Source organism: Microbacterium sp. DT81.1 (genome assembly GCF_049844955.1).
Taxonomy (GTDB): domain Bacteria; phylum Actinomycetota; class Actinomycetes; order Actinomycetales; family Microbacteriaceae; genus Microbacterium.
The window spans coordinates 761488-872913 of record NZ_JBNCMA010000001.1; the positions used below are offsets into that span (position 1 = coordinate 761488).

Sequence of the window (111426 nt, forward strand, 5' to 3'; positions counted from 1 at the left end):
GCCGGATCCTCGTTCACGAACGCCCCGCGCATGCCGAATCCCGCGTTGTTGATGAGGGTGTGGATGCCGCGGCCGGCCAGTGCAGCGCGCACGGCCTGCACCGCATCCGGTGTCGTGAGGTCGAGAGGGACGACAGTGGCGCCGACCTTGTGGTCGCGCTCGAGCGCCATCGCCAGCTGCCGCAGACGGTCCTCGCGGCGCGCGACCAGCACCACATCCGCGCCGCGCTCGGCGAAGCGGGTGGCGAACTCCACGCCGAGGCCGGAGCTCGCGCCGGTGATGAGGGCGGTCGTGCCGCGATAGGTCATGGTCATGGTTTTCACCCTAGGCGCGGCAGAATCGGGTCATGTCGTTCGGTCAGGCCGCTCGCGGGACCTTCCCAGCCGTCTCCTCCTCGGCGCGATGCCCGTGTGGCAGCGGGGATGCCTTCGGCGCGTGCTGTCGCACCCTGCACGCCGGTGCGCCGGCCCCGAGCGCGGAGCGGCTGATGCGCGCCCGCTACTCGGCCTTCGTGGTCGGCGATGCCGTCTACCTTTGGGACACCTGGCACGGATCCACTCGGCCGGACACGGTGGAGCTGCACCCGGGCATCCGATGGACGGGGCTGGAGATCGTGGACGTCGTGGATGACGGCGATCGGGCGGTCGTGGAGTTCCGGGCGCACTACCGCGACCCCGAGGGCCAGGGCGTGCAGCAGGAGCGCAGCCGCTTCGCCAGGCGAGCGGGGCGCTGGTTCTACCTCGACGCCGAGGACTGACCGGCGGAATGCGCGAGGGGTGCGGGCGGTTCTCATTCACGTGGATGAATCTCCCGCAGTCCCGCGTGATGTCGACGTCGTCGTCATCGGTGCGGGGCAGGCGGGCCTCTCCGCGGCGTACCACCTGCGGCGGCGCGGCTTCACACCGGTGGACCGGGCGGTCGGTTCAGGGACTTTCGTGGTGCTCGACGCTGACGCCACGCCCGGCGGAGCGTGGCAGCACCGCTGGGAATCGCTGCGGATGGGCACGGTGAACGGCATCCACGAGCTGCCGGGCTTCGAGGTGCCGCCCGCGGATCCGCGCGCCCCGAGCCGCGACATCCTTCCGTCGTACTTCGACGAGTACGAGCGGCGGTTCGATCTCGCGGTCCGGCGGCCCGTGAAGGTGCGCGCGGTGCGACGCACCGGGGACGGAGAGCGTCTGCGGATCGAGACGGAGAACGGGGCATGGTCCGCTCGGCACGTCGTCAATGCCACCGGCACGTGGTCCCGCCCGTTCTGGCCCCACTACCCGGGCCGGGACCTGTTCCAGGGTCGGCAGCTCCACACGGCCGACTACGTGTCGGCCGAGGAGTTCGCGGGCAAGCGGGTGATCATCGTGGGCGCCGGCGTTTCCGCGCTGCAGCTCCTCGATGAGATCTCCCGGGTGGCGGAGACTCTCTGGATGACGCGACGAGAGCCGCAGTGGGTCGAGGAGGACTTCGACATCCCGGCGCGGATCGCAGCGCTCGCAGGCGTCGAGGAGCGGGTGCGCCAGGGCCTGCCGCCGGGCAGCGTGATCTCGGTGACCGGCATGCACTGGACCCCATGGGCGCGGGCAGCCCAGGAGCGGGGCGTGCTGGTGCGGCATCCGATGTTCACCGCCATCGAGCCCGACGGCGTGCGGATGCCGGACGGCTCGTTCCTGGCGGCCGACGTGATCCTGTGGGCGACGGGATTCCGCCCCGCCCTCGACCACCTGGCCCCGCTCGGACTGCGCACCCCGGCGGGTGGCATCCGCGTCGACGGGACCATGGCGATCGACGAGCCTCGGCTGCACCTGATCGGCTACGGCCCGTCACAGTCGACGATCGGGGCGAATCGCGCGGGACGGGCCGCGGTCGCCGCCATCGTGGCGGAGCGGCAGGCGGTCGCGGCCTGAGCGGTGGCCGCGTCAGCTCGTCCGCTCACTCAGGACGTCGAGGTAGTGCTGGTTGAACATCACCCCGAGCACGTTTCCGAAGGGATCGTAGACCGATCCGGTGACGAATCCCGGGCCCTGTTCCGTGACCGGCACGTGCGGGGTGGCGCCCAGCTCGAGCAGGCGCTCGTAGGCGGCGTGTACATCGTCGACCGCCCAGTAGGCGACCGTCCCGCCCTGCTCGCTGGGTGTGGGCCCGACGTAGCGCCGGTCGAGGAGGCCGAGCTCGTGCGAGTAGTCGCCGATGCGGAACTCCACGTAGGCCGTCGCGCCCCCGAACTCCTTCCGGAAGTACGGCTCGATGCCGAGCACCTTCTGATACCAGTCGGCTGCGGCCTCGACGTCGTCGGCGGAGTAGGTGATGGTCGTGAGTCCTCTGAGCATGGAAGCTCCCTTCTGTGCCCGATTCTGCCGCTGGCCACCGACACCGCGGGTGCTCGGCGGAGGCATCCGTCCCCTGCCTAGACTGACGGCGTGACAGCCTTCACCGATGCCCTCGCGGCCGGCCCGATCGTGCTCGACGGGGGTCTCGGCACGCTGCTCGAGGCACAGGGCCATGACCTGTCGTCGTCGCTGTGGTCGGCTCGCCTGCTGCTGGAGGCGCCGACGGAGCTCCGCCGGGCGCACGTCGAGTACTTCGCCGCCGGCGCCAGGGTCGCCATCACGTCTTCGTACCAGGTGAGCTACGAGGCGCTCGCCGCAGAAGGACTCGGCAGCGCTGCGGTGGACGCCCTGCTGGCCTCGAGCGTGCGGCTCGCGCGCGAGGCGCGGGAGGAGGCCGGCCTCTCCGCCGATGAGGCCTGGGTCGCGGCATCCGTCGGGCCGTACGGGGCCTCGCTGGCGGACGGCAGCGAGTACACCGGCGACTACGGACTGGATGTCGACCAGCTGCGCCTGTGGCATCGCCCCCGCATCCGGGCCCTCGCCGCCGCCGCGCCCGATGCCCTGGCGGTCGAGACGCTTCCATCGCTCGCCGAGCTGGAGGCCGTCTGCCTCGAGCTCGAGGGGATCGGGGTCCCCGCGTGGATCAGCGTGACGGTCGCCGACGGCGCGCTGCGCTCGGGCGAGTCGCTGGCGGAAGCCGCGGCCATCGCCGGGGCCACTCCTGAGGTCATCGCCGTCGGCGTCAACTGCTGCGACGTATCCGAGGTCGGAGGCGCCCTCGCCCTGCTCCGTGCGGGCACGGGCAAGCCCGGCGTCGCCTACCCCAACAGCGGTGAACGCTGGAACGCGGACGAGCGCCGCTGGTCGGGCGAAGCCGGCCGCATCTCGCAGTCGGCGGGGGAGTGGGTGGTCGGCGGCGCCCGCCTCGTCGGCGGATGCTGCCGGGTAGGCCCGGATCAGATCTCCGAGGTGGCGCATGCCGTCTCCGCCGCCCCGCGGCGCTGATCGACGCGTAGCGTGGAGGCGAGCGAAGGGATTCCCATGTCACGCATCCTCATCATCGGCGGCCACGGCAAGGTGGCGCTCCTGCTCGCGCCGCTGCTGGTCGCGCGCGGCGACGACGTGACGAGCGTCATCCGCAATCCCGACCACTCGGACGAGGTCGCCGCGACGGGAGCTGTGCCCCTGGTCGCGGACGTCGAGTCGCTCGATGTCTCGGGCATGGCCGCGCTCTTCGACGGCCACGACGCGATCGTGTGGTCTGCGGGTGCCGGAGGCGGAACGGCGGCACGCACCTACGCCGTCGATCGGGATGCCGCGATCCGCTCGATGGATGCCGCGCTCGCTGCGGGGGTGCGCCGGTACGTGATGGTGTCGTACTTCGGCGCGCGGTCGGATCATGGCGTGCCCGAGGGGAACGGCTTCTACGCGTATGCCGAAGCCAAGGCGGCCGCCGACGAGCAGCTGCGCGCGAGTGGCCTCGACTGGACGATCGTCGCCCCCAGCGCCTTGACGCTGCACGACCCGACCGGTCTCATCGACCCGGACGCCAGCGAATCGGGCGCGGTGAGCAGGGCGGATGTCGCGGCCGTCGTCGCCGCGGCGTTGGCCTCTCCGTCGTCGGTGGGTCGTACGATCCGATTCAACAAGGGCGAGGTGCCCATCGCCGAGGCGCTGGAAAGGTGACCGCCGGGTGGACGATGCGACTCTGAGCGGGTTCGCAGAGCTTCTGCGTGAGCGCCGTGAGGCTGCGGAGCGCACGTTGCTTCGCAACTCGGAGGACGGACGCGATCTGCTGAGCGCGCGGGGCGACGGGACGGCCGACGACGAGCACGACCCGGAAGGATCGACGCTGTCCGGCGAATGGGCGATGCTGGAGGCGCTCCGAGCCGACACCGAGCACGAACTCGCCGAGATCGATGCGGCCCTGCTTCGCCAGCAGTCGGGAACCTACGGCCGCTGCGCCGAATGCGGTCGGGATATCCCGGAGGCCCGACTGCGGGCACGGCCGATGACGAGGACGTGCGTGGCATGCGCCGAGGTGGTCGAGCGGCGGTAGCCGGGCCGGTGCGGAGTTGTGCTGGCCCGTTGCCGGGTGCCCGTTACTTGGAGAGCTTGCGCAGCGCTGACCGCTTGTGCGCCGCTTCGCTGCCGCTCTTCTCCGATCGGATGATGTAGGCGGGATCGTCCTCGGATGCCGTGAAGTGCTGCCCTGCGAACTCGAAGTCCTTCGTGCGCACGGCCGTGATCTCGCCCCGGGTGCGGCCCTGAGAGGTGTTCCAGCTCACGCGATCACCCTTCGCGAGCTTTGCGGATTTCGCCATCGTTCCTCCTGATCATCTGTCGCTCCGATGATCCCCGCGCGTGCCAACGGGCGGAAGCGGCTTGACGCGCGCTCCATCGGGCGGGTAGCGGTCGGGCGGTGGTGGCGCACCGGCGGCCCCGGGTCGCTGCGGAGCCAAGCGAGACGAAGCGAAACGAAGCCCCTGCAAATGTCGGAACCCGATGCCAAGATCAGAACATGTCTTCGAATGACAACCCCGGCCCGCCTCCCGACCCGGTTACGCTGGAAGCGGCGGAAGCCGCGATCCTCGAAACCCTGGTCAGGACGATCGTCGACGCCCGAGCCGGGATCGCGGCGTTCCAGGCCTTCGAGACGCGTGCGCTCGCCGCGGCCGCGGCCCTCGGTGCGGAGCAGATGTCCCGCGTGACGTCGCTTGCGTCGAGAGATCGCGAGATGCCCCTGCGCTCGATTGCGGCCGAGTTGGCCGCTGCCGTGCGCACGAGCGACCGATCCGTCCAGCGACAGCTCAACGACGCAACCCTGCTGGTGGAGAGCTTCCCTCAGACGTTGACCGCATGGGGGAAGGGCGGATCTCCCGAGCCCACGTATCGGTGATCGTGCAGGCAGGGTTCGGCATCGACGACGCCGATGCGAGCGCTGGTTTCGAGGACGAGGTGCTGCGGCGGGCATACGTGGAAACCCCCGGCCGGCTCGGTCCGATCGCGAAGCTGCTCGCCAACCGGGCTCAGCCGCGCACCCTCGAAGCGCGGCACGCCGACGCCCGCGCCGAACGAACCGTTCGGATGAGCGACCTGCCCGACGGAATGGGAGAACTGATCCTGCTTCAGCCATCCGTGCTGATCCACGGGATCTTCGACCGGATCACCCAACAAGCCCAGACGGTCAAAGAGGCACGAACGTCAACAGCCGGGGCGGACACTCCGCTCGAAGCATCGGATCGTCCGGTTGGCTCGGATGGATCCGTCCGAGCGGACGAGGGGCACGCAGCGGATGTGCGCACCATGGATCAGCTTCGAGCGGACATCCTCGCCGACATGCTGCTGACCGGCACTCCGTCGGTCGATGACCCGGATGCCGGAATCGACCTCGGCGCGATCCGAGCGACAGTTCAGGTCACGGTCCCGGTGCTCGCCCTCACCGGCCACGGGTCAGAGCCGGCTGTGCTGGCCGGGTCGGGTCCGATCGATCCGGAGACGGCGCGAAGCCTGGCGGGCGGATGTCCCGGATGGGAACGCGTCATGACACACCCGGTCACCGGGGCCGTCCTCGCCGTTGACCGCTACCGGCCCGGGGAAGACCTGAAACGGCTGCTCCGCGTGCGCGATGAGCACTGCCGGTTTCCCGGATGCCGGATGCCGGCCCACCGGTGCGACCTGGATCACACCCACGACGCCGCCCACGGGGGCGCAACCTCCGACGCCAACCTCGCCCACCTCTGCAAGCGACATCACACGCTCAAGCACGCCACCCCGTGGACCGTGAAACAACGCTCCGGCGGGGTCCTGGAATGGACCAGTCCCACAGGACGCACCTACACCGACACCCCGGAACCCGTCCTCCGCTTCACTGCGAGCAGCGACCCACCGCCGTTCTAGACGTCGATCAACGGAATCAATCGCCCCGTCTCCGTGGGCGAGCTCCGTTGGTGTCGAGGGCGAATCAGCTCAGGCTTCGAGGGAGCGAGAGCTCCAGATCCCACGCGGGAAGGCTCGAGGCCTCAAGCTGGAGCCTCCTTGAAGTCAAGCGCGAGTTCCTACGTCCACGGCGCGCGGTCGGTTGAACTCACTCGACGAGAGACGAACTCACTCGACGAGAGGAGAGACGAATTCACTCGACGACGAGAGGAGAGATGAATTCACTCGAAGAGAGGAGAGACGAACTCACTCGAAGAGAGGAGAGACGAACTCACTCGACGAGAGGAGAGACGAACTCACTCGAAGAGAGACGAACTCACTCGAAGAGAGACGAACTCACTCGAAGAGAGGAGAGACGAAACGACGCTCGTAGCGACGGATGCAGCGTGTCTCGGCGGCGAAGCGATACGCCTCCATGCACTCGGGGTCGGTTGCGGCGCGCAGGCGGTACTGCTCGTACTCCGCGAGCGACGGGAACGTGAACAGCGCGAACGCCTCGTCGCTGTCACCTTCGCTGGGCAGGAAGTACCCGTGGTGCTGGCCGCCCAGGCGGTTCACGAGACGGATCCACCGCCTGCCGTACTCCTCGAAGTCGCTCAGCTTGTCGGCATCGATCTCATACCGGAGGTGCACCGTGATCACGGGTTGCTCGATTCTGATGTCAGTGGGTGTGCGGGAATGCGATCTGGAGCCGGAACCCGCGCTCGCGACCTAGGCGGCAACGTTATCCTCGTGCAGATCGAGAACGAGAACGCCGCCCATGGCTCCGACAAGCGGGTCCCGGCGACCCCTCATCCATCGCGGGCATGACTCTATCCGAGCCGTAATGCGGGCTCGGGCATAATGCGGCCGCCCAAGGCGTTCTGATACCCTGAAGTGTCATGCGTATGGCTTCATTGCCGTGCGCTCGCGACACTCGCAATCAAATCCACTCGCTTCGGTTCGAAGCATCCGTTCGCCTCGGCGTGCGGACGCCGACCGTGGCCCGATATCCAACCCAACAAGGACAACCCACTACATGACTATCGCAACGACCGCCCCGGCCACCAAGCAGGTCGCCATCAATGACATCGGATCTGCTGAGGACTTCCTGGCCGCGGTCGAACTGACCCTCAAGTTCTTCAACGACGGCGACCTCATCGAAGGAACCGTCGTGAAGATCGACCGCGACGAGGTCCTCCTCGACGTCGGGTACAAGACCGAGGGCGTCATCCCCTCGCGCGAGCTCTCCATCAAGCACGACGTCGACCCCAACGAGGTCGTCAAGGTCGGCGACGCCGTCGAGGCCCTCGTTCTCCAGAAGGAGGACAAGGAAGGCCGTCTGATCCTGTCGAAGAAGCGCGCACAGTACGAGCGCGCATGGGGCGACGTGGAGAAGATCAAGGAGAACGACGGAGTCGTCACCGGTTCGGTCATCGAGGTCGTCAAGGGCGGCCTCATCGTCGACATCGGTCTCCGCGGCTTCCTTCCGGCCTCGCTCATCGAGCTGCGCCGCGTCCGCGACCTCACCCCGTACCTCGGCCAGGAGATCGAGGCCAAGATCCTCGAGCTCGACAAGAACCGCAACAACGTCGTCCTGAGCCGCCGCGCGCTGCTCGAGCAGACGCAGTCGGAGTCGCGCACCACGTTCCTGAACAACCTGCACAAGGGTCAGGTCCGCAAGGGTGTCGTGTCGTCGATCGTCAACTTCGGCGCGTTCGTCGACCTGGGCGGAGTGGACGGCCTCGTGCACGTCTCCGAGCTCTCGTGGAAGCACATCGAGCACGCCTCCGAGGTCGTCGAGGTCGGTCAGGAAGTCACCGTCGAGATCCTCGAGGTCGACCTGGACCGTGAGCGCGTGTCGCTCTCGCTCAAGGCGACCCAGGAGGACCCGTGGCAGGTCTTCGCCCGCACCCACGCGATCGGGCAGGTCACCCCGGGCAAGGTCACGAAGCTCGTCCCGTTCGGCGCGTTCGTCCGCGTCGCGGACGGCATCGAGGGCCTCGTGCACATCTCGGAGCTCTCCGGCAAGCACGTCGAGCTCGCCGAGCAGGTCGTGTCGGTCGGCGAAGAGGTCTTCGTCAAGGTCATCGACATCGACCTCGAGCGTCGCCGCATCTCGCTCTCGCTCAAGCAGGCGAACGAGTCGGTCGACCCCAACGGCACCGAGTTCGACCCGGCCCTGTACGGCATGGTCACCGAGTACGACGAGAACGGCGAGTACAAGTACCCCGAGGGGTTCGACGTCGAGACTCAGGCGTGGAAGGAAGGCTCCGACGCCGAACGCGAGCAGTGGGAGCAGGAGTACGCCGCTGCCCAGGGTCGCTGGGAGCAGCACAAGGCTGCTGTCGCCAAGACCCTCGAGGCCGAGGCCGCCGGGTTCGCCCCGGTCGAGGCCAGCTCCTCGGGCTCGTCCTTCTCGAGCGACTCGAACGGCGCGGGCACGCTCGCGGATGACGAGGCCCTGGCCGCGCTCCGCGAAAAGCTCTCGGGTGGAAACGCGTAGCGTTTCTTCCCCCAGCACACGCTGAACCAAAGGGCCGTCACCTCCGGGTGGCGGCCCTTTCGCGTGCGCGCGAAAACCCGTGCACGATCGGTCACGGACTCGTAACATCGGCACCAGGGGCAATCGGAGGGGTCTGGGGGGTTCGAGATGCGGGTACTCCTGGCCGGCGCGACCGGCACGTTCGGCGGCCCGCTCGTGCGCGAGCTGGTCGGGGCCGGGCACGAGGTCGTCGGCGTCGGACGATCGGAGCGCGGTGCCGAGCGGCTGCGCGGGCTCGGTGCGACGCCGATCCTGGTCGACGTGATGGACAGGGAAGCGCTGCTCGACGCCGTCCGCGGAGAGAGGTTCGATGCCGTCATCCATGAGATGACCGCGCTGAAGAAGCCCCCGACGAGTCACGGTGATATGCGGGCCACGAACGCCCTGCGCATCGACGGCACCGCGCACCTGCTCGATGCCGCTCGCGCGACGGGGGCGACACGCTTCGTGACCCAGTCGATCGTTTTCGGCTATGGCTATCGCGATCACGGGACGCGGCCGCTGACCGAGGACGACCCCTTCGCCGTTCCATATGGCAACGCGTTCGACGAGCACCTCGCGGCGATGCTGTCGACAGAGAAGCAGGTGACGACCGCGCAGGGCATCCACGGCATCGCCCTGCGCTATGGCCTGTTCTACGGCGCCGACATCGATCAGATGGCCAAGATGCTGCGACGCCGCATGCTACCGGTCGTCCGAGACGGCGGCGAGATTCCGTTCGTCCACCATGCGGATGCCGCGACCGCGACCCTCGCGGCGCTCGAGCGGGGCGACCCGGGCTCCGTCTACAACATCGTCGATGACACTCCGGCGACGTTCCGGGACCTGATCGCGCAGGTGGCGGCCGCGAAGGGCGCTCCCGCACCGCTCATGGTTCCGCGGTGGCTCCTGGGGACGGCGGCACCGTACGGGGCATCCCTCTTCGCCGGCATCTCGATGCGCGTCTCCAACGAGCGCGCTGCCACCCGCCTGGGCTGGCGACCGCGCTATCCGTCGGTGCGGGAAGGTGTCGCCGCGAGTTGACTCCCCGATTGGGGGAGGCCACGCGTACCATGCGACGAAAGCGCCGGGTTCCGGCGAAACCGATCGCAGCGGCCGGACTGCTCGAGTGAAGGGACGGTCGCATGGCGCAGGCATGCTCGGTGGGGAACTGCGCCGGACCCGTGCCGGCCGACGCCCCGGTTCCGCTCTGCGAGCGGCACCTCGCGGTTGCCGGCGACTGGGCCGAGCGGGAGTACGGCGTCGTGGACGTGCTGCCCGCAGCGTGCCGGCTGTGCGGCTCGACCCTCGGACGACGGTACCCGTCCGGGTGGGTGTGCGCCGTGTGCGAGTGGCGCTACGGAGAGGTCGTCGACGCTGAACTTCCGCTGCCCCGAGTGGACGTCGTGTACTACCTGCGATACGCCGATCGGGTGAAGATCGGCACGACCGCCAACCCTCGGCAGCGGTTCGCGGCGATCTGGCACGACGATCTTCTCGCCCTCGAGCGCGGGGACAGGCGGCTCGAGCACCGTCGGCACGTGCAGTTCGCCGCAGAGCGCTTCGGGACGACGGAATGGTTCCGCCTCTCGGACGCGATCCGCGCGCACATCGCCTTGCTCGGGGGCGGGATCGAGGACCCGTGGGATGTCTACGCCCGGTGGTGCGCCGAGGCGCTCGCACTGCGCGGTTAGAAGTGTGCGTCATTTCCAGCATCCTCGAAGGCAGCGCCCCTACCCTGGTGAGCCCACGAGAGTACGGAGGACGTCATGGGTTTCCTGGATCGCCTGTTCGGAACCGAGCAGCCGCGGCAGCAGCCGCCCGTGCCGCAGTACGGGCAGGACCCCTACGCCGCTCCTGTCAGCACGGGTCGCCCAGGCATGACGCCACCGCCGGCGGGACCGCCGGCGGGCGCGCCGGCTGAGGACGGCGGCACCCCCCGCACCGAGGACGAGCTGGCGATCGAGCGCTACCGCTATCTGCTCCGCACGGCTCCGCCGGAGACGATCGAGCAGGTGCACGCCGAGGCCTTCGGCAGGCTCACGGAGCAGCAGCGGCAGCAGGTGCTCGCCGATCTCTCGACCGGGCTCTCCCCGTTCGAGCAGCCGCGCAGCACCGATCCTCAGGCGCTCGCCCGCGCGGCGACCCGCGCGGAGTATATGAACCCGGGCTTCATGGAGCGCACCCTGGGTAACACCCAGGGCACCGGCCGATCCGGCCCGGGCTTCGGCTCGATGGTGGGCGGTTCGCTGCTCGGCACGGTCGCGGGTTACGTGATCGGCTCGGCGATCGTGAGCTCGTTCATGGGCCCGTCGATGTACGACCAGGGCTATGAAGACGGCTCCGCGGATGCCGGGGCAGACGGTTCCGGCGATGCGGGCGCCGACGCGTCGGGTGACGCGGGAGCCGACGCGGGCAGCGCGGACGCCGGCAGCGCCGACGGAGGTGGCTTCGACGGCGGCGGATTCGACGGTGGCGGATTCGATGGCGGTGGCTTCGACGCCGGCGGAATGGACTTCGGCGGGTTCGACGGCTTCTAGCCGCACCCCGCGATAGCGTCGCCCTCATGGCGGCGGATTCGACGCGGTGGCGCACCGGGCCCCGCGGCGACCGCACGCTGGAGCGCTCCAACGCGCTGAACCAGCTTCTGCTGGGCGCCGTGGTGCTCGTCGCCGCGCTGCTGGTCCTGCTGACGGGCCCGCCCGCCGACCTCGGTCTGCTTCTGGCGGGGCTGGTGCTCGTCTTCCTGATCTCGGGCCTGGCCCTCGCGGTGCCGTGGAACAGGTTGTCGCCCCTCTGGGGTGCGCTGCTGCCGATCGCCGACATCATTGCGATCATCATCCTCCGCGAGGCGAGTCCGACATCGGGGTTCGCGCTCCTCTGGGTGTTCCCGGCCACCTGGCTCGCCGGCTCCTTCGGGCTTCCCGGCCTTGCCTTCGGGAGCGTCTCCATCAGCGCCATCTACTGGATCATCGTGGGCACCGACCCGGATGAGGCGTTCGGTCCCGCTGCGTTCCTGATTCCGCTGACCATCGTCGCGGTCTCGACCACGGCCTACCTCAGCTCGCGGCGCGCCACGGCCCAGCGCTCGCTCCTCGACAAGCAGGCGCGTCTGCTCGCCCGCACGGTGGAGCGGGTGCAGCGCCAGGAGGACGCCGTGACCGAGGTGCTGGATGCCGTGGACTTCGGCGTCATCCGCATCGCTGCCGACGGATCGCTCTCGGTGACCAACGAAGCTCACGCCCGCCTTCAACAGGCGGCCGCGCCGCGAGGACAGACCGCGGCGTCGTCACGCCGGGCGGTGTACTCCTCGGACGGCATCTCGCCCATCGATCCGCAGAGCGAGCCGCTCGCCCGCGCACGCAGGGGAGAGGCGTTCGAGAGCGAGCTGGTCTGGTACGGCGCTCCCGGCGAGCGCCGCCGCGCCCTGGGCATCACCTCCCGGCGGCTGCACGACGCGGAGGGGAAGGATGTCGGGGGCCTGGTCGTCTCACGCGACGTCACTGCGGAGGTGACCGCGCTCCGGGCGCGGGATGACCTCGTCGCCTCGGTGTCCCACGAGCTGCGCACGCCGCTGACCTCGATCCTCGGCTACATCGAACTCGTGCTGGACGGCGAGGACCTCTCCCCGTCGGCGCGGAGGCAGCTCGGAATCGCCGAACGCAACGCGACCCGCCTGCTCGACATCGTGGCCGACATCCTGACCGCCTCTGCCGACCCCCGCGCCGGCGTGGAGCTGTCGGTGCACCAGAGCGAGGAGTCGCTGGACGCGGTCGTGCGTGCCGCCGTCGAAGCGGCCGCCCCGCGTGCCGCCGAGCGGCGCATCGCGATCGACGCCTCCGGAATCGAGCCGACGACCGCGTACATCGATCCGCACCGGGTGCGCCAGGTGGTCGACAACCTGCTCTCGAACGCCGTCAAGTACGGCCGCGATGGCGGCAGCGTCGCCGTCGGAGTCACGAGCGATGTCGACCACGCCTGGCTCGCGGTGCGCGACGACGGCCCTGGCATCTCGCCGGAGGAGGTGCCGCGCCTCTTCGAGCGGTTCTTCCGCTCCGATGCCGTGCGCAACACCTCGACGTACGGGAGCGGGCTCGGGCTGAGTATCAGTCGCGACATCGTGCGGTCGCACGGGGGCGAGATCACCGTGCAGAGCACACCGGGGGACGGTTCGACATTCATCGCGCGTCTGCCGAGACGCGCACCAGGAGGAGAAGCCTGATGCTGCAGCCGTTCACGGTATCCGTGATGACCGCCCTGGTGCTGATGGTGGCGGGAGCGGTCTTCGTGATCGAGACGCTGCTGCGCAAGGACGAGGGCGCGGGCCGTGTCTGGGCGCTCGCCTTCCTCGCCGGGATGCTGACGACCGTCGCGTACCTGGTGTGGGGGGTGTCTCCCCGCACCTGGTGGGCGGTCGCGGTCGGAAATGGATCGTTCGTCGCCGGCACGGGACTGCTCTGGCTCGGATCCCGGCGGTTCAACGAGCGGCCGATGATGGTGCCGTCGCTGGTGGTGGGCGCCGCGTCGCTCGCGGCCTCGATCGCCGTCGTGATCGACGGTCCGGATGGCGGCGATTGGGCCGGGGCGATCGTGATGTTCGTGGGGATCGCGGCCTTCGCCGTGGCGGGGACGGTCGAGACGGTCACGGGGGAGATGGGGCGCAACCGCAACGCCGCCGGTCTCGCGCTCGTGCTAGGACTCCAAGCGGCGTATTACATCGTCCGCTCTTTCGTCTTCATCGCCTTCGGACCGGAGAGCTGGCTGTTCGAGCGCTGGTTCAACACGATCGTCACGAGCCTGCTCACCGTGACGCTCACCATCGTGGCCGTCGTGACGACGTCGGTGCTGCGCGCCGGAAAGGCCCAGCTGCCGGGGCGCCCCCAGACGACGGTACTGGGCATGGCGCGCGATGGGGTGCTGCTGTCCGACGCGTTCCAGCGGGTGCTCGCCGATCGCACCGCGCACGCCCGGCGCAACGGGGAGCTGATGGGCGTCATCTCGACCCGGCTGGACGACCTCGCCCAACTCTCGACGGCGTTCGGCTCGGCCGAGGCCCAGCAGGTGCAGCGGGCCTGGCGCGCGTCCGCCGTGCGCTTCGCGCCGACGAGCGCGTTCGTCGGCGATGACGGCGAAGGGGGCGTGGCGATCGGCGTGCACCCGACGTCCCAGGCGGATGCCCGCCGCATGGCGACGCGGGTGAGCGCCGGAATGTCCGAGGCCCTTGCGGCACTGGGCACGAGCGTCGTCCCGGTGCTCGGGGTGGGCGTCGCGCTGACCGACACGGTGGGGTACGACCCGGGAAAGCTGGTCGACGCGGCGAGAGATGCCTCCGCCCGCGCATCCGACAGCGACGACGCCGGCGTGATCGTCGCCGGGTGAACTCGGCTCACCCTGCCGTGAGCCGGTAGCCGACGCCGCGCACCGTCTCGATCCAGCGCGGTCGGGCCGGTGACTCACCGAGCTTGCGCCTGAGGTTCGCGACATGCACCTCGATCGCCCGCGCGTCGTGTTCGCTGACGAAGCCGGAACCGGTGCCGCGGTCGCCCCGCAGCAGAAGCGCGAGTTCGGCCTTGCTGACGACCCGCCCGCGAGCGTCCAGGAGGTCTCCCACGATGTCGAACTCGCTGCGCGTCAGCTCGACATCCCCTCCGTCCACGGTGACCAGGCGCCGCCCCGGGTGCAGACGCAGACCGCGATGCTCGAGCCATCCCGCCGCGGCCGGCTCAGCCGATGCGGGGGAGGCCGCCGGCGCGGAGGCCGCTCCGTTCTCCGCACCGGAGACATCCATCGCCCGCGGCCGGCGGAGCATGGCTTCGATGCGCGCACGCAGCTCCCGCGGTCGGAAGGGCTTGGTGACGTAGTCGTCGGCGCCGGATTGCAGGCCCTGCAGCGTGTCGATCTCGTCCGCACGCGCGGTGAGCATGATGAGGTACGTGTGGCTGAAGGCGCGGATGCGCTTGGCCGTCTCGAATCCGTCCATCCCCGGCATGCTGACGTCGAGGGTCGTGACGATGGGATCGTGCCGGCGGACCAGTTCGATGCCGTCGAGTCCGGAACCGGCGGTGTGCACCACGAAACCCGCCTGCTCCAGCACGTCCGCCAGGAGCGAGCGGATGTCGGGCTCGTCCTCGATGATCACGGCCACACGCGGGTACTGCATGGATGGACCTCCCGGATCATCCAGCACTCCGATCGGAGCTACGGAGACATCCGCGATGATATCGCGGAAGACCCGCTTGAATGCTTCCCCCGGCATACCCGCGTCCTATCCGCCCGACACCGCAGGTGACGCGGCCGCCGGGGAGGAGCCCACCCCCAGGAACGCTCCTCCCACGACGGCCGCTCTGCCGACGGCGCCGATGCCCCGGCGACCGGGGAACCCGGTGAACCGCGGCAACACCACCGCCGGCGTCCCCACGCGCAGCGGGGCGGTCCCCCGACCGCCCCGCTGCGCCGCCCGCATCCACACATCGCGCCAGGGCATGCGGCCCCGCGCGCCGGAGGATTCCTTGTCGACGCCCGTCACGGACGATCCCCTGCTGGGTGACGCCCGCGTGCGCACGCGGGGCCGTCTTCCCACCAGTCGACGGCCCTGACCGCGGCGAACGCGATCTGCAGCGAGACGATCCAGAGGGCGTCGGCGGCGACGGGACGCAGGTTGCGCATCTCTGGTGTCCTTCTGTTGTTCCGCGCACGGGATCCGGGGGATCCGGCACGGCTGGGCGACCGCCCCACGGGTGAGGGCGCGGCGATCACACGATACGTGCGCGTGCTCAGTCATCGCTCAACCGCCGCTCAGGCGATCCTCAGGGGCTCCTTTGCCTTTGCCCGTGGCATGCTCGGTGCATGCCCCTCATCGCACTCACCGGCGGCATCGCGTCCGGAAAATCGACCATCGCGCGACGGCTCGCAGAGCACGGCGCGGTGGTCGTCGACGCCGACGCCATCGTCCGTGATGTGCAGCGACCGGGGTCGTTCGTGCTCGATGCGATCGCCGCGGAGTTCGGGCCGACGCTCATCGCGGGCGATGGTTCGCTCGATCGCGCCGCCCTCGGCGCCATGGTCTTCGGCGACCCGGACGCGCTGCGCCGGCTGAATGCCATCGTGCACCCCGCCGTCCGCCGGGAGTCCCAGCGCCGCTTCGACGAGGCGCTCGCGAAGGATGCGGATGCGGTCGTCGTGTACGACGTGCCGCTTCTGGTCGAAGCGCGGGTCGATGACCGGTGGGATCTGATCGTCGTGGCGCACGCGCCCGCCGACGTGCGGCAGGCGCGGCTCGTCCAAGAGCGCGGGATGGACTCGGCATCCGCCCGCGCGCGCATCGCCTCGCAGGTGCCGGACGAGAAGCGCCTGGAGATCGCGGACGTCGTCATCGACACCACCGGAACCCTCGAGAGCACCGCGCAGCAGGTGGATGCGCTGTGGGAGCGTCTGCGGCCGGGGCACTCGGGCTGACCTGGTCGGATGTCGGAAGGGCCGGTATCCTGGGCAGGGACGACGGAGGTGCGACGTGGGGGTTTCCGACCGGTTCCGGCGCAGGAAGAAGGCGCCGTACGAGGCGCTGTCCGATGAAGAGCGGATGTCTCGCTACCTCTACCTGCTCAACACGCTTCCCCCGTCCGTCATAGAGCGGGCTCACGAGTCGGCGTTCCGGGATGTTCCGCTCGCCCGCCGGCAGGAGATGTTCGAACAGCTGCGGCCCTTCATGTCCGAGGAGGAGCAGAAGCAGGCGGCGGAGCCGGAGCTGCTGGCGCGCCTGGTGCGCCGCGCGGAAGAGCGGCGGGCGCAGTCGGCCGAGTCGGCATCCGGAACGGAGCAGGAGCGCGAGCCGGCGAGGACCACGACCCAGCTCGCAGCCCCCGAGTTCTTGACTCAGAACGGCCTGATGGCGCTGGTGGCGTATAACTTCCTCCTCAGCTCGGCCGTGACCTCGTACTTCACCGTCGGCGCCGGTTCGCTCGGACTCGCCGGCGAACCCGACTGGGTCGGCGACATGGCGGGCGGCGGTGTCGACGGCGGTGGCGGCGTGGGCGGCGGCTTCGACGGCGGGGGCGGCGGGATCGACGGCGGCGGCGGTATGGACAGCGGCGGCTTCGGGGGCGGCGGATTCGACTTCGGAGGTGGCTTCGGCGGCGGGTTCGACGGCGGCGGCGGCGGCTTCGGATAGTCCCCGCCGTGCGCCCCGGGCGAACCCCGGCCCGCGTGTCGGAGGCCCCGCCTAGGCTGGAATCATGCAGACTACGCGCAGCGTCCGGCCGTTCGAGGTCGTCAGCGAATACGTCCCGAGCGGGGATCAGCCACAGGCGATCGCCGACCTCGCGCAGCGCATCAACGCCGGGGAGACGGATGTCGTCCTGCTCGGCGCGACCGGAACCGGAAAGTCCGCCACGACGGCGTGGCTGATCGAGCAGGTCCAGCGCCCGACGCTCGTGCTCGCGCACAACAAGACCCTGGCGGCCCAGCTGGCGAACGAGTTCCGCGAACTGATGCCCCACAACGCCGTCGAGTACTTCGTGTCCTACTACGACTATTACCAGCCCGAGGCCTACGTTCCGCAGACCGACACCTTCATCGAGAAGGACTCCTCGGTCAACGCCGAGGTCGAGCGCCTGCGGCACTCGACGACCAACTCGCTGCTGAGCCGGCGCGACGTCGTCGTGGTCTCGACCGTCTCGTGCATCTACGGCCTCGGTGCCCCGGAGGAGTACCTGCGGGCGATGGTCGCGCTGCAGGTGGGGGAGCAGTACGACCGCGACGCGCTCATCCGGCGGTTCATCTCGATGCAGTACAACCGCAACGACGTCGACTTCTCGCGCGGCAATTTCCGCGTCCGGGGCGACACCATCGAGATCATCCCGGTCTACGAGGAGTACGCGATCCGCATAGAGCTCTTCGGCGACGAGATCGAGGCGCTCTACATGCTGCATCCCCTCACCGGAGACGTCGTCCAGCGCATGGATTCCGTGCCGATCTTCCCGGCGTCGCACTACGTCGCGGGCACCGACAAGATGCAGCGCGCCATCGGCACGATCGAGACCGAGCTCGAGCAGCGTCTCAAGGAGCTCGAGAGCCAGGGCAAGCTGCTCGAGGCCCAGCGGCTGCGCATGCGCACCTCCTTCGACCTCGAGATGATGCAGCAGCTCGGGTTCTGCTCCGGCATCGAGAACTACTCACGGCACATCGACGGGCGCCTGCCGGGCGAGGCGCCGCACTGCCTGCTCGACTTCTTCCCCGACGACTTCCTGGTGGTCATCGACGAGTCCCACGCGACGGTGCCGCAGATCGGGGCGATGTACGAGGGGGATGCCTCGCGCAAGCGCACCCTGGTGGAGCACGGCTTCCGGCTCCCGAGTGCGATGGACAATCGGCCGCTGCGGTGGGACGAGTTCAAGAACCGCGTCGGCCAGACCGTCTACCTGTCGGCAACGCCCGGCCGCTACGAGATGGGCATCGCCGACGGGGTGGTCGAGCAGATCATCCGACCGACCGGCCTCGTCGATCCTCAGATCGTGGTCAAGCCGTCGAAGGGCCAGATCGACGACCTCCTCGAGGAGATCCGCAAGCGCGCGGCGCAGGACGAGCGGGTGCTCGTGACGACGCTCACCAAGAAGATGGCGGAGGAGCTCACCGACTTCCTGGGTGAGCACGGCGTGCGGGTGCGGTATCTGCACTCGGATGTCGACACCCTTCGGCGCGTCGAGCTGCTGACCGAGCTGCGCGCCGGTGTCTACGACGTGCTCGTCGGCATCAACCTCCTCCGAGAGGGCCTCGACCTGCCGGAGGTGTCGCTCGTGTCCATCCTGGATGCCGACAAGGAGGGCTTCCTCCGGAGCGGAACGTCGCTGATCCAGACGATCGGCCGCGCCGCGCGAAACGTGTCCGGTGAAGTGCACATGTACGCCGACAAGGTGACCGACTCGATGAAGGCGGCGATCGAGGAGACCGATCGGCGCCGCGACAAGCAGATCGCGTACAACCTCGAGAACGGGATCGATCCGACGCCGCTCCGCAAGCGCATCGCCGACATCACCGAGGTGCTCGCGCGTGAGGGCGCCGACACGGCCGAGATGCTGTCGAAGCGCACCTCGGCGAAGCTGAAGTCGGGCAAGGGCAAGTCCCCGACACCCGGGCTCCGGCGCACCGGTATCGCGGCCGAAGGGGCCGACCAGCTGGAGGCGACGATCGCCGACCTCAGCGGGCAGATGCTCGCGGCCGCGGCGGAATTGAAGTTCGAGCTCGCAGCCCGGCTTCGGGACGAGGTCCAGGACATGAAACGCGACCTGCGGCAGATGGAGAAGGCCGGGCACGCCTGACCCCTGGGCGGTGACTGCTCATGGGCGGTGACTGCTCAGGGGCAGTGCATGAGGGGTTTCGGACCCGAGCGGTCGAAGGTGTGCTCCGTCATGCGCGCCCCGCAGAGGGGACAGGATCGTTCGGCCCGCTCGGCCACGGTGGGCGGGGGCGTGGTCTCATAGGGACCCACCGCGGCAGGACCCGCCATGCGGATGAGCTTCGCGTTGGCCCACAGGTACCAGCCGCCCGCCGCCCGAACCCGGGTGCGCAACGGCTGCTTCTCGTCCTTGGTCATATGCTTAGTGTACTAAACATTTGTGCGCGATAGGATGCGGTCATGATGACGGACGACCTCCTGGCGCTGGAGAATCAGCTCTGCTTCGCGCTCGTCACCGCGGCACGCAACGTCGTGTCGCTCTACCGGCCGGTCCTCGAGCCGCTCGGCCTGACGCACCCGCAGTATCTCGTGATGCTCGCACTGTGGGAGCAGTCCCCGCGGTCGCTGGGCGAGCTGGCGGATGAGCTGGCGATGGAGCCCGCCACGCTGTCACCCCTCGTCAAGAGGCTCGAGGCCCAGGGCCGCGTGGTGCGATCGCGTCGCGCCGACGACGAGCGCGTCCTCGACATCGCCCTCACGGAGGAAGGGCGCGCGCTGCGCACCCGAGCACTCGAGGTGCCGCGCCAGATCATGGCGCGCACCGGGATGGACGTGGCGGAGCTCTCGGCGCTTCGCGACGGGCTTGCTCCGTTCTCCGGCGGACGCACCCGAACGCACGCCGCGTCATCCATTTCCTGACGATTGCGTGAACTGCTTGCCGGGAATGCTTGCGAATTCTCAGGAAGTTCCTAGGCTCGGAAACGGTGAGTCGGTTCCAACCGGCATGCCGCGACCCCAACCCGCCGGTCACGAAGAGGAACCCACACATGCGAGCTCGGTCATATCCCGGCCACACGCCCACCCCACGGCGGTTCGCCGCCCTGACAGCCGTCACGATCGCGGCGCTCGGCGCGAGCACACTCGCCGCCGCCCCCGCCTATGCTGCGCCGACCGAGGTGCAGATCCTCGCCACCAATGACTTCCACGGCCGGCTCGCCGCTGACGGAGCGCAGGCAGGCGCAGCAGTGCTCGCCGGCGCCGTGCAGCAGCTGCGCGCCGCAAACCCGAACACGGTCTTCGCGGCGGCGGGCGACCTCATCGGGGCCTCGACCTTCGATTCGTTCATCCAGCAGGACAAGCCGACGATCGACGCACTCAACGCCGCGGGCCTCGAGGTGTCAGCGGTCGGAAACCACGAGCTCGACCAGGGCTACTCCGACCTCGTCGACCGCGTGATGGCACCGTATGACCCGGTGAGCAACCCCTACGGCGGCGCGCAGTGGCAGTACATCGCCGCGAACCTCAAGGTGCGCGCGACCGGTGACGACGCGGTGCCCGCCACCTGGATCAAGGAGTTCGGCGACGTCCAGGTCGGCTTCGTCGGCGCTGTGACCGAAGAGCTTCCCGCACTCGTCAGCCCCGCCGGGATCGCCGACATCCGGGTCGACCCCATCGTCGAGTCCGTCAACACGGAGGCGGCCGCGCTCGTCGCCGAAGGAGCCGACCTCGTTGTGATGCTCGTGCACGAAGGGGCCCCGTCGACGGACTGCACCACGATGGACGACTCCGGCACCTGGGCCGGCATCATCAACAACGTTTCGCCGGACGTCGACGCGATCGTGTCGGGCCACACTCACCTCGCCTACAACTGCTCCTTCCCTGTTCAGGCCTGGGTCGATGAAAGTCGCGCCGTCACGGACCGCCCGGTCGTCTCAGCCGGCCAGTACGGGACGAACCTCAACCAGCTCGTCTACACCGTCGACGGCGCCAGCGGAGACGTGTCGGCGAAGTCGCAGGCGCTCCTCCCGCTCGTCACCACCCCGGCCTACCCGGCCGACCCAGCCGTCGCGGCGCTCGTGAAGAAGGCGGAGACCGACGGGGACGTGCTCGGCGCGGTTCCCCTCGGCGAGATAGGCGGTGCCTTCAACCGCGCAAGGCTCGGCGACGGGCTGACGGACTACCGCGGAGGAGAGTCGACTCTCGGGAACCTCGTCGCGGAGGTTCATCAGTGGGCGACCGAACAGCCGGAATCCGGTGCGGCCGAGATCGCGTTCATGAACCCCGGCGGGATGCGAGCCGACATGGTCGGCACCGATCCGGGCAACGGAGCGTTCCCGCGCACCGTCACGTACGAGGACGCAGCCCTGGTGCAGCCGTTCGCCAACACGCTGGTGAACATGCAGCTCACGGGCGAGCAGATCAAGACCGCGCTCGAGCAGCAGTGGCAGCGCGACGCGTTCAACGTGGTGCCGACGCGTCCGTTCCTTCGTCTCGGGGTTTCGGAGGGCTTCGAGTACACGTACACCCAGGAGATCGTGACCGAGGTCCCGATCGACAACCCGGCGACGCCCGCGGTGGATGAGTCACTCACCCCCTACCAGGCGCCGCAGGGCACCGTGACGGGGATGTGGCTCAACGATCAGCCGATCGACCTCGCCGGGACCTACTCGGTGACCGTGAACTCGTTCCTCGCCAGCGGCGGTGACAACTTCGGCGGGTTCGTCGCCGGAGCGGGCAAGCGCGACACGGGCAAGGTCGACCTCGCCGCGATGGTGGACTACCTCGACACCTTCGCCTCGACGACGCCGCTCCCCGTCGACTACGAGCAGCACGCCGTGGAGGTCGCCTTCCCGGATGCCGCACCCGCCGCGTACGCGCCCGGATCGACGGTGGACTTCGATGTCAGGTCCTGGACGATGACGAACCCGACCGACGTCAAGGACACGGAAGTCGTCGTTTCGCTGGGCGATGAGGTGCTCGGTGCGTTCCCGCTCGACAACACGATCGGAACCGAGCTGTACGACAACTACGGCACGACGTCCGTCTCGGTGCAGCTGCCCGCGGACGTCCCGGCGGGCGCTGCTCAGCTCCTGCTCACGGGCGCGGCCACCGGCACCTCGATCATCGTGCCGATCGAGGTGTTCGAGAAGGCGGACTCGTACACGCTGGCCTGGCCGAGCAAGGTGGTCGCCAAGAAGGGGACCACCGTGGAGTACACCGTGCGGGTCGCCGCAGAAGGCGATGCGGTGCCGACGGGTGTCGTCACGATCCATGACCGCTGGAAGGAGATCGCGACGGTGACCCTGACCGAGGCCGACAACGGGCGGGTCACGATCACGCTGCCGACGCTCAACCGGGGGCTGCACCTGCTGTGGGCCGAGTACGAGGGCAGCGACCTCGTGACGGGGTCGCAGGCACCGAGGGTGCCGCTGGTCGTATGGTGACGCGCGGCTGAGCGAGGACGGCCAACGGATGCCGCGGGGCAGAGGCCCCGCGGCATCCGTCGTCCCCTCATGCGGGACCTTCGCCCTCCGCGAACGCTTCCCGGGCTCGATGTCGGAGGCCCCGCCTACACTTGATGGGTGCCCATCGTCCCCGTCGCCAGCTCCGGAAAACTCAGTGTTCGCGGTGCCCGCGTCCACAATCTGAAGAACGTCGACATCGACATCCCCCGTGATTCGCTGGTGGTCTTCACCGGTCTGAGCGGTTCCGGAAAGTCGAGCCTTGCGTTCGACACGATCTTCGCCGAGGGCCAGCGCCGCTACGTGGAATCGCTCAGCGCCTACGCCCGGCAGTTCCTCGGCCAGGTGGATCGGCCGGATGTGGACTTCATCGAGGGCCTCAGCCCTGCCGTGTCCATCGATCAGAAGTCGACGAACCGCAATCCGCGATCGACCGTCGGCACGATCACGGAGATCTACGACTACATGCGCCTGCTCTGGGCGCGCATCGGCGTGCCGCACTGCCCGGAGTGCGGCGAGATCATCCAGCGGCAGACCGTCCAGCAGATCGCCGACCAGCTGATGGAGCTGCCGACGCGCACGCGGTACCAGATCGTGGCGCCCATCGTCAGCCAGAAGAAGGGCGAGTTCGTCGACCTCTTCCGGGAGCTCGGGGCGAAGGGCTATTCCCGGGCGATCGTGGACGGCGAGCTCATCCAGCTCGCCGAACCGCCGGTGCTGAAGAAGAGCTACAAGCACGACATCGCGGTCGTGGTCGACCGCCTGGTGGCCAGCGACGACATCCTCAGTCGCGTCACGGACTCCGTCGAGACCGCCCTCGGGCTGGCCGGGGGAGTCATGCAGGTGAACTTCGTCGATGAGGAAGGGGATGCCGCCTGGCAGAGCTTCTCGGAGAAGCTGGCATGCCCGAACGGCCACCCGCTGCAGCTCACCGAGATCGAGCCACGCACCTTCTCGTTCAACGCCCCGTTCGGGGCATGCCCCGCGTGCTCGGGTCTGGGCACACGGATGTCGGTGGACGTCGACCTCATGCTCGGCGATGACGCTCTCTCCATCCGCGAGGGCGTGCTGATCCCATGGACCACCCAGGGCAAGGGTCTCTTCCAGTACTACGAGCGACTGCTCGAGGGCCTCGCGCGCGACCTCGACTTCTCGCTCGACACACCGTGGAGGGACCTGCGCGAGGAGGTCCAGGACGCGGTGCTGCGGGGCGAGGACTACAAGGTCACCGTGCGGTGGAAGAACCGCTACGGGCGCGAGATGCGCTACGCCTCGGGCTTCGAAGGCGTCGTCCCCTACATCGAGCGGCAGTACCTGCAGGCCGAGACCGACACGCAGCGCGTGCGCTGGTCGGACTACCTGCGTGAGGTGCCGTGTCCCGTGTGCAACGGCGACCGCCTCAAGCCCGAGGTGCTCGCGGTGATGGTGCACGGGCACTCCATCGCCGAGGCATCCAGACTCAGCCTCGGCGAAGCGCGCAACTACTTCGCGCAGCTGCAGCTGACCGATCGCGAGGCCACGATCGCGGCGCAGGTCCTGCGCGAGATCCGCGTACGGCTCGACTTCCTCATCCAGGTCGGGCTCAACTACCTGAGCCTCAGCCGCCACGCGGCCACGCTCTCCGGCGGTGAGGCGCAGCGCATCCGCCTGGCGACCCAGATCGGCTCCGGACTCACCGGCGTGCTCTACGTGCTCGACGAGCCGTCGATCGGTCTGCATCAGCGCGACAACCGCCGGCTGATCGAGACCCTCGTCACCCTCCGCGACCTCGGGAACACGCTGATCGTGGTGGAGCACGACGAAGAGACGATCCACGCGGCGGACTGGGTCGTCGACATCGGCCCCGGCGCGGGCGTGAACGGCGGCGCGGTGGTGCACTCCGGTCCGTATGAGGCGCTGATCGCCGAGCCGAAGTCCCTGACCGGCGACTACCTCTCCGGCCGCCGCGAGATCCCGACCCCGAAGAAGCGCCGCCGCATCGACCGGTCGCGGATGATCTCCGTCGTCGGCGCGCGCGAGAACAACCTCAAGAACGTCACCGCCGACTTCCCGCTCGGCGTGCTCACGGCGGTCACGGGCGTCAGCGGCTCGGGCAAGTCGACGCTTGTCAACGGCATCCTGTACGAGGTTCTCGCCACCAGGCTCAACGGCGCGCGGCGCGTCGCAGGCAAGCACACGCGGGTCACCGGACTCGACAACCTCGACAAGGTCGTGCACGTCGACCAGGCTCCGATCGGCCGAACGCCACGGTCGAACCCGGCCACCTACACGGGGGTCTTCGACCGCATCCGCACGCTCTTCAGCGAGACGCCCGAGGCGAAGGTGCGGGGCTACCAGCCCGGCCGCTTCAGCTTCAACGTCAAGGGCGGCCGGTGCGAGGCCTGCTCGGGCGACGGCACGATCAAGATCGAGATGAACTTCCTGCCCGACGTCTACGTCGACTGCGAGGTGTGCCACGGCAAGCGGTACAACCGGGACACCCTCGCTGTGCACTACAAGGGCAAGAACATCGCCGAAGTCCTCGAGATGCCGATCGCCGAGGCGGCGGAGTTCTTCGAGCCGATCCAGGCGATCCACCGTTTCCTGCGCACCCTCGTCGACGTCGGCCTCGGCTACGTGCGACTCGGGCAGTCCGCGACGACGCTCTCCGGCGGTGAGGCGCAACGCGTCAAGCTCGCGACCGAGCTGCAGCGCCGGAGCAACGGGCGCAGCATCTACGTGCTCGACGAGCCGACCACCGGTCTGCACTTCGAGGACGTTCGCAAGCTGCTCGAGGTGCTGAATGGTCTCGTCGACAAGGGGAACACGGTCATCGTCATCGAGCACAACCTCGACGTGATCAAGTCATCGGACTGGATCATCGACCTCGGGCCCGAGGGCGGCTCCGGCGGCGGCGAGATCATCGCGACCGGCACCCCGGAGAAGGTGGCCCAGGCCGAGGGAAGCTTCACCGGCGAGTTCCTCGCGGAGGTGCTCGACGCACCCGCTCCGCGCCGCAAGGCCGGCTGAGCGTGGTCACCACCGAGCGCCTGTCACAGCTGTCCTACCGCCCCAAAGCAGGCGAGATCCCCACCAATCCCGGCGTCTACCGCTTCCGTGACGCGGCAGGTCGTGTGCTCTACGTCGGCAAGGCGAAGAACCTGCGCGCTCGCCTGTCGAACTACTTCGCACCGCCGCACACACTGCACGAGCGCACCCGCCGCATGGTGACGACCGCGGCATCGGTCGAGTGGACCGTCGTCGCCAGCGACGTCGACTCGCTGCAGCTCGAGTACATGTGGATCAAGGAGTTCGATCCGCCGTTCAACGTCCGCTACCGCGACGACAAGTCGTACCCCTTCATGGCCATCACGCTCGCCGATGAGGCCCCTCGCGTCATCGTGACCCGCAACCGCCGCATCCCCGGAGCCAAGTACTTCGGCCCCTACCCGAAGGTCTGGGCGGTGCACGACACCATCGACCAGATGATCAAGGTCTTCCCGATCCGCACGTGCAGCGACTCGAGCTACAAGAAGGCGATGCAGACGGGACGCCCCTGCTTTCCCGGTCAGATCGGGCGCTGCGGCGGGCCATGCTCCGGGCGCGCCACGATCGAGGAGCACCGGGCGATCGTCGACGACTTCGTCGCCTTCATGTCCGGAGGCGATGAGCGGTTCAAGAAGGACCTGACCGCCAAGATGCGGGCGGCCGCCGCGGCGATGGACTACGAATCCGCTGCCGTGTACCGCGACCGGCTGGTGGCGATCGACGCGGTGCTCTCCCGGAGCGCACTCGTGCTGGGGGAGGATGTCGACGCCGATCTGTTCGGCATCGCAGAAGACGAGCTCTCGGCGGCGGTGCAGCACTTCGTGATCCGCGGCGGCCGGGTGCGCGGTGTACGCGCGACGACCATCGACAAGGAGCTCGACATCGAGGGCGGCGACCTGGTCGACCAAGTGCTCCAGCGCGCCTACGGTGACGCGGCGGCCACCGACATCCCGCGGCGCGTGCTGGTGCCGGCCCTGCCGGACGACGCCACCGAGCTCGAGGAATGGCTCCGGCTGCGGCGGGAGCGGCCCGTCACGATCCAGGTTGCGCAGCGAGGGCAGAAGGCCGAACTCATGCGCACGGCCACCCTCAACGCGCAGCAGGCGCTGATGCTGCACAAGACGCGGCGCACCAGCGACTACGTCGCCCGCACGCAGGCCCTCACCGACCTGCAGGAGGCGCTCGGCCTCGCCGAGGCGCCGCTGCGCATCGAGTGCTACGACGTCTCCCATCTCGGTGGGACGAACGTCGTGGCGTCCATGGTGGTGTTCGAGGACGGACTGCCCCGCAAGGATCAGTACCGGTCGTTCTCGATCCCCGAGACGACGGATGACACGGACTCGATCCACCAGGTGCTGACCCGCCGCCTCGCCTACCTCGACCGTCCGGAGGAGGCCGAGGAGCCGGTTCCCGACGTCACCGGCGACGAGCCCGTCGCGGCGACCCGCAAGCGTCCGCGCTTCGCCTACCCGCCGCAGCTGCTCGTCGTCGACGGCGGTCGTCCGCAGGTCGAGGCCGCCGCGCGCGCCCTCGCCGATGCCGGGCACGACGAGATCGCCCTCTGCGGCATCGCCAAGCGCCTGGAGGAGGTGTGGATGCCGGGGGACGAGTACCCCGTCATCCTGCCCCGCACGAGTGAGGCGCTCTACCTGCTGCAAAGACTGCGCGACGAGGCGCACCGCTTCGCGATCTCGCACCAGCGCCGCCGCCGCAAGCGGGACATCACGAGCGTCCTCACCGAGATCCCGGGGTTGGGCGAGGCCCGCATCAAGGCGCTGCTCCGCCACTTCGGCTCGGTCACCGCGCTGAAGGCGGCGACGCCTGAGGAGATCGCGCAGCTGCCGGGCGTCGGTCCCAAGCTCGCGGCGTCCATCCACTCGCACCTCGCGACACCGTAGGCCGGCTCGCTCCTTCTCGGCTCGGTAGGCTAGGAGGGGCGGACGGGGGAAGCGATGTCGGACGCGACACGCGACGGTATGGGAGAAGTGCTGATCGTCACGGGCATGTCGGGGGCCGGTCGATCGACCGTGGCCAACGCCCTCGAGGACCTCGAGTGGTACGTCGTCGACAACCTCCCGCCGCAGATGCTGCGACCCCTGCTCGACCTCGCCGACCGAGTCGGCGGAGCGCTCCCGCGGGTGGCCGCCGTCGTCGACGTACGAGGCGGGGATCTCTTCACCCAGCTCCCCGAGGTGATGCGAAGCCTGCGAGACGGGAGCCACCTGCGGCTGGTGTTCCTCGACGCCTCGGATGCGGTGCTCGTGCGCCGCTTCGAGGCGGTGCGCCGCCCTCATCCGCTGCAGGGCGACGGCACGATCCTCGACGGCATCCGCCTCGAACGCGAACGCCTGGCGTCGGTGCGCGAGAGCGCCGATGTGATCATCGACACGTCCGGTCACAACATCCACCAGCTGGCGACCCAGGTGGCCGAGCTCTTCTCGGCCGAAGGGGCCGCGCGGCACATACTCACGGTGATGAGCTTCGGGTTCAAGTACGGGCTGCCGCCGGATGCCGACATGGTCGCCGATATGCGATTCCTGCCGAATCCGTTCTGGAACGAGGACCTGCGCGCGCTGAACGGAGAGGACGAGGCCGTGCGTGAGTACGTGCTCGCCCAGGAGGGTGCCTCGGAGTTCATCGACGCGTACGCCGCTTCGCTCACGCCCGTCATCGCGGGCTACCAGCGCGAGAACAAGCGCCATTCGACCGTGGCCATCGGCTGCACGGGCGGCAAGCACCGCTCCGTGGCGACCTCGATCGAGCTCGCCGGCAGGCTGCGAGCGATCCCCGGGCTCGCCGTGCGCGTCAAACATCGAGATCTGGGACGCGAGTAGGAGCGGAGTCAGCGGTAGGCTGGGCGTTTGCGTCGCTCGGATGCCGCATCGTGCCCCGACGCGGCGCACGACTTGCCTGAGCAGGAACGCTTCCCCCCCGAGCAGAAGGAGTCCCGTGGCACTGACCGCCGACGTGAAGGGCGAACTGATCGCCGTCCGCGACGCCAGGGCGACGGTGCGCGTGGCCGAGCTGACCTCCATCCTCCGGTTCTCCGGAGGCCTGCACTCCATCGCCGGACGCGTGGCGGTCGAGGCCGAGGTCGACACCGAGCCGCTGGCGCGTCGCGTCGCTCGCGACCTCGTCGAGATCTACGGGGTGCGCCCCGAGATCGTGCACGTACAGGGCTCCGGCGCCCGGAACGGCAGCCATTACGCCGTCCGTGTCATCGAAGGCGGTGAGACGCTCGCCAGGCAGACCGGCCTGCTCGACGCCCGCCGCCGACCCGTTCGCGGCCTGCCCAACAAGCTGACGACCGGCTCGCGGCCCGACCTTGCGGCCATCTGGCGCGGCGCGTTCCTCGCCAGCGGCAGCCTGAGCGAACCCGGCCGCTCCGCGGCGCTCGAGATCACCTGTCCGGCGCCCGAGGCCGCGATGGCCCTGGTCGGCGCCGCGCACCGGATCGGGGTGTCTGCCAAGGCCCGCGAGGTACGCGGCGTGCCCCGGGTGGTGGTGCGCGACGGCGAGGCGATCCGCGCGATGCTGTCCGCCATGGGCGCCGAGCGCACCGCGACGGAGTGGGACCAGCTGCGCCAGCGCCGCGAGGTGCGTGCGGGAGTCAACCGCTTGGTGAACTTCGATGACGCGAACCTCCGCCGCTCGGCTCAGGCGGCCGTGGCCGCGTGCGCACGCGTCGAGCGCGCGCTGGAGATCCTCGGCGACGAGGTGCCGGAGCACCTCGCGGAGGCGGGGGCGCTTCGCCTCGCACACCGGGATTCGAGCCTCGACGAGCTCGGGCACCACGCCGATCCGCCGCTGACCAAGGACGCCGTCGCAGGACGCATCCGCCGGCTGCTGGCGATGGCCGACAAGCGCGCCGAGCAGGAGGGCATCCCCGGGACCGATGCCGCCGTGCCGGCCGGACTCGAAGACGCCTGACGCAGGGAAGTTGAGCACCGTCATCCGGGGAAGCAACCCCCTGTCCCGCGCGTTGTCGCTCACTAGGATGAGGGAGTCCGCTCGCCCGCGTTTCCGCGGTGCCGAGCCCCCCGACAAGCGCCCACCCCGGCGCGGATAGGAAGAAGCGACAATGGCCAGTTACACGCTCCCGGAGCTCCCCTACGACTACGCGGCGCTCGAGCCTCACATCAGCGGCACGATCATGCAGCTGCACCACGACAAGCACCACCAGACGTATGTGACGGGTGCCAACACGGCGCTCGAGCAGCTGGCCGAGGCCCGCTCCACCGGCAACTTCGCCAACGTCAACAAGCTCGAGAAGGACCTCGCGTTCAACCTCGGCGGGCACGTCAACCACTCGATCTTCTGGACCAACCTGTCGCCGGACGGCGGCGACAAGCCGACCGGCGAGCTGCAGTCGGCCATCGACGACCACTTCGGCTCGTTCGACGCGTTCGCGGCGCACTTCACGGCCGCCGCCCTCGGCGTGCAGGGCTCCGGCTGGGCGGGCCTGTTCTGGGACTCGATCGGTGAGAACCTGATCATCCAGCAGTTCTTCGACCAGCAGTCGCAGCACGCACCCGGCACCGTGCCCCTTCTGCTGCTCGACGTCTGGGAGCACGCGTACTACCTGGACTACAAGAACGTGCGCGCCGACTACGTCAAGGCCTTCTGGAACATCGCCAACTGGGAGAACGTTCAGCAGCGCTTCTCCGTGGCCCGGGAGCAGGGCTCGGGGCTGCTGGTACTGTCATAGCGAGTGCGGCCGTCCCGGGTGGACATCCGCCCGGGACGCCGTTGTCCACCGTCTGAAATCGCAACAACCGCGCTTCGCGCACGACGAAACAGGAGACATCCGTGTCTGTCAAGATCGGAATCAACGGCTTCGGCCGCATCGGACGAAACTACCTTCGCGCGGCTCTCGCGCAGGGTGCGGACCTCGAGATCGTGGCGGTGAACGACCTCACCGACAACAAGTCGCTGGCTCACCTGCTCAAGTACGACTCCGTCGGCGGTCCGCTGGCGCAGGACGTCTCCTACGACGGCGACTCGATCACGGTGGGAGACAAGCGCATCCGCGTCTTCGAGGAGCGCGACCCCGCCAACCTGCCCTGGGGCGAGCTCGGCGTCGACATCGTCATCGAGTCGACCGGCCGGTTCACCAAGGCTGAGGACGCCAAGAAGCACATCGCCGGCGGCGCAAAGAAGGTTCTCATCTCGGCACCGGCCACGGGCGACGACGCGACGATCGTCATGGGCGTGAACGAGGAGACGTACGACCCCGAGAACCACGTCATCATCTCGAACGCCTCGTGCACCACGAACTGCCTCGCGCCGCTCGCGCAGGTCTTCAACGACGCCTTCGGCATCGAGCGCGGCTTCATGATGACGGCGCACGCGTACACCGCTGACCAGAACCTGCAGGACGGCCCGCACTCCGATCTGCGTCGCGCCCGCGCCGCCGCCATCAACATCGTTCCCGCGTCGACGGGTGCCGCCAAGGCGATCGGGCACGTGCTGCCCGAGCTCAACGGCAAGCTGAGCGGCTCGTCGTATCGTGTGCCTGTTCCCACCGGCTCCATCGTCGACCTCACGATCGTCACGCCCACCGAGGGCCTCACGGTCGAGCAGGTCAATGCCGCCTACAAGGCCGCCGCCACCGAGGGACGCCTCGCCGGCTACCTGCAGTACACCGAGGACCCGATCGTCTCCAGCGACATCCAGCTCAACCCCCACTCCTCGATCTTCGACTCGGAGCTGACCAACGTCAGCGGCAACCTGGTCAAGGTCTCCGGGTGGTACGACAACGAGTGGGGCTACTCGAACCGCCTCGTCGACCTGACCGAGTACGTCGCCGAGCGTCTCTAGGTCGCATCCATGCCTTTGCGCACCCTCGATACACTGGGTTCGCTCGCCGGCAAGCGAGTTCTCGTCCGCTGTGATCTCAACGTCCCCCTGAAGGACGGCGTGATCACGGACGATGGCCGCGTGCGGGCGTCGCTGCCTACGCTCAACGCCCTCATCAACCAGGGTGCCCGCGTGATCGTGTGCTCGCACCTCGGCCGCCCCGACGGGGCGCCGGATGCGAAGTACAGCCTCGCGCCCGTCGCCCAGCGGCTCTCGGAGCTGCTCGGCAAGCCGGTCGCCTTCGCCCTCGACACGGTGGATGAATCCGCCCACGAGGCCGTGGCGGCGCTCGAGGACGGTGACGTCACGGTTCTCGAGAACCTGCGGTTCAACGCGGGGGAGACGGCGAAGGATGACGGGGAGCGCCGCGCGTTCGCCGAGCAGCTGGCCGACCTCGGCGATGCCATGGTGTCCGACGGGTTCGGCGTCGTGCACCGCAAGCAGGCCAGCGTCTACGACCTCGCGGAGCTGCTGCCGTCGGCGGGCGGTCTGCTGATCGCGGCAGAGCTCGACGTGCTCGATCGCCTCACCGAGAACCCGGAGCGGCCGTACACGGTCGTGCTCGGCGGGTCGAAGGTGAGCGACAAGCTGGGCGTCATCTCGCACCTGCTGCCTCGTGTCGACCGGCTGCTGGTCGGGGGCGGGATGCTGTTCACCTTCCTCGCCGCAGAGGGGCACAAGGTCGGCTCGAGCCTGCTCGAGGCAGACCAGCTCGACACGGTTCGCGAGTACGTCCGCAGGGCCAAGGAATCCGGGGTGGAGCTCGTACTTCCCACGGACGTGGTGGTCGCGTCGAAGTTCGGCGCGGATGCGGAGCACGTCGTGACGCCGGCGGACGCCATCGAGGAGACGCCTTTCGGCGCATCCGGGCTGGGCCTCGACATCGGTCCCGACACGGCTGCGCGGTTCGCCGAAGTCATCCGCGACAGCCGCACGGTGTTCTGGAACGGCCCGATGGGCGTGTTCGAGCTCGCACCGTTCGCTGCCGGCACCAAGACGGTCGCCCAGGCGCTCACCGAGGTGGACGGCCTCAGCGTGGTCGGCGGCGGCGACTCCGCCGCGGCCGTCCGGCAGCTCGGATTCTCAGACGACCAGTTCGGTCACATCTCGACGGGCGGCGGAGCCAGCCTGGAATTCCTCGAGGGCAAGAAGCTCCCCGGACTGGAGGTCCTCGGATGGTCGCAGTGAACGATGGCGGCACACCCGGCGGAGGGCGCACGCCGCTCCTCGCCGGCAACTGGAAGATGAACCTCGACCACCTGCAGGCGGTCGCGTTCACGCAGAAGCTGCACTGGGCGCTGAAGGACGCGAAGCACGAGAACGGCAGCGTCGAGGTCGCGGTCTTCCCGCCCTTCACCGACCTCCGCAGCGTGCAGACGCTCGTCGACGCCGACAAGATCCCCTTCGCCCTCGGCGCGCAGGATCTCTCGGTGCACGACTCCGGCGCCTACACCGGTGAGATCTCGGGCCAGTTCCTGAAGAAGCTGGACTGCCGTTACGTGATCATCGGGCACTCGGAGCGCCGCCAGTACCACGACGAGACCGACGACGTCGTGGCGGCGAAGACGAAGGCGGCGCTGAAGCACGGCCTCGTTCCGGTCATCTGCGTCGGCGAGACGAGCGAGGACCTCGAGCGTTTCGGTGCGAGCGCCGTGCCGGTCGGCCAGCTGCAGGTCGCGCTCGATGGCGTGGCGGCGGGCGCCGACATCGTCGTCGCCTACGAACCCGTGTGGGCGATCGGATCGGGCCAGGCGGCGACCCCTGACCAGGCGCAGGAGGTCTGCTCGAAGCTGCGCGCTGTCGTGGCCGAGAAGCTGGGGGAGGATGCCGCGGCGAAGACCCGTGTGCTCTACGGTGGCTCGGTGAAGTCGTCGAACATCGCCAGCTTCATGCGCGAGCCGGATGTCGATGGCGCCCTCGTGGGTGGCGCCAGCATCCTCGTCGACGAGTTCGCCGCCATCATCCGCTACCAGAAGCACGTCGGCGTCTGAGCGGCAGGCGCTCGTCAGCGCTGCTCCGGCTCGCGGATCGAGCGCCTGCGGCCCCGTCGCTTCCGTCGTATACTTGACGTTTGTGTGGCTCTGGGCAGCCGCGCCCCCCGGCCCCCGCGAAAGCGGTCCCCGAAAGTAGGAACTGTTCCGTGCTGATTCTCGAGTTCGTTCTGCAGGTGCTGCTGGGCATCACCAGCCTGCTGCTGACCCTGCTGATACTCCTGCACAAGGGCCGCGGTGGCGGGCTCTCAGACATGTTCGGCGGCGGGATGACGTCGGCCCTCGGATCGTCGGGCCTGGCGGAGCGCAACCTCAACCGATTCACGATCGTGCTGGCGCTGGCGTGGTTCACCTCCATCGTCGCCCTCGGCCTCATCACGAAGTTCTCGGCACTCTGATGGCCAGTGGCGGCAACGCGATCCGCGGCACCCGTGTGGGAGCGGGCCCGATGGGCGAGCAGGACCACGGCTTCCACGCGGATCGCATCGCGATCTCGTACTGGGATGCCCTCGGCAACGAGACCGTGCGGCACTTCTCGGCGAACGTGCCGGAGGAAGAGATCCCCGACATCATCGACTGCCCGCAGTCGGGCCTGCCGGCCGGTCGCGACAAGGAGAACCCTCCGGCTCTCGCGAAGACCGAGCCCTACAAGACGCACCTCGCGTATGTGAAGGAGCGGCGCACCGAAGAGGAAGCCGAGACGCTCCTCGACGACGCGTTGAGCCAGCTGCGCGAACGCCGCGGTCTCTGAGCCGCGCCCGCAGACCGGTTCCTGAGCCTATCGAAGGGCTAGTAGTCGGGGTCGATGAGGTCGGTCGGCACTTCGGAGGCCGCCGCTTCGTCGACGAAGATCACGGTGCGCTTGCGACCCTTCGCCCCGGCCGCCGGCACGCTCGAGTAGCTCGCTCCCGCGAGCACGAGACCCAGAGCGGATGCCTTCTCGGCGCCCGCGATGACCATCCACACCCGCACCGATGAGTTGATCACCGGGCGGGTCAAGGTGATGCGCTCCGGCGGCAGGCGCGGCGAGTCCCGCACGCTCACGACGGCCTCGTCGATCACGTGGATCTCTGGCCGGTCGGGGAAGAGCGAGGCGATGTGCCCGTCGGGCCCGACGCCCAGGAAGCAGATGTCGAAGACGGGCCACGGCTCATCGTCGGAGGCGAAGCGAGCGAGCTCGGCGGCGTAGGCGGCGGCCGCGGCATCCAGATCGATGCCGTCATCGCTGGCGCCGATGGCGTGGATGTTCTCGGCCGGGATGTCCAGCGCGTCCAGCAGGGCCTCGCGGGCCTGCGCCTCGTTGCGGTCGGCATGGCGTCGCGGCACGAAGCGCTCATCGCTCCACCAGAAGTGCACGCGGGACCAGTCGACGTTGTCGCGCCAGGGGTGACGGGCGGCCGCCCGCAGCACCGCCAGGCCGCTGGTGCCACCGGTGAGGGCGACGTGCACCGTGCGGCCTGCGTCCGCGAGCTCGGTCACCTTGCCGATGAACCTCCCGGCGACGCCCTCTGCGAGGGCCGCGGGGTCGGCCGTGACGACGACCCGCTTCGAGGTGACCTTGTCAAGCGCCATTCTGCTCCAGCGTTGCCGGGGGGCCCAGAAGCTGCCAGGCCTCCGTGATCACTCGACCATACAGGACGTCCGGATCGAGGCGACGGAGCTCCTCCGCAAGGCATTCGCGAAGGGTCCGTCGCGGCAGAACGAGGTCGTGGTCGGGCTGACCGGGCTGCGTCAGCACCGCGATGCCCGGTTCCGGACGCTCGAGCACGATGTCGCCGCTCTCGCGTGTGAGCCGCACCGACTTGATGCCGTGCTCCCACGCGCGGGGGGACTCGTACTCCCAGTCGACCGCGACGTCGAGCTTGAGCCGCAGCCACGCCGCGAGCAGGGCCGTCGACGGGGAACTGGCGGCACCCCGCACCTCGACGGCCGTGACGGGCTCGAAGGGCGGCTGGTCGAGCACGGCGGCGAGCTGTTCCCGCCAGTGTGTGAGCCGGGTCCAGGCGAGGTCGGTGTCGCCGGGCGCGTAGTTGTCGCCCAGTGTCGTCAGACGATCTGTCGTGTAGGGCCTGGTCGAGGCATCCGTGATGCGGCGCTGGGCGATGCGCCCGAGAGGGGAATCGCCCGGCACGCGCGGCGGATCATCCGGCCACCACGCGACCACGGGCGCATCCGGAAGGAGGAGGCCGGTGATGAGGCTCTCCGCATTCGAGGAGGCGTCGCCGAAGGCGTGCAGCACGACCACTTCGCTCGCCCCGGCGTCGCCGCCGACCCGGATCTGCGCGTCGAGCTTCGGCGTGTCGCCATCGGACGTCATGAGCACGATGACGCGCATCGGATGTTCCCGTGAGGCGTCGTTGGCCGCGTCGATCGCCTCTTCCTCGAGCCCGTGGCGGGTCGAGATGATGAGCGTCAGCACACGGCCGAGCGCGACGGCGCCGCCTTCTTCCCGCACCTTGACGAGCTGGCGGGCGATCTTGCTGACGGTGGTGTCGGGCAGTTCGATGATCACGGGCGCCTCCAGACGCGGCCGTCGCGGGCCAAGAGTTCGTCGGCGGATGCCGGGCCCCACGAGCCGGGTGCGTACTGCTCCAGCGGGCCGCCCTGCGCCGCCCAGAACTCCTCGACCGGGTCAAGGACCATCCACGAGAGCTCGACCTCCTCGTGCCGCGGGAACAGCGGAGGATCGCCGAGCAGCACGTCGAGGATGAGCCGCTCGTACGCTTCGGGGCTCGCCTCGGTGAAGGCGTGGCCGTACCCGAAGTCCATGGTCACATCGCGCACCTGCGCGCCGGAGCCGGGCACCTTCGATCCGAAGCGGATCGTGACGCCCTCGTCGGGCTGGACGCGGATGACGAGCGCGTTCTGGCCGAGCTCCGATGTCTGGTTGCGGGAGAACAGGTGCTGCGGCGCCCTCTTGAACACGACGGCGATCTCGGTGACGCGCCGGCCGAGGCGCTTGCCCGTCCGGAGGTAGAACGGCACCCCCGCCCATCGGCGGGTGGCGATCTCGAGCTTGATCGCGGCGTACGTCTCCGTCGTCGAGTCCGGGTTCATCCCGTCCTCGTCGAGGAAGCCGTGCACCTCTTCGCCGCCCTGCCAGCCGCCGGCGTACTGGCCTCTCGCGGTGGCGAGCGACAGGTCCTCCGGCAGGGTGACGGCCGCGAGGACCTTCTCCTTCTCCGCGCGGAGGTCCGCGGCCTTGAGGCTGATCGGCTCCTCCATCGCGGTGAGGGCGAGCAGCTGCAGCAGGTGGTTCTGGATGACGTCGCGCGCGGCGCCGATCCCGTCGTAATATCCCGCGCGACCGCCGACGCCGATGTCCTCGGCCATCGTGATCTGCACGTGGTCGACGTAGTTGCGGTTCCAGATCGGCTCGTACAGCTCGTTGGCGAAGCGCAGCGCCAGGATGTTCTGCACCGTCTCCTTGCCGAGGTAGTGGTCGATGCGGAAGATGGAGTCGGCCGGGAACGCGACCTCGAGCGCCTCGTTCAGCGCCCGCGCCGAGGCGAGGTCGCTGCCGAACGGCTTCTCGATGACGACGCGGCGCCACCGGTCCTCGTCCGTCGTGTCATCCACGAGGCCCGAATCCCGCAGCTGCCGGGCGACCTGCGGGAAGTCCTTGGGCGGGATCGACAGGTAGAACGCGTGGTTGCCCATCGTGCCGCGCTCGACGTCGAGTCTCTCCACGGTGTCGCGCAGCCTCTTGAACGACTCTGGGTTGTCGAACTCGCCAGAGACGAAGCGGATGCCCTGCAGCAGCTGCTCCCACGTCTCCTCGCGGAACTCGGTGCGGGCGTTCTCCCGGACGGCGTCGTAGACGACCTTCGCGAAATCCTGGTCCTCCCAGTCGCGCCGCGCGAAGCCGACCAGGGCGAACCCCGGCGGCAGCAGGCCGCGGTTGGCGAGGTCGTAGACCGCGGGCATGAGCTTCTTGCGCGAGAGGTCGCCCGTGACACCGAAGATCACCAGCGCGCTGGGACCCGCGATGCGGCTGAGGCGTCGGTCATCGGCGTCACGCAGCGGATTGTGGCCGCGCGAGATCTGGACGGTCATAGAGGCGAGGCGCTCCTACTGGGCGGCTTCGAAGAGCGAGAGCACTTCGAGCTGCGGATCGGTGAGGGTGAGGGTCACGACCGGGCGGCCGTGCTCCGCGAGGACCTTCGCGTCGCCTGCCGCCTGTGCCTGGATGAGCTGGCCGAAGGTGAAGGGCCGATCGGGGATCTCGAGATCGACATCCGTGCTCTCGAGGATCTGCAGGAACACACCCTGCGCCGGTCCGCCCTTGTGGTACTGGCCGGTCGAGTGCAGGAAGCGCGGTCCCCAGCCGAACGTCGTCGGGCGACCTGAGTCGGCCGCGACGAGCTCGCGCAGTCCGAGCAGCTGGGGCAGCTCGAGGCGGTTCACGTACGCCTGGATGGCGACGTATCCATCGGCGGGCAGGCGCTTCCAGAGCGCGTCGAGCACGCCGGCGACCGTTCGGGATGCCGCGAGCTCCGGGTCGCTCACGCGCACCTCGACACCCTCGACGGTGAACGCCGGCGGCGTCGGCTCCGGACGTGCGTCCAGCAGCGCGCGGGTCGCGATCTTCGCCGACTCCACGTCGGGCTGGTCGAAGGGATTGATGCCCAGCATCCGCCCCGCTATCGCCGTCGCGTACTCCCACACCATCAGCTGCCCGCCGAGCGAGCCGCTGACGAGGATCTCGCCCTCGTGGTGCTCGAACAGGTGGAACTTCTTCGCCTCGTCGACCAGACGCACGATCTGCAGGTCGTCCGGCTTGTTCTCCACCTCGGGCGAGACCGGAAGGAGCACGACCGGCAGGATGCCGGTGCCGTTCTTGCCCGTGGACTCGGCGACGAGCTGCTCGATCCAGTCGGGCAGGCCGACGATGTGCGTGCCGTCGGTGATGAGGCCGAGCTTGTCGCGGCGCGGCGACGTGCCGGCGATCGCGGCGGCCAGCACCAGGGCCGGGTTGTCGGGGCTGTCGATCGCGACCTCGAGCAGCGAGGCCTCGGCCTCATCCAGCAGCTCGGCGATGTCGACGCCCGCGAGGCCGGTCGGCACCAGGCCGAACGCCGTGAGCGCGGAGTAGCGGCCGCCGACCGTCGGGTCGGCGTTGAAGACGCGGTAGCCGTCGGCGCGCGCGGCGACGTCGAGCGGTGAACCGGGGTCGGTGACGACCACGATGCGCTCGAGCGGGTCGATGCCGAGGTCGCGGAACGCCGCCTCGAACGCCCGCTTGGCCGAGTCGGTCTCGACCGTGGAGCCGGACTTCGACGAGACGACGAGCACGGTCTGCGTCAGGCCGCCGGCCTCGGCGTCGCCGTCCAGCGCCGCCAGCACCTGGCCGGGGGCGGTGGAGTCGAGGATGACCAGCGGCACCCCTGCGGTCTGCGCGATCACCTCGGGGGCGAGCGACGAGCCGCCCATGCCCGCGAGCACGACGCGGGTGACGCCCTTGGCCACCAGCTCGGCGCGGAGCGCCTCGATCTCGGGCACCAGTGGGCGCGAGACCGTGACGGCCTGCACCCAGCCGAGGCGCTTGGATGACTCCTCTTCGGCCTCCGGGCCCCACAGGGTGCCGTCGCCCGCGGTGATGCCCGAGGCGACCAGGTCGGTGATGAGCGTGGGCAGGTGGGCGTCGACGGCGGCCTTGGCCGCACCCGTGACGTGGATCTCGAAGCTCATCGGGCGGCCTCGACCCCGCCCTTGAGGGCGGTGGCCACCGTCTCCTGGAGTTCGTGCCAGGAGGCGATGAACTTGTCGACGCCTTCCGTCTCGAGGGTGTGCGTGACGTCGTCGAAGTCCACCCCGGCGGCGCGCAGCGCGTCGAAGTACTCGTGCGCCTGGGCATAGGCGCCGGTCACCTTGTCGCCTTCGATCACGCCGTGGTCGAACGTCGCCTCGAGCGTCTTCTCCGGCATCGTGTTGACGGTGCCCGGAGCGACGAGCTCCGTCACGTACAGGGTGTCGGGCAGCGACGGGTCCTTGACACCGGTCGAGGCCCAGAGCGGACGCTGCACGTTGGCGCCGGCATCCAGCAGCTTCTTCGCACGGTCGCCCGCGAACTCGCGCTCGTAGAGCTCGTAGGCGAGACGCGCGTTCTCGATGCCCGACTTGCTCTTCAGCGCCTCGGCGCCGAGCTGGGTGAGACGCTTGTCGACCTCGGTGTCGACCCGCGACACGAAGAACGACGCGACGGAGTGGATCTGAGAGAGGTCGTGGCCGGCCGCCTGCGCCTGCTCGAGTCCCGTGAGGTAGGCGTCGATGACCCCCGCGTAGCGCTCCAGGCTGAAGATCAGTGTCACGTTGACGCTGATGCCCTCGGCGATGACCGCGGTGATGGCGGGAAGCCCGGCGAGCGTGGCGGGGATCTTGATGTGGACGTTGGGCCGATCGACGGTTGTCCAGAGCTTCTTGGCCTCTGCGATGGTCGCGTCGGTGTCGTGCGCGAGGTCGGGGGAGACCTCGATCGAGACCCGGCCATCGACGCCGTGCGTCTCGTCGTAGACGTGCCGGAACACGTCGGCGGCGGCGCGCACGTCGTCGGTGGTGATCTCGAAGATCGCCTCGTCGGCGCTGGCGCCGCGGTCGGCCAGGACGTTCACCTGCGACTCGTACGCCGCCCCGTCGGCGAGGGCACCGGCGAAGATGGTGGGGTTCGTGGTGATGCCGGTGACGTTGCGGGTGGCGATCAGGTCGGCGAGGTTGCCGGTCATGATGCGCTGCCGGGACAGGTCATCCAGCCAGATGCTGACGCCGTTGGCGACGAGGGCTGCGGTAGGGGTACTCATGATGCGTTCTCCTTGAGGGTCTCGCGGGCGGCCGCGACAACGGCCTCGGTGGTGATGCCGAACTTCTCGAACAGGGTCTTGTAGTCGGCCGACGCGCCGAAGTGCTCGATCGAGACGCTCCGGCCCTTGTCGCCGACGATGTGCCGCCACGGGAGCTTGATGCCCGCCTCGACGGATACGCGCGCCGTCACGGACGGCGGCAGAACGGACTCGCGGTAGGCGGCATCCTGCTCGTCGAACCACTCCAGCGAAGGAGCGGAGACGACGCGGGCGTGGATGCCTTCGGCGGCGAGCTGCTCGCGGGCGTTCACCGCGAGCTGCACCTCGGAGCCGGTGGCGATGAGGATCACATCGGGCGTGCCGTTCCCCGCCTCGGCGAGCACGTACGCGCCCCTGGCCGCGTTGTCGGCGGAGGCGAACGTGTCGCCGGATGCCTGTCCCTCACCTCGTTCGAACACCGGGATGTTCTGCCGGGTCAGTGCGATACCGGCGGGGCCGGCGTGGCGGCGCAGCAGCTCGAGCCAGACCGCCCCGGTCTCCGCGGCGTCGCCGGGGCGCACGACCGTGAAGTTCGGGATGGCGCGGAGCGCCGCCAGCTGCTCGATCGGCTGATGCGTGGGTCCGTCCTCGCCGAGGGCGACGGAGTCGTGGGTCCACACGTAGATGCTCGGGATGTTCATCAGCGAGGCCAGCCGCACGGCGGGGCGCATGTAGTCGCTGAAGATGAGGAACGTGCCGCCGAACGGGCGCGTCGGGCCGTGCAGCACGATGCCGTTGATGATCGCGCCCATCGCGTGCTCGCGGATGCCGAAGTGCAGCACGCGGCCGTACGGGTCGCCGCTCCACTCGTGGGTGGAGCGCTCTGACGGCACGAACGACGAGGCGTTCTTGATCGTCGTGAGGTTCGACTCGGCGAGGTCGGCGGAGCCGCCCCACAGCTCGGGCAGCTGCGCGGCCAGGGCGTTGATGACCGTGCCGGACGCGGCGCGGGTCGAGACGTCCTTGCCCGGCTCGAAGATGGGGAGCGCGTCGGCGATGCCCTCGGGAAGCTGCCGTGCGGTCACCCGGTCCCAGAGCGCCTTGCGCTCGGGGTTGGTTGCGGCCCACGCGTCGAACGCCTGCTGCCACTCGGCCTTGGCGCCGGAGGTGCGCTCCGAGAGGGATCGCGTGCGCTCCAGCACCTCATCGGGAACGACGAAGGTCTCATCCGGGTTCCAGCCGAGCACCTTCTTGGTCGCGGCGAGCTCGTCGCCGCCGAGGGCCGAGCCGTGGATCTTTCCGGTGTTCTGCTTGCCGGGGGAGGGCCAGCCGATGATGGTCTTCAGGACGATGATCGACGGCTTGGCCGTCTCGCCTTTCGCCGCCTCGAGCGCGGCGTGCAGCTCGGCGACATCCTCGACATACTCGCCGGTCTTCTTCCAGTCGACCGTCTGCACATGCCAGCCATAGGCCTCGTAGCGCTTGGCGACGTCCTCGGTGAAGGCGATGTCGGTGTCGTCCTCGATGGAGATCTGGTTGGAGTCGTAGATGACGACGAGGTTGCCGAGCTCCTGGTGTCCGGCGAGCGATGATGCCTCGCTCGTGACGCCCTCCTGCAGGTCGCCGTCGCTCGCGATGACGAAGATGTGGTGGTCGAACGGGCTTTCGCCGGCCGGGGTCTCCGGGTCGAACAGACCGCGCTCGTAGCGGGCCGCGTACGCGAAGCCCACGGCGGACGAGAGCCCCTGACCGAGGGGGCCGGTGGTGATCTCGACGCCGTCGGTGTGCCCGTACTCGGGGTGACCGGGCGTCTTGGAGCCCCATGTGCGGAGCGACTTCAGGTCGTCGAGCTCGAGCCCGAAGCCGCCGAGGTAGAGCTGCACGTACTGCGTGAGCGAGGAGTGTCCGGCCGAGAGGACGAAGCGATCACGCCCCGGCCAGTTCTTGTCCGCCGGATCGTGACGCATCACGCGCTGGTAGAGGAGGTATGCGGCCGGGGCGAGGCTCATCGCCGTGCCCGGGTGGCCGTTGCCCACCTTTTCCACGGCATCCGCCGCAAGAACGCGTGCCGTGTCCACGGCCCGCTCGTCGATCTCGTCCCAACGCAGTTCCGACACCGGACCGCCTTTCGTGGAAGGGAGAGCGCTCGCCCAGCTACAGCACCGATCGCCGCGGAGCGGGTCACGACGGGAGGAGGAGCGAGGGCTCGGTGTTTCTTCAGCATAGCGAAGCGGTATTCCGCTCCGGATATGCCTTGACTCATGTGACGTCCGTGTGCCAGCGGTCGGCGCGGCGCAGATGACGTCGCCGTGTCGGCCCCGTTGCGGCGCGCTCTCCTGGCGGCGACAGCAGTTGTGAGGCCGGGGGCGGCCCGGATGGATGCCATAGACTTGGGGGGATCTGCTGGTGATATTACGGGGGCGATGGACATCATGACGACGTCGGGGCTCGCGACACCCGTTGCCCCCCGCTCCATCGGCCGCACGATCCGCGCCTATATCGCGCTCACCAAGCCCCGGGTGCTCGAGCTGCTGCTCGTCACGACCGTTCCGGTCATGATCCTGGCCCAGGGCGGCCTCCCGAACCTCTGGCTCGTGCTCGCCACCGTCCTCGGCGGCTCGATGAGCGCCGGCTCGGCCGCCGCCTTCAACATGTACCTCGACCGCGACATCGACGCGCACATGCAGCGCACGGTGAACCGCCCGCTCGTCACGGGGGAGGTCTCGCCCCGCGGTGCCCTCGTCTTCGCCTGGACCCTGGCCGCGGCATCCACGATCTGGCTCTGGGTGACCACGAACTGGCTGGCGGCCACCCTCTCGGCATCCGCCATCTTCTTCTACGTGGTCATCTACACGATGATCCTCAAGCGGCGCACCGAGCAGAACATCGTATGGGGCGGCATCGCCGGCTGCTTCCCCGTGGTCATCGGCTGGACGGCCGTCACCGGCTCACTGGCCTGGACGCCGGTCATCCTCTTCGCGCTCGTGTTCCTGTGGACGCCGCCGCACTACTGGCCGCTGTCCATGAAGTACAAGGATCAGTACGACGGCGTCGACGTGCCGATGCTCGGCGCCACCCGGTCCGGTTCGCAGGTCGGGCTGCAGGTCATCCTCTACGCCTGGGCAACGGTGGCGTGCTCGCTGCTCCTCGTCCCGGTCGCGCAGATGGGCCTCGTCTACACGGTGTCCGCCCTCGTGTTCGGCGGCTGGTTCATCTACGAATCGCACCGCCTCTACAACCGCGCCGTCCGCGGCACGGAGCCCGCGCCGATGCGGGTCTTCCACGCCTCGATCACCTACCTGACGCTGCTCTTCGTGGCGATCGCGATCGACCCGCTGCTGCCCTTCTAGGCGCCGCGAGCGGCTCGGATGCGGGCCGCTCGCGCGGGATGGCCGATTGGTCGCGCTCTTCCAGAGGCACCGGCTTCGGAGAATGTCTGCGTGCTCGGAAGATTTTCCGGCCGCGGTCCGATGTTCGCGACATCTTCCGAAATTCGTGCCAGCAAGGACGGTGGAGGAGCGACTCCGGATGATGGTGCTGGGGCGCGCCGGTTCCCGATCGGGCTCGGCACGGACGCCAGCCGTGGGCGTGATCCGGTGACTCGCGCGCACAACGGCGGAGATCGTGGGCGACACGCCGGTGCCGGATGCCGTTGCACGGCGTGTCGGCGATCAGGCCCGCAGTTGTGCTCGGGATGCGCGCCTGATCGGGATGCGCGTGTGGTCGAGTGCGGCCTGCCCGGGATGCGGGCCCGCCCGGGATGCGGGCCTGGCGGAGCTCACCTCGGGTCCTGGGCCCTGAGCGCCGTCTCCTCCGCGTCGATCGCCTGCAGCGCCGCCGCGACGGCCGGCTCCTGATAGCGGCCCTCCGAGCGCGCCTGCAGGACGGCGCCGCGCTCGGCGTCGAGCATCGAACGTCGAAGCCGCAGCTTCGCCTCGAACTGCGGGATCGAGGCGTCAGGGCCATAGGTCTCGAGGGTCTCCCCGAGGAAGCCGGCGTCGGATCGGAGCAGCTCGACGACCCGGGGCTCGTCGTCGCTCGTCGCCTCCTCGTCGAGCCGCTCGATGCCCGCTTGGCGGGCCTCGGCCATCAGCATCCGGCGTTCCGTGAGCTCCTGCATGAGGCTCGGCCTGGGGAGTCGGAGGCGCCGGATGATCCACGGCAGGGCGAGCCCGCCGAGCAGACTCGCGACCACGACGACGAACGCCAGGAACTGCAGGTACTCGCGGCCCGGGGTCTCCTCGGGCAGCAGGAAGACGGCGGCGAGCGTCACCACCCCGCGCACGCCCGCCGACGCGACGGCCACGCCGTTGCCCCAGGCCCAGCCCCGCTCGCGCATCCGCTTCGGCCCGTGCCGGTACAGCGCCGTCGTGCCGAGCACCCACGCGAAGCGCGAGGCCACGAGCGCGAGCAGCAGACCGACGCAGACCCACACCGTCTCCCAGACGCCGGGGCCGGTGCGCAGGGCGCCCTCGAGGATCCCGTTCAGGTTCAGTCCGATGAAGAGGAAGACCGCGTTCTCGAGCAGGAACTGGATCGTGCGCCAGTTCAGCCGCTCGGCGACCCGCGCCTCCGCCGAGGAGACGACCGGGGCGCGATAGCCGAGGTAGAGCCCCGTCACCACGACGGCGAGCACACCGGATCCGTGCAGCAGCTCGCCGATCAGGAACGCCGCGAACGGCGTGATCAGCGAGATGCTCGTGTCGAGCACCGCTGATCGCAGCGCCCGACGCACGAACGAGACCAGGAACCCCACGAGCAGCCCTACCGTCACGCCGACCACGACGGCGACGACGAAGTCGATCGCGATGGTCGCCGGTGTGACGACGCTGACGATCGCGGCGATCGATGCGTTCAGGGCCACCAGCGCGGTGGCGTCGTTGAGCAGGCTCTCGCCCTCGAGGATCGTCACGACGCGACGGGGGAGCCCCAGCCGTCCGGCGATCGCCGTCACCGCAATGGCGTCGGTAGGGGCCACGACGGCCGCGAACGCGAAGGCGGCCGCGAGCGTGATGGCGGGGACCAGCAGCCATGCGGCGAAGCCGACTGTCACAACGGTGAACGCGACGAGCCCCACTGACAGCAGCAGGATGCTGTCGTTCCTTGCGCGCACATCGACGATCGAGGTGCGAAGCGCTGCCGCGAAGAGCAGCGGGGGAAGGATGCCGTACAGGATGAGCTCGGGCTGCACCTCGACCTGCGGCACGGCGGGGATGAAGGAGACGAGCCCGCCGACCAGAACGAGGGCGACCGGGGCCGACCAGCCGATGCGGCCGACGACCCCGGTCACGGTGACCGTGGTGATCACGAAGAGGACGATCCAGCTGATCGTGCCGACGGTATCCATCCAGTCAGTATCGGGCCCTCAGCCCGATGAGCGGGTCAGCGTGTCAGCGGCGCGGGCGGTGCGTCATCGACGGTGTCCGCAGAGGGGCTCGCGACAGGCGCCGGGGCCGGGGTCGCCACGAGGTCGCCGGTCGGCGCCGCATCCCAGGGTCCGGCGTGGGCGTCGACCTGCTCGATGTCGACCACCTCGAGGGGCTCGGAAGGAACGAGGGCCCGCAGCGTGGCGATCGAGAGTGCGAGCAGGATGCCGACGAGTCCGGCGCCGAGCACGACGGCGCCGACGATGACGAGCGACTGCGGGCCGTAGACGTCGGCGGGGGTGGGCGCAGGGCCGCTCAGCGCGGCCGTCATCGCGGTGATCTGCGACAGCGAGAACCACGCACCGTAAGCCACGGCGGCGATCGAGAGCACGACGAGAGCCCAGAAGGGGATGCTGCGCGTGAGTGAGGGGCGTGCGGTGTTCATGTGACGTTCCTTCGGTTGGGATTCCGGGGGCGTACTGCCCGCGGCGTGCACCACGATTCCGCGCGCCTCCGTGCGGTGTGTGTGCGCGGACTATGGGTTGGCTGTGCGCCGGCCGGATGCGACGGAGGCCCGGTCGAGGTCCGGAATGTCGGGGTCGAGGACAGCTCGTCCGGCGGGAACGGGCGCCTTCAGGTGCAGCACGACCGCCGTCATCGCGGCGACGAGGCAGACGGCGAGCACCATGTGGATGTTCACGAGGACGATCGGCAGGCCCGTGCGGGCCTGCAGCAGACCGACGGCGATCTGCACCAGCTCGACCGCGAGGAGCAGCCCGACCCAGAGCCGGAGCGCAGGGGCGACGCGCAGGGCTCCGACCAGCAGCACGACGGTGAGCCCGAAGGTGACGTAGCCCGGCCACGCGTGCAGGTGCTGCATCAGCTCGGGGTCCAGGCCGTTGCGCGCCGCGCCTGCATCGCCGGCGTGGGGACCGGCGCCCGTCACGAGGATGCCGACGAGCACGGTGACGAGCACGGCGGCGCTCGTGAGATGCGTCACCGCCGCGTACCAGCGCGGAACCGCCGAGGTGCGCGCGCCGGGTGCGGTGTACACCCGGTAGACGAGCACGGTCGCCAGCGCGACGAGGACGACCGAGGCGAAGAAGTGCAGGCCGACGACGTAGGGGTTCAGGTTCGTCAGCACCGTGATCCCGCCGATGATCGCCTGCAAGGGGACGTAGAGGCCGATCGACAGCGCCAGCCAGAACAGGTCCCGGCGCTCGCTCCGGAAGCGAACGACGAAGAGGAACATAAGGATCGCGACGGCGACCAGCACGAACGTCAGCATGCGGTTCGCGAACTCGATCGCGCCGTGGGCCGCCAGCTCGGGCGTCGGCACGAAGGAGCCGTCGGTGCACTGCGGCCACGTGGGACAGCCGAGTCCGGATGCCGTGAGCCGGACGAGCCCGCCGGTGCCGACGATGCCGATCTGCACCACGAGCGTCGCCCACGCGGCCGCGACGACGCGGCGGTCGATGCGATCGGGCAGCCACGCCCAGAGGCGGGCGCCGAGCCGTGGTCGCTGGGTCGTGCCACCGGCGTCGGTCATCGGGTGAAGCCTCCTGGGATTGCCCTCCACGTCTTGCGGGAGGGGCCGGTGCCCGCCCGGCGGAGGGGGCGGAACCTGTAGAATCGAGGTGTTGCGGTGCGCGCGCTGAGCGTTCGACGCATCGCTTCAAGTGTAGGCGCGCGAGACTGCGCCTCGGAGAAGGGCCCACCAGCGGCATCCACCCCCACGAAACCTCGTGGTCTCGGATGTCGGGGCGGATGACACCGTTGAGGCCTAGAGGAGAGTGTGACGTCATGTCTGATGTGCTCATCGACCGACCTGAGCTCGCGGGGCTCGGTACTTACGAATTCGGCTGGCACGACGCCGACGCCGCCGGGGCGATCGCCCAGCGCGGACTGAGCGAGGCCGTCGTGCGCGGCATCTCGACCTTGAAGGACGAGCCGGAGTGGATGCTCAAGGCGCGCCTGAAGGGTCTGCAGCTCTTCGAGCGCAAGCCGATGCCGACCTGGGGAGCCGACCTCAGCGAGATCGACTTCGACAACATCAAGTACTTCGTGCGCTCCACGGAGAAGCAGGCAGGCTCATGGGAGGAGCTCCCCGAGGAGATCCGCAACACGTACGAGCGCCTCGGGATCCCCGAGGCCGAGCGCCAGCGTCTCGTCTCCGGTGTCGCGGCGCAGTACGAGTCGGAGGTGGTCTACCACCAGATCAACGAGCAGCTCGAGGCGCAGGGCGTCATCTTCATGGACACCGACACCGCGCTCCGCGAGCACCCCGAGTTCTTCACGGAGTACTTCGGCACCGTCATCCCCTCCGGTGACAACAAGTTCGCCGCCCTCAACACGGCCGTCTGGTCGGGCGGATCGTTCGTCTACGTGCCGCCCGGCGTGCACGTCGAGATCCCGCTGCAGGCGTACTTCCGCATCAACACCGAGAACATGGGCCAGTTCGAGCGCACGCTGATCATCGCGGACGAGGGCTCGTACGTGCACTACATCGAGGGCTGCACCGCCCCGATCTACAAGAGCGACTCCCTGCACTCGGCCGTCGTCGAGATCATCGTGAAGAAGAACGCGCGCGTTCGCTACACGACGATCCAGAACTGGTCGAACAACGTCTACAACCTCGTCACCAAGCGCGCGATCGCGCACGAGGGCGCGACGATGGAGTGGATCGACGGCAACATCGGCTCGAAGGTCACGATGAAGTACCCGTCGATCTTCCTCGTCGGCGAGCGCGCCAAGGGCGAGACGCTGTCCGTGGCCTTCGCCGGCCCCGGTCAGCACCAGGACGCCGGCGCGAAGATGATCCACATGGCGCCCTACACGCAGTCATCGATCGTCTCGAAGTCGATCGCACGCGGCGGCGGCAGGGCCGGCTACCGCGGTGAGGTGAGGGTGGATGCGAATGCGCACCACTCGGCGAACACGGTGCGGTGCGACGCGCTGCTGGTCGACACGATCTCGCGCTCCGACACGTATCCGGCCATCGACATCCGCGTCGACGACGTGCAGCTGGGTCACGAGGCCACCGTCTCGAAGGTCAGCGAGGAGCAGCTGTTCTATCTGCAGTCCCGCGGCATGCCCGAGGACGAGGCCATGGCCATGATCGTGCGCGGCTTCATCGAGCCGATCGCCCGCGAGCTGCCGATGGAGTATGCGCTCGAACTGAACAAGCTCATCGAGATGGGCATGGAAGGATCGGTCGGCTAGATGACGACCACGACACAGGCACCCGCCCCGGTGCCGGGCTCGACGGCGCACTCCGACGGCGGCTGGGCTCCGATCCAGACCCGATCAGAGCGCCCTCGTTCGTTCCACGCCGCTGACTTCGAGCGGCCGAGCGGGCGTGAGGTGAACTGGAAGCACACCCCCGTCGACCGCCTCTCGCCCCTGTTCGAGAACGTCGACGGCGATGCCGAGGCCGTCACGGTCACCGTGACCGCACCGGATGGCGTCGTCGCCGCGCCCAAGCGCGCGGCGGATGCGCCCCGCGGCGAGGTTTTCGTGCCCGAGGACCTGGCCGCCGCCATCGCCTGGGAGCGTGCCGTGGAGGCGCTGCACGTCCGCATCCCGGCCTCCGCCGAGCTCTCCGAGCCGGTGGTCGTCGACGTGCACGGCAACGGCGGGCTCACGCACGCCAACGTCCTGATCGAGGCCGAGCCGAACTCCCACGCGATCGTGCTGCTGCGCCACAGCGGGTCGGCGCAGGTGGCCGCCAACGTCGAGATCCTCGTCCGCGACGGCGCCCATCTCACGGTCATCACGGTGCAGCAATGGGCGGATGACGCGGTGCACGCGGCATCCCACCAGGCCCGCGTCGATCGCGACGCGACGCTCCGGCACATCGTCGTCAGCTTCGGTGGCGGCGTCGTCCGCGTCAACCCGAGCGTCGAGCTCGCGGGGACGGGCTCGCAGGGCGAGCTCTACGGCCTGAGCTTCTCGGACGCCGGCCAGCACCTCGAGAGCCAGGTCTACCTCTTCCACAAGGGCGCCGAGACCCGCGGCGACGTGCTGTACAAGGGCGCCCTGCAGGGCGCGGGGGCTCGCAGCGTGTGGATCGGCGATGTGCTGATCGGGCCGGATGCCGTCGGCACCGACTCGTACGAGGCCAACCGCAACCTCGTGCTCACCGACGGCGCTCGCGCCGAGTCCATCCCGAACCTCGAGATCGAGACCGGCGACATCCGCGGAGCCGGGCACGCGAGCGCCACCGGGCGCTTCGACGATGAGCAGCTGTTCTACCTGCAGGCGCGCGGCATCAGCGAAGAGGAGGCCCGTCGACTCGTCGTCATCGGCTTCCTCAGCGAGATCGTGCAGCGCATCGCCATCCCCGAGCTCGAAGCAGAACTGTCGGCGGCCATCGAGGCCGAACTCATGGAAGGTACGGCGCTGTGACCGCGACCCGCGTCTGCTCACTCAGCGAACTCGAGCAGGACACGCCCAAGCGCGTCGTCGTGAAGAAGGTGCCGATCGCCGTGGTCCTCGACTCCGCCGGCGAGGTGCACGCGATCGGCGACACCTGCACCCACGGCGACATCTCCCTCGCCGAGGGCTTCGTCGAGGGCGACAGCCTCGAGTGCTGGGCCCACGGCTCCGCGTTCTCGCTGCGCACCGGCCACCCCCTGAACCTCCCCGCGTATGAGCCCGTCCCCGTCTACGTCGTCGAAATCGACGGCGACGACGTGCTCATCGATCCGAACGTCACGAAGGAAGTCTGAACATGGCAGTGCTCGAGATCCGCGATCTGTACGTCACCGTCGAGACGGATGCCGGCACCACGCCCATCCTGAACGGCGTCACGCTCACGATCCGCACCGGACAGACCCACGCCATCATGGGCCCCAACGGCTCCGGAAAGTCCACCCTCGCGTACACGATCGCCGGTCACCCCAAGTACAAGGTGCAGAGCGGCTCGATCACGCTCGACGGCGACGACGTGCTCGCGATGACCGTCGACGAGCGCGCCCGGGCCGGACTCTTCCTCGCGATGCAGTACCCGGTGGAGATCCCCGGGGTCACGGTCACGAACTTCCTCCGAACGGCCAAGACCGCGATCGACGGTGCGGCCCCGCCCATCCGCACGTGGACCAAGGACGTCAAGCAGTCCATGAAGAACCTGCGCATGGACCCGAAGTTCGCATCGCGCAACGTCAACGAGGGCTTCTCCGGCGGCGAGAAGAAGCGTCACGAGATCCTGCAGCTCGAGCTGCTCAAGCCGCAGATCGCAGTCCTCGACGAGACCGACTCCGGCCTCGATGTCGACGCGCTGAAGATCGTCTCGGAGGGCGTGAACCGCGCCAAGGCCGAGACCGATCTGGGCGTGCTGCTCATCACGCACTACACGCGGATCCTGCGCTACATCCACCCCGACTTCGTGCACGTCATGATCGGCGGGCGCATCGTCGAAGAGGGCGGGCCCGAGCTCGCAGACCGGCTCGAGGACGAGGGCTATGACAGGTACCTCGAGGCCGTCACAGATGTGGAAGCGTAGAATCGCCGTATGAACGCGACGCTCACACCGCAGAAGTTCGACGAGGTGACCGAGGCGCTCAAGGACGTCATGGACCCCGAGCTGGGCATCAACGTCGTCGACCTCGGGCTCATCTACGACCTCGGCTGGGACGACGAGAACGACGCGCTCGTCATCCACATGACGCTCACCAGCGCGGGGTGCCCGCTGACCGATGTGCTCGAGGAGCAGACGGCGCAGGCCCTGGATGACGTCGTCGACCGGTTCCGCATCAACTGGGTGTGGATGCCGCCGTGGGGTCCGGAGCGGATCACCGACGACGGTCGCGACATGATGCGCGCGCTCGGCTTCGCGATCTGACCCTTCGACAAGCTCAGGGCAGGCCCAACGGCGAAGGCACGCCGTAGGCTCGTGTGGTGACGATCGACGCCCGCACCGAACCCGTCCAGGCACTGCCGCTCGAGCGGCTCCGTGAGCGGACGAGCGAGAAGTGGCGCGAATACGACGCGGATGTCCTCCCGATGTTCGTCGCCGAGACGGATTTCCCCCTGGCGCCCGCGATCAGCTCCGCCCTGCACCGCGCCATTGACCTCGGAGACACGGGCTACACGGCATCCCGCAACCCGCTGGCGGGGGCCTACGCGGAGTTCGCGCAGCGGCGCTACGGGTGGACCGTCGACCCCGCGATGGTCCGCTCGACGGCCGACGTGAGCCTGGGGATCGTAGAGATCCTGCGCCGCATCACAAACCGTGGCGACCGTGTCGTGGTGACCCCGCCGGTCTACCCGCCGTTCTACGACCTGATCGAGGAGGCGGGCGCCGTGGACGAGCGCGTCCCGCTCCTGCGCACCGGGACCGGCTGGGAGCTCGACCTTGACGGGATCGAGGCGGCGTTCGCCGCGGGAGCCCGCGCCTTCCTGCTCTGCAACCCCCACAACCCCACCGGAACCGTGCACTCGCGCGAAAGCCTGGCGGCCCTCGCCCGCCTCGCCGCGCGGTTCGGCGTTCGCGTGGTGAGCGACGAGATCCACGCGCCGCTCACTCAGCCGGGGGTGCCGTTCACCCCGTTCCTGGATGCCGCACCCGAGGCTCGCGAGATCGGCTTCGCCGTGGCATCCGCGAGCAAGGCCTTCAACCTCGCCGGCCTGAAGTGCGCCGTCATGGTGACCGCGGGGGAGCGGCCCGGCCGGATCGTGCGCGGGATGCCGGTGGAGGTCGAGTGGCGCACGTCCCAGCTCGGGATGCTCGCGAGCGTGGCGGCACTCTCTCCCGAGAGCGATGCGTGGCTCGACGGGCTGCTCATGACGCTCGATCAGAACCGCCGGCTGCTCGCGGATCTGCTGGCCGAGCACCTGCCGGGTGCGCGGTACATCGCGCCGGATGCGGGCTACCTCGCGTGGGTCGACCTCACGGCTCTGGGCTGGGGACGCAACCCGGCCAAGCGCATCCTCCGGGACGCGAAGGTCGCGTTCCACTTCGGGCCGGCGTTCGGCGAAGAAGGGGTCGGGCACGTTCGCGTCAACTTCGGCTGCTCGCCCGAGGTGCTGCGGGAGGCGATGGAGCGCGTGGGTACGCTCGTCGACTCGTGACCGAGCAGCGCACCCGCGAGGAGCCGACCGGAATCTGGGACCCTCGCGTCGTCTGGGTCACGATCGGCTCCGTCGCGCTCGTCCTGCTGGCAGCCGTGCAGGCACTCGCCGTCACGACGGTCATGCCTGTGGTGAGCCGGGAACTCGACGGTGCGGCGCTCTACGCGGTGGCGTTCTCAGCGACCCTCGCCACCAGCGTGATCGGGATGGTCGCGACCGGCGCGTGGTCGGATCGGGCCGGCCCCATGCCGCCGCTCTCCGCGGCGACGGGCCTGTTCGTGGCGGGGCTGCTCATCGCCGGGCTCGCACCCACGATGGAGCTCCTCGTGCTCGGCCGCCTCGTGCAGGGGCTGGGAGCCGGCGGTCAGACGGTAGCGCTCTACGTCGTGGTGGCCCGGGTCTATCCGTCGGCCCTGCACGGCCGCGTCTTCGCCGCCTTCGCGGCGGCATGGGTCGTGCCGTCGCTGGTCGGGCCCTTCCTCGCGGGCGCCGTCGCCGAGTTCCTGCACTGGCGCTGGGTCTTCCTCGGCGTCGCCGTGCTCACCGCGGTCGCCTTCGCGATGGTCGTGGTAACGCTGCGCGGCGTCGACATGCACTCGAACGGTACGGGGCAGAGCGGCGGGGTGGCAACCCGCCTCGGACTCGCGGTCGTGGTGGCGGTCGGCGCCCTCGCTCTCAGCCTGTCGGGCCAAGTGCCGGCATTCGGGTGGGCCGTGGCCGCGGCATCCCTCGTTCTCATAGGCCTCGCCGCCCGCCGCCTGCTGCCTCCGCACACCCTGCGGGCGGGTCGGGGGCTGCCGAGCGTCGTGCTGATGCGAGGACTCATCGCCGGAACGCTGTTCGGCGCCGAGATCTATGTGCCCTACCTGCTCATCGACCGCTACGACTTCTCACCGACGCTGGCCGGCCTCGGTCTGACGGTCGCGGCCCTGGCGTGGGCCGCGTTCGCCGACGTGCAGGGGCGGTTCGGCGACCGGCTGGGCAACAGGCGGATCACCCTGATCGGGATCACGCTTCTGGCGACATCCACCGCCACCGCGTGCGCGACGGCGCTGCTCGGTCTGCCGCCGGCGGTGCTGATCGCCGGCTGGACGCTCGCCGGCGCGGGCATGGGACTCATGTACGCCCGGCTGACCGTGCTGACGCTCGCGTACTCGACGCCGCAGAACCAGGGCTTCAACTCGTCGGCGCTGTCCATCTCAGACTCCATCGGCGCATCGGCTTCCATCGCGGTGATGGGACTCGTCTTCACGGCGCTCCAGACGGTGGATGCCGGGTTCCCGGCGGTCTTCGCCCTCGCCACCGGTCTCGCCCTCGTCGCGCTCGTGCCCGGTCTGCGGCTCGGGCACGCGCACGAGGCCTCCGCGGTCCGCGCCGCGTGAAGGGCCTCGTTCCACGAAGTCGCCGTCGAGTGAGCCGCCCGGTCGAGTGACACGCCGGGATTTGGCCCCCGAAGAGAGGTAAGGCTACCCTTACTGGGTGAGCTCTTCCACCGCACTCCGCACGCGCCCCGCGTACCGCCCCTATGCCGCGACGGTGGCCGAGGTGCAACGGCTCTCCCCGCACTTCGTGCGCGTCGCCTTCACGGGTCCCGACTTCGAGGTGTTCGGCACGGCGGGTCTCGACCAGCGGGTCAAGCTCATCCTGCCGCTCGAGGACGGCACGCTCAGCGACATCGGTCAGCACGACGATGAGGCGATCGACGCGGGGGACTGGTACACCGCGTGGCGGGAGATCCCCTCCGCGACGCGCAGCCCTCTGCGCACGTACACGGTCCGCCGGGTCGATCCCGCCGCCCGCCGGCTGCTCGTCGACTTCGTCGTGCACCACGACGCCGGTCCGGCCGGCAGCTGGGCGGAGCGGACCGCGGTCGGTCAGGAGATCGTGGTCGTCGGACCCGATCAGCGAAGCGAGGGTTTCCGACTCGGACTCGATTGGCACCCCGGCACCGCCCGCCGGGTCGTGCTGGCGGGCGATGAGACGGCCGCTCCGGCGATCTGCTCGATCCTCGAATCGCTCGACGAGTCCTACGCCGTCGATGCGTTCATCGAGGTTCCGACCGCTGACGACTTCCTCGAGGTCGACCTGCCGACCGGCTTCCGGGTCACGTGGCTCGCGCGCGGAGACCGTGCGCACGGCGCCGCCCTCACCGAGGCGGTCACCGGCTGGAGCTCCGGAGCGGCGGACGTCCTCGCCGCCGCGGCGTCCCCCCGGCGTCAGGAACTCGCCGAGGTCGATGTCGACGTCGATCTCCTGTGGGACAGCCCGGACGACTCGGACGGCGAGTTCTACGCCTGGATGGCGGGGGAGGCGGCCATGGTCAAGGGCCTGCGCCGTCACCTGGTGCAGGGGTGCGGGGTGGATCGCAAGCGCGTGGCCTTCATGGGCTACTGGCGCCTGGGCCAGTCCGAGCGCCAGGAATGACCACCGCTCGCGATCGACGAGGGCGTCTGCTGCTGCTTCTCGCGGTCGCGCTGCTCCTGCTCCTGATCGGTGCGAGCCTGGCGATCGGAGCGCGGCCCGTCGCGCCCGCGGTGGTGATCGACGCCCTGCTGCGGCCCGACATGTCGATCGCCGACCACACCGTGATCCTCGGCCAGCGCGTGCCGCGCACGGCGATCGGGGTGCTGGCCGGAGCCGCCCTCGCCCTGGCGGGCACGCTCATGCAGGGTCTCACCCGCAACCCGCTCGCCGACCCCGGTCTGCTCGGCGTCAACGCCGGCGCGTCGGTGGCCGTGCTCGCCGCGATCACGCTCCTCGGCATCACCGCGCCTTCCGGCTTCGTGTGGTTCGCCTTCGCGGGCGCCGCTGTCGCGTCCGTCGTCGTCGCGGCGATCGGAACGCGCGGTCCGGACGGCTCCAGTCCCGCGAAGCTCGCTTTGACCGGCGCCGCCGTGACGGCGGGGCTCACCGCCGTCACGATGCTGATCCTGACCACCTCCATCACGGCGTTCGACGTCTTCCGCTACTGGCAGGTCGGCGGCCTGACGGCGCGCGGGCTCGACACCGTCGCGGTCGTGCTCCTGCCTCTCCTCGTGGGTGCGATCATCGCCTTCACGTCGGCGCGTGGGCTCGATCTCATGGCTCTCGGAGACGACACGGCCACCGGTCTCGGGCACAGCGTCGCCCGTACGCGTGCGCTCGGCATCGTCGCGACGGTACTGCTGTGCGGCAGCGCGACCGCCATCGCCGGGCCGATCGTCTTCGTCGGCCTGCTCGTACCGCACGCACTCCGAGCGCTCATCGGGGGCGACTACCGCTGGCTGCTGGCCATCGGTGCCCCCGCGGGCGCCGTGGTGCTGCTCGCGGCCGACGTGCTCGGACGGGTGATCGCGCTGCCGGGCGAAGTGCAGGCGGGGCTCGTCGTCGCCTTCGTAGGCGCTCCCGTGCTGATCTCCATCGTGCTGCGGCCGGGGCGGGTGACGCTGTGACGTCGTCCGTGCTCGAGATCCGCTCGCTCGTCCGTCGGCGCCGGACCACGGTCGTGGTCTCGGTCCTCCTCGCGGTTCTCGCCGTGGCGATGCTGTCGCTCTCCATCGGCGACTACCGGATCGCGCCGGCTGACTTGTGGCGCACCCTCTGGGGCGGCGGCGAGCGCGTGGAGTCGTACGTCGTCTTCCAAGTGCGCGCGCCCCGGCTCGCGATGGCGCTTCTCGTCGGTGCCGCGCTCGGCGCGGCCGGCGGGCTGCTGCAGTCCCTCCTGGGGAACCCGCTCGCGAGCCCGGACCTGCTCGGAATCAGCGGCGGCGCGGGCGCAGCAGCGGTGTTCGCGCTCCTCATCCTCGGCGTGGGCGGTCCGCTGCTCGCGGCTGCGGCGTTCCTCGGCGGGATCGCGGTCGCCGCATTCCTGCTGCTCGCCGGCCGGCACCGCGCGGACGGCGGCTATCGCCTGATCCTCGCCGGCGTGGGAGTCGCCTTCCTCAGCGTCGCCATCACGAATTACCTGATGGTGCGGGCTCAGGTGGAACTGGCCCAATCGGCCCTGATCTGGCTCACCGGCAGCCTGGCATCGACGCCGTGGTGGAACGTCGCCACCGTGCTCATCGTCCTCGTCATCGCTACGCCGGCGGTCGTCGCGTGTGCGCGCTGGCTGCCGATCACCCAGATGGGCGCGCCCACGGCCGCGTCGCTGGGGGTGCGGTCCTCGACCGTGCGGCTGGTCACGATCCTCACCGCCGTCCTGCTGACCGCCGTGACGTGCGCGTTCGTGGGTCCCATCGCCTTCATCGCGCTCTGCGCCCCGGCCATCGCGCGGCCGCTTCTCGGTCACGGCGCGGTCGGCATCGGCACGAGCGCCGCGACCGGCGCCGGCCTGCTCGCGGCGGCCGACCTCGTCGCGCAGTTCGCTCTTCCGGGCGTCTCGGTTCCCGTCGGCGTCGTGACCGGCGCGATCGGCTCGGTGTTCCTGCTCTGGCTGCTCGCCACATCGAAAGGACGGCACCTGTGACCACGGCATCCGCCCCACGTCTGTCGGCCAGAGGTCTCTCCGCCGGCTATCCGGGCCGCCGCGTCATCGAAGGCCTCGACCTCGACTTCGCGCCGGGACGGATGACGATGATCATCGGTGCCAACGCGTGCGGCAAGTCCACGCTCCTGAGCGTCCTCGCCCGCGTCAACGAACCCCTTGCGGGAACGGTCGAACTCGACGGAGCCGACGTCTCGACGCTGCCGCGCCGGCGGTTCGCCCAGAGCGTCGGCCTGCTGCCGCAGCATCCCACCGCCCCCGACGGACTCACGGTCGCCGAGCTGGTCTCGCGCGGCCGCCACCCGCATCGTGGGCTCTTCCAGCGCTGGAGCGCGGCGGACACGGCGCGGGTGGATGACGCGATGGCGAAGACCGGCGTCCGCGCCCTCGCCGATCGCCCGGTCGGCGACCTGTCGGGCGGGCAGCGCCAGCGCGTGTGGATCGCCATGGCCCTCGCTCAGGAGCCCCGTGTGCTGCTCCTCGACGAACCGACGACCTTCCTCGACCTGAGCCACCAGATCGAGGTGCTCGATCTGCTGCGCACCCTGAATCGCACAGACGGCACCACCATCGTCGTCGTGCTGCACGAGCTCAACCTCGCCGCACGCTACGCAGACGACCTCGTCGTGATGAGCGCGGGACGGGTCGTCGCGCACGGCGAGCCGTCCGCGGTGCTCACCCGCGAGGTGGTGTCGCAGGCGTTCGACCTCGAGGCCCTCGTGATACCCGACCCCCTCACCTCCACCCCCCTCGTCATCCCCGTCCCCGGCGGCGCCCACGCCGCCGCGGACGAGGCATGACGCGACCGAAAGGAAAGTCCCGCATGTCCTCATCCACCTCCCGCCTGAGCGCCCTCGCCGCGCTCACGGTGGCCGGCGGGCTGGTCCTCGCCGGCTGCGCCGGCACCCCCGGCACCGAGACCGCCGGCTCCTCCGACGCCCCCGCCGGCTCGGCGGACGCGTTCCCCGTCACGTTCGAGCACATGTACGGCGAGACGACCATCGAGTCCGCTCCGGAGCGGATTGCGACCTGGGGCTGGGGTGCCACCGATGCGGTGCTCGCGCTCGGCATCGTGCCCGTCGCGATCGCCTCGATGGACTACGGCGGGGGTGACAACCGCATCACGCCATGGGTCGAGGATGCCATCGCCGACCTCGGCGGCGAGGAGCCAGCGATCCTCGACAACGCCACCTTCGAGCTCTCGGTCGAAGAGCTGCTGGCGTCGGACCCGGATGTGCTCATCGCGCCGTACTCGGGTCTGACGCAGGAGGAGTACGACGCGGTCACCGGCGCCGGCATCCCCGTCCTCGCCCCCGCAGAGGCGCTCTGGTCCACTCCGTGGCGCGAAGTCATCACCGAGACGGGCAAGGCGCTGGGTCTGGACGCGGAGGCGGAGCAGGTGCTGGCCGACCTCGACCAGCAGGTGGCCGACGCCGCGGCGGAGCACCCGGAGTTCGACGGCACCACGATCGCGTACGCGGCCGACGACGTCGACACGTTCTACCTCTACCTGCCGGCCGACCCGCGCGTGGAAATCCTCGAGGACCTCGGCTTCGTCACCGCCGAAGCGGTCACCGCACTCGACACCGGAGAAGCCACGTTCTACACCACCGTCAGCAGCGAGAACCTCGACCAGATCGACGCCGAGGTGATCTTCACCCAGGTGGACAGCGAGGACCAGCTGCAGACCTTCCTCACGTCCGACCGGACGAAGCTCATCCCCGGCGTGGCATCCGGTGCCGTGGGTGCCATCGTCGGAGAGGAGAACGTCGCCGCCATCTCGCCGACGGCGCTGACCCTCCCGTGGATCCTGCCCCAGGTGGTCGAGCAGCTCGCGGCCGCCACGGCGGCGGCTCAGGGCTGATCAGCTCGAACATGGCGAAAGCCCCGGCCATCCCGCCGGGGCTTTCGCGCGTTCAGGATGCCGCGGCACTCACTTGCGGGCATCGAGGGCGCGAACACCGCGCCACGCGAGCGGGATGGCGAGGGCGGCGATGGCGGCCTTGATGACGCCACCGGCGATGAACGGCAGCACGCCGGCCTCCATGACCGATGCGAAGGTGATGTCGACACCCATCACGCCGCTGAGGATGAATGCCATGTACGGAACGCCGACGAGGAACGGGATGACGCTGGCCGCGACGAAGCCGACGAAGGCGAGCACGGGCTTGCGGTCCCACGCACGCTCGGCGAACCAGCCCGCGACGAAGGCCGCGGGGATGAAGCCGACGATGAACCCGAACGAGGGCGACAGCACGTAGGCGGGGCCGGCGACCGGACCGGCGAAGATGGGGAGCCCCGCGAGGCCGAGCAGCATGTACGTCGTGAGGCTGGCGGCGCCTCGCTTGGCGCCGAGCGCGGCGCCGACGAGGATCACGCCGAGCGTCTGGCCGGTGATGGGCACCGGGCCGATGAAGAACGAGACCTTGGCGAGCACCGCGACCAGGGCGACACCCGTGAGGACGAGCGCCGTGTCGAGGGCGAAAGCCCGCGCCCGTGACGAGGGACGGGCGATCACATCGGCGAGGACGCGACGGGGCGAGGGGGCGACGGCGATGGCTGACATGGGACTCAGCCTAGAGGGCGGCTCTCCGCACATCTTGGATGGAGTCCACCAATGATCGGCGCGCCGTCTGTAAGGGATCTCCAGCGCCCCGGGCGTCGAGGACGCACTCCGCTTCCAGCCATCGCCGCTTATACTTGGAGGTCGGCCGATCGGCCGCCCCTCACCTTCCTCCCTGAACGAACGGACGTTTCGCTGTGCTTGCCGTTCACGACCTCGAGATCCGCGTGGGCGCGCGCGTGCTCATGTCCGACGTGTCGTTCCGCGTCTCGCCGGGCGACAAGGTCGGCCTCGTCGGGCGCAATGGCGCCGGCAAGACCACGCTGACGAAGGTGCTCGCCGGCGACCTGCTCCCGGCCGACGGTCGCGTCGAGCGACACGGCGAGCTGGGCTACCTTCCGCAGGACCCCCGCACCGGTGACCCCGACATGCTCGCGCGCACCCGTATCCTCGACGCGCGCGGCCTCGGCACGATCGCGCTCGGCATGCACGAGGCGTCGATGGCGATGGGCGATGAGAACCCGGATGTCGCCGCCAAAGCGATGAAGCGCTACAGCAGCCTGACCGAGCGGTTCGAGGGGCTCGGCGGCTACACGGCCGAGGCCGAAGCGGCATCCATCGCCCACAATCTCTCGCTTCCCGACCGCATCCTCGACCAGCCGCTGCGCACCCTCTCCGGGGGTCAGCGCCGACGAATCGAGCTGGCGCGCATCCTGTTCTCCGACGCGGACTCGATGATCCTCGACGAGCCCACCAACCACCTCGACGCCGACAGCGTCGTGTGGCTGCGCGAGTTCCTGAAGAACTACAAGGGCGGGCTGATCGTGATCAGCCACGACGTGGAGCTCGTCGGCGAGACGGTCAACCGCGTCTTCTACCTCGACGCGAACCGACAGGTCATCGACGTCTACAACATGAACTGGAAGAACTACCTGCGCCAGCGGGTGGCCGACGAGGAGCGTCGCAAGAAGGAGCGCGTCAACGTCGAGAAGAAGGCGACTCAGCTGCAGATGCAGGCCGCCCGGTTCGGAGCGAAGGCGTCGAAGGCCGCGGCGGCGCACCAGATGGTCGCCCGTGCCGAGAAGATGCTCTCCGGCCTCGACGAGGTGCGCCAGGTGGAGCGCGTGGCGAAGCTCCGGTTCCCGAAGCCCGCGGCGTGCGGCAAGACGCCGCTCATGGCGTCGGGGCTGTCGAAGTCCTACGGCTCGCTGGAGATCTTCACGGATGTCGACCTCGCCATCGACCGCGGCTCCAAGGTCGTCGTGCTCGGCCTGAACGGCGCGGGCAAGACGACGCTGCTGCGCATTCTCGCCGGCGTCGACAAGCCCGACACCGGGCAGCTCGAGCCGGGACACGGGCTGAAGATCGGCTACTACGCCCAGGAGCACGAGAACCTGGATGTCTCGCGCTCGGTGCTCGAGAACATGATGTCCGCCGCGCCGGACATCAGCGCCACCGAGGCGCGCAAGGTGCTCGGCTCCTTCCTGTTCACCGGGGATGACGTGCTCAAGCCCGCGGGCGTGCTCTCGGGCGGCGAGAAGACGCGCCTGTCGCTCGCGACGCTCGTGGTGTCATCCGCCAACATGCTGCTGCTCGACGAGCCGACGAACAACCTCGACCCGGCCTCACGCGAGGAGATCCTCGGTGCGCTCGCGCACTACGAGGGCGCCGTCGTGCTGGTCTCGCACGACGAGGGCGCCGTATCGGCGCTCAACCCCGAGCGCGTGCTCATCCTGCCCGACGGGGTCGAGGACCTCTGGAATCGCGAGTACCAGGACCTCATCGCCCTCGCCTGATGTCGAAGGGTCAGCGGCCCGCCGAGTCGAGGATCGCGTCCTCTTCCGACATGTCGCGGTCGCGACGCCTGGTCGGGGTGCGCGGCCGACGCGGGGGCTTCGGCGCGTCCTCCGGAAGTTCGGCTTCCGCAGCCGCATCCTCGGCGTCTTCACGGCGCACCTTGATCTCGGTGCGGATGATGTAGCCGATGAAGATGAAGCCCATGAGAGCGAACAGAATCCACTGGATCGCATACGACAGGTGCGGTCCGGGGTCCTCGGTCGGCGCGTCGAGCGCGTTGGGTCGGGTGGCAGGAGCCGGGTCCTCCGAGATCATCAGGCCATAGGCGGAGGTGATGGTGCTCGCCCCGCTGACCTCGGCGATGCTCGCAAGGTGGATCGTGGGAACCTGACCCTCCGGCGCCGAACGGCTGGGAAGCGCCTCGCCGGGGCGCAGTCGCGCGATGACGGTCACCTCGCCGGTCGGAGGTGCCGGGATCTCATCGGGCACCGTGCCCTCACCCGGCGGCACCCACCCGCGATCGACGATGAAGATCCGACCGTCATCGAGCCGCAGGGGCGTCAGCACCTCGAAGGCGCTGGTGCCGCCGCGCGGTCGGTTGCGCGCGAGAAGCTGGTCCTCGACCACGTACTCGCCCGTGAGCAGCACGGGCAGCCATTCGTCGCCCGAGTCGAAGTCCACCAGCCCGGTCAGGACCTCGCCGATCGGCACGGGATCCGCGTCGTAGTTCTCGGCCACGAGGTCCAACTGAGCCGCGCGCTGCTCATTGCGCGCGAACTGCCACTGCGAGAGGAACCAGCAGCCGACCGCGAACGCGAGGGCGAGCGCGACGTACCCGCTCCAGCGAAGCGCAGCCGAGCGCCGTGTGTCGCTCCGGCGCGGCGCCTGCGCGACCTCGGCCTCCCGCAGGCTCACGGCGCGACCACCGTCGGGTCGGCCCCATCAGGGGCGCGCGTCAGCGAGCCGGGGGTTTGGGGCGGAACCCCATCAGGGGCGCGCGTCAGCGAGCCGGGGGTTTGGGGCGGAGCCCCATCAGGGGCGCGCGTCAGCGAGCCGGGGGTTTGGGGCGGAGCCCCATCAAGGGGCGCCACGAACGGCGAGACCGAGACGGGGAACGACCGAGCCGCGAGGTAGTCCCTCAGGTACGGTGCGTGCTCGTCGCACGCCAGCCAGACCTTGCGGCGGTCGGTCGTATGGATCCGGGGGTTCCGCCACGCCACGCTCTGCGTCGCGGGAGCGCGGCAGCCCGCGCGAGAGCAGACGGGCTGCTCCGGTGGTGCGGCCACGATCAGGCCTGTCGGGGTTCCGTCGGTGCCGGCGGCGCCTCGGCGATGCGGATGACCGACGGCGCCGCGCTCGGTGGCTCGACCGGGGGGAGAGGCGCTTCGATCGCGATGAACGGGCTCTCGGCACGGGAGATGTGCGTGTCCTGGCCGACGTTCGCGAGCACCACGGCGACGTAGGGCAGCACCATCGCCCCGATGCCGAAGACCCACGTGTACCAGCCGTACGGCGTGATCGCCACCATCAGGATGAAGCAGGCGATGCGGATGCCCATCGTGACGAGGTACTTCGTGAAGCGCGCTCCGGCCTCCTCGTGCGGGGCACGCGGCACCGACGTCGTGGATTGGGCCTTCGCGGTGGATTTCACGGTACATCCAGCGTACGCCGCGCGAAGCGACGCAGGCCGGGTGCACCATGAGAGTATCTCGTCGTCGAGACGACTGACAGCGAGCGATTAAGCGCGGTAGTTCTGCGGGTTGTTGGCGATGTCGATCAGAAGTGGAAGCATCGCGAACAGGATGATGACGCCCAGCACCGCCAGGGCGATGCCGACCCATCCGATGATGGTTCCGGCAAGGGCCATTCCGCGGCCCTGCTCGCCGGTCTTCTTGATCTGACCGAGTGCCATGTGCCCGGTCACGACCGCGACGATCGACGCGATGAAGGGCAGGATGACGAAGCCGGCGATCCCGCTGATCAGGGACACGACGGCGAGCGTGTTCGTCTTCGGCGGCGCGCCCTGGCCGTACGCACCGTAGGCCGGAGCCTGCCCGTATGCCGGTGCCTGGCCGTAGGCCGGGGCCTGCCCGTAGGCGGGAGGCGAGTAGGCCGGGGGCTGTGGTGCAGCGCCCGGGTGGTCGGAGGGGGGCTGCGGGGGATTCGAGCCGGGTGTGGTGTTGTCGCTCATGGTGTGCCTTTCGTTGCTGTTCCATACAGCGTTCCAGCGGGGACCGGGGGTGTCAATGTGAGGCGACGCTAGGCTGGTGCGGACTCGGCCGCGAGCGCTCCGGCGCCGCCCTCATCCCTCCCCAGAGCATCGGAGTACCCCATATGACCAGCGATCGCGTCGTTCTCGTCACCGGAGGAAACCGAGGAATCGGCCGCGCCATCGCCGAGCGCTTCGTCGCGGAAGGCTACCGCGTCGCCGTGACCGCGCGGAGCGGTGAGGGACCCGAGGGCACGCTCACCGTGCGAGCGGACGTGACGGATGCCGCTGCCGTGGATGCGGCGTTCACCGAGGTGGAGGCGCAGCTCGGTCCCGTCGAGATCGTCGTCGCGAACGCCGGAATCACCAAGGACACGCTGCTCATGCGGATGAGCGAGCAAGACTTCGACAGCGTGGTGTCGACCAACCTGGGTGGGGCTTTCCGCGTCGTCAAGCGCGCGTCCAAGGGCATGCTGCGCGCTCGGTTCGGCCGGGTGATCCTCATCTCCAGCGTCGTGGGTCTCTACGGCTCGGCCGGTCAGGTGAACTACGCGGCGTCGAAGAGCGGGCTCGTCGGCTTCGCGCGATCGCTCACCCGCGAGCTCGGGGGGCGCGGCATCACCGCAAACGTCGTCGCGCCGGGGTTCATCGAGACCGACATGACGGCCGCACTGCCCGAAGACACGCAGGCGGAGTACAAGCGGAACATCCCGGCCGGCCGCTTCGCGACCGCCGACGAGGTTGCGGGTGTCGTGACGTGGCTCGCATCGGATGCCTCGGCGTACATCTCAGGCGCCGTGATCCCGGTCGACGGCGGCCTCGGCATGGGCCACTGAGCATCCGGTCGACTGAGTTCGCGGTGCGAACCGGGGGCGGGCCGATGCACGCTGTCAGTCGGTCAACGAACGGACGATCGCCTCGCCGAGTTCGGTCGGACGGCTGAATTGCGGCCAGTGGCCCGCCGGCAGGTCGACCAGGTCGAGATCTTCGATCGCGGCGAGCTCCGCAATCCATGGCGGACCCTGAGCCATGTACTCCCGCACCACGCCGGACGGGACGCTGCACGTGATCATGGTCATGGGAACCTCACGCCGGCGGACGTCCGTGAGCACGAGCGGGTCGGCGGGCACTTTGCGGGGGACCGTCTTGACCACTTGCTCGATCCGAGCGCGCGCATCGTCGTCGAGGTCCTGGATCTCGTTCTGCTCGAAGGCGTCCCAGCCCGGGAAGGGGATGACCCCGTCGACCTCGGGGAACTCATCCCAGATGATGCCGCCGTCGCCCTGCGGAAAGGTGTCGACGAGGATCACCCTCGCTACCTTGTCGGGGCGCGCGTCGACGGCACCGTAGGCGACGTTGCCGCCGCCGCTGTGCCCCACGACCGCGACGGGTCCGGTGAGCGCGTCCAGTCGGGCGACCGCCGCGTCAATCCAGTCCCCCATCCCGACCTCGCGGGACTCGTCACCGGGTGAGCCCACGCCGGGCATGCTGAGCGGGTGCGGTGTGTGACCAGCGGAACGCAGAACGGGAATCACGTCGTCCCACGACGACGCATCGAGCCAGAGGCCCGGAATCAGAAGAACATCCATGCCGAGACGCTACGCCCCGCCTCCGACACCGGCCACGATCACAACCCTGACCACGACCCCGCTGCTCCCGCCTCTCACCGTGGAGGCAGCAGCGGGATGACCTCACGGAGGTCGAGAGGACCCACGACGAGGTCCGCGGCCGCCCGGACCGCCGGCTTGGCGTTGAAGGCGAGGCCGAGTCCCGCCACGCCGAGCATCAGCAGGTCGTTCGCACCGTCCCCGATCGCAATCGTGGCGCCGGGTGGGACGCCGTGCATTGCGGCCCACTCGACCAGCGCGGACGCCTTGGCGGACCCATCGACGATATGACCATCGACCAGCCCCGAGAGCGCCTCGTCCTTCACGCCGAGCCGGTTGGCGCGCCAGATGTCCACTCCGAGATCGGGGCAGATCACGTCGAGGATCTCGTGGAAGCCTCCCGAGACCACACCCACGGTCCCGCCCCGCTCGTGCACGGCGGCGATCAGCTCCCGCACACCGGGTGTCGGCTCGATCCGCGAGATCACGTGGGCGAACGCCGACACCGGCACACCCGTGAGAGCGGCGACTCGGGTGCGCAGGCTCTCCGCGAAGTCCACCTCCCCCCGCATGGCGGCTTCGGTGGCGGCGGTGACCTCGGGTCCCCGTCCGGCCTCGTCGGCGATCAGCTCGATGACCTCGTTGCGGATGAGCGTGGAGTCGGCGTCGAGCACGACGAGCAGGGGTCGGGAGGGCACGACACAAGAGCGTAGCGGGACGGCCGTCATCGCCGTCGACGCCGACCTATCGCACTCGCGCTGCAGTGCTCGTCGCGCGCTGCGTCACATCGCGGCGCGCGAACAGCAAACGGCAGCGCGTCCCGCGGAGGTACCTGACGCACCGCGGCATCCGGTTCATGCCGTGATGTGAATGCCCTTCGCCACCACGGTGATGCCCGAGTCCGTCACGGTGAAGCCGCGCTCCAGGTCTCTGTCGCGGTCCACGCCCACGGTCGCACCGTCATCGAGCACGACGTTCTTGTCGAGGATAGCCCGATGGATGCGGGCTCCTTTGCCGATGAGGACCCCGTCGAAGACGACGGCATCCGTCACGGTCGATCCGCCGCCTGCCAGCGTCCACGGACCCACCACGCTGCGCTCGAGATGCGTGCCCGAGAGCACCGATCCGAGCGAGACGATGGAATCGATCGTGTTCGTGATGCGCCCCATCGAGTCCCGTACGAACTTGGCCGGGGGCGAGTTCACCGTCTGGGAGTGGATCGGCCACTCCATGTTGTAGAGGTTGAACACGGGCAGCGTCGAGATCAGGTCCATGTGCGCGTCGAAGAACGAGTCGATCGTTCCCACATCGCGCCAGTAGTCGCGGTCGCGCTCCGTCGAACCGGGCACGTCGTTCGCCTTCATGTCGTAGACGCCCGCCTCGCCCCGCGAGACGAAGTACGGGATGATGTCGCCGCCCATGTCGTGGTTCGAGGTGGGCAGCTCGCCGTCGTGCTCGACCGCCTCGATGAGGGCGTCGGCATCGAAGATGTAATTGCCCATCGACGCCAGGATCTCGCCGGGGGAGTCCTGCAGCCCCTCGATCTCGCTCGGCTTCTCGAGGAACTCCCGGATGCGCGTGGCGTCATCGGGCTGCACGTCGATGACCCCGAATTGGTTGGCGAGCTCGATCGGCTGCCGGATGCCGGCGACCGTGGCTCGTGCGCCCGACGCGATGTGCGCGTCGAGCATCTGACGGAAATCCATCCGGTAGACGTGGTCCGCGCCCACGACGACGACGATGTCCGGCTTCTCGTCGCGGATCAGATTCAGGCTCTGCAGGATGGCGTCGGCCGATCCGCTGAACCACCGCTTGCCGAGTCGCTGCTGGGCGGGCACGGACGTCACATACGAGTCCAGCAATGCAGACATCCGCCACGTCTGCGATACATGCCGGTCGAGGCTGTGCGACTTGTACTGCGTCAGCACGACGAGCTGTCTGAGGCCGGAGTTGATCAGATTGGATATCGCGAAATCGATCAGCCGGTATTGCCCCCCGAAGGGCACGGCGGGCTTCGCACGGTCGACGGTGAGGGGCATGAGGCGCTTCCCCTCCCCACCGGCGAGGACGATTCCAAAGACCTTCGGCGCTGTAGGCATGGCACCACCCTAGAGCGCCCCGCCGCGCTGTACTAGCGTTCTGGCATGCGCGTCGACATCATCACCAAGGAGTATCCGCCCGAGATCTACGGCGGAGCGGGGGTGCATGCGGCCGAACTCGTGAAGGCGCTCAGGGCGGTCGATTCGTCCGACGGGCCGCTCGATGTGCAGGTGCGCTGCTTCGGCGCGCCGCGCGACGAGGAGGGCACGACCGCGTACGGCGTGCCGACGGAACTGGCCGGCGCGAACGGCGCGATCCAGACGATGGGAACAGACCTCGAGATCGTCTCGGATGTCGCCGGCGCCGACGTCGTGCACAGCCACACCTGGTACGCGAACTTCGCCGGTCACCTGTCCTCGATGCTGCACGGCATCCCGCACATCGTCACCGCCCACAGTCTCGAGCCGCTGAGGCCGTGGAAGGCCGAGCAGCTCGGCGGCGGCTACGCCGTTTCGAGCTGGGTCGAGAAGACGGCCTACGAGTCGGCGGCCGCGGTGGTGGCCGTGAGCGAGGGCATGCGTGCCGACATCCTGCGCAGCTACCCTTCGCTCGATCCTGCCAAGGTGCGCGTGATCTACAACGGCATCGACGTGGATGCCTGGGGTCCGGTCGAGGACGCCGCCGTGCTCGAGGCCGAGGGCATCGACCCCTCCAAGCCGTCCATCGTCTTCGTCGGTCGCATCACCCGTCAGAAGGGCCTCCCGTACCTGCTGCGCGCGGCGGAGCAGCTGCCCCCGGACGTGCAGCTCGTGCTCTGCGCCGGCGCCCCCGACACTCCGCAGATCATGGCCGAGGTGGAGGCGGGGGTGCGAAAGCTGCAGGAGACGCGCTCGGGCGTCGTCTGGATCGACCGCCTGCTGCCCCGGCACGAACTCTGCGCGATCCTCTCGTCGGCGACGACGTTCGTATGCCCGTCGGTGTATGAACCGCTCGGCATCGTGAACCTCGAAGCGATGGCGTGCGGCGCGGCAGTCGTCGGCACGGCGACCGGGGGCATCCCCGAGGTGGTCGTCGACGGCGTGACCGGCCGGCTCGTTCCGATCGAGCAGGTGCAGGACGGCACCGGCACGCCCGTCGATCCTGATCGGTATGTGAACGACCTGGCCCGCGTGCTGACCGAGGTGGTCAGCGATCCGGCGCGTGCTGCTGAGTACGGCCGGGCCGGGCGGGAGCGCGCGACGAACGACTTCAGCTGGGGGCAGATCGCCGCCACCACAGAGGCGCTCTACTCCGAGGTCGCGAGTGCCGCCCGCGCCGCGGCGGGCACGGGAGCGGCAACGACGAGCCGATAGGCTTGGCGGCATGCCGCACGTGCTGGAGTTCTCCGACGTCGCTGTCCGTCGGGACGGCCGCAACATCGTCGATCGGCTCACGTGGTCGGTCGACGACGACCAGCGATGGGTCATCCTGGGACCGAACGGCGCCGGTAAGACGACCATCCTGCAGCTCGCGGACACGCTGCTGCATCCGACCTCGGGAGAGGTCACGATCCTCGAGGAGCGCCTGGGTCGCACCGACGTGTTCGAGCTGCGGCCCCGCATCGGGTTCGCGTCGTCCGCGATGGCCAAGCGCATCCCGGGTGAAGAGACGGTGCTGAACGTCGTGCTCACCGCGGCGTTCTCGGTGCTCGGTCGATGGAACGAGGAATACGACGACATCGATGAGCGGCGCGCCCTGCGCGTGCTCGCCGAATGGCGTCTCGAGGGCCTAGCGGATCGCACCTTCGGCACGCTGAGCGACGGCGAGCAGAAGCGGGTGCAGATCGCGCGGGCGATCATGACCGACCCCGAACTGCTGCTGCTGGACGAGCCGACCGCCAGTCTCGACCTCGGCGCTCGCGAAGAGCTGCTCCTGCTTCTCGGCGGTTACGCGCAGGCGCCGACGACGCCCGCGATGATCATGGTGACGCACCACGTCGAAGAGATCCCGGTGGGCTTCACGCATGTGCTGCTCATGAAGGACGGCGGCGTCGTGGCGGCCGGGCCGCTCGCCGAGACGCTGACGGCGGAGTCGCTCACCGAGACCTTCGGAGTGCCGATCGTGCTCACCCACGACGAGGGACGCTATGCGGCCCGCGCAGCATCCTGAGCACCGCGCTTCATCTGATAAGATCGATCCTTGGTGCACACGGCACCGCAGACTTTCCACGGGTCCCTGAACTCCTCAAGGGCCGCACATCCCGCAAGGACTTCCCATGCAGACTGAGATTCACCCCGAGTACCGGCCGATCGTCTTCCGCGACCTCGGCTCGGGCGAGACGTTCCTCACCCGCTCCACGGTGACGAGCGACAAGAAGATCGAGATCGACGGTGTCGAGTACCCGGTCATCGATGTCGAGATCTCGTCGGCGTCGCACCCCTTCTACACGGGCAAGCAGCGCATCATGGACTCCGCCGGTCGCGTCGAGAAGTTCAATCAGCGCTTCAAGAACTTCGGCGGCTCGAGCAAGTAAGCCACCACGAAAGGCCCCGCCTCGGCGGGGCCTTTCGCGTGTCCGGCTACCGGATCGGCCAGCTGCCGTCGAGCTCGTCGTCCGGGTCCAGCCGGCCGATGCTGATGAAGTACTCCGTGAGGCTCATAGCCTGAGCCCGCGCCCATGCGATCTGCCTCGTGTGCAGCTCGTCGACGGTCGGCGGCAGCACATCGGCGAAGCGCTGCGCGATCGCCTGGGCGACGCGGCCGGCGGCGATCGCGTCGGCCGATGCCTCGTGCGCGCCATCGAGCAGCACCGCGTAGTGCGCGGCCACCACGTCGAGGGTGCGCTTGCCCTTTCGATACCGATCGAACGTCTTGTCGACGACCAGCGGGTCGATCACCGGAGACGGGGACGCGATCGGCTCGATGCCATGGCGGAGCGCCTCGTACTTGAGCAGCGAGAAGTCGTACGGCGCGTTGTAGGCGACGACCGGGATGCCGTTGGCGAACAGCGCACGCAGCGCGGCGATGATCTCGCGGATCACCTCCGGCGCCGGTCGCCCCTCCGCGCGAGCCCTCGCGGTCGTGATGCCGTGCACAGCCGTGGCGCCGGCCGGGATCTCGATGCCGGGGTCGGCGATCCAGTCGCGGGCGCGCAGAACGGTGCCAGAGGCATCGAGCAGGCCGACGTGCGCGGTGACGATGCGATCCGCCTCGACATCGATCCCGGTGGTCTCGAGGTCGAACACGCCGACGACGTGGCTCCAGGCGGGCGTCTCGAAGAGGGCCAGTGGAACGGCGTGCCAGGTGCTCATGCGCCCAAGGTATGGGCCGGCTCGGACATCGCCCTCCAGGCACACCGGGCTTGGCCTCCAGGCACACCGGGCTTGGCCTCCAGGCACACCGGGCTCCGCCCGCAGGCGCACCGGGCTCCGCCCGCAGGCGCACCGGGCATCCGGTCCGTAGACTCGGGCGGGTGCCCGCTCCCCACACCACTGCGTCAGGCCCGATGGTGCCCCACCCCGTCGTGCCCCTCGACACGCTGGCGCCGACACGCCGCGAAGTCGAGGCTGCGGGGGGCACGACTGCCTACTGGGTGTACGGTCCAGCGGATGCCGTGAACACCGTCGTCGCGGTGCACGGCTTCCGGGGCGAGCACCACGGACTCGAGCCCGTCGTCGCGGCTCTTCCCGGCATCCGCATCATCTCGCCGGATCTTCCCGGTTTCGGCGAGACGCCGCCCCTCCCCGGCCGCACCCACGACATCGACGCGTACTCCGACTGGCTGCGGGCTTTCGTCGAAGGGGTCGCGCCCGGCGCTGTGATCCTCGGCCATTCATTCGGGTCGATCGTCGCCTCGGCGGCGGTCGCCGCGGGTCTGGTGACGCCGCGCCTCATCCTCGTGAATCCGATCGGCGCTCCAGCGCTCACAGGGCCGAGGGGCGTTCTGACGAGACTCGCCATCTTCTACTACTGGGCGGGCGCGCGCCTGCCCCGGAAGCTCGGCACGGCTCTTCTGCGCAACGGGGTGATCGTCCGCGTGATGAGCGTGTCGATGGCGAAGACCGACGACAAGCGCCTGCGGCGCTTCATCCACGAGCAGCACGACACCTACTTCTCGCGGTTCGCCGACCGGGACGTGCTGCGCGACGCATTCGTCACGAGCGTCTCGCACGATGTCAGCGAGTACGCCCCGGGCATCGCCGTGCCGACTCTCCTGGTGGCCGCCGACCGCGACGACATCACGCCGATCGAGGCCGAGCGCCGGCTCGCGCGCATCTTCCCCGACGCGCAGCTCGTCGAGATCGCCGACGTCGGCCACCTCATCCACTACGAGAAGCCGCTCGAGGCGGCCGCCGCGATCACGGGGTTTCTTGCAGCCCCCGCCGACGGCGGTACGCGTTGACGTTCATCCGGTTGCCGCAGTTGCCGGAGTCGCAGTAGCGCTTCGACCCGTTGCGGGAATAGTCGATGTAGACCCCGGCGCAGTCGTCGGCCTCGCAGACGCCGACGCGGTCGTATTCGTCGGCGCGGATGACGTCGACGAACGCCATGGCCGTCTCCACGAGGATCCTCGTCGCCAGGGGCGCGTCGTCACCGGTGGCATGGACGTGCCAGTCGTACTGGTCGTGGATCACGAGCTGCGGCAGCGCTCGGCCGTCGCGCAGCATGGCATTGACAAGCGGAACCGCGCCGTCGCGGTCCGTCGCCCACAGCGCGAGCAGCCGTGGCCGGATCTCGCGCATCTGCGCGAGCTCCTCCGCGTCCCGCCGGATGTCGCCCGTGTAGGGACGGTCGCGAAGGAAGGCGTCGAGATCGGCGAGATCGCTGAGGCGGTCCGCGCCGTCCCTGTCCGTATCGGGGTGGGTGTTTGCGAGCGCCGCCGCCGCCTCGAGCGCAAGGCGCGTGTCATCAATGAAAACCATCTTGACTCCTGACAAACAAGTACCGTATCGTCACGAGTGTAACGCTCATTGACTCCTGACAGACGGATCCCGCATGACTGCTTCGACCGCATCCATCGCTCCAGCTCCCATGGCGGCCGTCTCATCACGTGTGCACACCACAGGTCTCCTCATGGCCGTGGCCTCCGCCCTCGCGTTCTCCTCGAGCGGGCCTCTGATCAAGCCGCTGCTGGAGGCGGGATGGTCGGTCGGCGCCGCCCTGCTGGTGCGCATGGGAGTCTCGGGGCTCATCCTCTCCGCCCCCCTCCTCCTCGCGATCACGCGGCAGCCGGGGTTTCTGCGTCGCCACGGCCTGCTGATCGTGGGCTTCGGACTCACCGCGGTGGCCGGCTGCCAGATCTTCTTCTTCGGGGCGATGCAGCGGATGCCGGTGGCCATCGCGCTGCTGATCCAGTACCTGGCACCCGTGCTGCTCGTCGGCTATGCCTGGGTGCGCACCCGGCGTGCCCCCTCCCGCCTCGTCATCGCGGGCACCATCGTCGCCGTCACGGGCCTGGTGCTGGTCGTCGACATCGCCGGGGCGAAATTCGATCTCATCGGAACGCTGCTCGCCCTGGCCGCGGCCGTCTGCGTCGCGGCCTACTTCCTGATCTCGGAGCGGGCAGGCGATGACCTGCCCCCGCTCGCCCTCGCCGGGGGAGGACTGCTGGTGGGCACGGCGTTCATGGGCCTGCTCCTGGTCAGCGGCATCCTGCCCTTCGCGGCTCCCGCTGTCTCGGTTCCGCTCGCGGGCATGGAGCTGCCGTGGTTCGTCCCGCTGCTGTGGGTCGCGGGCGTCGCGACGACGGTGGGCTACGCGCTGGGCGTGATGGCGGTGCCCCGTGTGGGCTCGCGAGTCGCCTCGTTCGTCGGCCTCTCGGAGGTGCTGTTCGCGCTGGGATTCGCGTGGCTGCTGCTGGGGGAGGCGCCATCTGTGGTGCAGCTGTTGGGCGGAGCGCTCATCCTCGGTGGCGTCATCCTGGTCAGGATGGATGCCGAGGCGGTCGCCGCTGTCCCACGCCGCTCCGCGGCGGCTGAGGCGGATCGCTCCGCGGCGGCTGAGGCGGATCGCTCCGCGGCCGCGGCTACGGCTCCCGCCGTGCCAGCTCCATGAGCGGAGCCAGGCGGTAGGGGATCACTTCGCCCATCACGAGGGAGGTCTCGGTGCGCTCCACGCCTTCGATGCCCAGGATGCGCGCGTCGATGTCGAACAGGTGCCGCGCGTCCCTGCAGGCGACCCGCGCGAGCAGATCCACCTGACCGCTCAGCCCGTGGGCCTGTACGACCTCGGGGATCTGGGTGAGCTCCTGGGTGATGCGCGGCAGCTCCACCTGGCGCACCTCGACGTTGATGAAGGCCTCGAGGGGAAAGCCCAGCGCACTCGAGGAGATGGCCCGTTCGAAGGAGAGGAAGACCCCGGCGCGCTCCAGCCTGGCCATGCGGGCCTGCACCGTGTTGCGCGAGAGCCCCAGTCGATCGGCGAGCGCGACGACGGTGGCGCGGGGATCATCGGCGAGCGCGGCGAGAAGCTCGAGGTCGACGTGGTCGAGGGAGGCCATAGTGCGAAACAATAGCACGTCATCGGGCTGCCCCACTTGGCAACATGCTCAAGTCTCACGCACATGCTTGAGCTAGGTGCCTCTCCGACGTAATCTCGAATGGTCGGCGAAGCTGCCGGCGATCGGTCCGGTCGGCCTCACGAGGGCGGACCGCGATTCTGGAGGTACAGCGATGGCGCAGACCCGAACACCCGCAGCAGAACCCTCGATCGACGTCGACGACGTCTCCAGGGTTCTCGATCAGAACGGTGAGAGGCTTCCGAACGCGGACCTCGACCGATTCCTCGCCGGCATGGACGTGGCTGAGATGCAGGGCCTCTACCGCGACATGGTCGTGGTGCGCCGCATCGACGCCGAAGGCATGGCGCTGCAGCGTCAGGGCCAGCTCGCGCTCTGGGCGCCGTGCCAGGGCCAGGAGGCCGCCCAGGTCGGCACCGCCCATGCGGTGCGCTCCGACGACTTCATCTTCCCGAGCTACCGCGAGATCGGCGTCAACTACGTGCGGGGCGCGGAGCTCGTCGACTTCGTGCGGGCGTGGCGCGGTGAGGAGCACTCCTCCTTCAACCCGTACGACATCAACGTCGCGACGCCGCAGATCATCATCGGAGCGCAGACCCTGCACGCCGTCGGCTACGCCATGGGCATCCAGAACGACGAGACCGATCAGGTCGCTGTCACGTACTTCGGCGACGGAGCCACCAGCCAGGGCGATGTCAACGAGGCGATGATCTTCGCGTCGTCGTTCCGCGCGCCGGTCGTCTTCGTCTGCCAGAACAACCAGTGGGCCATCTCCGAGCCGGTGACGGTTCAGGCGAAGTTCCCGATCGCCGGCCGGGCACCGGGCTTCGGCATCCCCAGCATGCGCGTCGACGGCAACGATGTGCTCGCCTGCGTGGCGGCGATGCGGTGGGCGCTCGAGAACGCGCGCAAGGGCAACGGTCCCGCCTATATCGAGGCCGTCACCTACCGGATGGGCCCGCATACGACCGCGGATGACCCGTCGCGCTACCGCGACAAGGACGAGGTGGAGCTCTGGCGTCGCCGCGACCCGATCGCGCGCCTGGAGGCCTACCTTCGCGGCATCGGCGGCTTCGACGAGGCGTTCGCCGCATCGGTGGCCGAAGAATCGGACCGGGTGGGCGCCGAGCTGCGGGCCCAGACGCTGGCACTCACCTCCCGGCCTCCGATCGGCGTGCTCGACCACGTCTACGCCGAACCGCACTCAGGGCTGGACCGCCAGCGCGCCGAGTTCGCCGCCTACCTCGACGGCTTCGCACCGGAGCCGGGCGCTTCGAGCGAGGGAGCGGGACGATGACGCAGCTGACGATGGTGAAGGCCATCAACGAGGGGCTCCGTCAGGCCATGAAGGACGACCCCAAAGTCGTCGTGATGGGAGAGGACGTCGGCAAGCTGGGGGGTGTCTTCCGCGTCACCGATGGGCTCATGGACGAGTTCGGCAAGCGCCGCGTCATCGACACCCCGCTCGCCGAGTCGGGCATCATGGGCACCGCGGTGGGGCTCGCGTACCGCGGCTACCGGCCGGTCGTCGAGATCCAGTTCGACGGGTTCGTGTACCCCGCGTTCGATCAGATCGTCTGCCAGGTCGCGAAGCTGCACTACCGCACCCGCGGCAACGTCACGATGCCGATCACGATCCGCATCCCGTGGGCGGGAGGGGTGGGCGCCGCCGAGCACCACTCCGAGTCCCCGGAGGCGTACTTCGTACACACCTCGGGTCTGCGGGTCGTCGCCGTGTCCAATCCGCAGGACGCCCACCTCATGCTCCGGCAGGCGATCGCCTCGAATGACCCCGTGGTCTACTTCGAGCCGAAGCGGCTGTACCACACCAAGGGCGAAGTCGACCTCGGCGCGAGCCTGGCCGATGCTCCGCCCATGCACGTCGCGCGCGTCGTGCGCGAGGGCACGGATGTCACGCTGATCACGTATGGCGCCCAGGTCAAGACGGCGATGGATGCCGCGGCCGCGGCCGAGGACGAGGGCACATCGATCGAGGTGATCGACCTGCGATCCGTGTCTCCGGTGGACTACACGACGATCGATGCATCGGTCCGCAAGACCGGTCGGGTCGTCGTCACCCACGAGGCGGCGCGGGAGGGCGGCGTCGGAGCCGAGCTCATCGCGAGCATCACCGAGCGCTGCTTCAACTACCTCGAATCGGCACCCGTGCGCGTGACGGGCCACGACATCCCGTACCCCCCGGCCAAGATCGAGCAGTTCCACATCCCGGACCTCGACCGCATCCTCGACGGCGTCGACCGCGCGCTCGACCGCCCCAACAGCCTCTCGGGGGTTCAGCTGTGATCCAGGAGTTCACGCTGCCCGACCTGGGCGAAGGCCTTCCCGAGGCGGAGCTGGTGTCCTGGCTCGTGAGCGTCGGCGACACGGTGACGCTCAACCAGACGATCGCCGAGGTCGAGACGGCCAAGGCCGTCGTCGAGCTGCCCTCACCGCACGCCGGCGTCGTCACGACACTCCACGCCCAAGCCGGCGACGTAGTCGCGGTCGGCGCCCCGCTCATCTCGTTCGAGCTGGGTGGCTCCTCCGCGCACGCGGCGGCGCCCGCTGAGACCGCCGAGGCGGAGAAGCTGCCACCGAACCTCGTCGGCTACGGCGCCGCTCCCGCGGCATCCGGTCGACCCGCTCGTCGCGCACGCGGCGCCCGTTCCGACTCTCCCGCCGTCGACACCGCCGTCCTCGAGGCCGCGCCGCACGACGTGCTTCGCGAGACGGAGCTCGCTCACGAGGTGCCGATCGAGCGCCCGCGCTCCACCCCTCCGGTGCGCAAGCTCGCGAAGGACCTCGGCGTCGACCTGGCGCTCGTCGAAGGGTCGGGGGAGTCCGGCCTCATCACCCGCGCAGACGTCGAGGCCTACGCGTCTCGGGTAGCCGCGCCCGTGACCGGGCCCGCGGCTGCGCGTCCCACGTCGGCCGCTCCGGCGCCCGGCCGCGACGATGCCACCCGCACGACGCGCGTGCCCATTCGCGGCGTGCGCAAGTTCACGGCGGAGGCGATGGTGCGCAGCGCCTTCACCGCCCCGCACGTCACCACCTTCCACACGGTCGATGTGACGCCGACGATGGAGCTGATCGCCTCGCTCCGCGCGGACAAGTCGCTCGCCGAGCACCGCATCGGCGTTCTCGCCGTCGCGGCGAAGGCGGTGTGCCTCGCCCTGTCGCGCACGTCGAGCCTGAACGCGAAGTGGGACGAAGCCGCCGGCGAGATCGTGCAGCACCACTACGTGAACCTGGGCATCGCCGCGGCCACCGAGCGCGGCCTGGTCGTGCCGCACATCAAGGACGCCGACGCGATGAACCTCGTCGAGCTCTCCGATGCGATCGGCGCCCTCGCTACGACGGCTCGGGCGGGCAAGACCACGCCGGGCGACATGACGGGCGGCACCTTCTCGATCACCAACGTCGGCGTCTTCGGAGTCGAGGCGGGGACGCCCATCATCAACCCGGGCGAAGCGGGCATCCTGGCACTCGGCGCGGTGCGGCGTCAGCCGTGGGAGTACCGCGGTGAGATCGCGCTGCGCGACGTCATGACGCTGAGCCTCTCGTTCGACCATCGTCTGGTGGATGGCGAGCAGGGCGCGCGGTTCCTGGTGGATGTCGGCGACATCCTGCGCGAACCCGGCCGGGCGATGCTGCTGGGCTGACCTGAACGATCTTGCAGCGAGACGATCGCCGACGATCAGACGTTGAGGTCTAGACGCTCGGCATGCGCGGGCGTAGTCTGACTATCGCAATCGGGGCGCACCGGCTGGGGCGGGTGGGGATCAGTCGCACCGATGACGCCTTGCAAAGTATGCGCTCGGGTCGATGTCGACCCGAGCGCATTTCTTCGGCCCGTCCGTGCCACGCACGCCCTACGACCAGTCTTCGTCGGGCGCGGGCCGCAGGCGCTTGGCGGCGTCGACCACGTCCTGCAGGTCCACCGGATCGCTGAACGGGTCCTCGTCCAGCTCGGTCACCCGGTTCAGCTCCTTCTGCCAGCGCCGCAATTCTGAGATGTACGGCTCGTGCGGCACGCGCGACAACTCCTGTCCAGAGGGCACCAGATCACAGATGCCGTTGTGCAGCCACTCGCCCGTGTGCCAGTCGGGCATGTCCACACCGGGGAACAGGCAGACGCCGTGCAGGTCCATGCCCAGGTTGACGGCCGCCATCGACTCGTTCATCACGTCCCGCAGCCAGTCGGGACGCCCTTCGCCCAGGCCGCTGGTCTCTCCGATGATCATCGGCCGCCGGTAGCGGTCCCAGATGCGCTGCAACAGGGTGGACAGCGGCTGGATGCCCGGACTGCCGGGAGGCAGGGCCTGGTGGGGCCCGCTCTCGCGGTATTCCATCTGCCCGAACGAATAGTTGTTGGCCCCGACGATGTCCAGGATCTCGGGCGCGCCGCCGAGTTCCGGGTGCTCCCTGCCGTACAGGATGTCCCACGCCAGGAAGGCGTCGACGAAGGTCTCGTGCTCTGCGGCCTCATGCTGGTCCGGGCGGTCCGGCGGGGCCACCACCTGGATCAGGGGGTCGACGTGGACCATCCGCGACTGCGGCAGCACCTCGCGCAGGGCCTTCACGCCGGCGATCGACGCTGTGCAGAGCGCGAGCCGGAAGCGCTCGCGCGTCTGCCGGTCCTTGCCGTACGGCGCCGCCCAGCCCCACTCGCCCCCGGCGAACGAGAAGAACGTGATCTCGTTGACGGGGGTGAACCAACTCGGGCCGTCGAGCTGTTCGGACACGTGCCGGGCGCAGGCACGGCAGTAGTCCGCGAACCGGGCGGCGAAGGCATCGTCGAACGGGTCGCTGTCGCCCGGGTAGCCGTAGTGGAAGAGATCCCAGATCGGCCGCACGCCGGTCTGCCGCATCGCATCGAGCACGGGCTCGATGGGGGAGAAGTCGTAGCGGCCGCCACCCTTGTCGACCAGCGGCCACGGGATGCCCTCGCGGGCGACCGCGATGCCGAGGTTCCGCAGCACCCGGTAGTCCTCCAGTGCGTGCGCGCGGTGTTGCGTCTCGGCCACCAGATCACGGCGACGCCCGTCCCGCCACAGGAACGTCGAGCACTCGAAACCGGAGAGGAAGAAAGTGGGAAAGATCCCCTGGCGCTGCGGATGGCCCATATTCCACTAGACCACAGAGCGACCGGCCGCGGGAGGCCCCGCTGTTCCGAAGTGCAAGAGCCGCCGTAGAGGCGCGGACCGGGTCGACGGTGAGTGCCCGACGGAGTCCCACCCGACGATGGGCACCGGGCCTCCGCGCGAGCGCGCATTCGGCGCCTATCGTGGGGCGCATGGCATGGCAGACTCTCGCGTCGCGGACCGTCTACGAGAACCGCTGGATCCGCGTACGGGAGGACGACGTGATCGGCCCTGGGGGGCCGGGCATCTACGGCGTGGTGGAGATGCGGCATCCGGCGGTCTTCGTCGTCGCGGTGGACGAGTCCGATCGGGTGTGTCTGGTCCGGCTGGAGCGATACGCGACCGGCGGACCGTCACTCGAGGTCCCCGCCGGCGGAACCGACGGAGAGGATCCGCTCGCCGCGGCGCAGCGCGAGCTGCGTGAAGAGACTGGACTGATCGCAGAGGACTGGCTCGAGGTCGGCCGCATGAACGCCCTGAACGGCGTCGCCAGCGCGCCTGAGCACGTCTTCCTTGCGCGCGGACTTCGCTCCGATGCCGGAGGTCTGCTCTCCGAGGCGCAGCGGGAGGAGGGCATCGACGCAGTGGAATGGATGCCGTTCTCGGAGCTCGTGTCGCTGATCGGCCGCGGCGGCGTGAGCGATGGCGAGTCGATCGCGGCGATCGCACTGGCCGCGGTTCACCTCGGCCGGTTCGCCTGACCCAGTAGGTTCGTTCACATGCACCTCGCCGCCAGGATCACCAGGGGCGTTGCCGTTCTCGTCGTCGGTGGCCTCGTCGCCGTCGCTGTGCCGACCGTGTCTGGCGCATACGCTCAGCTGTCGTCCTGGCCGATCTTCCAGCCCACCGAGGAGCCGACCGAGGAGCCGAGCGGGGAGCTGGCGTCCGCGGAGGACGACCCGATCGGCAAGAAGATGATCGATGAGCTCGGCGACGGCTACGTGTACGTCGGAAACGGCACCGCCATCCCCAAAGGCGTTCCTGCCGGATGCGAGAACCCGGCCTGGCTGAACGCCGGAGGGATGAGCGCAAGCCTGAGTGTGGACCTGGTGGACCGCGGCGCACGAGACCTCGCCGCGGGCATCACAAGCCTGGACGACGAGGGCCGGATCGTGACCTACACCGTCGCTCCCGGTGACGCGCTCTTAGCGATCGGTGACCGGTTCTGCATCGCGAACGCGCTGGCTATCGCCGACCTCAACCACACGCGGACGATCCAGCCCGGCGAGGTGCTGCTCCTCCACCCTGACAGCTCCATCCCGTGGATTCCGTACTTCAGCCCCGACGACGCGCCCGCCGGGTACCAGCAGATCCCGTACCAGCTCGCGGTTGAGGCGATGAGCGCCGCGGCCCACGCGGACGACCTCGAGGCCATGCGCGCGATCTTCGCCGACGACCTGTCTCGCCTGTTCCCCAATTCCGCCCACGCCGACGTCATCGCGCAGGCGCTCGCCGTCGGCGATCTCGACGTGCTGCGCCAGATGTTCGCCTGACCCCTAGCCCGCCAGGCCCACGCCAGACTGCGACCGTGCCCCCTGAACCCGAGCGCCCCACCGCGGTGTCGACCGCGTACGGAGTGAGGTCGATCGTGCTCGCGCCGACGTCCTTCCTCGTTGCAGTCGTCGCCGCAGTCGTCGTCGCGTTCACCCCGTTGGCCCTTCTCGGGCCGAACGTCATAGTGGGGGTTCCTTGCGCCTTCGGGCTGCTTACCGCGTTCGTGGGAATGGCGCTTGGGCTGATCTGTTGGATCGAGGGCCGATCGAGCTCTGCTGACGCCCCCCGGCGCCGGGCCGCGATCAATCTCGGGTGCACAGGCGCGACCATGTGCGCAGTCTCCGTTCTCGCACTGGTTTCACTTTGGCTGTATCTCCCCACCCAGATCGTCCACACGCCGCTGTGGTCTTGAATCAGCCGAGCTGGGCTGGAGCTGGGGAGGCCGCGGCATCCGGATACGGGTCCCTGCCAGGGTGTGCGCGTCCGTTGCGGTAGACTGGGGATACCTGCGGAGCTCATCTGCTCCCTTGCGTCGTCAGAACGCACCATGAGGCCCTCGCTCAGCGAGCGGATTCCTGCATAATTCTCACGGCGAACGGATGCGTCGACCGACGCCTTCGCCTCATCCCCACCGCGATGCCGCGCCCGAACGCAGCATGACAGCGCCTTCCGGCGCGTGCGGGTGGACACTGCCCGAAAGGCACCACCACATGACCACCGAAATCCCCACCTTCGCCGCTCTCGGCGTACCCGCCCCGCTCGTGCGCGTCCTCACGGAGCAGGGCAAGAGCGAGCCGTTCCCCATCCAGGTCGACACCCTGCCCGACACGCTCGGCGGACGCGACGTGCTCGGACGCGGCAAGACCGGCTCGGGAAAGACGCTCGCGTTCGCGCTGCCCCTCGTCGCCCGCCTCGGCGGCAAGCTCGCCGGCGGCAGCCGCCGCGCCGGCCGCCCGCTCGCCCTTGTGCTCGCGCCGACCCGTGAGCTCGCCACCCAGATCGACGAGGTCATCAAGCCGCTCGCAGCCGCCTACGGCCTCAAGACCACCACCATCTACGGCGGCATCAACCAGAAGCGCCAGGTCGACGCACTCAACGCCGGCGTCGACATCGTCGTGGCCTGCCCCGGTCGCCTCGAAGACCTGATGAACCAGCGGTTCATCACCCTCGACGCCGTGGAGATCACCGTGCTCGACGAGGCCGACCACATGGCCGACCTCGGCTTCCTCCCGGTCGTCACCCGCATCCTCGACAAGACGCCCCAGGGTGGCCAGCGGCTGCTCTTCTCCGCCACGCTCGACAACGGCGTGGACAAGCTTGTCCGCCGCTTCCTTCAGAACGAGGTGCTGCACTCCGTCGACGAGGCCACCTCGCACGTCGCGGCGATGACCCACCACGTGTTCGAGACCGCCGACAACGACACGAAGCGCAATCTGATCAACACGCTCGCGTCCGGTCGCAGCCGTCGCATCCTCTTCACTCGCACGAAGCACCAGGCCAAGAAGCTCGCCAAGCAGCTCACCGAGTCGGGAATCCCGGCCGTCGACCTGCACGGCAACCTGTCGCAGCCGCAGCGTGACCGCAACCTCGCCGCGTTCGGCGACGGTTCGGTCCGGGTGCTCGTGGCGACGGATGTCGCGGCCCGCGGTGTGCACGTCGACGACGTCGCGCTCGTGGTGCACGTCGACCCGCCCATGGAGCACAAGGCGTACCTGCACCGCTCGGGCCGCACGGCTCGCGCCGGCAGCGCGGGTGACGTCGTGACGATCATGCTGCCCTCGCAGCGCGGCGACACCGTGTCGCTCCTCAAGAAGGCCGCCATCGCCGTGAAGCCCACGCCGGTGGTGCACGACTCCCACGCTGTGACGACGCTTGTCGGCGAGACCGCGGCGTACGTGAAGCCCGAGCCGCGCCCGGTGGTCCAGCAGCAGGGTGGCGGCGGGCGTTCGCAGGGTGCCAACGCGCAGCGCAAGCGCGCGGCGCGCGACGGCGCTCAGGGCGGACAGCGCCAGGGACAGCGCGGCCAGGGCGGGCACCGTTCGGGTCAGCCGGCCGCACGTGGCGAGGGTCAGCCGAGCACGCGCAGCGGCCAGTCCGGCCAGCGCACCGGCGGCGGCGGCCAGCGCTCGGGCGGTCAGGCTCCCCGCAGCGGCGGCATGCGCGTCGGCGACACCGTCGGTGGACGGCCCCGTACCAACCGCCGCTCGCAGGGCTGATCGCTCTACCCGAGGCGCCTACACGCGCTTCGGGTAGAACAGCCCGAGCCCATGCGTCTTGAGCACGTTGTAGGCATCGGCGTAGGTCTCGGGCTCGGGGTCGGAACCCGACCCGTACCGCGCGAGCAGCAGGCCGACGAGTCCCTTTCCCGGAGGGCTCAGCGGCTTGTCCTTGTGCGGATGCTGGGTGGGATCCGGCGCGTCCTGCGCCTCCGGGTTCGCCGGAACATACATCGGGTGCACGCCCGGCCATTGCCGGGGGTCGCGCGGCGTCTGCAGGTTCACGATCGAGAACAGGTCGTTTGCTCCGGCGTCTCGCCTCGTCAGCGGACTCAGCCCGTGCCGCCGGCAGAGCGTGGCGATCACCGATCCGTGGTGCATCTCGTCGTGGACGATCGTCCCGGCCCGGGTATACGCAGACACGGCGATCGCGGGCACGCGCGGACCCAGCCGATCGAAGGCGAACCCCATCTCGCCCGCAGGTGCATCGGCCTCCGGCGGCGTCGCGGCCGGGGGAGCGACGTGGTCGTACGTGCCGCCGTGCTCGTCGAAGGTGATCAGCAGGAGAGTGTTGAGCGCGTTCGAACCCTCAGGAGTGGCGCTGCGACGCACGGCGTTGTAGACGTTCGCGACGAGCGCCTCACCCGCCCGGACGTCGGACACGGCCGAATCGAGCACCTCCGACCCGTCGACCTCACTGCTGCGGAAGACGCCGAACGGCGGGTGGAAGTCGTTGTGGTTGTAGATCATCCGCGGCTCGATGAACGCGTACGCCGGCAGGGTGCCGCTTTCGGCATCCTCGTAGAACTCCGACATGAACCCGAAGTGCTCGGTGCGCCAGTAGTCCTCGAGCGCAGGGGCGTGGATGACGCCCGTGAGGGAGACCAGCTGCTGCTCGTCGTAGTAGACCTTCCACGACAGCCCGGCCTCCTGCAGGCGGTCGAAGATCGTGGTTGCCGGGGGCGCGTCGATCCATTTCGTGTACCCGCCGCCGTGCTTGTTCGTCACATGGCCGTGCGAGGTGGATGCGTGGAAGAACGAACGGTTGCAGTACGTCTGCGACGGCACGGCGGCGAACCAGGCGTCGAAGACCGCGAACTCCTTCGCGAGCGTCGAGAGCACCGGTAGCATCTCTGGGGCGAAGCCACCCATGACGTGATCGGCCTCGGCGGGGTCCGGCACTTTGCCCTTCCGCGACCGCTCGATGTTGATGTAGTAGTCCTGAACGAAGCCGTCCATGGTCGCAGAGGCGCCAGATGCCGGAGCGTTGTACGGCGCCGTCATGGCGTCGACCCAGAGCTGCGCGTTTCCCGCCGGATCGACCGTGCCGAAGAGCTGGGTGTTGACGTGCGGGAACTCCTCGCCCGGATCGGGGTTGGGCCTGCCCATCACCTCGTCGGTCGGTCCTTCGTATCGATGCGCCGGAACCCGTCGGCCCGTGGGGTCGAGGTTCGAGTAGTCGCCGAACGCCAGGCCGTCGAAGGTCTCGCCCTCGGGCAGCGTGTCGGGGGTGTACAGCCAGCCGAGCAGGTTGTCGAATGAGCGGTTCTCGCCCATCAGCACGATCACGTGGTCGAATCCCGGCTCTTCACGGGGGGAGAGGGCCCCGTAGTCCAGCGCGCCCTCCTTGTACCCTGCGGCATGCCCGATGGCGGCTCCCGCCGCGGCGCCCGCCGCTCCGCCGACGAGGAGGCCCGCGGCGGCGAGACCGCCGACCTTGAGGAAGTCGCGCCGCGAAGAGGCGGTGGCTGGAGACGCGGTGGGGGCGGACGCCTCAGCATCCGCCTCGCCCTCGGTGTTCCGCTCCCGCGCCATCGCCTCCAGGGTACCGGCGCCCTGGGACCCGAGGGTGGGTGGAACGGGGACTACGAGATGGCGGCGAGGGCCATCGACTCGAGGAGTTCGCGGACGGTCTCCTCGTCGGGGGCGTCGCGGAGTCCGCGCACGCTGTGCGGGGTCGAGTTGATCAGGCCGAAGCAGGCGTGCGCCCGTACGCGCAGCTCGCGTTCGGCCGCATCCGGGTGCGCTTCCGCGAGCACACCCACCCAGGTCTCGACGTATTCGCGCTGCAGGCGCCGCACCGCGCGGCGATCGTCCTCCACGAGGTTCGCGAGCTCGCGATCCTGCACCCGGATGACATCGGATTGATTGAGGGCGAAGTCGACGTGGAAGCGCACCAGCCCCGTGAGCCGTTCGCGTGCGCTGCCACCGGTCTCGACGACCTCCCGACCCCCGTCTCGGAGCCCCTCGCTGACACGCACGAGAATGGCGCCGAGGAGCGCCTGCTTGCCGGCGAAGTGCCGGTAGACGGCCGGCCCGCTGATTCCGACCGCCGCCCCGAGCTCCTCCAGGCTGACGCCCGAGAAGCCCCGGTCCGCGAAGAGGCGGGCCGCCTCGCGCAGCAGCGCGGACTGCCGGTCGGCCTTGGCCCGGTCGCGTTCGGTGGGGACGCTTGCCATCTCAGTTAATCCTCGCTAACCTTGGATCTCAGTTAGTGCACACTAACCGGGTACACGCGCGGCGGACAAGCCGTGTGATGAGATCGTGACGTCGACGGAGACCGGATGCCGACCCGCAGCAGCATGACGACCCTGTCCAGCGGGGTGGTGCACGACGATGCCTTCACCCGCACGCGCGACGGGCAGGCGGGGCTCGCCGCCGACCTGCGGGAGCGGCTGGCCGCGGCATCCCTCGGCGGGCCGGAGTCCTCGCGCACGCGCCACACCGCCCGCGGCAAACTGCTGCCACGCGACCGCGTCGAGCGGCTGCTCGACCCGGGCAGCCCATTCGTCGAACTCGCGCCGCTGGCCGCCGACGGACTGTACGAAGACGAGGTGCCCGCCGCCGGCGTGATCGCCGGAATCGGGCTGGTGCACGGCCGCCACGTGATGGTGGTGTGCAACGACGCGACGGTGAAGGGCGGCACATACCTGCCGATCACGGTCAAGAAGCACCTGCGCGCACAGGAGGTGGCGCTCGAGAACCGGCTGCCCTGCATCTACCTCGTCGACTCCGGCGGGGCATTCCTGCCCAAGCAGGACGAGGTGTTTCCCGACCGCGACCACTTCGGGCGCATCTTCTACAACCAGGCGCAGATGTCGGCGCAGGGGATCCCGCAGATCGCCGCGGTGCTGGGTTCGTGCACGGCCGGGGGCGCCTACGTTCCCGCGATGAGCGACGAGACCGTGATCGTTCGCAACCAGGGCACGATCTTCCTCGGCGGGCCGCCCCTCGTGAAGGCCGCCATCGGCGAGATCGTGACGCCGGAAGAGCTCGGCGGGGGAGACCTGCACGCCCGAACCTCGGGGGTCGTGGATCACCTTGCGGAGCACGACGAGCACGCGCTCGAGATCGTCCGCGACATCGTCGCGACGCTGCCCCCGCCGCTCGCGCCCGCGTGGGACGTCGCGGAGACCGTGCCCCCGGTGGTCGATCCCGACGAGCTTTATGGCGTGGTGCCGGTCGATGTCAATCAGCCGTACGACGTGCGCGAGGTCATCGCGCGGCTCGTGGACGGCAGCGAGCTGCACGAGTTCAAGCGGCTGTACGGCGACACGCTCGTCACGGGATTCGCCCGCATCCACGGTCATCCGGTCGGGATCCTCGCGAACAACGGCGTGCTCTTCTCGGAGTCCGCGCAGAAGGGCGCGCACTTCATCGAGCTGTGCGACCAACGAGGGATCCCCCTGCTTTTCCTGCAGAACATCTCGGGCTTCATGGTGGGGCGGGATGCCGAGGCCGGCGGCATCGCGAAGGACGGCGCGAAGATGGTCACGGCTGTCGCGACCACGCGCGTGCCCAAGCTGACGGTCGTGATCGGCGGATCCTTCGGGGCCGGCAACTACTCGATGTGCGGCCGGGCGTACTCGCCGCGGTTCCTCTGGACCTGGCCCGCGAGCCGCATCTCCGTCATGGGCGGCCCGCAGGCGGCATCCGTCCTCGCCACCGTCAAGCGCGACCAGTTCGAGGTACGCGGAGAGGAGTGGTCGGCCGAGGACGAGGCTGCGTTCCGGGAGCCGATCCGGGAGCAGTACGAGACGCAGGGCAGCCCCTACTACGCCACCGCGCGGCTCTGGGACGACGGCGTTCTCGATCCGGCCGACACGCGTGACGTGCTCGGGCTCGCGCTCGATGTCGTCTCCCGGTCGCCGCTCCCCGAACCGCGCTTCGGCGTCTTCCGGATGTGAGCACCATGGAGAGCACAATTCCCACTCCGGTCCCTGAGCCTGTCCCGGTCCCTGAGCTTGTCGAAGGGCACCAACCGTCGACGCCGGTCCCTGTGGTTCGACAGGCTCACCAACCGTCGACGCCGGCGTTCGACACCGTCCTGGTCGCCAATCGAGGCGAGATCGCCCGCCGGGTGATCCGCACCCTGAAGCGGCTCGGCATCCGCTCGGTCGCCGTCTACAGCGACGCGGATGCCGACGCCCCGCACGTGCGAGAGGCGGATGCCGCCTACCGCATCGGTCCCGCGGCGGCGGCGCTGTCCTACCTGGATGCCGATGCCGTCCTCGCCGCGGCCCGGGAATCCGGGGCGCAGGCCATCCACCCGGGGTACGGGTTCCTGTCGGAGAACGTCGCCTTCGCCCGCGCCTGCGCCACCGCGGGCATTGTCTTCATCGGCCCGGGGGAGCGCGCGCTCGACGTCATGGGCGACAAGATCCGGTCCAAGGCGCACGTCTCGGCGAGCGGCGTGCCGGTCGTTCCCGGGATCGACGCGACCGGCCTCACGGATGACGAGATCGCGGATGCCGCGGCAGCTGTCGGCTACCCGCTGCTGATCAAGCCGTCCGCCGGGGGCGGCGGCAAGGGGATGCAGGTGGTGCGCGAGGCATCCGCGCTGCCGGAGGCGCTCGCCACCGCCCGTCGCGTCGCCAGCGCGGCCTTCGGCGATGACACGCTGCTGCTCGAACGGCTCATCGAGCGCCCTCGGCACATCGAGGTGCAGGTTCTCGCCGCCGCGAACGGCACCGTGCTGCACCTGGGCGAACGAGAGTGCACGCTGCAGCGCCGGCACCAGAAGGTCATCGAAGAGGCCCCGTCGCCGATCGTGGACGTCGCCACACGCGAGCGGCTCGGCGCGGCGGCCTGCGCGGCCGCCGCGAGTGTGGACTACCGAGGCGCCGGGACGGTCGAGTTCCTGGTCGCGGCCGCGCGTCCGGACGAGTTCTTCTTCATCGAGATGAACACGCGCCTGCAGGTCGAGCACCCCGTCACAGAGCTCGTCACGGGGTTCGACCTCGTCGAGCTGCAGCTGCGTGTCGCGGCAGGCGAGCCGCTCGGGTTCACGCAGGATGATGTGCGGCTCACGGGTCACGCGATCGAGGCCCGCGTGTACGCGGAGAGCCCCGAACGAGGCTTCGTTCCCGCGACCGGCGACGTGCTGGAGTGGATCGAGCCGACCGGTGCCCATGTGCGCGTGGACTCGGCGATCGAGACGGGCTCGCGCGTGAGCCCCGACTACGACCCCATGATCGCCAAGGTGATCGCCCGGGGTGAGGACCGTGCGGGGGCGCTGGCAACGCTCGACGGCGCCCTCGCTCAGACGGCGGTGCTCGGTGTGGACACGAACGTCGGCTTCCTGCGAGCGCTGCTGGCGGATGCCGCGGTGCGGGCCGGCGACCTCGACACCGGGTTGATAGGCCGGATGCCGCCCTTCGTCGCCGCGGGGCCGGCCGAAGCCGCCCTCGGCGCCGCCGCATCGTTCGTGAGAAACGTGATGCGCGGCGAGACGCCACGCGGCGCGTTGTCTCTGGATGGCGGCGTAGTGCCTCGTCCGGCCCGGCTCGCGAGCCCCCTGTGGCGGGCGGGCAGCGGCTGGCGCCCCGGGCTGCCGTCCCGGCCCGCTGCGCAGACCTTCGCGACCGACACGGGGGAGATCCTGAGTGCGACCACACCGCCGAATGGGGAGGCCGTCAGCATGGGCTCGCGCGCCAAGCGCCGGATGCTCGGCTATTCCGGCCCACCGGACACGCGGGTCGCGATGGATGCCGACGGCTCCCTGTGGGTGCACGCCGATGGCGCCACTCACCGGCTCACTGCCCTGACGCGTCGTGTGGCGCTCGAGCGCCGACTGGCCGAGGCGGACGGCGACATCGCCGCCACGCATCCCGAACTCCTCGCCCCCATGCCGGGAACCGTCGTGGCGGTCCACGTCGCGGACGGCGCGATGGTCCAGGCCGGGGACCGCGTCGTCACCATCGAGGCGATGAAGATGGAGCAGTCCGTCACCGCTCCGCACCCGGGAACCGCGCGCATCCTCGTCGCTCTGGGCGACCAGGTGCGCCGAGAACAGATCCTTGCCCGCGTCGAACCCGACGCCGCAGCATCGCTCGACTGAGAACCAGAGGACACCCCATGTACGACTCCCTGCACACCAATGACCAGCTGACCGACGACGAGCGCGAACTCGCCTCGATGGTGCGCGACTTCGCCGATGAGGTGGTGTCGCCCCGCAGCTACGAGGCCGACCGCACCCACACGCTGCCTCTGGACGTCGTGGCGCAGATGGGCGAGATGGGGCTGTTCGGGCTCCCGTTCCCCGAGGACGTCGGCGGCCAGGGAGGCGACTACTTCGCCCTCTGCCTCGCGATCGAAGCCCTCGGCCGGGTCGACCAGTCGATGGCCATCACGCTCGAGGCCGGGGTCAGCCTCGGCGCCATGCCGGTCTTCCGCTTCGGCACGGACGCGCAGAAGGCGGACCTGCTGCCCGACCTGCTCGCCGGCCGCTCGCTGGCCGCGTTCGGGCTCACCGAGCCGGAGGCGGGCTCGGATGCCGGCGCGACCCGCACGACCGCGCGCCGAGAGGGTGAGGAGTGGGTGATCAACGGGTCCAAGCAGTTCATCACGAACTCCGGCACCGACATCACGCGCTTCGTGACCGTGACCGCCGTGACCGGCGAAGAGAACGGCCGCAAGCGGATCTCCACGATCATGGTGCCCCACGGCACGCCGGGCTTCACCGTCGAGCAGGCGTACGACAAGGTCGGCTGGAACGCGTCGGACACGCATCCGCTGACATTCCAGGACGCTCGCGTGCCCGTCGGCAACCTGCTGGGAGAGGAGGGCCGCGGATTCGCGAACTTCCTGCACATCCTCGACGAGGGGCGCATCGCGATCGCGGCGCTCGCCACCGGCGCAGCAGAGGGATGCCTTGAAGCGGCCATCGACTACGCGAAGAAGCGCACCGTCTTCGGCGAGGTGCTCTCAAGCCGCCAGCACATCCAGTTCACGATCGCCCGCATGCAGGCCCGCGTGCACAACGCCCGGCTCGCCTGGCACCACGCCGCCCGGCTGCGCGACGCGGGCCGGCCGTTCAAGGTGGAGGCGGCCATCGCGAAGCTCACCTCGAGCGATGCGGCGATGGACAACGCCCGCGACGCCACTCAGATCTTCGGAGGCAACGGCTTCATGAACGAATACCCCGTCGCCCGGCACTATCGCGACTCGAAGATCCTCGAGATCGGCGAGGGCACGAACGAGGTGCAGCTTCTCGTCATCTCGCGCGCGCTCGGCCTGCACGGGTAGCGTGGCGAGCGTGGCGCACAGCGAAGGGCCGGACTCCGGGCGAGAGATCGTGCAGCGCGGGCTGTACTTCGAGGAGTTCGAGGAGGGCGCGCGCTTCGCGCACCGGCCGGGGCGGACCGTCACCGAGGCCGACAACATGCTGTTCTCGGCGCTCACCATGAACACGCAGGCACTGCACCTGGACGCCGCGTACTCCGCGACCCAGCCGTTCGGTCAGCGGCTGATGAACTCCATGTGGACGCTCGCGACGATGGTGGGCGCATCCGTCACGCAGCTGACACAGGGCACGCTCGTGGCGCAGCTCGGCCTGTCCGACATCGCCTTCCCGCATCCCCTGTTCGCCGGCGACACCCTCTACACCGAGACGACGATCGAGTCGAAGCGCCTCTCTTCATCCCGCCCCGGTCAGGGGCTCGTCACGATGCGGCACACCGGCCGCAACCAGGACGGCACCGTCGTGGCCACCGCGACGCGCGTGGCGCTGATGTGGTGCGCGGATGCCCATGCCGACCGTCCGGTCCCCCCTGTCGACCGTCCGGTCCCCGAGCCTGTCGACCGTCCGGTCCCCGAGGCTGTCGACCGTCCGGTCCCCGAGCCTGTCGACCGTCCGGTCCCCGAGCCCGTCGAGGGGTTGGTTCCCGACGCCGACGGTCCGGTCCCCGAGCCTGTCGAGGGGTTGGTTCCCGACGCCGACGGTCCGGTCCCCGAGCCTGTCGAGGGGTCGTCGTGACCGAGTTCACGCTAGGCCCGGCTCTGCTGTTCTGCCCGGCAGACCGGCCCGAGCGCTTCGCGAAGGCGCTCGAACGAGCGGATGCCGTCATCCTCGATCTGGAGGATGCGGTCTCGGCGACGTCCAAGACGGCGGCGCGCGGTGCGGTGATCGAGTCCGACCTCGACCCAGACCGCGTGATCGTGCGGATCAACCCACCGGGTACCGAGGAGTTCGCGTCGGACCTGTCGACCCTCTCGCAGACCGACTATCGCACCGTGATGGTGGCGAAGGCCGAGGGCGTCAAGGTGCTGAAGGCGATCGACCCCCGCTTCTCGCTTATCGCCCTGTGTGAATCGGCACGAGGAGTCGCGGCCGCGGAGAAGCTGGCTGCGAGCCCTCAGGTCACGGCGCTGATGTGGGGCGCGGAGGACCTGGTCGCCTCACTCGGCGGCAGCTCGAGCCGCAAGCCGAACGGCCGCTATCGCGACATCGCGCGGTATGCCCGCTCGCGGGTGCTCCTCGCCGGGGGAGCGCGTGGCAAGGCGGTGATCGATGCCGTGCACCTCGATATCGCCGACACGAAGCGCCTCGCCATCGAGGCCGCCGACGCCGCGGCATCCGGCTTCGCGGCCACCGCGTGCATCCATCCTTCTCAGGTGGACGTGATCCGCGACGCCTACCGGCCGGCGGAGAAGGACCTCACGTGGGCACAGTCCGTCCTCGCCGCCGCGCGAGGCGAGCGAGGCGTCTTCACGTACGGCGGCAGGATGGTCGACGAGCCCGTGCTGCGGCACGCGCGGGCGATGCTGCGGCGCGCGGGCTCCTAGTCCGCGGCACGCCGCTCGAGCCTCTCGTCCACGGCCCGCCTCTCGGCGATGGCGGACGTGACCCGGCCGCGCGTGATCGCCCCACCCTCGCCGCATCGTCGGCGGCGGACTACCCTCGAAGAGATGACGGTCCTGCCCGCCGATTCGCACGTCCACAGCGAGTGGTCCTGGGATTGCGGCTCCGATCCGGCGTCCGCGGGGTCGATGGCCCGCACGTGCGAGCGGGCGGTGCGGATCGGACTGCCGGCCGTGGTGTTCACCGAGCACCTCGACTTCGAGGACGCCTGGCGGGTCGAAGACGGCGACATCGGCGAGCACGCGCAGAAGTATGTCGACGCGACCGGCCATGTGCGACTGCCGCCCTTCGACGCCGACGGCTACCTGGAGGCGATCGATCGCTGCCGCCATCGCCACCCGGGTCTTCGTATCCTCACGGGTGTCGAATTCGGGCAGCCGCACTTGAGAGACGCACAGGCCGCCTCCTTGCTGTCGAGCGGTGTGATCGACCGCGTGAACGGTTCGCTTCACGTGCTCCCGTTCGAGGACGGGAATCGGTCGGAGCCGACCACACTGTTCCGCTACAGGCCGGCAGAGGAGGTGATGCGGGCGTACCTCGAGGAGATCCCGCGGATGGTCGCCGGATCGGATTCGTTCGTGGTGCTCACCCACATCGACTACGCGGTGCGCTACTGGCCGGTCGAGGCCGAGGGTCCGTTCGACCCCCGCAGGTTCGAGGATGACTTCCGGGCTGCGATGCGTGCGCTCGCGGACTCCGGCCGCGTGCTGGAGATGAACACCCGGCGCCTGTGGCCGTGGCTTCCGCAGTGGTGGAGGGAAGAGGGCGGGCGAGCCGTCTCCTTCGGCAGCGATGCGCACGGGGCCGACGGTCTCGCAGCCGGCTTCCCGGAGGCGACGGCGATGCTCGAGTGGTTCGGATTCCGAGCGGGGTCACGCCCGGAGGACTTCTGGACCCGGTGACGCCGCTCGGAGGCTAGAGGACCGCGCCCGCGTACGACACCAGCCGGATGCTGTGCCGTTCCACGACGAAGCGGTGCAGGGAGCCGTTGCCCAGTCGTTCGCCCGGAAGGGGAAGGCTGTCGCCGCTCGCGTGGCGGATCAGCTCGCTGATCAGGGCCCCGTGCGACACGGCGATCACCGCGACGGGACTCGGGGCGGTGTCGTGCCGCACATCGCGGACGACGCGCCGAGCGGCTCGTACCGCTCTGCGGCGCAGGGCGCTGCGGGACTCGGCGCCCGGGATGCTGTCGCGGTCCCACCCGCCGAAGCGCTCCCCGAACTCCTCGACGAGCACGCCCTCGGCCTCGCCGTACGCGCGTTCGCGAAGTTCCTGGTAGAGCCGCGGGGCGGGGAGACCGAGCTCGGTGGCGATGATCTCCGCTGTCTCGCGGGCCCTCGACAGGTCGCTCGCGACGATCACCGGGGCGGGGCCGCCTTCGGCCTCCAGGTCGTGGCGGATGGCGGCGGCGGCAACCAGCGCCTGCTCCCGACCCGTGTCGTTGAGGGGGACATCCGTCGATCCCTGGATACGCCGCGCCAGGTTCCAGTCGGTCTGGCCGTGGCGCACGAGGGTCAGCAGGGTCACCATCCGAGCCTAGGGGGCTTCAGCTGGGAAGAGCCTCGGCCAGGGTCCGGAGCACCTCGCTCGTGCCGGCATCGACCTTCACGGTCGCACGGGCGTCGGCGCGGGTCTCGCCCCTGTTCACGATGACCACGGGGATCCTGCGGCGGCGGGCGCGCTCGACGAGCCGGATGCCGGAGTTGACCACCAGCGACGATCCGGCGATGAGGAGGGCATCGCTGCTCCGCACGAGCGCTTCGGCCTCACGGAATTTCTCGAGCGGGATGAACTCGCCGAAGAACACGACATCCGGCTTCAGCATCCCGCCGCAGACGGTGCACGCGGGAACGAGGAAGCCGTCCGTGCTCTCGGGCAGCACGTCGCCGTCGGGCGCCAGGCGGATGTTCGCGGGCACGGAGATCCAGGGGTTGTCGGCCTCGACGCGCGCGGCGATGTCGCGCCGGTCGAACACCTGGCCGCAGTGGGTGCAGAAGACCCGGCGCATGGTGCCGTGCAGTTCCACCACACGGCTGCTGCCGGCTCGCAGGTGCAGCCCGTCGACGTTCTGCGTGATCACGCCCGTGGCGATGCGGCGTGACTCCAGCGTCGCCAGGGCCTCGTGCCCCGCGTTGGGGGAGGCGGCAGAGAAGGCGTTCCACCCGAGGTGGCTGCCGACCCAGTACCGCCGCCGCGCCGCCTCGTCGGCGAGGAACTGCTGGGCCGTCATGGGGGTGCGCACCGGGGCGCCCTGACCGCGGTAGTCCGGGATGCCGGAGTCCGTCGAGATGCCCGCGCCGGTCAGCACGGCGACGCGCCGTCCGGCGAGCGTGGCGATGGCGCGATCGACCATGGCGGTCGCTTCAGCGTCGAGCTGTGGAACGGTCGCCACTCGATTCGCCTCCTCTCGCGGTGGGGCGAGTCTACGTGCCGGGCTTTTCCGGGATGTTACGGGCCATCCGGGATCTGAGGCGTAGCGGCCCGGTGCGGGGGAGTGCCCGATGCGGGGGAGTGCCCGATGCGACAGAGTGGAGTCGAGCGGAGCGGAAGGGAGCGTCGATGCGCGTCATCCCGGTCGGCGACCCCCAGGATCCGCTGCTGCGCGACTATCGCGACCTGACCGACATCGCGCTCCGGCGTGTGCTGGAGCCGGAGGGCGGGCTCTACATCGCGGAGTCGGCGAAGGTGATCGCGCGGGCGCTCGCGGCGGGGCACCGGCCGCGATCTGTGCTCGTGCAGGGGAAGTGGCTGGCGGATGTCGAGCCGCTTCTGGCCGACGACACTCCCGTGTTCGTGGTCGCGCCCGAGGTCGCCGAGGCGCTGACGGGGTATGCCGTGCATCGGGGAGCCCTTGCCGCGATGCATCGCCCTCCGCTGCCGTCCGTCGCGGACATCGTCGCAGACGCTCGGCTCGTCGTCGTGCTCGAGGACATGGTCGACCACACGAACGTCGGCGCGATCTTCCGCGCCGCCGCCGGTCTCGGCGCCGATGCGGTGCTGGTCACCCCGCGGTGCGCCGATCCGCTCTACCGCCGCAGCGTCCGGGTCAGCATGGGCACCGTATTCCAGGTTCCGTGGACGCGTCTGCCGGACTGGGGGCAGGCGCGCGACATCCTGCACGCCGCGGATCTTCACATCGCGGCGCTCGCCCTCGCCGACGGGGCGGTGCCGTTGGACGAGTTCGCGGCGGCCGCGCATGAGCGGGTCGCGGTGGTGTTCGGCGCCGAGGGTGACGGACTCACCTCGCGCGCCCTCGAAGCGGCGGACTCGATCGTCACGATCCCGATGGCGGGCGGCGTCGACTCGCTCAACGTCGCGGCCGCGAGCGCCGTCGCGCTGTGGGCGCTCCGGCGCTGAGCAGCCGGGCAGTCCTCGCGCCGAGAACGGCACCGGCGTTACCATGGCCGCGTCTCGCGCTCCTGCGGGCCGCAGCGGAAGGAAAGCGTCATGCAAAGGGTCACCGTCGACTTCATCATCTCGCTGGACGGATACGGGGCGGCGGAAGGCTGGCCCGGCTTCTGGGGCATGGAAGGTCCGGAATACCTCGGCTGGCTCGACACGTCGCCCGAGAAGGACGACATCGTCCTGATGGGGGCCAACACGTACCGGCTGATGTCCGGCTTCGCCGAGACGGGCGAGGAAGGGGGGATGGGGGAGCTGACCGCCGCAACGAAGGTCGTGTTCTCATCGACTCTCGAGGCGCCGCTCTCGTGGGCGAACACAGAGCTCGTGACAGAAGACGCCGTGGAGGCGGTGCGTTCGATGAAGGAGTCCGCCGACCGGCCCATGCGCACCCTCGGCAGCGTCTCACTCTGCCGCGATCTGCTCCGCGCCGGTCTCGTCGACCGCTACCGGGTCGTTCTCTTCCCGGTGATCACGGGCGCCACGGGGACGGACCGGATCTTCGACGGGTACCCGGATGTGCGCCTCGAGCTTGTACAGAGCCGCCTGTTCGACGGCAGACTGCAGCTGCTCGAATACGTGCCGACGCCGCTCGACGGACCTCCCGACCTCGCCGGGCACGCCTAGGCGCGTCCCCGATATGCCGCTCTGACCTGAGCGACGTACGAAAACCGCCGCCTCCTCCCTCTTGCACATCGAGTTGCAACCCCGTATGGGCGGGTTTGCCTCGACGAGTTCGGGAAGGCGAACGCCATGCTGATCGATCCATGTGACGCGAGAACGTGGACCGTCCTGAGTCAAGCCTCGCCAGCCGAACGTCGGCTCCTGGCGCTCGTCTGCTGGCTCACCGGGCACATCCGCGCGGATCGAAGCGTCAGGCCTTCTCGCCGGGCTCTGCCGCGGCATCCGCACCCGGCGCCAGAGTGATGATCGGCAGCGGCTCCGGCCGTTTCGCCGTGACGTGATCCCCCGACGACTCATGCCGCAGGCGTCGCAGCACCCAGGGCATCAGGTGCGAGCGAGCCCACACGAGGTCGCTCGCCCGGGCCTGCCGCCACTTCGTCAGGGGCAGGGGGTCGGGCTGCATCGGCTGCAGGTCGTTCGGCACGTTGAGCGCCCGCAGCACCATGCGCGCGACCTCGTGGTGGCCCAGGGGATTGAGGTGCAGGCGATCCGGGTCGAAGAAGCGCATGTCCTGGACCTCCTTCAGCGCCCACATGTCCGCGACGATGCAGTCGTAGCGCTCGGCGACGGCGCGGATGTTCTCGTTGTAGATCGCCACCTTTCCCCGGATCCCGCGGAACACCGGCGTGAAGTACGTGTCGATTCCCGTGAAGACGACCACGGTGGCGCCGTCGCGGCGCAGCCGCACGACGGCATCCTCGAACTGGTTCGCGACCGCATCCGGGTCACTCCCGGGCCGGATCACGTCGTTGCCGCCGGCGGAGAACGTGACGAGATCGGGCTTCAGCGCGAGCGCCGGCTCGATCTGGTCGGCCACGATCTGAGCGATCAGCCTGCCCCGCACCGCCAGGTTCGCGTAGGCGAAATCGTCGACCTGCAGGGCGAGCACCTCGGCGACGCGGTCGGCCCATCCGCGATGCCCGTCGGGAAGGCTCGGCTCCGGATCGCCGATCCCCTCCGTGAAGGAGTCGCCGATCGCAACCAAGCGCCGCCAGGGGTGCGGCGCCGGGTTGGCGGGCGGGTGATCCGCCTCAATGCTGGACATGTCGCTCCTCGTTCGTGACCCCCGCCGTCGACACTAGCGCGGGACGTCGACATGCCTCTGTCGGCCACCTCGTCTATGGTGGACCCTCGTGTGTCGCGCGGCGCACGGGTACGGAAGGGGGCGCGCATGACGGATGTCGAGGCCGCCCCGCATCTCGGCTCCTTCGCCGCCGAGCACCTGTCGCCTTCCTACCCGCAGCGAGCCCCGTGGGGCACCGCGGAGCGGCTCCGGGCGTGGCAGGCCGAGGCGCTCGACCTCTACTTCGGCATGGACGGGCCTGACGGCGTGGGGTCAGGGCCACGGGACTTCCTTGCCGCCGCCACACCGGGCGCCGGAAAGACGACGTTCGCCCTGCGCCTGGCGACCGAGCTCATCCGGCGCCGGGTGATCGACCGCATCGTCGTCGTGGCACCGACCGAGCACCTGAAGACGCAGTGGGCGGATGCCGCGGCCAGGGTCGGCATCCGGCTCGATCCGGCGTTCAGCAACCGGTACTCCGCGCCTGCCCGGCACTTCCACGGCGTGGCCGTGACCTACGCGCAGGTGGCGACGAAGGCGTCGGTGCACGAGCGGCTGATCCTCGAGCAGCGCACGCTCGTGATCCTCGACGAGGTGCACCACGGCGGTGACGCGCTCAGCTGGGGCGACGCGCTCCGCGTGGCCTATGCCCGGGCGACGCGCCGCCTGCTCCTCTCCGGAACCCCGTTCCGCAGCGACACGGCGCCGATCCCGTTCGTGGAGTACCTCCCCGACGAGCACGGCATCCGGGTCTCCCGCACGGACTACTCCTACGGCTATGCGCGGGCCCTCGCGGACGGCGTCGTGCGCCCGGTGCTCTTCCACGTGTACGCCGGCAAGATGCGCTGGCGCACGCGAGCGGGCGATGAATTGGAGGCGCACCTCGGCCAGGACAACACGAAGGATGTGAACGCGCAGGCGTGGCGCACGGCACTCGATCCGGCGGGGGAGTGGATGCCGGCGGTGCTTCGCTCGGCCGATCAGAGGCTCACCCAGATCCGGGAGCATGTGCCGGATGCCGGCGGCCTCGTCATCGCCACCGACCAGACCAGCGCGCGGGCCTACGCCGAGCTGCTGCGCGGCATCACGGGCGAGCGTCCGACCGTCGTGCTGTCCGATGAGGCCGAGGCCTCCGCCCGCATCGAGAAGTTCGGGTCCTCGACCTCGCGCTGGATGGTGGCGGTCCGCATGGTGTCGGAGGGGGTCGACGTCCCGCGCCTCGCGGTCGGCGTCTACGCGACCTCCGCCTCCACGCCGCTCTTCTTCGCCCAGGCCATCGGCCGGTTCGTGCGTGCGCGGCGGCGAGGTGAGGCCGCGAGCATCTTCCTGCCCAACGTGCCGACGCTGCTGGCCCTCGCGGGCGAGCTGGAGCGACAGCGCGACCACGCCCTCGATCGCGGCGAGAAGGACGACGACGGGCTCGACGACGACCTGCTCGAGTCGGAGAATCGCGAGGAGAAGGCGTCGGACTCCCTGACCGAGGAGTTCACCTACCAGGCCATCTCCTCGCTCGCGCACTTCGATCGGGTCGTGTTCGAGGGCAAGGAGTTCGGTCAGCTCGCGGAACCGGGCACCGAGGAGGAACTGGAGTTCATCGGGCTTCCGGGCCTGCTCGAACCCGAGCACGTGCACGACCTGCTGATGCAGCGTCAAGCTCGGCAGTCCCGCCACCGGCACTCGAGGGAGCAGCGGGAGGCGCAGAATCCGGATGCCGCGGCATCCACTCTCCCCGTTGCCTTGCACCGCACGCTGAAAGAGCAGCGGCAGCTCCTGAACAGCCTCGTCGGTCTGTACGCACGCCAGACGAACGAGCCGCACGGTGCCGTGCACGCCGAGCTCCGCCGCGTGTGCGGCGGGCCGGCGGTCGCGCAGGCGACGGTCGCACAGCTGCAGGCCCGGATCGACGTGCTGCGCGCGCGCGTCCGTTCGTAGGCCTGCCGCCCCGTTCAACCGCCTCTGGACGCCTGGCGCCCTACGCCCGCCGCCCGGCGCCGGTCGTGCGCCGGCCGCTGCACCCCTGCCGCTTCGGGGGTCCGAAATACTGACAATCCCCGTCTCGAGGCGGGCGGCAAGCGAAGGCGTCGGTAGCGTGGAGACGTCCCCCCTCGTGCCCGCCTGTCTCCGGAGGCCCCTATGAGCGCGCCCGCAGCACCCACCGCAGCCGATCGCCGGCGGTGGGCGCGCTATCTCGTCAACGAGCGCGCCGAGGCGCGCCTCTACCGGGAACTGGCCGCCCGCAAGTCCGGCGAGGATCGCGAGATCCTCCTCGAGCTCGCGGCTGCCGAGGGCAGGCATGAGAAGCACTGGCTCACGCTCCTCGACGGGGAGCCGGCCCGGCTCCCGCAGCCCGACCTGGGCACCAGGACCCTCGCCTGGATGGCTCGTCACTTCGGCACCATCTTCGTGCTCGCTCTCGCACAGCAGGCCGAGGGGCGCTCGCCGTACGAGAAGGACGACGCGGCCACCGACACGATGCGCGCCGACGAGAAGATCCACCACGAGGTGGTACGCGGACTCGCGGCGCGCGGGCGCCGGCGCCTGTCCGGCACCTTCCGGGCCGCGGTCTTCGGCGCGAACGACGGCCTCGTCAGCAACCTCGCGCTCGTGCTCGGCATCGGAGCGACCGGTGTCGCGCCCCAGTTCGTCCTGTTCAGCGGCATCGCGGGTCTCCTTGCCGGTGCCCTCTCCATGGGGGCGGGGGAGTTCGTGTCGGTGCGGTCGCAGCGGGAGCTGCTCGCCGCGACGGAGCCGAACGGATACGCCGACGACGTGCTGCCCGACCTCGACCTCGACGCCAACGAACTGGCCCTCGTCTACCGGACGAGGGGTATGGACAGCGACGAGGCCCTCGCACGGGCCCGTCTCGTCGTCGAAGCGGCCCGAGCGGGCGCGTCGCCCGCTGCCGCGCACGACGGCCCGGACGGGCACGACGTTGTCGGCGGCGCCTGGGGCGCGGCCGTCTCGAGCTTCCTCTTCTTCGCTTCCGGGGCGATCATCCCGGTGCTTCCATGGATCTTCGGACTGTCCGGAGTCGCCGCCGTCGTCGTCGCGCTGGTGCTTGTCGGCATCGCGCTGCTCGCCACCGGCGCGATGGTCGGGCTGCTCTCGGGCGGCCCGCCACTGCGACGGGCGCTCCGCCAGTTGATGATCGGCTACGGCGCGGCCGCGATCACCTACGCCCTCGGTCTGCTGTTCGGCGTCTCGATGGGCTGATCCGCGACACCACGTGGTGTGGATGCCGCGACCCCGGTCCTGCTCGTGTCTAGGTCAGCTCACGGCAGACGTCGATGGTCCGTCCCGATGACCCGGTGATCGTGAAGTCATTGGTGGCTGTCGACGTATAGGTCACGCGGCCCACGTACAGCGTCGTGCTGGGCCCGGCCGGGACATCGGTGGGGAAGAGGATCACCAGGGTGTGACCGGTGCTGGTCACGGTGGAGGATCCGTCGGGATTGAGAACGGTCCGGGTGGCGAATCCGTTGCTCCGGGAGGAGAGCGCAGCTCCGGTGTCGACGTTGGTGAAGGTCAGGCCGAATCCCTTCCCAGCCGTGAGCGTGCGCACGACGTTGCCCTCGCGGTCGGTGAATTCCCGCTCGACCATGTTTCCACCGGAGGTGATGTTCAGCCCGAGCTCGAAGCTGCAGGCTTGACCGGCGGGGAATTGCGCGTCATACGGTTCGGCGGCCAGCGCCGCCGACGGCAGAGCGGCGACGCTGAACGCCGCCGCGAGGAGTGCTGCGACACCGAGCCGGCGTCGCGAGGCGATGAACATGAGAGCCTCCCGGGATAGGGCGGTACGTTCCACGTTCGGGCGGTCGGGTGGGCGAAACGGCGCAACGACCCAGGGCGTCGAGATACCGCGATTGAGACACCAGGATCCCACTGGGCGACACGCACCTCAATGGGCGAGACGGAAGAAGGCCCCCTACCGGGGGCCTTCTTCACGAATGTGCGCGAGGGGGGACTTGAACCCCCACGCCCTTTCGGGCACTAGCACCTCAAGCTAGCGCGTCTACCTATTCCGCCACCCGCGCAAGGGTGTCTCGGCTGTTCCCAACCGAAGAACGACATTATCACGTTTCGGGTGGGCGACCGAACGCAGGTAGCCTGGTGCGCATGCCCGCCGAACCGCACTCCGACGAGACGCGCGCAGCGGCATCCACCGACCTTCCCGAGGTGGCGCGCATCGCTGCGGACCTCATCCGGTTCGACACCAGCAATTACGGCGGCGGCAACGCGAAGGGCGAGCGGGAAGCGGCCGAGTACGTCGGCGCGTACCTCGAGAGCATCGGCCTGAAGCCGGAGTACTTCGAGCCGATCCCGCGGCGCACCAACGTGATGGCGCGCGTGGCGGGTCGCAATCCCGACAAGCCCGCGCTCATCCTGCACGGGCATCTGGATGTGGTTCCGGCGGCTGCGGAGTCGTGGAGCGTGGATCCCTTCGAGGGCGTCGTGCGCGACGGCCTGCTCTGGGGCCGTGGCGCCGTCGACATGAAGAACATGGATGCCATGATCCTCACCGCCGTGGCGGACATCCTCCGCGCGGGCGAACAGCCCGAGCGGGACATCATCCTGGCCTTCTTCGCCGACGAGGAGAACGGCGGCGTCGAAGGCTCGGCCCTCGTCGTGAGGCAGCGTCCCGAGTGGTTCGAGGGAGCCACGGAGGCGATCAGCGAGGTCGGCGGCTACTCCATCTCGGTCGGCGACCGTCGGGCCTATCTCCTGCAGGTCGGAGAGAAGGCCCTGGTCTGGATCCGGCTCCGCGCCCGCGGACGCGCGGGTCACGGCAGCCGCCTGCATCCCGACAACGCGATCACGCGACTGGCCGAAGCCGTCGCGGCGCTCGGCCGCACCGAGTGGCCGGTGAGCCTGACGACCACCACCGAGGCGCTGCTGGCCGGCCTGAAGGATGTCAGCGGGTCGAACGACGACGATCCGGACGCCCTCGCGGAAACCACGGGCGCCGCAGAGGCGTTCATCCGCTCGACGTTCCGCACCACGACGAATCCCACCGTGCTGACCGCCGGCTACAAGCACAACGTCATCCCCGACACCGCCGAGGCCCTCATCGACGTGCGCACCCTCCCGGGCACCGAAGACGCGGCGCTCGCCGACATCCAGCGGATCGTGGGCGATGACATCGAGATCGAGATCGTCGTCCGCGACATCGGCCTCGAGGTGCCTTACGAGGGATCGCTCGTCGATGCGATGGTCGCCTCGCTCGGTCGCCACGACCCGGGCATCCCCGTCATCCCATACCTGCTCGGGGCGGGCACCGACAACAAGGCGCTCTCCACTCTGGGCATCACCGGCTACGGCTTCGCGCCCCTGCGCCTGCCGGCCGATCTCGATTTCACGGGTATGTTCCATGGTGTGGACGAACGCGTGCCCATCGACGCGCTCGTCTTCGGACAGCGCGTGCTGACCGACCTGCTGCGAAGCTACTGACCCCCCGGATGCCGCGAGCGCGGCATCCAGATCACCCCTCGCACCGTCGCGTCCAACCGAAAGGCGCCGTCCATGCAGTTGATCGAAGCGATCATCCTCGGCCTCGTGCAGGGCCTCACCGAGTTTCTGCCCATCTCATCCAGCGCACACCTGCGCATCATCGGCGAGTTCCTGCCGTCCGCGCAGGATCCGGGCGCCACGTTCACCGCCATCACGCAGCTCGGCACCGAGACGGCGGTGCTCGTGTACTTCTGGGGAACGATCACCCGCGTGATCAAGGCGTGGTTCCAGGCGCTGGGCGGCAAGATCCCCCGCAACGACCCGGACGCCCGCATGGGCTGGCTGATCATCATCGGCACGATCCCCATCGGCGTGCTGGGCTTCCTCTTCCAGGACGTCATCCGCGGTGCCTTCCGCAACCTGTGGCTCGTCGCGGTCGTCATGATCGTGTTCGGCCTTCTGCTCGGCGCGGCCGACCGCTACGGCAAGCGAACGCGCGAGCTTCCCGACCTGACCTACCCGCACGGCCTGGGCCTCGGCTTCGCGCAGGCGTTGGCACTCATCCCCGGCGTCTCCCGCTCCGGGGCCACCACGACGCTCGGACTGGCGCTGGGCTACACGCGTCCGGCCGCCGCGGAGTACGCCTTCCTGCTCGCGGTGCCCGCCGTCTTCGGCAGCGGCCTGTACGAGCTCATCCAGAGCTTCGAGGAGCAGGGCGGCCCGTACGGGCCGATCGACACCGCCGTCGCGACGGGCGTCGCCTTCGCGGTCGGCCTCGGCGTGATCGCGTTCCTGATGCAGTACCTCAAGCGCGGCAGCTTCCTGCCGTTCGTGATCTACCGGCTGGCTCTGGGCGTTCTGCTGATCGTGCTGCTGAGCACCGGGGTGCTCCAGCCGTACTGATACCCGCAGCCAGACGGTCCCTGAGCCTGCCGAAGGGTCAACGGCGCGGGTCGTCGCGACCGGGCTTGGACGGCCCGTCGCCGCCGCGGCGGAGGTAGCGCTCGAACTCCTGGGCGATCGCATCCCCGGAGGCCTCCGGCGAGTCCCACGTGTCGCGGGTGCGCTCCAGCTGGCGGATGTACTCGGTCATCTCCTCGTCGTCAGCCGCTGCCGCGTCGATCGATGCCTCCCACGCGGCCGACTGCGTGGCCAGTTCCCCCCGGCTCACCTCGGCTCCCGTGATGTCCTCGAGGCGGTCGAGCAGGGCGAGCGTCGCCTTCGGAGAGGGGGTGTGCCCGGCGACGTAGTGCGGCACGCTCGCCCAGAGGCTGGCGGAGGGGATGCCGGCCTGCTCGGCCGAGTGCGCCAGCACGCTCAGGATGCCGACCGGGCCTTCGTAGGTGCTGCGCTCGAGCCGGAGCTCATCCCGCACCCGTTCGTTGTCGCTGCCGGCGAAGATCGAGATCGGGCGGGTGTGCGGCACGTCGGACATCATGGATCCGAGCGCGACGAAGCCCGTGATGTCCTCGCGGAGGGCGACGTCGACGAACTCCGTGGAGAACGCCTGCCACGCGCGAGCGGGCTCCACGCCCGTCAGCAGCCAGAGCTGAACACCGCGACTCGGCTTGACCGGTCGCAGCAGCGTCGCCTCGGGCCAGCGCAGCTCGCGGTTGCCCTCCCCGTCGATCGCGACGGTGGGTCGCGTGTACTGGTAGTCGAAGTAGAGCTCCGGGTCGACGGAGAACACCGGCTCGTACGAGCCCTCGTCGCGAAGCTGCGCCACCGCTGAGGAGGCCGCCTCGCCGGCGTCGTTCCAGCCGTCGAACGCGGCCACGATCACCCTGCGTCCCAGTCCGTCCACCACACCTCCAGCGCCCGCCGCGCGGGTTCCCTCCAGGATAGGCGCACGGTCTCCGGAGCGGGCGGCGGCATCCCGCCCGGTAACCTGATGAAGTGACAGCGCCCCTTCCTCCGCGCGCCGTGCTGTGGGACATGGACGGCACGCTCGTCGACACCGAGCCGTACTGGATGGCGGCGGAGTACCCCCTCGTAGAGGGCTTCGGGGGCACGTGGTCGCACGAACAGGGCCTCCAGCTCGTCGGGCTGGGGCTCGAGGACTCGGCGCGGATCTTCCAGAGCGCCGGCGTGCGGATGGGCGTGCACGACATCATCGAGACCCTGACCGACAGCGTGCTGCGTCGGGTGGCTGCGGACGGGGTTCCGTTCCGTCCCGGCGCGCGCGAGCTGCTCCAGGACCTCAAGATGGCAGGCATCCCGACCGCGCTCGTCACGATGTCGGTGCGTCGCATGGCGCAGAGCATCATCGAGCTGATCGACTTCCCGGCGTTCGACGTGGTCATCGCCGGCGATGAGTCCACGCGTCCGAAGCCCTTCCCCGACCCCTATCTGCAGGCCTGCGCCGCGCTCGGCGTCGACCCGAGCGAGACCGTGGCGATCGAGGACTCCCCGAACGGCATCCGCTCGGCCGTCGCATCCGGCGCGGTGACCCTCGGCGTGCCGCACATGGTCTCGCTGCAGGGTGCCGGCGCCGCCGGCCTCTGGCCAAGCCTCGACGGGCGCACCGTCGACGACATCGCGCAGTTCCATGCCGCGCACACAGGAGCGAAGAGATGACGGATGTCGACACCCGCCCGAGCGGACCCTTTCGGCTCGGCGATCGCGTGCAGCTGACCGGACCCAAGAACCGGCTGCACACCGTGACGCTGCGACCGGGCGGCGAGCTGCACACCCATCACGGCGTCCTCAAGCACGAGGCTCTCGTCGGGCTTCCCGACGGATCCGTGGTCCCCAACAGCGCTGGTCACGAGTACCTCGCCCTGCGGCCTCTTCTGCGCGACTTCGTGATGTCGATGCCGCGCGGGGCCGCGATCATCTACCCGAAGGATGCCGCGCAGATCCTCGCGCAGGCCGATGTGTTCCCCGGTGCCACCGTCGTGGAGGCGGGTGTCGGCTCGGGCGCGCTGGCACTGTGGCTGCTGCGGGCCATCGGCCCCGAGGGGCGCCTCGTCTCGTTCGAGCGACGCGAGGAGTTCGCTGATGTCGCGAGGGCGAACGTCGAGACGTTCCTGGGAGAAGCGCCCCCATCATGGGAGGTGGTGGTGGGAGACCTGGTCGAGGAGCTGCCGGATCACGTGGCGGCCGGAAGCGTCGACCGCATCGTGCTCGACATGCTGGCGCCGTGGGAGTGCATCGACGCGGTCGCGGATGCCCTGACGCCTGGGGGAGTGGTGCTCTGCTATATCGCGACGGCCACGCAGCTGTCCCGTGTCGCGGAGTACATCCGCGGCACAGGCCTGTTCACCGAGCCCGATGCCAGCGAGACCATGGTGCGCGGCTGGCACGTCGAGGGACTCGCCGTGCGGCCGGATCACCGGATGGTGGCGCATACCGGATTCCTGCTCACGGCCCGGCGCCTGGCGCCGGGGTCGGTGCTGCCGGAGGTCAAGCGCCGCGCGTCGAAGTCCAGCTACGGAGACCAGGACGTCGAGCTCTGGACGCCTGGGGCCGTCGGTGACCGCGACATCACCGACAAGAACCTCCGCAAGCGCGTCCGCGAGGCGCAGCGCGCCGCGGACGGCGCTCGCCTCGCGGCATCCGCTCCCCCCGCAGACGACTCCCGCTCACAGCCGCAGATCGCGCCGGAGCCGACCGAATAGACTGAAGCGCGTGCGTAGAATCCCCGCTGTCCTGGCCGTCTCGGCGCTCGCCGCTCTGACCCTCGCCGGGTGCTCCTCGTCCGGTTCCGCGAGCCCGGACGGATGCACCCGACCGGCCTCGGACGGGGCCGCGGCCGATCTCGTCACGGTCTCCGGTGACACGGACTCCGCTCCGGAGGTCGACGCATACACGCCGCTGAAGGCCAAGTCCACCACGTTCGCCGACATCGAGACGGGCACCGGCGCCGCCATCACCGAGGACGGCCAGCTCGTCGTGCTCGATCTGACCATCGTCAACGGCACCGACGGCGAGACGCTCTTCCAGACGGCCTACGACGGCTCGAATGCCCAGGTCGTCCCGCTGTCGGACTGGACCGGGGCGGTCCCGGGGCTGGGCGACGCGCTGGAGTGCGCCACCGAGGGGTCCCGGGTTGTCGCCGTCATCGCCCCCGATGACATCGACGCCGGCGCAGCGTCCACGATCGGCCTGGCGGAGGGCGACTCCGCCGTAGCCGTGGTCGACGTGCGCAAGGTCTACCTTCCCAAGGCCGACGGCAGAGACCAGTTCGTCGAAGGCCGGGGGCTGCCCACGGTCGTTCGTGCGGCCGATGGCACGCCCGGGATCATGATCCCGGATGCCGCCCCGCCGGACGAGGTCGTCGTGCAGGTGCTCAAGAAGGGCGACGGCGAGGTCGTCACCGGCGATGACCCCGTGCGCGTCCACTACACCGGTGTCACGTGGGCGGAGAAGGAGGTCTTCGACAGCTCCTGGGGCAAGGAGCCCGTATCGCTCACGGTCGAGGGAGTCGTCGAGGGCTTCGGGCAGGCGCTCGAGGGTCAGACGGTCGGTTCGCAGATCCTCGTGGTGATCCCGCCGGAGGCCGGCTACGGCGACCAGGCGCAGGGCAGCATCCCGGCGAATTCGACGCTGGTGTTCGTGATCGACATTCTCGGCATCGACGCCGCCCCCGCGCAATAGTCAAGGGGGCCGGAACCGGCGCGAGGCCCGTCCTAGGATGGGGTCGTGCCCACCAAGATCCCTCCTGAGGAGCGCCTGCTGAGCCTCACGGTCGCCCTGATGGCGAGCCGTTACGGGCTCACCAAGGAGCAGGTCCTCTCGAGCGTCTCCGGGTACCGCGAGAAGCGATCGGAAGGTGCCAGCGCCGACGCCCTCGAGAAGATGTTCGAGCGCGACAAGGACGAGCTCCGCCGCCTCGGCGTGCCGATCCAGACCCTCGGCGACAACGCCGACCCGGACGACCTGCGCGAGGCGCGCTATCTCATCCCGAAGACCGACTACGTGCTGCCCGAGGACATCGTGTTCACTCCCGCCGAGGTCGCCGTGCTGAATCTCGCAGGGGCGGTGTGGAGCCAGAGCTCGATGTCGACCGATGCGCGGAGCGCGCTCCGCAAGATCCGCTCGCTCGGCATCGACGTCGATGAGCCCATCATCGGCTACGCGCCGCGCGTGAGCCTCCGCGATCCCTCGTTCGCCGCCCTGCAGACGGCGCACGAGCAGTCGCGCGTCGTGCGGTTCTCCTACGTCAAGCCCGGCGACGACGCGCCTCGGGTGCGCCGCGTGGCCCCGCTGGCCCTGATCGAGTTCGAGGGCCGGTGGCACGTGTTCGGCATCGACCTCGACATCGAGGAGGAACGCACCTTCCTGCTGACCCGCATCGTCGGGCCGGTCGAGGTGACGAGGGAGACCTTCGACCCCTCGCTCCGGGAGGGCGCTGGGACCCGTGCCGAGGAGGGGCTGCAGGATGTCGCCCGCCGCAACATCGCGGTGCTCGAGGTGCGCCCGGACACCGAGGCCGCGCTGCGCCTGCGGCGGGGGACCGTCGACGGCGCCACCGTGCACGTCCCCTTCGTCGACGTGCACGTGCTCGCCGACGAACTGGCCTCGTACGGTCCCGAGGTGCGCGTGCTCGAGCCCGCCGGCCTGCGCCACGAGGTCATCGCGCGGCTCCGGCGCACCATCGATGCCCACGCCGCTGCCCACACCATCGGAGGTGCCCCGTGAACGGTCAGAGGCCGGCGCTGCTCACGTCCGACCGCGTCTCGATCGTCATGACCCTGGTGCCCTATCTGATCGAGAAGGGGCCGGTGCCGGTCGCCAAAGCGGCGGCCGACTTCGATGTCTCGCCGCAGGTCATGCGCAAGATGGCCGAGGGTCTCACGCTGATCGGCCTCCCGAGCGGCATGGACAACGACCTCTTCGGGATCGACTGGGACCTGCTCGACGAGCACGACGAGCTCGCCCTCGACCTCGACCACATCGTCGCCTTCGAGCGCGCCCCTCGCCTGACATCCCGTGAGGCCGCGGCCCTGCTCGCGGGACTTCAGCTCGCGCAGTCCCTTCCGGGCGTCGCGAGCCGGGGCGTCGTGGCCGGGCTCATCGCCAAGCTCGCGCGCGGCGCCGGCGCGCCGCCCGCCGAGCTGGTGCTCACCGCCGACCCGGTCGACGAGGTGCGGGAGGCGGTCATGGATGCCCTCGACCGGGGCGTCGCCGTGTCGTTCACCTACCGGCGGCCGGATGCGGCGTCGGCGACGACGCGCACCGTCGACCCCGTGCGGGTGCTGATCAACGACGCGCAGTGGTACCTGCGTGGCTGGTGCCACATGCGGCAGGACATCCGCACGTTCCATCTCGATCGCGTCAGCGACCTCGTCGTCACCGACATCCCGTCCGGCCGGCACGATGACCCGGAGACCCAGGTCTTCTCGGGAGACGGGGGAGACCTCGAGATCCGCGTGACCTACCCGAACCACCTGGCACCGCTGCTCGGGCAGTATCTCGATCACGCGGTGGTCGAGCAGGGCGCGGGGCGTTCGTCCGCAACACTCCGCGTCGCGGACGAGCAGGCGCTGAAGCGCCTCGCCGCGCGACGAGGCGGAGCGGTGGTCATCGAAGAGCCGGAGGCGGCCAGAGTCGCCGCCGTCGAGTGGGCAGAGGCCGGGCTCGCGCAGTATTCATAGACCGTACACAGGGCTGCAACGGCGGCGGCGCCGGGGCGGAGCGTTAGACTGTCGGTACGCCCGCGAAAGGAAACGACCATGTGGCAAGGACTCACCGGATGGCACCTTCTGATCGTCCTGGCGGTCATCCTGCTGCTCTTCGGCGCAGCGAAGCTTCCCGCTCTGGCCAAGAGCATGGGTCAGTCCGCGCGCGTCTTCAAGGGCGAGATGAAGGCGATGAAAGAGGATGACGCGACGACCGCCCAGTCCGTAGAGGCACCCGCGACTCCCAGCGCGACGGGAACGCCGACGCCCGGGTCGCCCGTGCGCGCGCCCGCCGACTCGTCCGGCGGAACCGCCGAATCCAAGCAGTAGGGTGGCCGTGGCCACGGCCAACCCCCTAGGCGTGCCTCAGCCGGAGGTCCCTCGGCGCGACAAGCGCATGTCACTCGGCGCGCATCTGGTGGAATTGCGGCGCCGCCTGCTGATCTCGGTGCTCGGACTCATCGCCGGCATGGTGATCGCGTTCATCGTCACGGACGCCATCATCCAGGTGCTGACCGACCCCATCCGCCTCGTGGCCGAATCGCGCGGCGATGCGGACCAGGTCGCTCTGATGTTCACGACGGTCACGAGCGGTTTCGAGCTGCGCATCCGCATCTCGGTCGTGGTGGGGCTCATCCTCTCCGCGCCCGTCTGGCTGTCGCAGATCTGGCTCTTCGTCATGCCCGGCCTGACGCGGAAGGAGACCCGCTACACGTGGGGCTTCCTCGGCGCCGCGATTCCGCTGTTCTTCGCGGGCACCTACGTCGGCTGGCTGATCGTGCCGCACATCGTGGAGCTGATGGCGACCTTCGTGCCGGACGGCGGAAGCCTGTTCTACGACACCACGTACTACTACGACTTCGTGCTCAAGCTGCTGCTCGTCGTCGGCGTCTCGTTCGTGCTTCCCGTGTTCCTGGTGCTGCTCAACCTCGCCGGGATCATGAGCGGCATCGCGATCCTCAAGGGGTGGCGGGTCGCCGTGCTCGTGATCACGCTGTTCGCCGCGATGGCGACCCCCGCGGCGGACGTGGTGTCGATGCTCATGCTCGCGGGCATCATGGTGGTGCTGTACTTCGCCGCCGTGGGTGTGGCACTGCTCTTCGACCGGCGCCGATCCAAGCGCGAGCAGAAGCTCCTGGCCGACGGACCTCCGGCGTGAGCACGCCGTCGCCCGCGGAGCGCTACGCGGCCGCGAGCGAGGGCCGCCGGCATCCGATCACCGCGAAGTTCGCCGAGGCCCAGAGGTTCTCGCTCGACCCCTTCCAGGTGGAGGCGTGCCGCGCGCTCGAAGAGGGGCGCAGCGTGCTGGTCGCGGCGCCGACGGGTGCCGGCAAGACGATCGTCGGCGAGTTCGCAGTGCACCTGGCGATGCTCGCCGATGGCGACAAGGCGTTCTACACGACGCCGATCAAGGCGCTCTCGAACCAGAAGTTCCGCGAACTCCAGGACGTGTACGGCGCCGAGAACGTCGGCCTTCTCACGGGTGACACCAACATCAACGGCAACGCGCGCATCGTGGTCATGACGACCGAGGTGCTGCGCAACATGCTGTACGCCGATTCGTCGGCGCTCCGCGGCCTGCGTTTCGTGGTGATGGACGAGGTGCACTATCTCGCCGACCGTTTCCGCGGCGCGGTGTGGGAGGAGATCATCATCCACCTGCCGCAGTCCGTGCGGCTCGTCTCGCTCAGCGCGACCGTGTCGAACGCCGAGGAGTTCGGCGACTGGCTCGACACCGTCCGGGGCGACACCGAGGTGATCGTCTCCGAGATCAGGCCCGTGCCGCTCGAGCAGCATGTGCTCGTGCGAGGCGACCTGCTGCCCCTCTTCGATGACCGCGCGGGCGTCGCCACGGCGCAGGTCAACCAGGAGCTCATGCGCATCCGGTCCTTCAAGGGCCAGAACTTCGAGGAGAACCGGCGCGTTCAGAACGCGAACAGCCGACGGCAGCTCGGAGAGGTGAGCCGTCGTCCGAACCGGGGCGGGCGCCGCCCGGTCCGGCCGGGAAACGTGCAGCGCATCGAGCGGCTGGACCGGCCGGACGTGGTGGAGCTGCTGGCCCGCGCCAACCTCCTTCCCGCCATCTTCTTCATCTTCTCCCGCGCCGGATGCGAGGGCGCTGTGCAGCAGGTGCGCCGCGCCGGTGTGCGGCTGACCTCACAGGAGGAGCGCACCGAGATCCGGGAGATCATCGAGGAGCGCACCCGTGCCCTGCACGACGAGGACCTCGCCGTGCTCGGCTTCTGGGAGTGGCGGGAGAACCTCGAGCGGGGAGTGGCCGCACACCACGCCGGTCTGCTGCCGGCCTTCAAGGAGGTCGTCGAGGAGCTGTTCAAGCGCAAGCTCGTGAAGGTGGTGTTCGCCACCGAGACGCTGGCCCTCGGCATCAACATGCCGGCGCGCACCGTCGTGCTCGAGAAGCTCGAGAAGTTCAACGGCGAAGCGCGGGTCGCGATCACGTCGGGCGAGTACACCCAGCTCACCGGCCGGGCCGGCCGGCGCGGCATCGACGTCGAGGGCCATGCCGTCGTGCAGTGGACCGAGGGCG

General features: G+C 69.6%; 108 protein-coding genes, 1 tRNA gene and 3 pseudogenes (2 of these 112 cut by a window edge). 75 read left to right on the forward strand and 37 right to left on the reverse strand.

What is annotated here, in order from left to right; translation table 11 throughout:
* On the reverse strand, positions 1-314 hold the start of the coding sequence (locus ACLQ2Q_RS03525) for an SDR family NAD(P)-dependent oxidoreductase (protein WP_425817989.1). 466 nt of this gene lie to the left of the window's left edge; the window shows 314 of its 780 coding nt (coding positions 1-314); it begins with the start codon at positions 312-314; its stop codon lies beyond the left edge, outside the window.
* A 32-nt stretch (positions 315-346) separates the two neighbouring features.
* Here ACLQ2Q_RS03525 and ACLQ2Q_RS03530 point away from each other — a divergent pair.
* The 3 genes and pseudogenes from ACLQ2Q_RS03530 to ACLQ2Q_RS03540 form a co-directional block, all read left to right on the forward strand.
* Positions 347-442 (forward strand): annotated as a pseudogene (locus tag ACLQ2Q_RS03530) (SEC-C metal-binding domain-containing protein); the annotation flags it as partial.
* Positions 443-487: 45 nt separating this feature from the next.
* Positions 488-757: a YchJ family protein gene (locus ACLQ2Q_RS03535; protein WP_425818617.1), complete on the forward strand. Its 270-nt coding sequence runs from the start codon at positions 488-490 to the stop codon at positions 755-757.
* Between the two features lie 40 nt (positions 758-797).
* Positions 798-1898 carry an NAD(P)-binding domain-containing protein gene (locus ACLQ2Q_RS03540; RefSeq protein WP_425817991.1) on the forward strand — a complete coding sequence of 367 codons (1101 nt, stop codon included), beginning with the start codon at positions 798-800 and terminating at the stop codon, positions 1896-1898.
* A gap of 12 nt (positions 1899-1910) precedes the next feature.
* Here the strand turns inward: ACLQ2Q_RS03540 and ACLQ2Q_RS03545 are convergent, their stop codons facing one another.
* On the reverse strand, positions 1911-2321 hold the full coding sequence (locus ACLQ2Q_RS03545) for a VOC family protein (RefSeq protein ID WP_425817993.1): 411 nt from the start codon (positions 2319-2321) through the stop codon (positions 1911-1913).
* 90 nt (positions 2322-2411) lie between these two features.
* Here ACLQ2Q_RS03545 and mmuM point away from each other — a divergent pair, with 90 nt between their 5' ends.
* Genes mmuM through ACLQ2Q_RS03560 form a run of 3 tightly spaced genes read left to right on the forward strand, consistent with a single transcriptional unit; the run spans position 2412 to position 4380 of the window.
* Positions 2412-3326, forward strand: a complete 915-nt coding sequence (gene mmuM / locus ACLQ2Q_RS03550; RefSeq protein WP_425817995.1) for a homocysteine S-methyltransferase — start codon at positions 2412-2414, stop codon at positions 3324-3326.
* Positions 3327-3362: 36 nt separating this feature from the next.
* Positions 3363-4007: an NAD(P)H-binding protein gene (locus tag ACLQ2Q_RS03555; protein WP_425817997.1), complete on the forward strand. Its 645-nt coding sequence runs from the start codon at positions 3363-3365 to the stop codon at positions 4005-4007.
* Positions 4008-4014: 7 nt separating this feature from the next.
* On the forward strand, positions 4015-4380 hold the full coding sequence (locus tag ACLQ2Q_RS03560; protein ID WP_425817999.1) for a TraR/DksA family transcriptional regulator: 366 nt from the start codon (positions 4015-4017) through the stop codon (positions 4378-4380).
* Positions 4381-4423: 43 nt separating this feature from the next.
* Here the strand turns inward: ACLQ2Q_RS03560 and ACLQ2Q_RS03565 are convergent, their stop codons facing one another.
* Positions 4424-4645 carry a DUF2945 domain-containing protein gene (locus ACLQ2Q_RS03565; protein ID WP_425818001.1) on the reverse strand — a complete coding sequence of 74 codons (222 nt, stop codon included), beginning with the start codon at positions 4643-4645 and terminating at the stop codon, positions 4424-4426.
* 197 nt (positions 4646-4842) lie between these two features.
* On the opposite strand from ACLQ2Q_RS03565, the gene ACLQ2Q_RS03570 reads away from it, so the two are divergent.
* Positions 4843-5220 carry a hypothetical protein gene (locus tag ACLQ2Q_RS03570; RefSeq protein WP_425818003.1) on the forward strand — a complete coding sequence of 126 codons (378 nt, stop codon included), beginning with the start codon at positions 4843-4845 and terminating at the stop codon, positions 5218-5220.
* Positions 5181-6221 carry a hypothetical protein gene (locus ACLQ2Q_RS03575; protein WP_425818005.1) on the forward strand — a complete coding sequence of 347 codons (1041 nt, stop codon included), beginning with the start codon at positions 5181-5183 and terminating at the stop codon, positions 6219-6221. Before ACLQ2Q_RS03570 ends, ACLQ2Q_RS03575 begins: the two co-directional genes overlap by 40 nt.
* A gap of 375 nt (positions 6222-6596) precedes the next feature.
* Here ACLQ2Q_RS03575 and ACLQ2Q_RS03580 read toward each other — a convergent pair whose 3' ends face one another.
* Complete coding sequence (locus tag ACLQ2Q_RS03580; RefSeq protein WP_425818007.1) at positions 6597-6902, reverse strand: NIPSNAP family protein; 306 nt, start codon at positions 6900-6902, stop codon at positions 6597-6599.
* 376 nt (positions 6903-7278) lie between these two features.
* Between ACLQ2Q_RS03580 and rpsA the strand changes: the two genes are divergently transcribed.
* From rpsA to ACLQ2Q_RS03610, 6 genes are all read left to right on the forward strand, one after another.
* Entirely contained in the window at positions 7279-8745 is a 1467-nt protein-coding gene (gene rpsA / locus ACLQ2Q_RS03585; RefSeq protein ID WP_425818009.1) for a 30S ribosomal protein S1, read from the forward strand.
* Between the two features lie 147 nt (positions 8746-8892).
* Entirely contained in the window at positions 8893-9807 is a 915-nt protein-coding gene (locus tag ACLQ2Q_RS03590; protein ID WP_425818011.1) for an NAD-dependent epimerase/dehydratase family protein, read from the forward strand.
* 101 nt (positions 9808-9908) lie between these two features.
* Entirely contained in the window at positions 9909-10457 is a 549-nt protein-coding gene (locus ACLQ2Q_RS03595; protein WP_425818013.1) for a GIY-YIG nuclease family protein, read from the forward strand.
* A 75-nt stretch (positions 10458-10532) separates the two neighbouring features.
* Positions 10533-11303, forward strand: a complete 771-nt coding sequence (locus ACLQ2Q_RS03600) for a hypothetical protein (RefSeq protein ID WP_425818015.1) — start codon at positions 10533-10535, stop codon at positions 11301-11303.
* A 26-nt stretch (positions 11304-11329) separates the two neighbouring features.
* Positions 11330-12985, forward strand: a complete 1656-nt coding sequence (locus ACLQ2Q_RS03605; RefSeq protein WP_425818017.1) for a sensor histidine kinase — start codon at positions 11330-11332, stop codon at positions 12983-12985.
* The gene (locus ACLQ2Q_RS03610) at positions 12985-14142 is read left to right on the forward strand and encodes a hypothetical protein (RefSeq protein ID WP_425818019.1); all 1158 of its coding nucleotides are present in this window, start codon (positions 12985-12987) and stop codon (positions 14140-14142) included. Before ACLQ2Q_RS03605 ends, ACLQ2Q_RS03610 begins: the two co-directional genes overlap by 1 nt.
* Before the next feature lie 7 nt (positions 14143-14149).
* On the opposite strand, the gene ACLQ2Q_RS03615 is transcribed toward ACLQ2Q_RS03610, so the two are convergent.
* Genes ACLQ2Q_RS03615 through ACLQ2Q_RS03625 form a run of 3 tightly spaced genes read right to left on the reverse strand, consistent with a single transcriptional unit; the run spans position 14150 to position 15429 of the window.
* Positions 14150-15019 (reverse strand): response regulator transcription factor, encoded by an 870-nt coding sequence (locus tag ACLQ2Q_RS03615; protein WP_425818021.1) that lies wholly within the window; start codon positions 15017-15019, stop codon positions 14150-14152.
* A gap of 9 nt (positions 15020-15028) precedes the next feature.
* Positions 15029-15289 (reverse strand): hypothetical protein, encoded by a 261-nt coding sequence (locus ACLQ2Q_RS03620; RefSeq protein WP_425818023.1) that lies wholly within the window; start codon positions 15287-15289, stop codon positions 15029-15031.
* Positions 15286-15429: a hypothetical protein gene (locus ACLQ2Q_RS03625; RefSeq protein WP_425818025.1), complete on the reverse strand. Its 144-nt coding sequence runs from the start codon at positions 15427-15429 to the stop codon at positions 15286-15288. The genes ACLQ2Q_RS03620 and ACLQ2Q_RS03625 overlap by 4 nt, the downstream gene beginning before the upstream one ends.
* A gap of 180 nt (positions 15430-15609) precedes the next feature.
* On the opposite strand from ACLQ2Q_RS03625, the gene coaE reads away from it, so the two are divergent.
* The 3 genes from coaE (at position 15610) to uvrB (ending at position 19076) form a co-directional block, all read left to right on the forward strand.
* The gene (gene coaE, locus ACLQ2Q_RS03630) at positions 15610-16218 is read left to right on the forward strand and encodes a dephospho-CoA kinase (protein WP_425818027.1); all 609 of its coding nucleotides are present in this window, start codon (positions 15610-15612) and stop codon (positions 16216-16218) included.
* Positions 16219-16273: 55 nt separating this feature from the next.
* Complete coding sequence (locus tag ACLQ2Q_RS03635) at positions 16274-16930, forward strand: hypothetical protein (protein ID WP_425818029.1); 657 nt, start codon at positions 16274-16276, stop codon at positions 16928-16930.
* Between the two features lie 64 nt (positions 16931-16994).
* Positions 16995-19076 carry an excinuclease ABC subunit UvrB gene (uvrB, locus tag ACLQ2Q_RS03640; protein ID WP_425818031.1) on the forward strand — a complete coding sequence of 694 codons (2082 nt, stop codon included), beginning with the start codon at positions 16995-16997 and terminating at the stop codon, positions 19074-19076.
* A gap of 35 nt (positions 19077-19111) precedes the next feature.
* On the opposite strand, the gene ACLQ2Q_RS03645 is transcribed toward uvrB, so the two are convergent.
* Positions 19112-19351, reverse strand: a complete 240-nt coding sequence (locus ACLQ2Q_RS03645; protein ID WP_425818033.1) for a hypothetical protein — start codon at positions 19349-19351, stop codon at positions 19112-19114.
* Between the two features lie 45 nt (positions 19352-19396).
* Here ACLQ2Q_RS03645 and ACLQ2Q_RS03650 point away from each other — a divergent pair, with 45 nt between their 5' ends.
* From ACLQ2Q_RS03650 to ACLQ2Q_RS03705, 12 genes are all read left to right on the forward strand, one after another.
* Positions 19397-19852 carry a MarR family winged helix-turn-helix transcriptional regulator gene (locus ACLQ2Q_RS03650; RefSeq protein ID WP_425818619.1) on the forward strand — a complete coding sequence of 152 codons (456 nt, stop codon included), beginning with the start codon at positions 19397-19399 and terminating at the stop codon, positions 19850-19852.
* 128 nt (positions 19853-19980) lie between these two features.
* Positions 19981-22377, forward strand: coding sequence for a 5'-nucleotidase C-terminal domain-containing protein (locus tag ACLQ2Q_RS03655; protein ID WP_425818035.1), 2397 nt, complete (start codon positions 19981-19983; stop codon positions 22375-22377).
* 138 nt (positions 22378-22515) lie between these two features.
* On the forward strand, positions 22516-25404 hold the full coding sequence (gene uvrA / locus ACLQ2Q_RS03660; RefSeq protein ID WP_425818037.1) for an excinuclease ABC subunit UvrA: 2889 nt from the start codon (positions 22516-22518) through the stop codon (positions 25402-25404).
* Between the two features lie 2 nt (positions 25405-25406).
* A complete protein-coding gene (uvrC, locus tag ACLQ2Q_RS03665) occupies positions 25407-27320 on the forward strand; it encodes an excinuclease ABC subunit UvrC (protein ID WP_425818039.1) in 1914 nt (637 codons plus the stop codon).
* A 54-nt stretch (positions 27321-27374) separates the two neighbouring features.
* Complete coding sequence (gene rapZ, locus ACLQ2Q_RS03670) at positions 27375-28256, forward strand: RNase adapter RapZ (RefSeq protein ID WP_425818041.1); 882 nt, start codon at positions 27375-27377, stop codon at positions 28254-28256.
* Between the two features lie 115 nt (positions 28257-28371).
* A complete protein-coding gene (gene whiA / locus ACLQ2Q_RS03675) occupies positions 28372-29352 on the forward strand; it encodes a DNA-binding protein WhiA (protein ID WP_425818043.1) in 981 nt (326 codons plus the stop codon).
* A 151-nt stretch (positions 29353-29503) separates the two neighbouring features.
* A complete protein-coding gene (locus ACLQ2Q_RS03680) occupies positions 29504-30130 on the forward strand; it encodes a superoxide dismutase (protein WP_425818045.1) in 627 nt (208 codons plus the stop codon).
* Between the two features lie 101 nt (positions 30131-30231).
* Positions 30232-31242 carry a type I glyceraldehyde-3-phosphate dehydrogenase gene (gap, locus tag ACLQ2Q_RS03685; protein WP_425818047.1) on the forward strand — a complete coding sequence of 337 codons (1011 nt, stop codon included), beginning with the start codon at positions 30232-30234 and terminating at the stop codon, positions 31240-31242.
* A 9-nt stretch (positions 31243-31251) separates the two neighbouring features.
* Complete coding sequence (locus tag ACLQ2Q_RS03690) at positions 31252-32469, forward strand: phosphoglycerate kinase (RefSeq protein ID WP_425818050.1); 1218 nt, start codon at positions 31252-31254, stop codon at positions 32467-32469.
* Positions 32457-33272, forward strand: coding sequence for a triose-phosphate isomerase (gene tpiA, locus ACLQ2Q_RS03695; protein WP_425818052.1), 816 nt, complete (start codon positions 32457-32459; stop codon positions 33270-33272). The genes ACLQ2Q_RS03690 and tpiA overlap by 13 nt, the downstream gene beginning before the upstream one ends.
* A gap of 149 nt (positions 33273-33421) precedes the next feature.
* On the forward strand, positions 33422-33670 hold the full coding sequence (gene secG / locus ACLQ2Q_RS03700; protein ID WP_425818054.1) for a preprotein translocase subunit SecG: 249 nt from the start codon (positions 33422-33424) through the stop codon (positions 33668-33670).
* Positions 33670-34023 carry an RNA polymerase-binding protein RbpA gene (locus ACLQ2Q_RS03705; RefSeq protein WP_425818056.1) on the forward strand — a complete coding sequence of 118 codons (354 nt, stop codon included), beginning with the start codon at positions 33670-33672 and terminating at the stop codon, positions 34021-34023. The genes secG and ACLQ2Q_RS03705 overlap by 1 nt, the downstream gene beginning before the upstream one ends.
* Positions 34024-34061: 38 nt before the next feature.
* Here ACLQ2Q_RS03705 and pgl read toward each other — a convergent pair whose 3' ends face one another.
* Genes pgl through tkt form a run of 6 tightly spaced genes read right to left on the reverse strand, consistent with a single transcriptional unit; the run spans position 34062 to position 42165 of the window.
* Entirely contained in the window at positions 34062-34844 is a 783-nt protein-coding gene (gene pgl / locus ACLQ2Q_RS03710; protein WP_425818058.1) for a 6-phosphogluconolactonase, read from the reverse strand.
* Positions 34834-35784, reverse strand: a complete 951-nt coding sequence (locus ACLQ2Q_RS03715; RefSeq protein ID WP_425818060.1) for a glucose-6-phosphate dehydrogenase assembly protein OpcA — start codon at positions 35782-35784, stop codon at positions 34834-34836. Before ACLQ2Q_RS03715 ends, pgl begins: the two co-directional genes overlap by 11 nt.
* Complete coding sequence (gene zwf, locus ACLQ2Q_RS03720; protein WP_425818062.1) at positions 35781-37328, reverse strand: glucose-6-phosphate dehydrogenase; 1548 nt, start codon at positions 37326-37328, stop codon at positions 35781-35783. Before zwf ends, ACLQ2Q_RS03715 begins: the two co-directional genes overlap by 4 nt.
* A 15-nt stretch (positions 37329-37343) precedes the next feature.
* Complete coding sequence (locus ACLQ2Q_RS03725; RefSeq protein ID WP_425818064.1) at positions 37344-38963, reverse strand: glucose-6-phosphate isomerase; 1620 nt, start codon at positions 38961-38963, stop codon at positions 37344-37346.
* Positions 38960-40069, reverse strand: coding sequence for a transaldolase (gene tal / locus ACLQ2Q_RS03730; RefSeq protein ID WP_425818066.1), 1110 nt, complete (start codon positions 40067-40069; stop codon positions 38960-38962). The genes ACLQ2Q_RS03725 and tal overlap by 4 nt, the downstream gene beginning before the upstream one ends.
* Positions 40066-42165: a transketolase gene (tkt, locus tag ACLQ2Q_RS03735; RefSeq protein ID WP_425818068.1), complete on the reverse strand. Its 2100-nt coding sequence runs from the start codon at positions 42163-42165 to the stop codon at positions 40066-40068. The genes tal and tkt overlap by 4 nt, the downstream gene beginning before the upstream one ends.
* Positions 42166-42480: 315 nt before the next feature.
* Here tkt and ACLQ2Q_RS03740 point away from each other — a divergent pair, with 315 nt between their 5' ends.
* A complete protein-coding gene (locus ACLQ2Q_RS03740; protein WP_425818621.1) occupies positions 42481-43398 on the forward strand; it encodes a heme o synthase in 918 nt (305 codons plus the stop codon).
* 428 nt (positions 43399-43826) lie between these two features.
* On the opposite strand, the gene ACLQ2Q_RS03745 is transcribed toward ACLQ2Q_RS03740, so the two are convergent.
* The 3 genes from ACLQ2Q_RS03745 to ACLQ2Q_RS03755 all read right to left on the reverse strand — a co-directional run bounded on the left by ACLQ2Q_RS03745 (position 43827) and on the right by ACLQ2Q_RS03755 (position 46963).
* On the reverse strand, positions 43827-45395 hold the full coding sequence (locus tag ACLQ2Q_RS03745) for a Na+/H+ antiporter (protein WP_425818070.1): 1569 nt from the start codon (positions 45393-45395) through the stop codon (positions 43827-43829).
* 35 nt (positions 45396-45430) lie between these two features.
* Positions 45431-45859 carry a dinucleotide-utilizing enzyme gene (locus ACLQ2Q_RS03750; protein WP_425818072.1) on the reverse strand — a complete coding sequence of 143 codons (429 nt, stop codon included), beginning with the start codon at positions 45857-45859 and terminating at the stop codon, positions 45431-45433.
* Positions 45860-45949: 90 nt separating this feature from the next.
* The gene (locus ACLQ2Q_RS03755) at positions 45950-46963 is read right to left on the reverse strand and encodes a COX15/CtaA family protein (protein WP_425818074.1); all 1014 of its coding nucleotides are present in this window, start codon (positions 46961-46963) and stop codon (positions 45950-45952) included.
* 254 nt (positions 46964-47217) lie between these two features.
* On the opposite strand from ACLQ2Q_RS03755, the gene sufB reads away from it, so the two are divergent.
* From sufB to ACLQ2Q_RS03815, 12 genes are all read left to right on the forward strand, one after another.
* Positions 47218-48636 carry a Fe-S cluster assembly protein SufB gene (gene sufB / locus ACLQ2Q_RS03760; protein WP_425818076.1) on the forward strand — a complete coding sequence of 473 codons (1419 nt, stop codon included), beginning with the start codon at positions 47218-47220 and terminating at the stop codon, positions 48634-48636.
* Entirely contained in the window at positions 48637-49821 is a 1185-nt protein-coding gene (gene sufD / locus ACLQ2Q_RS03765; RefSeq protein WP_425818078.1) for a Fe-S cluster assembly protein SufD, read from the forward strand.
* Entirely contained in the window at positions 49818-50144 is a 327-nt protein-coding gene (locus ACLQ2Q_RS03770) for a non-heme iron oxygenase ferredoxin subunit (RefSeq protein WP_425818080.1), read from the forward strand. Before sufD ends, ACLQ2Q_RS03770 begins: the two co-directional genes overlap by 4 nt.
* Before the next feature lie 2 nt (positions 50145-50146).
* Positions 50147-50917 carry a Fe-S cluster assembly ATPase SufC gene (gene sufC, locus ACLQ2Q_RS03775; RefSeq protein ID WP_425818082.1) on the forward strand — a complete coding sequence of 257 codons (771 nt, stop codon included), beginning with the start codon at positions 50147-50149 and terminating at the stop codon, positions 50915-50917.
* A gap of 9 nt (positions 50918-50926) precedes the next feature.
* On the forward strand, positions 50927-51256 hold the full coding sequence (locus ACLQ2Q_RS03780) for a metal-sulfur cluster assembly factor (protein ID WP_425818084.1): 330 nt from the start codon (positions 50927-50929) through the stop codon (positions 51254-51256).
* Between the two features lie 56 nt (positions 51257-51312).
* Positions 51313-52485 (forward strand): MalY/PatB family protein, encoded by a 1173-nt coding sequence (locus tag ACLQ2Q_RS03785; protein WP_425818086.1) that lies wholly within the window; start codon positions 51313-51315, stop codon positions 52483-52485.
* On the forward strand, positions 52482-53867 hold the full coding sequence (locus tag ACLQ2Q_RS03790; protein WP_425818088.1) for an MFS transporter: 1386 nt from the start codon (positions 52482-52484) through the stop codon (positions 53865-53867). Before ACLQ2Q_RS03785 ends, ACLQ2Q_RS03790 begins: the two co-directional genes overlap by 4 nt.
* A 97-nt stretch (positions 53868-53964) precedes the next feature.
* Complete coding sequence (locus ACLQ2Q_RS03795) at positions 53965-54909, forward strand: siderophore-interacting protein (RefSeq protein ID WP_425818090.1); 945 nt, start codon at positions 53965-53967, stop codon at positions 54907-54909.
* Positions 54906-55916 (forward strand): FecCD family ABC transporter permease, encoded by a 1011-nt coding sequence (locus ACLQ2Q_RS03800; RefSeq protein WP_425818092.1) that lies wholly within the window; start codon positions 54906-54908, stop codon positions 55914-55916. The genes ACLQ2Q_RS03795 and ACLQ2Q_RS03800 overlap by 4 nt, the downstream gene beginning before the upstream one ends.
* Positions 55913-56932: a FecCD family ABC transporter permease gene (locus ACLQ2Q_RS03805; protein WP_425818094.1), complete on the forward strand. Its 1020-nt coding sequence runs from the start codon at positions 55913-55915 to the stop codon at positions 56930-56932. Before ACLQ2Q_RS03800 ends, ACLQ2Q_RS03805 begins: the two co-directional genes overlap by 4 nt.
* Positions 56929-57750, forward strand: a complete 822-nt coding sequence (locus ACLQ2Q_RS03810; RefSeq protein WP_425818096.1) for an ABC transporter ATP-binding protein — start codon at positions 56929-56931, stop codon at positions 57748-57750. The genes ACLQ2Q_RS03805 and ACLQ2Q_RS03810 overlap by 4 nt, the downstream gene beginning before the upstream one ends.
* A gap of 23 nt (positions 57751-57773) precedes the next feature.
* A complete protein-coding gene (locus tag ACLQ2Q_RS03815; protein WP_425818098.1) occupies positions 57774-58814 on the forward strand; it encodes an ABC transporter substrate-binding protein in 1041 nt (346 codons plus the stop codon).
* 69 nt (positions 58815-58883) lie between these two features.
* Here the strand turns inward: ACLQ2Q_RS03815 and ACLQ2Q_RS03820 are convergent, their stop codons facing one another.
* On the reverse strand, positions 58884-59516 hold the full coding sequence (locus ACLQ2Q_RS03820; RefSeq protein ID WP_425818100.1) for a biotin transporter BioY: 633 nt from the start codon (positions 59514-59516) through the stop codon (positions 58884-58886).
* Between the two features lie 194 nt (positions 59517-59710).
* Between ACLQ2Q_RS03820 and ACLQ2Q_RS03825 the strand changes: the two genes are divergently transcribed.
* Positions 59711-61309 carry an ABC-F family ATP-binding cassette domain-containing protein gene (locus ACLQ2Q_RS03825; RefSeq protein WP_425818102.1) on the forward strand — a complete coding sequence of 533 codons (1599 nt, stop codon included), beginning with the start codon at positions 59711-59713 and terminating at the stop codon, positions 61307-61309.
* A gap of 10 nt (positions 61310-61319) precedes the next feature.
* On the opposite strand, the gene ACLQ2Q_RS03830 is transcribed toward ACLQ2Q_RS03825, so the two are convergent.
* From ACLQ2Q_RS03830 to ACLQ2Q_RS03845, 4 genes and pseudogenes are all read right to left on the reverse strand, one after another.
* A complete protein-coding gene (locus ACLQ2Q_RS03830) occupies positions 61320-62219 on the reverse strand; it encodes an SURF1 family protein (protein ID WP_425818623.1) in 900 nt (299 codons plus the stop codon).
* 188 nt (positions 62220-62407) lie between these two features.
* Positions 62408-62602, reverse strand: a pseudogene (locus tag ACLQ2Q_RS03835) (hypothetical protein); the annotation flags it as partial.
* Positions 62599-62961 (reverse strand): DUF3099 domain-containing protein, encoded by a 363-nt coding sequence (locus ACLQ2Q_RS03840; protein ID WP_425818104.1) that lies wholly within the window; start codon positions 62959-62961, stop codon positions 62599-62601. The gene ACLQ2Q_RS03840 and the pseudogene ACLQ2Q_RS03835, both read right to left, overlap by 4 nt.
* 87 nt (positions 62962-63048) lie before the next feature.
* Positions 63049-63501 carry a DUF4190 domain-containing protein gene (locus ACLQ2Q_RS03845; RefSeq protein WP_425818106.1) on the reverse strand — a complete coding sequence of 151 codons (453 nt, stop codon included), beginning with the start codon at positions 63499-63501 and terminating at the stop codon, positions 63049-63051.
* Between the two features lie 143 nt (positions 63502-63644).
* Between ACLQ2Q_RS03845 and fabG the strand changes: the two genes are divergently transcribed.
* Complete coding sequence (gene fabG / locus ACLQ2Q_RS03850) at positions 63645-64355, forward strand: 3-oxoacyl-ACP reductase FabG (protein ID WP_425818108.1); 711 nt, start codon at positions 63645-63647, stop codon at positions 64353-64355.
* 54 nt (positions 64356-64409) lie between these two features.
* Here fabG and ACLQ2Q_RS03855 read toward each other — a convergent pair whose 3' ends face one another.
* The 3 genes from ACLQ2Q_RS03855 to ACLQ2Q_RS03865 form a co-directional block, all read right to left on the reverse strand.
* On the reverse strand, positions 64410-65108 hold the full coding sequence (locus tag ACLQ2Q_RS03855) for an alpha/beta fold hydrolase (protein ID WP_425818110.1): 699 nt from the start codon (positions 65106-65108) through the stop codon (positions 64410-64412).
* 74 nt (positions 65109-65182) lie between these two features.
* Positions 65183-65854 (reverse strand): phosphoserine phosphatase SerB, encoded by a 672-nt coding sequence (gene serB / locus ACLQ2Q_RS03860; protein WP_425818112.1) that lies wholly within the window; start codon positions 65852-65854, stop codon positions 65183-65185.
* 126 nt (positions 65855-65980) lie between these two features.
* Entirely contained in the window at positions 65981-67225 is a 1245-nt protein-coding gene (locus ACLQ2Q_RS03865; protein WP_425818114.1) for a glucose-1-phosphate adenylyltransferase, read from the reverse strand.
* Positions 67226-67270: 45 nt separating this feature from the next.
* On the opposite strand from ACLQ2Q_RS03865, the gene glgA reads away from it, so the two are divergent.
* The 3 genes from glgA to ACLQ2Q_RS03880 all read left to right on the forward strand — a co-directional run bounded on the left by glgA (position 67271) and on the right by ACLQ2Q_RS03880 (position 69678).
* Positions 67271-68518 carry a glycogen synthase gene (gene glgA, locus ACLQ2Q_RS03870; protein WP_425818116.1) on the forward strand — a complete coding sequence of 416 codons (1248 nt, stop codon included), beginning with the start codon at positions 67271-67273 and terminating at the stop codon, positions 68516-68518.
* Between the two features lie 10 nt (positions 68519-68528).
* Positions 68529-69314 (forward strand): ABC transporter ATP-binding protein, encoded by a 786-nt coding sequence (locus ACLQ2Q_RS03875; RefSeq protein WP_425818118.1) that lies wholly within the window; start codon positions 68529-68531, stop codon positions 69312-69314.
* A gap of 106 nt (positions 69315-69420) precedes the next feature.
* On the forward strand, positions 69421-69678 hold the full coding sequence (locus ACLQ2Q_RS03880) for a type B 50S ribosomal protein L31 (protein WP_425818120.1): 258 nt from the start codon (positions 69421-69423) through the stop codon (positions 69676-69678).
* Between the two features lie 46 nt (positions 69679-69724).
* Here the strand turns inward: ACLQ2Q_RS03880 and ACLQ2Q_RS03885 are convergent, their stop codons facing one another.
* Entirely contained in the window at positions 69725-70456 is a 732-nt protein-coding gene (locus ACLQ2Q_RS03885) for a 3'-5' exonuclease (RefSeq protein WP_425818122.1), read from the reverse strand.
* Between the two features lie 194 nt (positions 70457-70650).
* On the opposite strand from ACLQ2Q_RS03885, the gene ACLQ2Q_RS03890 reads away from it, so the two are divergent.
* The gene (locus tag ACLQ2Q_RS03890) at positions 70651-71547 is read left to right on the forward strand and encodes an alpha/beta fold hydrolase (RefSeq protein WP_425818625.1); all 897 of its coding nucleotides are present in this window, start codon (positions 70651-70653) and stop codon (positions 71545-71547) included.
* On the opposite strand, the gene ACLQ2Q_RS03895 is transcribed toward ACLQ2Q_RS03890, so the two are convergent.
* The gene (locus ACLQ2Q_RS03895) at positions 71504-72067 is read right to left on the reverse strand and encodes a CGNR zinc finger domain-containing protein (protein WP_425818124.1); all 564 of its coding nucleotides are present in this window, start codon (positions 72065-72067) and stop codon (positions 71504-71506) included. The two genes, ACLQ2Q_RS03890 and ACLQ2Q_RS03895, sit on opposite strands and share 44 nt — an antisense overlap.
* A gap of 73 nt (positions 72068-72140) precedes the next feature.
* On the opposite strand from ACLQ2Q_RS03895, the gene ACLQ2Q_RS03900 reads away from it, so the two are divergent.
* Positions 72141-73199, forward strand: a complete 1059-nt coding sequence (locus ACLQ2Q_RS03900) for an EamA family transporter (RefSeq protein ID WP_425818126.1) — start codon at positions 72141-72143, stop codon at positions 73197-73199.
* Here ACLQ2Q_RS03900 and ACLQ2Q_RS03905 read toward each other — a convergent pair.
* Positions 73171-73644 carry an Lrp/AsnC family transcriptional regulator gene (locus tag ACLQ2Q_RS03905; protein ID WP_425818128.1) on the reverse strand — a complete coding sequence of 158 codons (474 nt, stop codon included), beginning with the start codon at positions 73642-73644 and terminating at the stop codon, positions 73171-73173. The genes ACLQ2Q_RS03900 and ACLQ2Q_RS03905 overlap by 29 nt on opposite strands.
* 172 nt (positions 73645-73816) lie before the next feature.
* Here ACLQ2Q_RS03905 and pdhA point away from each other — a divergent pair, with 172 nt between their 5' ends.
* From pdhA to ACLQ2Q_RS03920, 3 genes are read left to right on the forward strand one after another with little or no spacing between them, the layout of a single operon-like run.
* Complete coding sequence (pdhA, locus tag ACLQ2Q_RS03910; RefSeq protein WP_425818130.1) at positions 73817-74959, forward strand: pyruvate dehydrogenase (acetyl-transferring) E1 component subunit alpha; 1143 nt, start codon at positions 73817-73819, stop codon at positions 74957-74959.
* Positions 74956-75966 carry an alpha-ketoacid dehydrogenase subunit beta gene (locus ACLQ2Q_RS03915; protein WP_425818132.1) on the forward strand — a complete coding sequence of 337 codons (1011 nt, stop codon included), beginning with the start codon at positions 74956-74958 and terminating at the stop codon, positions 75964-75966. Before pdhA ends, ACLQ2Q_RS03915 begins: the two co-directional genes overlap by 4 nt.
* Positions 75963-77324, forward strand: coding sequence for a dihydrolipoamide acetyltransferase family protein (locus tag ACLQ2Q_RS03920; RefSeq protein WP_425818134.1), 1362 nt, complete (start codon positions 75963-75965; stop codon positions 77322-77324). Before ACLQ2Q_RS03915 ends, ACLQ2Q_RS03920 begins: the two co-directional genes overlap by 4 nt.
* A gap of 210 nt (positions 77325-77534) precedes the next feature.
* On the opposite strand, the gene ACLQ2Q_RS03925 is transcribed toward ACLQ2Q_RS03920, so the two are convergent.
* A complete protein-coding gene (locus ACLQ2Q_RS03925) occupies positions 77535-78788 on the reverse strand; it encodes a family 1 glycosylhydrolase (protein WP_425818136.1) in 1254 nt (417 codons plus the stop codon).
* A gap of 170 nt (positions 78789-78958) precedes the next feature.
* Between ACLQ2Q_RS03925 and ACLQ2Q_RS03930 the strand changes: the two genes are divergently transcribed.
* The 3 genes from ACLQ2Q_RS03930 (at position 78959) to ACLQ2Q_RS03940 (ending at position 82516) form a co-directional block, all read left to right on the forward strand.
* Positions 78959-79507 carry an NUDIX domain-containing protein gene (locus tag ACLQ2Q_RS03930; protein ID WP_425818138.1) on the forward strand — a complete coding sequence of 183 codons (549 nt, stop codon included), beginning with the start codon at positions 78959-78961 and terminating at the stop codon, positions 79505-79507.
* An 18-nt stretch (positions 79508-79525) separates the two neighbouring features.
* Entirely contained in the window at positions 79526-80299 is a 774-nt protein-coding gene (locus ACLQ2Q_RS03935) for a hypothetical protein (protein ID WP_425818140.1), read from the forward strand.
* A 711-nt stretch (positions 80300-81010) separates the two neighbouring features.
* Positions 81011-82516 carry a DEAD/DEAH box helicase gene (locus ACLQ2Q_RS03940; RefSeq protein ID WP_425818142.1) on the forward strand — a complete coding sequence of 502 codons (1506 nt, stop codon included), beginning with the start codon at positions 81011-81013 and terminating at the stop codon, positions 82514-82516.
* A gap of 18 nt (positions 82517-82534) precedes the next feature.
* On the opposite strand, the gene ACLQ2Q_RS03945 is transcribed toward ACLQ2Q_RS03940, so the two are convergent.
* Positions 82535-84331, reverse strand: coding sequence for an alkaline phosphatase family protein (locus tag ACLQ2Q_RS03945; RefSeq protein WP_425818144.1), 1797 nt, complete (start codon positions 84329-84331; stop codon positions 82535-82537).
* A gap of 50 nt (positions 84332-84381) precedes the next feature.
* Positions 84382-84975, reverse strand: coding sequence for a TetR/AcrR family transcriptional regulator (locus ACLQ2Q_RS03950; protein WP_425818146.1), 594 nt, complete (start codon positions 84973-84975; stop codon positions 84382-84384).
* Between the two features lie 123 nt (positions 84976-85098).
* On the opposite strand from ACLQ2Q_RS03950, the gene ACLQ2Q_RS03955 reads away from it, so the two are divergent.
* The 6 genes and pseudogenes from ACLQ2Q_RS03955 (at position 85099) to ACLQ2Q_RS03980 (ending at position 92560) form a co-directional block, all read left to right on the forward strand.
* A complete protein-coding gene (locus ACLQ2Q_RS03955; protein ID WP_425818627.1) occupies positions 85099-86703 on the forward strand; it encodes a carboxyl transferase domain-containing protein in 1605 nt (534 codons plus the stop codon).
* Positions 86704-86795: 92 nt separating this feature from the next.
* Positions 86796-88856: an acetyl/propionyl/methylcrotonyl-CoA carboxylase subunit alpha gene (locus ACLQ2Q_RS03960; protein ID WP_425818148.1), complete on the forward strand. Its 2061-nt coding sequence runs from the start codon at positions 86796-86798 to the stop codon at positions 88854-88856.
* A 17-nt stretch (positions 88857-88873) separates the two neighbouring features.
* The gene (locus ACLQ2Q_RS03965) at positions 88874-90043 is read left to right on the forward strand and encodes an acyl-CoA dehydrogenase family protein (RefSeq protein ID WP_425818150.1); all 1170 of its coding nucleotides are present in this window, start codon (positions 88874-88876) and stop codon (positions 90041-90043) included.
* Positions 90044-90053: 10 nt separating this feature from the next.
* Positions 90054-90551, forward strand: a pseudogene (locus ACLQ2Q_RS03970) (MaoC family dehydratase); the annotation flags it as partial.
* 218 nt (positions 90552-90769) lie between these two features.
* The gene (locus ACLQ2Q_RS03975; RefSeq protein WP_425818152.1) at positions 90770-91582 is read left to right on the forward strand and encodes an HpcH/HpaI aldolase/citrate lyase family protein; all 813 of its coding nucleotides are present in this window, start codon (positions 90770-90772) and stop codon (positions 91580-91582) included.
* Positions 91583-91705: 123 nt separating this feature from the next.
* Positions 91706-92560, forward strand: a complete 855-nt coding sequence (locus tag ACLQ2Q_RS03980) for a PHP domain-containing protein (protein ID WP_425818154.1) — start codon at positions 91706-91708, stop codon at positions 92558-92560.
* A 13-nt stretch (positions 92561-92573) separates the two neighbouring features.
* Here the strand turns inward: ACLQ2Q_RS03980 and ACLQ2Q_RS03985 are convergent, their stop codons facing one another.
* Together ACLQ2Q_RS03985 and ACLQ2Q_RS03990 are read right to left on the reverse strand one after the other, a co-directional pair.
* Complete coding sequence (locus tag ACLQ2Q_RS03985) at positions 92574-93185, reverse strand: histidine phosphatase family protein (protein ID WP_425818156.1); 612 nt, start codon at positions 93183-93185, stop codon at positions 92574-92576.
* A gap of 19 nt (positions 93186-93204) precedes the next feature.
* Complete coding sequence (locus ACLQ2Q_RS03990; protein WP_425818629.1) at positions 93205-94011, reverse strand: Sir2 family NAD-dependent protein deacetylase; 807 nt, start codon at positions 94009-94011, stop codon at positions 93205-93207.
* 206 nt (positions 94012-94217) lie between these two features.
* On the opposite strand from ACLQ2Q_RS03990, the gene ACLQ2Q_RS03995 reads away from it, so the two are divergent.
* Both ACLQ2Q_RS03995 and ACLQ2Q_RS04000 read left to right on the forward strand, forming a co-directional pair.
* A complete protein-coding gene (locus ACLQ2Q_RS03995; RefSeq protein ID WP_425818158.1) occupies positions 94218-95015 on the forward strand; it encodes a TrmH family RNA methyltransferase in 798 nt (265 codons plus the stop codon).
* Positions 95016-95105: 90 nt separating this feature from the next.
* Entirely contained in the window at positions 95106-95687 is a 582-nt protein-coding gene (locus ACLQ2Q_RS04000; protein ID WP_425818160.1) for a dihydrofolate reductase family protein, read from the forward strand.
* Positions 95688-95934: 247 nt separating this feature from the next.
* On the opposite strand, the gene ACLQ2Q_RS04005 is transcribed toward ACLQ2Q_RS04000, so the two are convergent.
* Complete coding sequence (locus ACLQ2Q_RS04005; RefSeq protein ID WP_425818162.1) at positions 95935-96789, reverse strand: SGNH/GDSL hydrolase family protein; 855 nt, start codon at positions 96787-96789, stop codon at positions 95935-95937.
* Positions 96790-96915: 126 nt separating this feature from the next.
* On the opposite strand from ACLQ2Q_RS04005, the gene ACLQ2Q_RS04010 reads away from it, so the two are divergent.
* A complete protein-coding gene (locus ACLQ2Q_RS04010) occupies positions 96916-98739 on the forward strand; it encodes a DEAD/DEAH box helicase (protein ID WP_425818164.1) in 1824 nt (607 codons plus the stop codon).
* A 201-nt stretch (positions 98740-98940) separates the two neighbouring features.
* Positions 98941-100020 carry a VIT1/CCC1 transporter family protein gene (locus ACLQ2Q_RS04015; protein WP_425818166.1) on the forward strand — a complete coding sequence of 360 codons (1080 nt, stop codon included), beginning with the start codon at positions 98941-98943 and terminating at the stop codon, positions 100018-100020.
* Between the two features lie 49 nt (positions 100021-100069).
* Here the strand turns inward: ACLQ2Q_RS04015 and ACLQ2Q_RS04020 are convergent, their stop codons facing one another.
* Positions 100070-100579: a hypothetical protein gene (locus ACLQ2Q_RS04020; RefSeq protein WP_425818168.1), complete on the reverse strand. Its 510-nt coding sequence runs from the start codon at positions 100577-100579 to the stop codon at positions 100070-100072.
* A gap of 178 nt (positions 100580-100757) precedes the next feature.
* Positions 100758-100841 (reverse strand) — tRNA-Leu (locus ACLQ2Q_RS04025).
* Positions 100842-100923: 82 nt separating this feature from the next.
* Between ACLQ2Q_RS04025 and ACLQ2Q_RS04030 the strand changes: the two genes are divergently transcribed.
* Both ACLQ2Q_RS04030 and ACLQ2Q_RS04035 read left to right on the forward strand, forming a co-directional pair.
* Positions 100924-102255 carry a M20/M25/M40 family metallo-hydrolase gene (locus tag ACLQ2Q_RS04030; protein ID WP_425818170.1) on the forward strand — a complete coding sequence of 444 codons (1332 nt, stop codon included), beginning with the start codon at positions 100924-100926 and terminating at the stop codon, positions 102253-102255.
* A 72-nt stretch (positions 102256-102327) separates the two neighbouring features.
* Positions 102328-103158 carry an undecaprenyl-diphosphate phosphatase gene (locus tag ACLQ2Q_RS04035; protein WP_425818172.1) on the forward strand — a complete coding sequence of 277 codons (831 nt, stop codon included), beginning with the start codon at positions 102328-102330 and terminating at the stop codon, positions 103156-103158.
* Between the two features lie 37 nt (positions 103159-103195).
* Here ACLQ2Q_RS04035 and ACLQ2Q_RS04040 read toward each other — a convergent pair whose 3' ends face one another.
* Entirely contained in the window at positions 103196-104059 is an 864-nt protein-coding gene (locus ACLQ2Q_RS04040) for a PAC2 family protein (RefSeq protein WP_425818174.1), read from the reverse strand.
* Positions 104060-104151: 92 nt separating this feature from the next.
* Between ACLQ2Q_RS04040 and ACLQ2Q_RS04045 the strand changes: the two genes are divergently transcribed.
* From ACLQ2Q_RS04045 to ACLQ2Q_RS04080, 8 genes are all read left to right on the forward strand, one after another.
* Positions 104152-104832 carry an HAD family hydrolase gene (locus tag ACLQ2Q_RS04045; protein ID WP_425818176.1) on the forward strand — a complete coding sequence of 227 codons (681 nt, stop codon included), beginning with the start codon at positions 104152-104154 and terminating at the stop codon, positions 104830-104832.
* The gene (locus ACLQ2Q_RS04050) at positions 104829-105875 is read left to right on the forward strand and encodes a tRNA (adenine-N1)-methyltransferase (protein WP_425818178.1); all 1047 of its coding nucleotides are present in this window, start codon (positions 104829-104831) and stop codon (positions 105873-105875) included. The genes ACLQ2Q_RS04045 and ACLQ2Q_RS04050 overlap by 4 nt, the downstream gene beginning before the upstream one ends.
* Before the next feature lie 10 nt (positions 105876-105885).
* The gene (locus ACLQ2Q_RS04055; protein WP_425818180.1) at positions 105886-106854 is read left to right on the forward strand and encodes an FKBP-type peptidyl-prolyl cis-trans isomerase; all 969 of its coding nucleotides are present in this window, start codon (positions 105886-105888) and stop codon (positions 106852-106854) included.
* A gap of 45 nt (positions 106855-106899) precedes the next feature.
* On the forward strand, positions 106900-107898 hold the full coding sequence (locus ACLQ2Q_RS04060; RefSeq protein ID WP_425818182.1) for a helix-turn-helix transcriptional regulator: 999 nt from the start codon (positions 106900-106902) through the stop codon (positions 107896-107898).
* Positions 107895-108854 carry a helix-turn-helix transcriptional regulator gene (locus tag ACLQ2Q_RS04065; RefSeq protein ID WP_425818184.1) on the forward strand — a complete coding sequence of 320 codons (960 nt, stop codon included), beginning with the start codon at positions 107895-107897 and terminating at the stop codon, positions 108852-108854. Before ACLQ2Q_RS04060 ends, ACLQ2Q_RS04065 begins: the two co-directional genes overlap by 4 nt.
* A 78-nt stretch (positions 108855-108932) precedes the next feature.
* Complete coding sequence (gene tatA / locus ACLQ2Q_RS04070; protein ID WP_425818187.1) at positions 108933-109208, forward strand: Sec-independent protein translocase subunit TatA; 276 nt, start codon at positions 108933-108935, stop codon at positions 109206-109208.
* A 67-nt stretch (positions 109209-109275) separates the two neighbouring features.
* Positions 109276-110037 carry a twin-arginine translocase subunit TatC gene (gene tatC, locus ACLQ2Q_RS04075; protein WP_425818631.1) on the forward strand — a complete coding sequence of 254 codons (762 nt, stop codon included), beginning with the start codon at positions 109276-109278 and terminating at the stop codon, positions 110035-110037.
* Positions 110034-111426: the 5' portion of a DEAD/DEAH box helicase gene (locus tag ACLQ2Q_RS04080; RefSeq protein ID WP_425818189.1), read on the forward strand. Its footprint extends 1091 nt past the window's final position; only the first 1393 of its 2484 coding nucleotides appear in the window; it begins with the start codon at positions 110034-110036; the stop codon falls past the right edge of the window. The genes tatC and ACLQ2Q_RS04080 overlap by 4 nt, the downstream gene beginning before the upstream one ends.

Coding starts and splice junctions, on each gene's coding strand:
- ACLQ2Q_RS03590 (WP_425818011.1), top strand. CDS start 8,893: ATGCGGGTACTCCTGGCCGGCGCGACCGGCACGTTCGGCGGCCCGCTC.
- tatC (WP_425818631.1), top strand. CDS start 109,276: ATGTCACTCGGCGCGCATCTGGTGGAATTGCGGCGCCGCCTGCTGATC.
- ACLQ2Q_RS03965 (WP_425818150.1), top strand. CDS start 88,874: ATGTACGACTCCCTGCACACCAATGACCAGCTGACCGACGACGAGCGC.
- ACLQ2Q_RS03610 (WP_425818019.1), top strand. CDS start 12,985: ATGCTGCAGCCGTTCACGGTATCCGTGATGACCGCCCTGGTGCTGATG.
- ACLQ2Q_RS04020 (WP_425818168.1), bottom strand. CDS start 100,579: ATGTTCATCGCCTCGCGACGCCGGCTCGGTGTCGCAGCACTCCTCGCG.
- ACLQ2Q_RS03885 (WP_425818122.1), bottom strand. CDS start 70,456: ATGAGCACCTGGCACGCCGTTCCACTGGCCCTCTTCGAGACGCCCGCC.
- ACLQ2Q_RS03705 (WP_425818056.1), top strand. CDS start 33,670: ATGGCCAGTGGCGGCAACGCGATCCGCGGCACCCGTGTGGGAGCGGGC.
- ACLQ2Q_RS03605 (WP_425818017.1), top strand. CDS start 11,330: ATGGCGGCGGATTCGACGCGGTGGCGCACCGGGCCCCGCGGCGACCGC.
- tal (WP_425818066.1), bottom strand. CDS start 40,069: ATGAGTACCCCTACCGCAGCCCTCGTCGCCAACGGCGTCAGCATCTGG.
- ACLQ2Q_RS03800 (WP_425818092.1), top strand. CDS start 54,906: ATGACCACCGCTCGCGATCGACGAGGGCGTCTGCTGCTGCTTCTCGCG.
- fabG (WP_425818108.1), top strand. CDS start 63,645: ATGACCAGCGATCGCGTCGTTCTCGTCACCGGAGGAAACCGAGGAATC.
- ACLQ2Q_RS03945 (WP_425818144.1), bottom strand. CDS start 84,331: ATGGCGCGGGAGCGGAACACCGAGGGCGAGGCGGATGCTGAGGCGTCC.
- ACLQ2Q_RS03740 (WP_425818621.1), top strand. CDS start 42,481: ATGACGACGTCGGGGCTCGCGACACCCGTTGCCCCCCGCTCCATCGGC.
- coaE (WP_425818027.1), top strand. CDS start 15,610: ATGCCCCTCATCGCACTCACCGGCGGCATCGCGTCCGGAAAATCGACC.
- sufD (WP_425818078.1), top strand. CDS start 48,637: ATGACGACCACGACACAGGCACCCGCCCCGGTGCCGGGCTCGACGGCG.
- ACLQ2Q_RS03915 (WP_425818132.1), top strand. CDS start 74,956: ATGACGCAGCTGACGATGGTGAAGGCCATCAACGAGGGGCTCCGTCAG.
- sufC (WP_425818082.1), top strand. CDS start 50,147: ATGGCAGTGCTCGAGATCCGCGATCTGTACGTCACCGTCGAGACGGAT.
- pdhA (WP_425818130.1), top strand. CDS start 73,817: ATGGCGCAGACCCGAACACCCGCAGCAGAACCCTCGATCGACGTCGAC.
- ACLQ2Q_RS03690 (WP_425818050.1), top strand. CDS start 31,252: ATGCCTTTGCGCACCCTCGATACACTGGGTTCGCTCGCCGGCAAGCGA.
- ACLQ2Q_RS04035 (WP_425818172.1), top strand. CDS start 102,328: ATGCAGTTGATCGAAGCGATCATCCTCGGCCTCGTGCAGGGCCTCACC.
- ACLQ2Q_RS03565 (WP_425818001.1), bottom strand. CDS start 4,645: ATGGCGAAATCCGCAAAGCTCGCGAAGGGTGATCGCGTGAGCTGGAAC.
- ACLQ2Q_RS03930 (WP_425818138.1), top strand. CDS start 78,959: ATGGCATGGCAGACTCTCGCGTCGCGGACCGTCTACGAGAACCGCTGG.
- ACLQ2Q_RS03905 (WP_425818128.1), bottom strand. CDS start 73,644: ATGGCCTCCCTCGACCACGTCGACCTCGAGCTTCTCGCCGCGCTCGCC.
- ACLQ2Q_RS03845 (WP_425818106.1), bottom strand. CDS start 63,501: ATGAGCGACAACACCACACCCGGCTCGAATCCCCCGCAGCCCCCCTCC.
- ACLQ2Q_RS03645 (WP_425818033.1), bottom strand. CDS start 19,351: ATGACCAAGGACGAGAAGCAGCCGTTGCGCACCCGGGTTCGGGCGGCG.
- ACLQ2Q_RS03725 (WP_425818064.1), bottom strand. CDS start 38,963: ATGAGCTTCGAGATCCACGTCACGGGTGCGGCCAAGGCCGCCGTCGAC.
- ACLQ2Q_RS03545 (WP_425817993.1), bottom strand. CDS start 2,321: ATGCTCAGAGGACTCACGACCATCACCTACTCCGCCGACGACGTCGAG.
- ACLQ2Q_RS03570 (WP_425818003.1), top strand. CDS start 4,843: ATGTCTTCGAATGACAACCCCGGCCCGCCTCCCGACCCGGTTACGCTG.
- ACLQ2Q_RS03780 (WP_425818084.1), top strand. CDS start 50,927: ATGAACGCGACGCTCACACCGCAGAAGTTCGACGAGGTGACCGAGGCG.
- ACLQ2Q_RS03855 (WP_425818110.1), bottom strand. CDS start 65,108: ATGGATGTTCTTCTGATTCCGGGCCTCTGGCTCGATGCGTCGTCGTGG.
- ACLQ2Q_RS03875 (WP_425818118.1), top strand. CDS start 68,529: ATGCCGCACGTGCTGGAGTTCTCCGACGTCGCTGTCCGTCGGGACGGC.
- ACLQ2Q_RS03815 (WP_425818098.1), top strand. CDS start 57,774: ATGTCCTCATCCACCTCCCGCCTGAGCGCCCTCGCCGCGCTCACGGTG.
- tatA (WP_425818187.1), top strand. CDS start 108,933: ATGTGGCAAGGACTCACCGGATGGCACCTTCTGATCGTCCTGGCGGTC.
- ACLQ2Q_RS03950 (WP_425818146.1), bottom strand. CDS start 84,975: ATGGCAAGCGTCCCCACCGAACGCGACCGGGCCAAGGCCGACCGGCAG.
- ACLQ2Q_RS03865 (WP_425818114.1), bottom strand. CDS start 67,225: ATGCCTACAGCGCCGAAGGTCTTTGGAATCGTCCTCGCCGGTGGGGAG.
- rapZ (WP_425818041.1), top strand. CDS start 27,375: ATGTCGGACGCGACACGCGACGGTATGGGAGAAGTGCTGATCGTCACG.
- rpsA (WP_425818009.1), top strand. CDS start 7,279: ATGACTATCGCAACGACCGCCCCGGCCACCAAGCAGGTCGCCATCAAT.
- ACLQ2Q_RS04000 (WP_425818160.1), top strand. CDS start 95,106: ATGCAAAGGGTCACCGTCGACTTCATCATCTCGCTGGACGGATACGGG.
- ACLQ2Q_RS03925 (WP_425818136.1), bottom strand. CDS start 78,788: ATGGGCCATCCGCAGCGCCAGGGGATCTTTCCCACTTTCTTCCTCTCC.
- tpiA (WP_425818052.1), top strand. CDS start 32,457: ATGGTCGCAGTGAACGATGGCGGCACACCCGGCGGAGGGCGCACGCCG.
- ACLQ2Q_RS03625 (WP_425818025.1), bottom strand. CDS start 15,429: ATGCGCAACCTGCGTCCCGTCGCCGCCGACGCCCTCTGGATCGTCTCG.
- ACLQ2Q_RS03900 (WP_425818126.1), top strand. CDS start 72,141: ATGACTGCTTCGACCGCATCCATCGCTCCAGCTCCCATGGCGGCCGTC.
- ACLQ2Q_RS03895 (WP_425818124.1), bottom strand. CDS start 72,067: ATGGTTTTCATTGATGACACGCGCCTTGCGCTCGAGGCGGCGGCGGCG.
- ACLQ2Q_RS03745 (WP_425818070.1), bottom strand. CDS start 45,395: ATGGATACCGTCGGCACGATCAGCTGGATCGTCCTCTTCGTGATCACC.
- ACLQ2Q_RS04030 (WP_425818170.1), top strand. CDS start 100,924: ATGCCCGCCGAACCGCACTCCGACGAGACGCGCGCAGCGGCATCCACC.
- ACLQ2Q_RS03755 (WP_425818074.1), bottom strand. CDS start 46,963: ATGACCGACGCCGGTGGCACGACCCAGCGACCACGGCTCGGCGCCCGC.
- ACLQ2Q_RS03615 (WP_425818021.1), bottom strand. CDS start 15,019: ATGCCGGGGGAAGCATTCAAGCGGGTCTTCCGCGATATCATCGCGGAT.
- ACLQ2Q_RS03820 (WP_425818100.1), bottom strand. CDS start 59,516: ATGTCAGCCATCGCCGTCGCCCCCTCGCCCCGTCGCGTCCTCGCCGAT.
- ACLQ2Q_RS03955 (WP_425818627.1), top strand. CDS start 85,099: ATGACGACCCTGTCCAGCGGGGTGGTGCACGACGATGCCTTCACCCGC.
- sufB (WP_425818076.1), top strand. CDS start 47,218: ATGTCTGATGTGCTCATCGACCGACCTGAGCTCGCGGGGCTCGGTACT.
- pgl (WP_425818058.1), bottom strand. CDS start 34,844: ATGGCGCTTGACAAGGTCACCTCGAAGCGGGTCGTCGTCACGGCCGAC.
- ACLQ2Q_RS03535 (WP_425818617.1), top strand. CDS start 488: ATGCGCGCCCGCTACTCGGCCTTCGTGGTCGGCGATGCCGTCTACCTT.
- ACLQ2Q_RS03655 (WP_425818035.1), top strand. CDS start 19,981: ATGCGAGCTCGGTCATATCCCGGCCACACGCCCACCCCACGGCGGTTC.
- ACLQ2Q_RS03680 (WP_425818045.1), top strand. CDS start 29,504: ATGGCCAGTTACACGCTCCCGGAGCTCCCCTACGACTACGCGGCGCTC.
- ACLQ2Q_RS03595 (WP_425818013.1), top strand. CDS start 9,909: ATGGCGCAGGCATGCTCGGTGGGGAACTGCGCCGGACCCGTGCCGGCC.
- ACLQ2Q_RS03650 (WP_425818619.1), top strand. CDS start 19,397: ATGACGGACGACCTCCTGGCGCTGGAGAATCAGCTCTGCTTCGCGCTC.
- zwf (WP_425818062.1), bottom strand. CDS start 37,328: ATGACCGTCCAGATCTCGCGCGGCCACAATCCGCTGCGTGACGCCGAT.
- ACLQ2Q_RS03980 (WP_425818154.1), top strand. CDS start 91,706: ATGACGGTCCTGCCCGCCGATTCGCACGTCCACAGCGAGTGGTCCTGG.
- serB (WP_425818112.1), bottom strand. CDS start 65,854: ATGACGGCCGTCCCGCTACGCTCTTGTGTCGTGCCCTCCCGACCCCTG.
- ACLQ2Q_RS03995 (WP_425818158.1), top strand. CDS start 94,218: ATGCGCGTCATCCCGGTCGGCGACCCCCAGGATCCGCTGCTGCGCGAC.
- glgA (WP_425818116.1), top strand. CDS start 67,271: ATGCGCGTCGACATCATCACCAAGGAGTATCCGCCCGAGATCTACGGC.
- ACLQ2Q_RS03555 (WP_425817997.1), top strand. CDS start 3,363: ATGTCACGCATCCTCATCATCGGCGGCCACGGCAAGGTGGCGCTCCTG.
- ACLQ2Q_RS03600 (WP_425818015.1), top strand. CDS start 10,533: ATGGGTTTCCTGGATCGCCTGTTCGGAACCGAGCAGCCGCGGCAGCAG.
- ACLQ2Q_RS03880 (WP_425818120.1), top strand. CDS start 69,421: ATGCAGACTGAGATTCACCCCGAGTACCGGCCGATCGTCTTCCGCGAC.
- uvrB (WP_425818031.1), top strand. CDS start 16,995: ATGCAGACTACGCGCAGCGTCCGGCCGTTCGAGGTCGTCAGCGAATAC.
- ACLQ2Q_RS03890 (WP_425818625.1), top strand. CDS start 70,651: ATGGTGCCCCACCCCGTCGTGCCCCTCGACACGCTGGCGCCGACACGC.
- ACLQ2Q_RS04005 (WP_425818162.1), bottom strand. CDS start 96,789: ATGTCCAGCATTGAGGCGGATCACCCGCCCGCCAACCCGGCGCCGCAC.
- ACLQ2Q_RS03750 (WP_425818072.1), bottom strand. CDS start 45,859: ATGAACACCGCACGCCCCTCACTCACGCGCAGCATCCCCTTCTGGGCT.
- ACLQ2Q_RS03940 (WP_425818142.1), top strand. CDS start 81,011: ATGACCACCGAAATCCCCACCTTCGCCGCTCTCGGCGTACCCGCCCCG.
- ACLQ2Q_RS03575 (WP_425818005.1), top strand. CDS start 5,181: ATGGGGGAAGGGCGGATCTCCCGAGCCCACGTATCGGTGATCGTGCAG.
- ACLQ2Q_RS04015 (WP_425818166.1), top strand. CDS start 98,941: ATGAGCGCGCCCGCAGCACCCACCGCAGCCGATCGCCGGCGGTGGGCG.
- ACLQ2Q_RS03935 (WP_425818140.1), top strand. CDS start 79,526: ATGCACCTCGCCGCCAGGATCACCAGGGGCGTTGCCGTTCTCGTCGTC.
- ACLQ2Q_RS04050 (WP_425818178.1), top strand. CDS start 104,829: ATGACGGATGTCGACACCCGCCCGAGCGGACCCTTTCGGCTCGGCGAT.
- ACLQ2Q_RS03990 (WP_425818629.1), bottom strand. CDS start 94,011: ATGGTCGATCGCGCCATCGCCACGCTCGCCGGACGGCGCGTCGCCGTG.
- ACLQ2Q_RS04010 (WP_425818164.1), top strand. CDS start 96,916: ATGACGGATGTCGAGGCCGCCCCGCATCTCGGCTCCTTCGCCGCCGAG.